The 115000-nt window shown below is 61.8% G+C and carries 107 protein-coding genes, 2 pseudogenes and 3 riboswitches (1 of these 112 only partly in view); of the genes and pseudogenes, 77 read left to right on the top strand and 32 right to left on the bottom strand.

Annotated features, from left to right (window positions below):
• Positions 1-36 precede the first annotated feature (36 nt).
• The 10 genes from D3P04_RS08580 to D3P04_RS08625 all read left to right on the top strand — a co-directional run bounded on the left by D3P04_RS08580 (position 37) and on the right by D3P04_RS08625 (position 8381).
• Positions 37-1035: an NAD(P)H-quinone oxidoreductase gene (locus tag D3P04_RS08580; protein WP_119747871.1), complete on the top strand. Its 999-nt coding sequence runs from the start codon at positions 37-39 to the stop codon at positions 1033-1035.
• On the top strand, positions 1032-1643 hold the full coding sequence (locus D3P04_RS08585; protein ID WP_119747873.1) for a glutathione S-transferase: 612 nt from the start codon (positions 1032-1034) through the stop codon (positions 1641-1643). The genes D3P04_RS08580 and D3P04_RS08585 overlap by 4 nt, the downstream gene beginning before the upstream one ends.
• Before the next feature lie 60 nt (positions 1644-1703).
• Entirely contained in the window at positions 1704-2120 is a 417-nt protein-coding gene (locus D3P04_RS08590) for a RidA family protein (RefSeq protein ID WP_119747875.1), read from the top strand.
• Positions 2121-2209: 89 nt separating this feature from the next.
• Positions 2210-2884: a DUF1028 domain-containing protein gene (locus tag D3P04_RS08595; RefSeq protein WP_119747877.1), complete on the top strand. Its 675-nt coding sequence runs from the start codon at positions 2210-2212 to the stop codon at positions 2882-2884.
• Positions 2885-2936: 52 nt separating this feature from the next.
• On the top strand, positions 2937-3863 hold the full coding sequence (locus D3P04_RS08600) for a LysR family transcriptional regulator (RefSeq protein ID WP_119747878.1): 927 nt from the start codon (positions 2937-2939) through the stop codon (positions 3861-3863).
• Complete coding sequence (argE, locus tag D3P04_RS08605) at positions 3860-5065, top strand: acetylornithine deacetylase (protein WP_119747880.1); 1206 nt, start codon at positions 3860-3862, stop codon at positions 5063-5065. Before D3P04_RS08600 ends, argE begins: the two co-directional genes overlap by 4 nt.
• Before the next feature lie 717 nt (positions 5066-5782).
• Positions 5783-6757, top strand: coding sequence for a cation diffusion facilitator family transporter (locus D3P04_RS08610; protein ID WP_119747882.1), 975 nt, complete (start codon positions 5783-5785; stop codon positions 6755-6757).
• On the top strand, positions 6754-7068 hold the full coding sequence (locus tag D3P04_RS08615; protein ID WP_119747884.1) for an ArsR/SmtB family transcription factor: 315 nt from the start codon (positions 6754-6756) through the stop codon (positions 7066-7068). The genes D3P04_RS08610 and D3P04_RS08615 overlap by 4 nt, the downstream gene beginning before the upstream one ends.
• A 308-nt stretch (positions 7069-7376) precedes the next feature.
• A complete protein-coding gene (locus D3P04_RS08620) occupies positions 7377-7733 on the top strand; it encodes a cupin domain-containing protein (RefSeq protein ID WP_119747886.1) in 357 nt (118 codons plus the stop codon).
• A gap of 204 nt (positions 7734-7937) precedes the next feature.
• Positions 7938-8381 carry a YtoQ family protein gene (locus D3P04_RS08625; RefSeq protein WP_119748202.1) on the top strand — a complete coding sequence of 148 codons (444 nt, stop codon included), beginning with the start codon at positions 7938-7940 and terminating at the stop codon, positions 8379-8381.
• Between the two features lie 116 nt (positions 8382-8497).
• On the opposite strand, the gene D3P04_RS08630 is transcribed toward D3P04_RS08625, so the two are convergent.
• A complete protein-coding gene (locus D3P04_RS08630; protein ID WP_232844934.1) occupies positions 8498-8938 on the bottom strand; it encodes a DinB family protein in 441 nt (146 codons plus the stop codon).
• 312 nt (positions 8939-9250) lie between these two features.
• Between D3P04_RS08630 and D3P04_RS08635 the strand changes: the two genes are divergently transcribed.
• The 4 genes from D3P04_RS08635 to D3P04_RS08650 all read left to right on the top strand — a co-directional run bounded on the left by D3P04_RS08635 (position 9251) and on the right by D3P04_RS08650 (position 14020).
• On the top strand, positions 9251-9616 hold the full coding sequence (locus D3P04_RS08635) for a DUF6152 family protein (protein ID WP_119747888.1): 366 nt from the start codon (positions 9251-9253) through the stop codon (positions 9614-9616).
• Positions 9617-9619: 3 nt separating this feature from the next.
• Entirely contained in the window at positions 9620-10078 is a 459-nt protein-coding gene (locus tag D3P04_RS08640) for a hypothetical protein (RefSeq protein ID WP_119747890.1), read from the top strand.
• 247 nt (positions 10079-10325) lie between these two features.
• On the top strand, positions 10326-12071 hold the full coding sequence (locus tag D3P04_RS08645; protein WP_119747892.1) for a sigma-54-dependent Fis family transcriptional regulator: 1746 nt from the start codon (positions 10326-10328) through the stop codon (positions 12069-12071).
• Between the two features lie 149 nt (positions 12072-12220).
• Positions 12221-14020, top strand: coding sequence for an NAD(P)/FAD-dependent oxidoreductase (locus D3P04_RS08650; RefSeq protein ID WP_119747894.1), 1800 nt, complete (start codon positions 12221-12223; stop codon positions 14018-14020).
• Between the two features lie 190 nt (positions 14021-14210).
• Here D3P04_RS08650 and D3P04_RS08655 read toward each other — a convergent pair whose 3' ends face one another.
• Entirely contained in the window at positions 14211-15488 is a 1278-nt protein-coding gene (locus tag D3P04_RS08655) for an ArgE/DapE family deacylase (protein ID WP_119747895.1), read from the bottom strand.
• A gap of 162 nt (positions 15489-15650) precedes the next feature.
• On the opposite strand from D3P04_RS08655, the gene D3P04_RS08660 reads away from it, so the two are divergent.
• The 23 genes from D3P04_RS08660 (at position 15651) to D3P04_RS08770 (ending at position 41335) form a co-directional block, all read left to right on the top strand.
• Positions 15651-16430 (top strand): IclR family transcriptional regulator, encoded by a 780-nt coding sequence (locus tag D3P04_RS08660; RefSeq protein ID WP_269902624.1) that lies wholly within the window; start codon positions 15651-15653, stop codon positions 16428-16430.
• A 272-nt stretch (positions 16431-16702) separates the two neighbouring features.
• The gene (locus D3P04_RS08665) at positions 16703-17422 is read left to right on the top strand and encodes a GntR family transcriptional regulator (RefSeq protein ID WP_119747899.1); all 720 of its coding nucleotides are present in this window, start codon (positions 16703-16705) and stop codon (positions 17420-17422) included.
• A 624-nt stretch (positions 17423-18046) separates the two neighbouring features.
• The gene (locus D3P04_RS08670; RefSeq protein ID WP_119747901.1) at positions 18047-18241 is read left to right on the top strand and encodes a thiocillin family RiPP; all 195 of its coding nucleotides are present in this window, start codon (positions 18047-18049) and stop codon (positions 18239-18241) included.
• A 267-nt stretch (positions 18242-18508) separates the two neighbouring features.
• Entirely contained in the window at positions 18509-18787 is a 279-nt protein-coding gene (locus D3P04_RS08675; protein ID WP_182912786.1) for a MoaD/ThiS family protein, read from the top strand.
• 3 nt (positions 18788-18790) lie between these two features.
• Entirely contained in the window at positions 18791-19951 is a 1161-nt protein-coding gene (gene moeB, locus D3P04_RS08680; RefSeq protein ID WP_119747905.1) for a molybdopterin-synthase adenylyltransferase MoeB, read from the top strand.
• Between the two features lie 69 nt (positions 19952-20020).
• Positions 20021-21058, top strand: coding sequence for an ABC transporter ATP-binding protein (locus D3P04_RS08685; protein WP_119747907.1), 1038 nt, complete (start codon positions 20021-20023; stop codon positions 21056-21058).
• The gene (locus D3P04_RS08690; RefSeq protein WP_119747909.1) at positions 21055-22134 is read left to right on the top strand and encodes an ABC transporter permease; all 1080 of its coding nucleotides are present in this window, start codon (positions 21055-21057) and stop codon (positions 22132-22134) included. Before D3P04_RS08685 ends, D3P04_RS08690 begins: the two co-directional genes overlap by 4 nt.
• A 56-nt stretch (positions 22135-22190) precedes the next feature.
• Positions 22191-23126 carry a thiopeptide-type bacteriocin biosynthesis protein gene (locus tag D3P04_RS08695; RefSeq protein ID WP_119747911.1) on the top strand — a complete coding sequence of 312 codons (936 nt, stop codon included), beginning with the start codon at positions 22191-22193 and terminating at the stop codon, positions 23124-23126.
• On the top strand, positions 23123-24466 hold the full coding sequence (locus D3P04_RS08700; RefSeq protein ID WP_119747913.1) for a YcaO-like family protein: 1344 nt from the start codon (positions 23123-23125) through the stop codon (positions 24464-24466). Before D3P04_RS08695 ends, D3P04_RS08700 begins: the two co-directional genes overlap by 4 nt.
• On the top strand, positions 24463-25107 hold the full coding sequence (locus D3P04_RS08705) for a TOMM precursor leader peptide-binding protein (protein WP_119747915.1): 645 nt from the start codon (positions 24463-24465) through the stop codon (positions 25105-25107). Before D3P04_RS08700 ends, D3P04_RS08705 begins: the two co-directional genes overlap by 4 nt.
• Positions 25104-27434 (top strand): nitroreductase family protein, encoded by a 2331-nt coding sequence (locus tag D3P04_RS08710; protein ID WP_119747917.1) that lies wholly within the window; start codon positions 25104-25106, stop codon positions 27432-27434. The genes D3P04_RS08705 and D3P04_RS08710 overlap by 4 nt, the downstream gene beginning before the upstream one ends.
• Positions 27427-28476: a M50 family metallopeptidase gene (locus D3P04_RS08715; protein ID WP_119747919.1), complete on the top strand. Its 1050-nt coding sequence runs from the start codon at positions 27427-27429 to the stop codon at positions 28474-28476. Before D3P04_RS08710 ends, D3P04_RS08715 begins: the two co-directional genes overlap by 8 nt.
• A gap of 27 nt (positions 28477-28503) precedes the next feature.
• Positions 28504-31059 carry a lantibiotic dehydratase gene (locus D3P04_RS08720; protein WP_119747921.1) on the top strand — a complete coding sequence of 852 codons (2556 nt, stop codon included), beginning with the start codon at positions 28504-28506 and terminating at the stop codon, positions 31057-31059.
• A 14-nt stretch (positions 31060-31073) separates the two neighbouring features.
• The gene (locus D3P04_RS08725; protein WP_119747923.1) at positions 31074-31799 is read left to right on the top strand and encodes an ABC transporter ATP-binding protein; all 726 of its coding nucleotides are present in this window, start codon (positions 31074-31076) and stop codon (positions 31797-31799) included.
• Between the two features lie 11 nt (positions 31800-31810).
• Positions 31811-32974 (top strand): ABC transporter permease, encoded by a 1164-nt coding sequence (locus tag D3P04_RS08730; protein ID WP_119747925.1) that lies wholly within the window; start codon positions 31811-31813, stop codon positions 32972-32974.
• Positions 32974-34143 carry an ABC transporter permease gene (locus tag D3P04_RS08735; protein ID WP_119747927.1) on the top strand — a complete coding sequence of 390 codons (1170 nt, stop codon included), beginning with the start codon at positions 32974-32976 and terminating at the stop codon, positions 34141-34143. Before D3P04_RS08730 ends, D3P04_RS08735 begins: the two co-directional genes overlap by 1 nt.
• Positions 34144-34155: 12 nt before the next feature.
• Entirely contained in the window at positions 34156-35370 is a 1215-nt protein-coding gene (locus tag D3P04_RS08740; RefSeq protein ID WP_119747929.1) for a YcaO-like family protein, read from the top strand.
• Positions 35367-36719, top strand: coding sequence for a TfuA-like protein (locus D3P04_RS08745; RefSeq protein ID WP_119747931.1), 1353 nt, complete (start codon positions 35367-35369; stop codon positions 36717-36719). The genes D3P04_RS08740 and D3P04_RS08745 overlap by 4 nt, the downstream gene beginning before the upstream one ends.
• Positions 36691-37887: an efflux RND transporter periplasmic adaptor subunit gene (locus D3P04_RS08750; RefSeq protein WP_119747933.1), complete on the top strand. Its 1197-nt coding sequence runs from the start codon at positions 36691-36693 to the stop codon at positions 37885-37887. The genes D3P04_RS08745 and D3P04_RS08750 overlap by 29 nt, the downstream gene beginning before the upstream one ends.
• Before the next feature lie 40 nt (positions 37888-37927).
• Positions 37928-38845, top strand: a complete 918-nt coding sequence (locus D3P04_RS08755; RefSeq protein ID WP_119747935.1) for an alpha/beta fold hydrolase — start codon at positions 37928-37930, stop codon at positions 38843-38845.
• A gap of 471 nt (positions 38846-39316) precedes the next feature.
• The gene (locus D3P04_RS08760; protein WP_119747937.1) at positions 39317-39760 is read left to right on the top strand and encodes an RrF2 family transcriptional regulator; all 444 of its coding nucleotides are present in this window, start codon (positions 39317-39319) and stop codon (positions 39758-39760) included.
• A gap of 3 nt (positions 39761-39763) precedes the next feature.
• Positions 39764-40651, top strand: coding sequence for an NAD(P)/FAD-dependent oxidoreductase (locus tag D3P04_RS08765; protein ID WP_119747939.1), 888 nt, complete (start codon positions 39764-39766; stop codon positions 40649-40651).
• A complete protein-coding gene (locus D3P04_RS08770; RefSeq protein WP_119747941.1) occupies positions 40652-41335 on the top strand; it encodes a class I SAM-dependent methyltransferase in 684 nt (227 codons plus the stop codon).
• Positions 41336-41463: 128 nt separating this feature from the next.
• Here D3P04_RS08770 and D3P04_RS23665 read toward each other — a convergent pair whose 3' ends face one another.
• Positions 41464-41949, bottom strand: a complete 486-nt coding sequence (locus tag D3P04_RS23665) for a hypothetical protein (protein WP_232844935.1) — start codon at positions 41947-41949, stop codon at positions 41464-41466.
• Positions 41950-42132: 183 nt separating this feature from the next.
• Here D3P04_RS23665 and D3P04_RS08780 point away from each other — a divergent pair, with 183 nt between their 5' ends.
• The 4 genes from D3P04_RS08780 to D3P04_RS08795 all read left to right on the top strand — a co-directional run bounded on the left by D3P04_RS08780 (position 42133) and on the right by D3P04_RS08795 (position 45622).
• Positions 42133-42420 carry an SH3 domain-containing protein gene (locus tag D3P04_RS08780; protein WP_119748205.1) on the top strand — a complete coding sequence of 96 codons (288 nt, stop codon included), beginning with the start codon at positions 42133-42135 and terminating at the stop codon, positions 42418-42420.
• A gap of 283 nt (positions 42421-42703) precedes the next feature.
• Positions 42704-43336: a DinB family protein gene (locus D3P04_RS08785; RefSeq protein ID WP_232844936.1), complete on the top strand. Its 633-nt coding sequence runs from the start codon at positions 42704-42706 to the stop codon at positions 43334-43336.
• A gap of 254 nt (positions 43337-43590) precedes the next feature.
• Entirely contained in the window at positions 43591-44808 is a 1218-nt protein-coding gene (locus tag D3P04_RS08790) for an MFS transporter (protein WP_182912787.1), read from the top strand.
• Positions 44809-44875: 67 nt separating this feature from the next.
• Positions 44876-45622, top strand: coding sequence for a DUF899 family protein (locus D3P04_RS08795; RefSeq protein WP_119747945.1), 747 nt, complete (start codon positions 44876-44878; stop codon positions 45620-45622).
• Between the two features lie 365 nt (positions 45623-45987).
• On the opposite strand, the gene D3P04_RS08800 is transcribed toward D3P04_RS08795, so the two are convergent.
• Complete coding sequence (locus tag D3P04_RS08800; RefSeq protein ID WP_119747947.1) at positions 45988-49602, bottom strand: hydantoinase B/oxoprolinase family protein; 3615 nt, start codon at positions 49600-49602, stop codon at positions 45988-45990.
• Between the two features lie 239 nt (positions 49603-49841).
• On the opposite strand from D3P04_RS08800, the gene D3P04_RS08805 reads away from it, so the two are divergent.
• The 11 genes from D3P04_RS08805 to D3P04_RS08855 all read left to right on the top strand — a co-directional run bounded on the left by D3P04_RS08805 (position 49842) and on the right by D3P04_RS08855 (position 59799).
• Positions 49842-50852, top strand: coding sequence for an NADPH:quinone oxidoreductase family protein (locus D3P04_RS08805; protein WP_119747949.1), 1011 nt, complete (start codon positions 49842-49844; stop codon positions 50850-50852).
• Positions 50852-51292 carry a PaaI family thioesterase gene (locus D3P04_RS08810; protein ID WP_119747951.1) on the top strand — a complete coding sequence of 147 codons (441 nt, stop codon included), beginning with the start codon at positions 50852-50854 and terminating at the stop codon, positions 51290-51292. The genes D3P04_RS08805 and D3P04_RS08810 overlap by 1 nt, the downstream gene beginning before the upstream one ends.
• A gap of 33 nt (positions 51293-51325) precedes the next feature.
• On the top strand, positions 51326-51724 hold the full coding sequence (locus D3P04_RS23940) for a hypothetical protein (protein ID WP_119747953.1): 399 nt from the start codon (positions 51326-51328) through the stop codon (positions 51722-51724).
• A gap of 80 nt (positions 51725-51804) precedes the next feature.
• Positions 51805-52710 (top strand): alpha/beta fold hydrolase, encoded by a 906-nt coding sequence (locus D3P04_RS08820; protein WP_182912788.1) that lies wholly within the window; start codon positions 51805-51807, stop codon positions 52708-52710.
• 59 nt (positions 52711-52769) lie between these two features.
• Positions 52770-54371: a class I adenylate-forming enzyme family protein gene (locus D3P04_RS08825; protein ID WP_182912789.1), complete on the top strand. Its 1602-nt coding sequence runs from the start codon at positions 52770-52772 to the stop codon at positions 54369-54371.
• A gap of 185 nt (positions 54372-54556) precedes the next feature.
• Positions 54557-55339: a GntR family transcriptional regulator gene (locus tag D3P04_RS08830; protein ID WP_119747959.1), complete on the top strand. Its 783-nt coding sequence runs from the start codon at positions 54557-54559 to the stop codon at positions 55337-55339.
• A gap of 166 nt (positions 55340-55505) precedes the next feature.
• Positions 55506-56060 carry a TetR/AcrR family transcriptional regulator gene (locus D3P04_RS08835; RefSeq protein WP_269902625.1) on the top strand — a complete coding sequence of 185 codons (555 nt, stop codon included), beginning with the start codon at positions 55506-55508 and terminating at the stop codon, positions 56058-56060.
• A 203-nt stretch (positions 56061-56263) separates the two neighbouring features.
• Positions 56264-57541: a cytochrome P450 gene (locus D3P04_RS08840; protein WP_119747963.1), complete on the top strand. Its 1278-nt coding sequence runs from the start codon at positions 56264-56266 to the stop codon at positions 57539-57541.
• A 21-nt stretch (positions 57542-57562) separates the two neighbouring features.
• Entirely contained in the window at positions 57563-57751 is a 189-nt protein-coding gene (locus D3P04_RS08845) for a ferredoxin (protein ID WP_119747965.1), read from the top strand.
• Positions 57752-57753: 2 nt separating this feature from the next.
• Positions 57754-58950: an NAD(P)/FAD-dependent oxidoreductase gene (locus tag D3P04_RS08850; RefSeq protein ID WP_119747967.1), complete on the top strand. Its 1197-nt coding sequence runs from the start codon at positions 57754-57756 to the stop codon at positions 58948-58950.
• Positions 58951-59229: 279 nt separating this feature from the next.
• A complete protein-coding gene (locus D3P04_RS08855; RefSeq protein WP_119747969.1) occupies positions 59230-59799 on the top strand; it encodes a hypothetical protein in 570 nt (189 codons plus the stop codon).
• A gap of 222 nt (positions 59800-60021) precedes the next feature.
• Here D3P04_RS08855 and D3P04_RS08860 read toward each other — a convergent pair whose 3' ends face one another.
• The 3 genes from D3P04_RS08860 to D3P04_RS08870 are packed head-to-tail and all read right to left on the bottom strand — an operon-like array spanning position 60022 to position 62058.
• Positions 60022-60501, bottom strand: a complete 480-nt coding sequence (locus D3P04_RS08860; RefSeq protein ID WP_119747971.1) for a hypothetical protein — start codon at positions 60499-60501, stop codon at positions 60022-60024.
• 32 nt (positions 60502-60533) lie between these two features.
• Entirely contained in the window at positions 60534-60959 is a 426-nt protein-coding gene (locus D3P04_RS08865) for a lysozyme inhibitor LprI family protein (protein ID WP_232844953.1), read from the bottom strand.
• Positions 60949-62058, bottom strand: a complete 1110-nt coding sequence (locus D3P04_RS08870) for a transporter substrate-binding domain-containing protein (protein WP_119747973.1) — start codon at positions 62056-62058, stop codon at positions 60949-60951. The genes D3P04_RS08865 and D3P04_RS08870 overlap by 11 nt, the downstream gene beginning before the upstream one ends.
• A gap of 239 nt (positions 62059-62297) precedes the next feature.
• On the opposite strand from D3P04_RS08870, the gene D3P04_RS08875 reads away from it, so the two are divergent.
• From D3P04_RS08875 to D3P04_RS08895, 5 genes are read left to right on the top strand one after another with little or no spacing between them, the layout of a single operon-like run.
• Positions 62298-62714 carry a hypothetical protein gene (locus tag D3P04_RS08875; RefSeq protein WP_119747975.1) on the top strand — a complete coding sequence of 139 codons (417 nt, stop codon included), beginning with the start codon at positions 62298-62300 and terminating at the stop codon, positions 62712-62714.
• 24 nt (positions 62715-62738) lie between these two features.
• Positions 62739-64976, top strand: coding sequence for an acyl-CoA dehydrogenase (locus tag D3P04_RS08880; RefSeq protein ID WP_119747977.1), 2238 nt, complete (start codon positions 62739-62741; stop codon positions 64974-64976).
• On the top strand, positions 64973-66256 hold the full coding sequence (locus tag D3P04_RS08885) for an acetyl-CoA C-acetyltransferase (RefSeq protein ID WP_119747978.1): 1284 nt from the start codon (positions 64973-64975) through the stop codon (positions 66254-66256). The genes D3P04_RS08880 and D3P04_RS08885 overlap by 4 nt, the downstream gene beginning before the upstream one ends.
• Positions 66253-68322, top strand: a complete 2070-nt coding sequence (locus tag D3P04_RS08890) for a 3-hydroxyacyl-CoA dehydrogenase NAD-binding domain-containing protein (protein WP_232844938.1) — start codon at positions 66253-66255, stop codon at positions 68320-68322. The genes D3P04_RS08885 and D3P04_RS08890 overlap by 4 nt, the downstream gene beginning before the upstream one ends.
• Complete coding sequence (locus D3P04_RS08895; RefSeq protein WP_119747980.1) at positions 68319-70151, top strand: acetyl-CoA hydrolase/transferase C-terminal domain-containing protein; 1833 nt, start codon at positions 68319-68321, stop codon at positions 70149-70151. Before D3P04_RS08890 ends, D3P04_RS08895 begins: the two co-directional genes overlap by 4 nt.
• Positions 70152-70288: 137 nt before the next feature.
• Here the strand turns inward: D3P04_RS08895 and D3P04_RS08900 are convergent, their stop codons facing one another.
• The 3 genes and pseudogenes from D3P04_RS08900 to D3P04_RS08910 form a co-directional block, all read right to left on the bottom strand.
• Positions 70289-70753: a porin family protein gene (locus D3P04_RS08900; protein WP_232844939.1), complete on the bottom strand. Its 465-nt coding sequence runs from the start codon at positions 70751-70753 to the stop codon at positions 70289-70291.
• 195 nt (positions 70754-70948) lie between these two features.
• The gene (locus D3P04_RS23325) at positions 70949-71566 is read right to left on the bottom strand and encodes a ChaN family lipoprotein (protein WP_232844940.1); all 618 of its coding nucleotides are present in this window, start codon (positions 71564-71566) and stop codon (positions 70949-70951) included.
• A 61-nt stretch (positions 71567-71627) separates the two neighbouring features.
• Positions 71628-73490 (bottom strand): annotated as a pseudogene (locus D3P04_RS08910) (TonB-dependent receptor domain-containing protein); the annotation flags it as partial.
• A gap of 347 nt (positions 73491-73837) precedes the next feature.
• Here D3P04_RS08910 and D3P04_RS08915 point away from each other — a divergent pair.
• The 9 genes from D3P04_RS08915 (at position 73838) to cobF (ending at position 85517) form a co-directional block, all read left to right on the top strand.
• Positions 73838-74335, top strand: coding sequence for an RNA polymerase sigma factor (locus D3P04_RS08915; RefSeq protein ID WP_119747986.1), 498 nt, complete (start codon positions 73838-73840; stop codon positions 74333-74335).
• A 52-nt stretch (positions 74336-74387) separates the two neighbouring features.
• The gene (locus D3P04_RS08920; RefSeq protein WP_119747988.1) at positions 74388-75320 is read left to right on the top strand and encodes a FecR family protein; all 933 of its coding nucleotides are present in this window, start codon (positions 74388-74390) and stop codon (positions 75318-75320) included.
• Positions 75321-75791: 471 nt separating this feature from the next.
• Positions 75792-78248: a TonB-dependent siderophore receptor gene (locus D3P04_RS08925; RefSeq protein WP_182912790.1), complete on the top strand. Its 2457-nt coding sequence runs from the start codon at positions 75792-75794 to the stop codon at positions 78246-78248.
• On the top strand, positions 78242-79189 hold the full coding sequence (locus D3P04_RS08930; RefSeq protein ID WP_182912791.1) for an ABC transporter substrate-binding protein: 948 nt from the start codon (positions 78242-78244) through the stop codon (positions 79187-79189). The genes D3P04_RS08925 and D3P04_RS08930 overlap by 7 nt, the downstream gene beginning before the upstream one ends.
• Positions 79179-81176, top strand: coding sequence for a Fe(3+)-hydroxamate ABC transporter permease FhuB (gene fhuB / locus D3P04_RS08935; protein WP_119747994.1), 1998 nt, complete (start codon positions 79179-79181; stop codon positions 81174-81176). The genes D3P04_RS08930 and fhuB overlap by 11 nt, the downstream gene beginning before the upstream one ends.
• A 3-nt stretch (positions 81177-81179) precedes the next feature.
• The gene (locus D3P04_RS08940) at positions 81180-81980 is read left to right on the top strand and encodes a siderophore-interacting protein (protein ID WP_119747996.1); all 801 of its coding nucleotides are present in this window, start codon (positions 81180-81182) and stop codon (positions 81978-81980) included.
• 3 nt (positions 81981-81983) lie between these two features.
• Positions 81984-83681 carry a cyclic peptide export ABC transporter gene (locus tag D3P04_RS08945; protein WP_119747998.1) on the top strand — a complete coding sequence of 566 codons (1698 nt, stop codon included), beginning with the start codon at positions 81984-81986 and terminating at the stop codon, positions 83679-83681.
• 62 nt (positions 83682-83743) lie between these two features.
• On the top strand, positions 83744-84490 hold the full coding sequence (locus tag D3P04_RS08950) for an ABC transporter ATP-binding protein (RefSeq protein ID WP_408634365.1): 747 nt from the start codon (positions 83744-83746) through the stop codon (positions 84488-84490).
• Between the two features lie 235 nt (positions 84491-84725).
• Positions 84726-85517: a precorrin-6A synthase (deacetylating) gene (gene cobF / locus D3P04_RS08955; RefSeq protein WP_119748211.1), complete on the top strand. Its 792-nt coding sequence runs from the start codon at positions 84726-84728 to the stop codon at positions 85515-85517.
• Here the strand turns inward: cobF and D3P04_RS08960 are convergent.
• The 7 genes from D3P04_RS08960 to cbiE all read right to left on the bottom strand — a co-directional run bounded on the left by D3P04_RS08960 (position 85494) and on the right by cbiE (position 90566).
• Positions 85494-86225, bottom strand: a complete 732-nt coding sequence (locus tag D3P04_RS08960) for a CbtA family protein (RefSeq protein ID WP_119748002.1) — start codon at positions 86223-86225, stop codon at positions 85494-85496. The genes cobF and D3P04_RS08960 overlap by 24 nt on opposite strands.
• Position 86226: 1 nt before the next feature.
• A complete protein-coding gene (locus D3P04_RS08965) occupies positions 86227-86397 on the bottom strand; it encodes a CbtB domain-containing protein (RefSeq protein ID WP_119748213.1) in 171 nt (56 codons plus the stop codon).
• A 31-nt stretch (positions 86398-86428) separates the two neighbouring features.
• Positions 86429-86621: riboswitch (cobalamin riboswitch) on the bottom strand.
• A 19-nt stretch (positions 86622-86640) separates the two neighbouring features.
• Positions 86641-86955: a DUF1636 family protein gene (locus D3P04_RS08970; protein ID WP_119748004.1), complete on the bottom strand. Its 315-nt coding sequence runs from the start codon at positions 86953-86955 to the stop codon at positions 86641-86643.
• Entirely contained in the window at positions 86952-88259 is a 1308-nt protein-coding gene (locus D3P04_RS08975; RefSeq protein WP_119748006.1) for a cobyrinate a,c-diamide synthase, read from the bottom strand. Before D3P04_RS08975 ends, D3P04_RS08970 begins: the two co-directional genes overlap by 4 nt.
• On the bottom strand, positions 88256-89029 hold the full coding sequence (gene cobM, locus D3P04_RS08980) for a precorrin-4 C(11)-methyltransferase (RefSeq protein ID WP_119748008.1): 774 nt from the start codon (positions 89027-89029) through the stop codon (positions 88256-88258). Before cobM ends, D3P04_RS08975 begins: the two co-directional genes overlap by 4 nt.
• A complete protein-coding gene (locus tag D3P04_RS08985) occupies positions 89026-89388 on the bottom strand; it encodes a cobalamin biosynthesis protein (protein ID WP_119748215.1) in 363 nt (120 codons plus the stop codon). The genes cobM and D3P04_RS08985 overlap by 4 nt, the downstream gene beginning before the upstream one ends.
• Entirely contained in the window at positions 89385-90566 is a 1182-nt protein-coding gene (cbiE, locus tag D3P04_RS08990) for a precorrin-6y C5,15-methyltransferase (decarboxylating) subunit CbiE (protein ID WP_119748010.1), read from the bottom strand. Before cbiE ends, D3P04_RS08985 begins: the two co-directional genes overlap by 4 nt.
• On the opposite strand from cbiE, the gene D3P04_RS08995 reads away from it, so the two are divergent.
• Positions 90565-91305: a cobalt-precorrin-6A reductase gene (locus D3P04_RS08995; protein WP_119748012.1), complete on the top strand. Its 741-nt coding sequence runs from the start codon at positions 90565-90567 to the stop codon at positions 91303-91305. The two genes, cbiE and D3P04_RS08995, sit on opposite strands and share 2 nt — an antisense overlap.
• Here the strand turns inward: D3P04_RS08995 and cobJ are convergent.
• Genes cobJ through D3P04_RS09030 form a run of 7 tightly spaced genes read right to left on the bottom strand, consistent with a single transcriptional unit; the run spans position 91284 to position 99105 of the window.
• Positions 91284-92018, bottom strand: a complete 735-nt coding sequence (gene cobJ, locus D3P04_RS09000; protein WP_119748014.1) for a precorrin-3B C(17)-methyltransferase — start codon at positions 92016-92018, stop codon at positions 91284-91286. The genes D3P04_RS08995 and cobJ overlap by 22 nt on opposite strands.
• Positions 92015-92734, bottom strand: coding sequence for a precorrin-2 C(20)-methyltransferase (gene cobI, locus D3P04_RS09005; protein ID WP_119748015.1), 720 nt, complete (start codon positions 92732-92734; stop codon positions 92015-92017). Before cobI ends, cobJ begins: the two co-directional genes overlap by 4 nt.
• A complete protein-coding gene (locus tag D3P04_RS09010) occupies positions 92731-93360 on the bottom strand; it encodes a precorrin-8X methylmutase (protein WP_119748017.1) in 630 nt (209 codons plus the stop codon). Before D3P04_RS09010 ends, cobI begins: the two co-directional genes overlap by 4 nt.
• Positions 93344-94465 (bottom strand): hypothetical protein, encoded by a 1122-nt coding sequence (locus tag D3P04_RS09015; RefSeq protein WP_182912792.1) that lies wholly within the window; start codon positions 94463-94465, stop codon positions 93344-93346. The genes D3P04_RS09010 and D3P04_RS09015 overlap by 17 nt, the downstream gene beginning before the upstream one ends.
• The gene (gene cobN, locus D3P04_RS09020; RefSeq protein WP_119748021.1) at positions 94462-97707 is read right to left on the bottom strand and encodes a cobaltochelatase subunit CobN; all 3246 of its coding nucleotides are present in this window, start codon (positions 97705-97707) and stop codon (positions 94462-94464) included. The genes D3P04_RS09015 and cobN overlap by 4 nt, the downstream gene beginning before the upstream one ends.
• A gap of 1 nt (position 97708) precedes the next feature.
• On the bottom strand, positions 97709-98743 hold the full coding sequence (gene cobW, locus D3P04_RS09025) for a cobalamin biosynthesis protein CobW (protein WP_182912796.1): 1035 nt from the start codon (positions 98741-98743) through the stop codon (positions 97709-97711).
• Positions 98743-99105: a DUF1636 family protein gene (locus D3P04_RS09030; RefSeq protein ID WP_119748025.1), complete on the bottom strand. Its 363-nt coding sequence runs from the start codon at positions 99103-99105 to the stop codon at positions 98743-98745. The genes cobW and D3P04_RS09030 overlap by 1 nt, the downstream gene beginning before the upstream one ends.
• A 118-nt stretch (positions 99106-99223) precedes the next feature.
• A riboswitch (cobalamin riboswitch) is annotated at positions 99224-99435 on the bottom strand.
• Between the two features lie 196 nt (positions 99436-99631).
• Positions 99632-99843, top strand: a riboswitch (cobalamin riboswitch).
• 154 nt (positions 99844-99997) lie between these two features.
• Between D3P04_RS09030 and D3P04_RS09035 the strand changes: the two genes are divergently transcribed.
• The 4 genes from D3P04_RS09035 to D3P04_RS09050 are packed head-to-tail and all read left to right on the top strand — an operon-like array spanning position 99998 to position 103270.
• Positions 99998-101005 carry an ABC transporter substrate-binding protein gene (locus D3P04_RS09035; protein ID WP_119748027.1) on the top strand — a complete coding sequence of 336 codons (1008 nt, stop codon included), beginning with the start codon at positions 99998-100000 and terminating at the stop codon, positions 101003-101005.
• Entirely contained in the window at positions 101002-102066 is a 1065-nt protein-coding gene (locus D3P04_RS09040) for a FecCD family ABC transporter permease (RefSeq protein WP_119748029.1), read from the top strand. Before D3P04_RS09035 ends, D3P04_RS09040 begins: the two co-directional genes overlap by 4 nt.
• Positions 102063-102848 (top strand): ABC transporter ATP-binding protein, encoded by a 786-nt coding sequence (locus D3P04_RS09045; RefSeq protein ID WP_119748031.1) that lies wholly within the window; start codon positions 102063-102065, stop codon positions 102846-102848. The genes D3P04_RS09040 and D3P04_RS09045 overlap by 4 nt, the downstream gene beginning before the upstream one ends.
• The gene (locus tag D3P04_RS09050) at positions 102836-103270 is read left to right on the top strand and encodes a pseudoazurin (protein WP_119748033.1); all 435 of its coding nucleotides are present in this window, start codon (positions 102836-102838) and stop codon (positions 103268-103270) included. The genes D3P04_RS09045 and D3P04_RS09050 overlap by 13 nt, the downstream gene beginning before the upstream one ends.
• Before the next feature lie 81 nt (positions 103271-103351).
• On the opposite strand, the gene D3P04_RS09055 is transcribed toward D3P04_RS09050, so the two are convergent.
• From D3P04_RS09055 to D3P04_RS09070, 4 genes and pseudogenes are all read right to left on the bottom strand, one after another.
• Entirely contained in the window at positions 103352-103909 is a 558-nt protein-coding gene (locus D3P04_RS09055) for a 2'-5' RNA ligase family protein (RefSeq protein ID WP_119748035.1), read from the bottom strand.
• A gap of 92 nt (positions 103910-104001) precedes the next feature.
• Positions 104002-104550, bottom strand: coding sequence for a carboxymuconolactone decarboxylase family protein (locus D3P04_RS09060; RefSeq protein WP_119748037.1), 549 nt, complete (start codon positions 104548-104550; stop codon positions 104002-104004).
• 12 nt (positions 104551-104562) lie between these two features.
• Positions 104563-105423 (bottom strand): carbon-nitrogen hydrolase family protein, encoded by an 861-nt coding sequence (locus tag D3P04_RS09065; protein WP_119748039.1) that lies wholly within the window; start codon positions 105421-105423, stop codon positions 104563-104565.
• Between the two features lie 59 nt (positions 105424-105482).
• Positions 105483-105905: pseudogene (locus D3P04_RS09070) on the bottom strand (ATP-binding cassette domain-containing protein); the annotation flags it as partial.
• 2 nt (positions 105906-105907) lie between these two features.
• Here D3P04_RS09070 and D3P04_RS09075 point away from each other — a divergent pair.
• Entirely contained in the window at positions 105908-106252 is a 345-nt protein-coding gene (locus D3P04_RS09075; RefSeq protein ID WP_232844941.1) for a MurR/RpiR family transcriptional regulator, read from the top strand.
• Between the two features lie 184 nt (positions 106253-106436).
• Here the strand turns inward: D3P04_RS09075 and D3P04_RS09080 are convergent, their stop codons facing one another.
• Genes D3P04_RS09080 through gntR form a run of 4 tightly spaced genes read right to left on the bottom strand, consistent with a single transcriptional unit; the run spans position 106437 to position 110362 of the window.
• Positions 106437-107564, bottom strand: coding sequence for a fumarylacetoacetate hydrolase family protein (locus D3P04_RS09080; protein ID WP_119748043.1), 1128 nt, complete (start codon positions 107562-107564; stop codon positions 106437-106439).
• Positions 107565-107570: 6 nt separating this feature from the next.
• Positions 107571-108323 carry an SDR family oxidoreductase gene (locus D3P04_RS09085; RefSeq protein WP_119748045.1) on the bottom strand — a complete coding sequence of 251 codons (753 nt, stop codon included), beginning with the start codon at positions 108321-108323 and terminating at the stop codon, positions 107571-107573.
• On the bottom strand, positions 108320-109309 hold the full coding sequence (gene denD / locus D3P04_RS09090) for a D-erythronate dehydrogenase (protein WP_119748047.1): 990 nt from the start codon (positions 109307-109309) through the stop codon (positions 108320-108322). The genes D3P04_RS09085 and denD overlap by 4 nt, the downstream gene beginning before the upstream one ends.
• Positions 109310-109339: 30 nt before the next feature.
• Positions 109340-110362, bottom strand: a complete 1023-nt coding sequence (gntR, locus tag D3P04_RS09095; protein ID WP_119748049.1) for an HTH-type transcriptional regulator GntR — start codon at positions 110360-110362, stop codon at positions 109340-109342.
• Between the two features lie 219 nt (positions 110363-110581).
• Between gntR and D3P04_RS09100 the strand changes: the two genes are divergently transcribed.
• The 5 genes from D3P04_RS09100 to D3P04_RS09120 all read left to right on the top strand — a co-directional run.
• A complete protein-coding gene (locus tag D3P04_RS09100; RefSeq protein ID WP_119748050.1) occupies positions 110582-111118 on the top strand; it encodes a TRAP transporter small permease in 537 nt (178 codons plus the stop codon).
• On the top strand, positions 111115-112395 hold the full coding sequence (locus D3P04_RS09105) for a TRAP transporter large permease (RefSeq protein WP_119748052.1): 1281 nt from the start codon (positions 111115-111117) through the stop codon (positions 112393-112395). Before D3P04_RS09100 ends, D3P04_RS09105 begins: the two co-directional genes overlap by 4 nt.
• Before the next feature lie 49 nt (positions 112396-112444).
• Entirely contained in the window at positions 112445-113473 is a 1029-nt protein-coding gene (locus D3P04_RS09110; protein WP_220475293.1) for a TRAP transporter substrate-binding protein, read from the top strand.
• Positions 113474-113543: 70 nt separating this feature from the next.
• Positions 113544-114758 carry a mandelate racemase/muconate lactonizing enzyme family protein gene (locus D3P04_RS09115; protein ID WP_119748054.1) on the top strand — a complete coding sequence of 405 codons (1215 nt, stop codon included), beginning with the start codon at positions 113544-113546 and terminating at the stop codon, positions 114756-114758.
• A protein-coding gene (locus D3P04_RS09120; protein WP_119748056.1) for a DMT family transporter crosses the window boundary here: on the top strand, positions 114755-115000 show its beginning. It continues 663 nt past the right edge of the window; the window shows 246 of its 909 coding nt (coding positions 1-246); its start codon is at positions 114755-114757; its stop codon lies beyond the right edge, outside the window. Before D3P04_RS09115 ends, D3P04_RS09120 begins: the two co-directional genes overlap by 4 nt.

Raw genomic sequence — 115000 nt, forward strand, 5'->3', positions numbered from 1 at the left:
CCGAATGACCGTCAACGCGCGGGGCGGGAGCCGCTCATGAGCAAGATGATGAAGGCCGTGATCGCAGAATCCACCGGCGGCCCCGAGGTTCTGAAGCTGATCGAACGCCCGGTCACCGCCCCCGGCCCCGGCGAAGTGCTGATCCGCATTGCCGCCGCCGGAGTGAACCGCCCGGATATCATGCAACGCTCGGGCGCCCTGCCCGCTCCGCCGGACGTGTCGGACATCCTGGGGTTGGAGGCGGCGGGCGAGATCGTGGCGCTGGGCGAAGGCGTCGATGCGGGTCTGACGGGCACTCGGGTCATGGCGCTTTTGAAGGCGGGCGGCTATGCGGAATATGCCGTCGCCTGCGCCGATCACTGCCTGTCTGTTCCCGATGGCATCAGCCTGCAAGAAGCCGCGGCCCTGCCCGAAGGATTGTTCACGATCTGGCACAATCTTTTCGACCGTGGCCGGCTTCAGCCCGGCGACCGGCTTTTGATTCAGGGCGGCTCCAGCGGTATCGGCACGTTAGCCCTGCAACTGGCGCTTGCATGGGGCGCAGAGGTCATCGTCACGGCCGGAGGGCCGGATAAATGCGCCCGGCTTGAAGCGATGGGCGTTCACACGATCGACTATCGCACCGCCGATCTTGTTACCGAGGTTCTGCGGCTGACCGGTGATCGCGGCGTCGATGTGGTGCTTGATATTCTTGGCGGCGAGATGGTCAGCAAGCATCTTGCCTGCATGGCGCCGGGCGGCCGGCATATCGGCCTGTCATTCATGTCGGGCATGATCGCGCCGGTCGATCTGGGATTGCTCATGCGCAAGGGGCTGTGGCTCAGCTCATCGACCCTGCGCCCCAAAAGCGACGATGAAAAAGCCGGAATCGCCAATGACGTTCGCGCGCATCTGCTGCCTCTGATCGGCCCCGGCAAGGTGCAGCCGGTCATGGCGCAGGCTTTCCCGCTGGCTCGCGCCGCAGATGCCCACGCCCTGCTGGAAAGCGGAGGAAATATCGGGAAAATCGTCCTGACCACGGAGAAGACGCAATGAAACTATCGCTATATTGGGGCTCTGCCTCGCCTTTCGTTCGCAAGGTGATGGTCGTTGCTCATGAGCTGGGTATCGAAGACCGGATCGAGCGGCGGGACAGCGCAGCCCATCCCGTCGATCGCGACACGCGCATTCAGGAGTTCAACCCTCTGGCCAAAGTGCCCGCCGCATGTACCGAGGATGGCACCGTGCTTTATGACAGCCGGGTCATCTGCGAATATCTCGACGCGACGGCGGGGGGCGGGCTGTTTCCGGCCGCAGGTCCGGCGCGCTGGACGGCGCTGCGGCGGCAGGCGCTGGCGGATGGGCTGCTGGATGCCGCGCTGCTGATCCGTTACGAAACCACGATCCGTCCCCAGCCGCAGCAATGGCCGCTATGGATCGAAAAGCAGCGCCAGAAGGTCGATGACGCGCTTGACGCCATGACCGCAGACCTGCCGGAGGACGGTTGTCACGATATCGGCGCCATCGCCTGTGCCTGCGCGCTTGGCTGGCTGGATTTCCGGTTTCCCGATTACGGCTGGCGCGAAACCCGGCCCGCGCTGGACGCATGGCACAGCGCATTCGAGACCCGCCCCGCGATGACCGCGACACGGCCAAGCGCCTGAAGACCAGCGGTCATCCCATCTTTCCGTACATCCCGCCCAACGTAATGAAAGACAACGCACATGGCGCATATTCGTCACCGCAAATTCAATACCAAAGATACCTATCCCGAACAGAATCTTGACAATGATCTGGCGCAGGCCGTCGTCACCAAGGGCGGCACCATGATCTTTCTGCGCGGCCAATGCCCGCAGGATCTGGACACCGCCGTGAACATCGCAAGCTCGGATCCCGCCGAGCAGACCCACTTGGTCATGCGCAATATCCGCCAACTGGTCGAGGAATGCGGCGGCAGGATGGAACATATCACCAAGCTGGTGGTATATCTGACCGATGTGCGCCACCGCGAGACGGTTTACCGCACCATGGGCGAATATATCAAAGGCGTCTTTCCGGTCTGCACCGGCCTGACCGTGGTGGCTTTGGCACGGCCCGAATGGCTGGTCGAGATCGACGCCACCGCCGTCATCCCCGACTGATCCGAAACCGGCGCGCCGGTACCGGCGCTCTGACTGCTTTACATGCACACCAGTTGAAAAAGGGGCGCGATCGCCCCCGGGAGTTTTACATGACCTTTTCGATTATCGGGCACTGCACAGACACGGGAATGTTCGGCGTGGCGATCTCGTCCTCATCGCCTGCGGTCGCTGCGCGCTGTTCCTTCGCCCGCGCGGGTGTCGGCGCGGTCGCCACCCAGAACGTCACCGATCCACGGCTTGGTCCGCATGCGCTGGACCTGATGGAACGAGGAGCCAGCGCCGCCGAGGCACTGGCGATCCTTGAACGCAGCGGGGCGCATATGGCGTTCAGGCAGGTGCTTGCGGTCGGTCGCTCGGGTGAAAGCGCGATCTATTCCGGCACGCAGGTTCTGGGCATGTGGTCCGAGGCCGAGGGCCGCGATACCGCAGCCGCAGGCAACCTGCTGGCCGATGCCGGCATCCCCGAGGTGATGGTGCAGCATTTCGTGAACACCAAAGGCCATCTTGGCGAACGGCTTGTGGGCGCATTGCGGGCCGGGCTGGATGCGGGCGGCGAATCCGGTCCGGTGCATTCCGCGGGCCTGCTGCTGGTCGACAAGCAAAGCTGGCCGCTGGCCGAACTGCGCATCGACTGGACTGAGGATTGCCCGATCACGGCATTGGAACAGGCCTGGGCTGTCTATCAGCCGCAGATGGACGATTATGTCACCCGTGCGCTCGATCCGCGCAATGCACCTTCATATGGCGTTCCCGGGGACGAATAGATAATCTTGGCGGGCTTTCCGTGTCGGGATAAAGGAGGATAGAGGTCACGCCATGCCCCTCAGATTCACGCTGCGACAACTGGAGTATTTCATCGCCGTGGGCGAGGCGGGCAGCATCGCGCTGGCAGCAGAAAAGGTGAATGTCACCGCACCCTCGATGTCCTCGGCCATCGCCCAGCTTGAGGCAGGGTTCGGCGTCCAGCTTTTCACCCGGCGCCATGCGCAGGGCTCGGTGCTGACCCCGACGGGTGAGCGTTTTATCGAACAGGCCCGTATCGTGCTGGAAAGCGCGGCCAAGCTCAACGATCTGGCAAATATTTATACAGGCAGTGTGCGCGGGTCTTTGCGGGTGGGTTGTTTGCGGACCTTCGTGCAGTTGATGGTGCCGCAGTTGCGCCGCAGTTTCGAGACCAGATACGCCAATGTCGATTTCAGTCAGGTCGAACTGGATCAGGCGCAAATCTTCGACGCGCTGGGCGCATCCCGGATCGACCTGGCACTGACATATGATCTGTCGCTGTCCAGCGATATCGACTTTCAGCCGCTGCGAACCTTGCCGCCCTATGTCATGGTCGATGTCGACCATCCACTGGCCGGGCGGAGCGAGGTGACCGCTGCCGATCTTGTTGATCACGACATGGTCCTGCTGGATATGCCGCATAGTTCGGATTATTTCCTGTCGATGTTCCGCGCCCTCGGGCAGCGCCCGCGCATCACAGAACGCACATCCGAGATTTCGATCCAGCGCAGTCTTGTCGCCAACGGTTTCGGCTTCGGCATCTCGAACATGCGCACGGTGTCCGAAGCGTCGATGGACGGCAAGCTGCTCAAGTTCATCCCGCTGCACACGCCGGTTCCGCCTCTTCAGCTTGGCATCGCCATGTCCCGGGCGGCCCATGTCTCACGCACGATTCAGGCCTTCATCGATCACTGTCACGAGGCCGCCGATGCCAATAATCTGCCCGGTCTCGCGCCATGACGAATGATGCTTTAGAAACCCCCGCCATCTCGGACATTCTTGCCCGGCTCATTGCCTTTCCCACGCTGTCACGGCAATCGAACCTCGCGCTTCTGGATTATGTCGAAGGATTGCTGCGGCCCGCCGGTATACGGTTCGAACGGTTTGCCAGCGACGACGGCACACGCGCCAATCTTTGGGCCAGCCTTGGCCCTGAAGGCCCCGGGGGCGTGGTGCTGTCGGGCCATTGCGACGTCGTTCCCGTCGAGGATCAGGAATGGAGCCGCGATCCCTTTACGCTGCACCATGAGGACGGCAGGTTCTACGGGCGCGGCACCGCCGACATGAAGGGTTTTCTGGCCGTCGCAATTCATGCCATGCTAAGCGCGGCCAACCGGCCCCTGCGCCTGCCGCTGCATCTGGCGATTTCCTATGACGAAGAGGTCGGCTGCCTTGGCGTGCGCGGGATGCTGGATATGCGCCGCACGCATCCTGCACGGCCCGCGCTTTGCCTGATCGGAGAGCCGACCGGCATGCGCATCGCAACCGGGCACAAGGGAAAACGCGGCCTGCGTGCCTGCTGTTTTGGACAAGAGGGGCATTCGGCCCTCGCTCCCGACGCTCTGAACGCGCTGCATCTTGGCGCGGATTTCATAACCCGGCTTCGGACCCGACAAATGCAGCTTGAAGCGGTCGGCGCCCGGGACGAGGCTTATGACATTCCCTATTCGACGATCCATGTGGGCACCATGCATGGCGGCACCGCACTGAACATCGTGCCCGGTCGCTGCGATCTGGAGTTCGAGCTGCGCAACATCGCGGCGGACGACCCGGATGCGATCATCGCCGATATCGTCGAGGATGCCGAGGCCACCGCCGCCCCCTATCGCAACCGCTTTCCGGATGCGCGGATCGAGGTGGAAGAGGTCTCGGGTTATCCCGGCCTCGATACCCCCGCCGATACACCCTCCGTGGCACTGCTGCAATTGCTGCTTGGTCGGCAAGACCCGCCGATCAAGGTCGCTTTCGGCACCGAGGGAGGACTTTTCCACGAAACGCTTGGCCTGCCGACACTGATATGTGGCCCCGGACATATGGCGCAGGGTCACAAACCCGACGAATTCGTCAGCGAGACGCAGCTTGCCGAATGCGCGGAGCTCATCGCAGCCATCATAGGCGTTCTTGAAGATGGGAACGAACCGGCCCTGACCAAACCGGCTTGATCACCTCATCGATCCGCATCGGAAAGCTGACAGAGTCCTTTGCCGTGCAAAGCGGGCATGAAACTTTGCCAGTATGAGCCGCCCTTGATGCGCGAATACCCGTCCAACGCATTGTATCGGCGTTTCGCGGTTGACGGCGCTGCCTGCACATGCCCGCAAAGACCCTTCCGCTCTCTCTAGCTGACCGCGTAGAGAGTTCTGGCCCGCAGCACAGTTCCGGTAATCGAGCCGGATTTGGTAATCGAACCGGATTGCACATATGAGCACATTACCCATGCTCCGGAACGCGGCCTTCAGATGTCAACACAACCCGCCTTCATGATTTTTCCGGACATGTTTTCTGTGTTGATTTGCTTAAATCCACAGCCGCTTGCATATGACTTAATCATGATTGGCATCGGCGATATGCCCATGAAACCCTGTTGCCCGGGGTACTTCTCCGGGAATGCGGTACAGACGATCAGTGCACCCGCGCGCCGGGATTGCCCGACCAAATCTTACCAGATCAGGAAATCGCCAGTGGTCCTGCTGGCGGCGCCTTCAGTACCCGCAGATGCGGCGAAGCCCGTACTCAATATCCCCGAAAGGGGGCCAAGGGATAAATCTTCCGGGAAAGGGAGGGCCGGTCACTACCCTGACAACAGAGTTATTCGGCATTGACATATCATATATGAACAGATATTCATATATGATATTTTTATCCTGAGTGAGCGAGCCATGTCCCATTCACATTCCCACGATCATCACGATCACTCCCATGCGCCCACCGTAAGCGGCGACAACGAGCGCAAGGTGCTGCTGTCATTCTTCCTGATATTCACCTTCATGATCGTAGAGGTGATCGGCGGTCTCATATCGGGCTCGCTGGCGCTGCTTGCGGATGCGGGACATATGCTGACCGACGCGGCGGCGCTTGCGCTCGCCTATGCGGCGTTTCGGTTCGGTCGACGCGCGCCCGATTCCAGGCGGACCTTCGGCTATCTGCGCTTCGAGGTCATTGCAGGCTTCATCAATGCCATCACCCTCTTCGCGATCGTTGCCTGGATCATCTATGAAGCCTGGCAGCGATTCCAGGAACCGCATGCAGTCCTTGCGGGACCGATGTTCGGCGTCGCCGTTGCCGGTCTTCTCATCAATGTTCTCGTGTTCTGGATTCTCACGCGGGGGGATAGCGAACATGTCAATATCAGGGGCGCCGCGCTCCATGTTCTTGGCGATCTGCTCGGTTCGGTCGGCGCAGTCATGGCTGCGATCGTTATCTACTATACGGGCTGGACGCCGATCGATCCCATTCTGTCGGTTGTCGTATCCCTGTTGATCCTGCGCAGCGCCTGGAAGCTTCTGGTCAAGTCGCTTCATATTCTGCTTGAAGGAGCCCCCGGCGATGCGACGCCCGAGAAAATCGCATACCATCTAAGGAACAAAGTCCCGGGAGTGGCAGATGTCAGCCATGTCCATGTCTGGTCCATCACATCCGGCCGGATGCTGGCCACGTTGCACGTGCGACCGGCGGCCGACGCGGATATCCAAGAGGTGGTGCGTGCGGTCGAGCGCGAATTGCAATCGCAATTCCGGATAGAACATGCCACCATCGCCCCGCAATGGGATGACGAGCCCCCATCATGCAGCCTGTCTCGAACCCCGCACCGGGCACATACCCATAACCACGGCCCACAGGAATATGCCCGATGAACCCCGCCCCTTCGATGTCACAGCACGATATGACCATTCTGGCGGAAACCTTCCGATTACTTGGTGACGCCACCCGCCTGAGGATTCTGTTCTTCTGCCTGTCCGAACCAAAGTCGGTTGGACATATCGCCGAAAGCCTCGACCTGTCGCAGACGCTGGTCAGTCACCATCTGCGCCTGCTCAGGGGCGCTCGGCTGGTCAGGGGGGAACGCCGGTCGAAGCAGGTTTTCTACGAGATCGCCGACAATCATGTGAGTGATATGCTGATCGATATGGCGACCCATATCGCTGAAGATCATGCCGAGGATTAGGGAAAGCGTGTCGCGATAAATTCCAGTGGAAACCCCGAAGCAAACCCACCACCGCGATCTGCAATGCACGGCGATTGACGCAGGCCGAATATCCGCTTCGAAATCATGGACCTCTGCTCTATAGCCGTTCGTCCTGCCATGCACTGGATATCTGCCGTGAATGAAATTTCCTATTTAGAATAAAAATTTCTTTGAAAGAAATTCTCCCTCATGCTACCAATGATCCGAATTTTACCAGCCACGCCAAGGAGCCCGATATTCGCGGCGAAATAGGCATAGAAGGGCTTTCGCAACTCAGGAGACCTGCAATGGCAATCAAGAAATTCGGCCACTATAAAGCACCCACTGTCGAACCAATCACGGACGATCTCGACTGGTGGCATCCGGTCGAAGGCTCGCCGACCATGAAGACATGGATCGAGCATCAGACCGAAGACGGCAAATATCTGACCGGTTACTGGGAGGCCACTCCGGGCAGTTACCGCGTGAAATATGACGTGGATGAATTCATCCACATGTTTGAAGGCAAAGCGACGCTGATCAATGATGGCGAAGAGCCGCGCAGCTTCGTTGCAGGCGACAGTTTCGTGATCGAAGCGGGTTTCAATGGTATCTGGAAAACCGAAGAAACCGTGCGGAAAGCCTTCGCAATCCGTGTCAGGTAAATATATCGCCCAATAGTCAAAGGCGAACCGGCGGCATGGGTTCTGAACATGCCGCCTTCCGGCGCCCGGACAGTTGCGCTTCGGGTCAGGATGAACGAATATCTCTTCGTCCCTGTGCATGCGCATCTGGATATACAGGTGCAGAACGGTCCAAACCAAGTTCCGGATCTTCACGCGACAGGCAAAGATGAGGTGAACTTTCCAATGCAATTGAGTGTCTATTTGGCTGGCGAAATTCATACCGACTGGCGCGAAAATATCATCGCAGCCTGTGAAGGTCTGGCGATCGAATGGTATGGTCCGGTAACCGACCACGCCGCCTCGGATGATTGCGGAGTCGAGATTTTCGGCGCCGAAGACAGCAAGTTCTGGCATGATCGCAAAGGCGCATCACTGAATGCCGTGCGGACCCGCACCGCAATCGCACGCAGCGATGTGGTCGTGGTGTGTTTCGGCGAAAAATACAAGCAGTGGAATGCGGCCTTCGATGCCGGCTATGCGGCGGCTCTTGGCAAGCCGCTTATCGTGTTGCAACTTCCCGAGCATGATCACGCATTGAAGGAAATCGATGCGGCGGCGAATGCCGTGGCGCGCACGCCTTCAGAGGTTGCCCGCGCCCTGAAATATGTGGTGGCCGGAAAGCTCTGAAGAAGCCGGTCGCCACAACTCCATTCCGGGGATAAACGCGGTCAGCTTGCCTTGGGCTTCCCTGTGCCCCTCCTCCGCATGATGCGCAGCTCTGGATCATCTTGTTGCGGTATCTGTTATTGTGGCAGCATCGGAAGGTCAGTTGACCAGGGCTCAGCGCCTGCTGCCGTCGGCATCGCGTAAACCTGTCCCCGGTGGTGGGTCTGATGGTTGGAAAGTTGAACAGCACAAACGTCCATTGGCTTTTCGATCCGCGTTGAACCATCCCCAGGATACCAGACAACCATCCCGTCAAGATCCGTATCCAGCCATTGTGCCGCCCAGATTTCGATTTCCTCATTCCGCCTCGAACGAAGCTTCTTGAATTCATGCCAATCCGACGGGTTTGTCAGAGAGTGCGTAATTGTTTCCTCGGGGCGCGCGTTCCCCTTCAATCGCTGCAACATGAGGGCGTCAGCCCAATAAATATGGTTCAATGTAGCCGCGATCGACTGAAAGAACGCCCCTCGATCCTTCCAGCGATCCTCATGCGCGAGTCCATCAGCGGCAGTTACCAAAGAGCTATTCTGTCAGGTGTTGTAACGAACCATAAGTTGGCAGTATCCGGCTGAGATCATTTTTCCCGGTTTCCAATGGTTGTCGATATTGGCTGCCTGCCGATCACGGCGTGGCGGTCAAGCCTCCCGCGTCACATCCTAAATTCAGTTGCCGGTCCCGCTATTACCCAATTATCCGCGCTTCCCGCAATCGTGCTATCATCCCTTCACAGGTTTTGTTCCAGATGCCGGGAAAGGGCCTTGCGCCGCAAGCCGCGACTTGCCGCATCACCGCAGCATGACCTATTCTTGACGCAGGGAAAGGAGAAGCCCATGCTGACGCGACGCAGACTGTCTCTCTCTATCCTCATTACAGGACTTGCCGGCCCCGCGCTTGCCCATCATGGCTGGCGCTGGACCAGTGGCGAAAATGTCCGGCTGACCGGCACCATCCGGTCGGCCCAGCTTGGCAATCCGCATGGCATATTGCAAATCGATGTCGAAGGTGAAATCTGGCAGGTGGAAATCGGCCAACCCTGGCGCAATGAACGTGCGGGCCTGACCGATGCCGATTTCGCCGAGGGCCGGGAGATCGTCATCGAAGGCGAACCATCGGCGAATGTGGAAGAGCGGTTGCTGAAAGCCGAACGCATCTGGTTCGACGGCAATCTTCACGAACTCTATCCCGAGCGCAGTTAGGGCGTGGAGGCACTGATCGAGATGCTCGCGGCCAGCGATCCGGCGCAGATCATGCGTAACGGCCGCTGGACCTATGCCGCCGTGAGCGGCGGGCATGTGCTGGGCATCGCGCTGCTGATTGGCGCCATCGCCAGCCTCGATCTGCGGCTGACCGGGCTGTGGCCGACCGTTCCCGTGCCCGTTCTGGCGCGTGTTCTGGTGCCGGTAGCCGCCACTGGTTTGGCACTGGCCATGATGTCCGGGCTGCTGTTGTTTATGGCCGGACCAGCCGATTACCTGCAGATGCGGCTGTTCCTGCTGAAACTGATGCTGATCGCCTGCGGCACCGGCCATGCGGTCTGGTTTCATTCCACCAACAGCTTTGCGCGCCCGAATGCCGGATTATGGCGTGTCGGGCTGCTGTCGCTGCTTATCTGGCTTGCGGTATTGATCTGTGGCCGGATGCTGGCCTTCGTGGATTAGGCAGCCGCCCGGCAACCAAAGCTGATCGTCACGAGACCACGTGAATTGATCGGTTCTTATCCCCTGAGTTGCGAAAGCCGTGGCATAAGCAGGTCGCCTCTGCCGGGTCTCTTGCCCATGGGTTCCGATCCGACGGATGCGGAAATGCACAGTCGCGCAAGCTTCCATCGCGGCAATGCAGATCAGAATATTTGCAACAAATCCGCCGGTGATGCCATACTGACCACAGGGACTCGGGGAGACATGGATGCGGGATACCGATCATCTGCACGAGATTGACCGGGTGCTGCGCGGGCAGACCACCGGGCGCGACGGCGTGGTCTCGGAAAGCTGGCGCCGCTGTGTCGAGACCTATGGGCTGGATCCTTCGCAGCCCTCGCCCGCCCATATCGTCACCGAATCCGAACTGCGCGCCCATCGCGAACAATCCGAGCGGCTGATCGCCATCGCGCGATCCGGGCTCGATGCATTGTTCCGGCAGGTAGCGGGGCAGAATTATGTACTGCTGCTGGCCGATGCCAAGGGCGTTACCGTGGATTTCTTCGGCGACCGGCGGTTCGAGGACGATCTGCGGACGGCGGGCCTTTATATGGGCTCGGACTGGTCCGAGGATCGGGCGGGAACCTGCGGCGTGGGTTCCTGTATCGTCACCGGCGAGGCGGTCACCATTCACCAGAGCGATCATTTCGACCTGCATCACACACCGCTTTCCTGCACCGCCGCACCGATCTTTGACACATCCGGCAATCTGTCAGCCGTACTGGACCTGTCGCTGCTGCGTTCACCTCAGCCCAAGGCGAGCCAGAATCTGGCGATGAACCTGGTCTGCGCCTCGGCGCGGCGGGTCGAGATGGCCAACCTGATGGCCATGACGCGGAGGGATTGGGTGCTGCGTTTCTCGGCCAGCCCGGAATTTCTGGAGGTCGATCCCGAAGCCGCCATCGCGCTGGACGGGGCCGGTCGCATCATCGGCATGACCCATGCGGCGCAACTGGTGCTTGGCACGCGGAACGGCGGCCTGATCGGGCAGCGGCTGGACAGGATCATGGAACTGTCAGCCGATGACCTGCCCGAACTGATGCGCGGGCGGCCAAGCGAGGAACGTGTGATCCGCCTGCATGACGGCCGTGCCCTGTTCGGCCATGCCATCGCTCCGCAATCGCCACGGGTGCCGCGTGGAACAGGGGTCGCGCTGCCCGGTGGGCTGTCCAGCCTTGCCGGCCCGGATCCGGCGATGCAGACCCTGCTGACACGGGCGGCGAAACTGGCGCGAACCCGGATCCCGCTATTGCTGAGTGGCGAGACCGGGACCGGCAAGCAACGCCTCGCCCGCGCCATGCATATGTGCGAACCCGACGCCCGGCCCTTCTTCCTGCTGGATTGCGCCGGCGCGGATCCGGCGGCGATCGATGCGTTGCGCCCACGCGCCGATCAGGCGGGCACGCTGTTTCTGCAGGGCGCCGACGATCTGTCGGCCGCAGGACAAGCCGCCGTGCTGCGACTGCTGACCGATGCCAAATTGCGGGTCATCTCCTCGGCCCGCGGAAATCTGGCGACGATGACCCGCTCGGGCGAGTTTCGCGGCGACCTGTTCTTCCGCATCGCGGGCGCGACGCTGGCACTGCCGCCTCTGCGGTTGCGACAGGATTTCGACTGGCTTCTGGACAAGTTGCTGCGGCAACGCAATCCCGACGGGCTGCGCCTGACCCCGGCGGCGCGGGCGGAACTGAAGGCGCGCGACTGGCCGGGCAATCTGCGCGAACTGGCCAGCGTGCTGGATGTGGCCGTCAACCTTGCCGAAGGTACGGCCATTGATATCTCGGACCTGCCCGACCCGGTTCTGGCGGGAACCGGGCGCGACCCTGCCGAGGATCTGGAAGCGGTACTGGACGCCTGCGGATGGAACATGGCGCTGGCGGCGCGGCGGCTTGGCGTCAATCGCTCGACCGTACTGCGCCGTGTGCAAAGGCTGGGGCTGACCCCGCCGCATTAGAGTTGCGGTCCTGTTGCGCGGCGTTGCGTCTGCAACGGCGGTCGCGGGAAATGCGCCCGGGCGGTGCCCGTGCCGTGAATTTCCCTGTTCGACCTTCCCTGAAGATTGCAGGTTTCTCTTGGAGGAATTTCAATCCAAGGGAGGAAAACATGCTCGATTCCGCATTGTCAGACCGGGTGCAGTCGCTGCTGGACGAATTCGGCGCGGCGCTGGAAACCGGCGATATCGACCGTGCCGCACAGATGTTCGTCACCGATTGCTATTGGCGCGACCTGGTGGCGTTCACCTGGAACCTGCGCACCATGGAGGGACAGGATCAGATCGCCGAGATGCTGCGCGCGCAGCTTTCCGCGGTCAGGCCGACCGGCTGGAAACTTGCCGAAAACGACATACCGACCGAAGAGGATGGCGTCATCACCGCATGGATCACGTTCGAAACCGCCGTGGCACGCGGTTATGGCCTGATCCGGTTGCGCGACGGCAGGATCTGGACGTTGCTGACCACGATGCAGGAACTCAAGGGTCACGAGGAAGCCAGGGGATTTGCCCGCCCTCTGGGCGCGAAACACGGCGCGGGCAAGAACCGGCAAAGCTGGAAGGAAGAGCGCGAGGCCGAGGCCACCGAACTGGGCTATACCCGCCAGCCATATACGGTCATCATCGGCGGCGGACAGGGTGGCATCGCCCTTGGCGCGCGGCTGCGCCAGCTTGGCGTGCCAGCCATCGTTCTGGACAGGCACGAACGCCCCGGGGATCAGTGGCGCAAACGTTACAAGTCGCTGTGCCTGCATGATCCGGTCTGGTACGATCACCTTCCCTATATCAAGTTTCCCGACAACTGGCCGGTCTTTACGCCCAAGGACAAGGTCGGCGACTGGCTGGAAATGTATACCAGGGTCATGGAACTGAATTACTGGACGCGCAGCACCTGCCAGCGTGCCAGCTATGACGAAAAGGCGAAGGAATGGACCGTCATCGTCGATCGCGACGGCGAGGAAGTCGTGCTGAAGCCGAAACAATTGGTGCTGGCGACCGGCATGTCGGGCAAGCCGAATATCCCGAAATTCCCCGGCGCCGACAGTTTCAAGGGCGAACAGCAGCATTCCTCGCAGCATCCCGGCCCCGATGCGTATAAGGGCAAGAAGGTGGTGATCATCGGCTCGAACAACTCGGCCCATGATATCGCAGCGGCCCTGTGGGAACATGATGTCGACGTCACCATGATTCAGCGGTCAAGCACGCATATCGTGCGCTCGGACACGCTGATGGATATCGGGCTGGGCGGGCTGTATTCCGAGCAGGCGGTAAAGAATGGCGTCACGACCGAAAAGGCCGATCTGATCTTTGCCTCACTGCCCTACAGGATCATGCATGAATGGCAAATTCCGCTGTATGACCAGATGCGCGAACGCGACAGGGATTTCTACGAGGGGCTTGAAAAGGCCGGATTCAAGCTGGACTGGGGCGATGACGGCTCGGGCCTGTTCATGAAATATCTGCGCCGCGGTTCCGGCTATTACATCGACGTGGGCGCCAGCCAGTTGATCATCGACGGCGAGGTCAAGCTTGCGCAGGGACAGGTGACCGAGATCGTCCCCGAGGGCGTCAAGCTGGACACGGGCGAAGTGCTTCCCGCGGATCTGATCGTCTATGCCACCGGCTATGGCTCGATGAATGGCTGGGCCGCCGATCTGATCGGGCAGGATGTCGCGGACAAGGTCGGCAAGGTCTGGGGACTGGGATCCGACACCACCAAGGATCCCGGCCCGTGGGAAGGCGAACAGCGCAATATGTGGAAGCCCACCCAACAGGAATCGCTGTGGTTCCACGGCGGCAACCTGCATCAGTCGCGGCATTATTCGCTGTATCTGGCGCTGCAGCTCAAGGCACGAATGGAGGAGATCGAAACCCCTGTCTACAAGGTTCAGGAGGTTCACCACCTCGGTTGAGGCCAACGCCGGCAGGTCGCGTTACGGATTCGAGAGATCTGCCGGCAACCGGCGCAGCATGTCCAGCCATCACGGACCGTGAGGCGTCGTCCTCGAAAATCAGCTTCAGCGGATAACCCTTACCGTTCATCTCGATGCCAGACGGGCAGCCGGGCCGGGAAGAGATTCCCGCCGCCCGGGCGGATAAAGATCAGATCGCCTCGGTCCCGCACCAGTCTGCGATGAACAGCGCCATCGTCTTGGTAACGCTGCGCAGCGATTCCAGGCTGACATATTCGTCAAATCCGTGGACGTTGCGCGAAACGGGGCCATAGCAAAGCGTGGGTATCCGGTTGTAAAGCGCATAGACCCGCGCATCGAGATAGGCTGGTGTCGTGAAGCTTTCCAGCTTGGCCCCGAAAGCCACCTCATGGGCGCGAGCCAAGGTGTTCTCGGCTTCCGAGCCGGGTTCCAGATAATAGCCTTCGGCATTGAATCCGTTCTGCGTCACCCTTGGCGGGTTCTGCCCAAGGAAACGATCCCCGCGCGCGAAATTCGAGATGTGATCGGTGATCTCGCGCAGCTTGTCCTGCGCCTTCTGACCCGGATAGATCGAGATCCGCGCCTGGAAACGGCACCATGCCGGAACGGACGATCCCCAGTCGCCGCCCTTGATAATACCGATATTCATGTTGATCGGCTTGGGCTCATCCTCGAAACCGCGATGCTGATCCTTCTCGGCGTTCCATTTCGCCTCGATCTCGCGCAGAGCGCCGATCACGCGATAGGCGGCGTCGATGGCATTGGCCCCCTCTCCCATCTGGCGAACATGGACCGGGATGCCGCGCACTTCCACCTCGAACCACAACACGCCGCTGCAGGCGCGGGCCAGCTTGTTCTCTTCGGGCTCGGGGATCAGTGCCGCGTCGGCGGTATAGCCGCGCAGGAAGGTTTGAAGCGCCCCGTTGCCGGTGGATTCCTCTTCCACCACCGATTGCAGATAAACCGTCGATGCCGGTTGCAGCCCGATCCGCTTCAACGCTTCGAGCGCATAGACATTGGCCCCCGCCCCTGCCTTCATATCCCCTGCGCCGCGGCCATACATCCGGTCGCCGACGATCTCGCCGCCATAGGGTGAATATTCCCACATATCCTCGGGGCCGACCGGCACGACATCCAGATGATGCTGCAGGATCAGCGAGCGGCGCTTTTCTTCCTTCGGATGATGGATACCGACCACGATCGGCGCGCACGAATGGCCAGCCGCAAAAGGAGCGCCGCCTTCATGATTGGTCAGCTCCGCCTCGCTCATCTCGAAACGGTCCATCTTGAAGCCGCGCGCGGCATAATCGTCATAGATGAAATCCTGGATCGTGAATTCTTCGCCACGCTGCGAGGCGAAGGACACTAGCTTCTGTGTATAGGCGATCTGTTCGTCGAAACCCTCATCGACGGCACGGAGAATCGCATCGCGCAGGTCAGTGTTCAAAGCCGGACTCCCTTGGTCTTTCGTTTTTCTTGCATCGAGTTGAAAAGAATAGATTGATCTTTACAAGTCAATAAGTGAATGCTTCGTATCAACTACTGATACACTCACAGGAAAATGCCAAACAACCAACCTGATTCTCCGACCCCGCCTGAATCGATCGGCATGCGCGCGGTGGATCGCATTGCAGCAATTCTGCGAAGTTTCTCGATGACCCGCCCGATGCTGTCCCTGACCGAGGTCGCAATGATCGCCGGGCTGGACAAGAATACGACGCGCCGTCTGTTGCTGGCGCTTTGCGCCGCCGGTCTGGTGCGGCGTGACGAGGCGGATGGCCGCTTTGGTCTGGATATCGGCATACTGAAATTACAGCCGGCGGTGCTGGGTCCGCGGGCACTGCGCGAAACGGCAGCGCCATATCTGCAATGGCTCACCGAACAAAGCGGAATGACCAGCTTTTTCTGGATCGCCGATCCGGACGGTGCGATCTGCATCGAACGGGTGCGCGCGAGTGGTGTCTTTCTGGATGTGCCCTGGTCCACACCCGGCACCGTGGTTCCGTTGAACATGGCCGCGGGGCCTCGCGTGGTTCTGGCCCATCTCGACGACACGGCGCGCGCCGCGTGGCTTGCCCGGACGCAGCACCGATTTACCCGCTTCACCCAGACGGATCCCACCGACCTGCTGCGCGCCGTCGCCCGGATCCGGGCCGAAGGCCACGAGTTGATCCTGAACGACTATTACGTCGGCATGGGCGGGCTTGGCGTTCCGGTGCTGGATCGCAGCGGTGCTTTCGTCGGCGCGATCTCGGTCACCTCGGGCACCGGAGAGTTTCAGGATCCCGGCCGCATGCAGCGCGTTCTCGCCGCCGCGCAGGAGACCGCGTCCGCCATCGGCATCCGTCTGGGGCCGCATGCTTGCCCTGTCTCCGGTCAGGCAGAGTGAACACAGACGCGTCTCGTGGCATATATCTTTCATCACCTGTCCGCGACAGCGCTGGAAGGCGATTTCGGCTGAGAGGGTTTGGCTTCACCCGCGCTTCTTCGTCACTCCGACAGGCCCCGGATTTCCCTTGAATCTCAACGTCAAAGCTGTGCCAGCGCCACCGCCAGAAAGCAGAGCTAGGCGATTTTCCGCAAATCCGTTCCACTTCCGTCTGTTCAGAGATAGCTTCCAGCCATACGCTCGAAGCAAGCACGATTCGGGAGAATTGGGACATGCGTGCCAAGGAGATTCATTGCTCTTACAGCACTGCTTACCTGTACCTGCGGGACAGGATCATACATTCCTACTACTCGCCCGGTACCCGGTTGAATATATCCGAACTTGCGGATGATCTGCGCATGAGCCCGACCCCTGTTCGCGAAGCGCTATCGAGGCTCGCACAGGACAAGATTATAGAAACCCGCCAACAGCGCGGTTTCTTTGTCAAGAAAATAGACGCCACCGAAATCACCGAACTATACGCGCTTATTCATATGCATGCCGCATTTCTGGTAAGATGCGCTGCGATCAAGCACAGGCTGTCGATCATAGCGGATCAGATCACAACCGTCTTTGCCGGGCCGTCGGCAATATCCGCCGTGCGGCAGTTCAGGAAATTCCATACCCATCTGGATGTGCATGCCGGCGCGCCCAACGCGACACAGGCTTTGGATACTTTTTTCCTGCGCACCTATTTTGTTCAGCTTGTGGAGTTCAGCGAACCGACCCGGCGCGACAGATTGAGGGATTTCTCGGAAGAAATCGCCGAAATGGCTCGGGACGACGATCACATGAGGTGCTACCACAAGCTGGACAAGATGTTTCTGACCCGAGCGCAATGGCTTGGCCCGGTCATCAAAAGCGCCACCCGACTCACCGACCGGGGAGGAGCCGGAAGTTTTCTTCGGGAAAATACGCGTTCCGCTCGTAAGGAAACTGCGACGAGGCTTTAAAGCAAATCGCGGCCGCCGGACTCGCTTCCTCTCCCTTCTTCTTTGTCCAAATACCTTGGGGGTCGCCGGCGGGTCGCGCCACTGGTTCGAGAGACCTGCCGGCGACGGGCAGCGCCCCCGGCCATCGCGGGACGCATGTCGCCCGCGTTTCCGATTCAGCGCCACACGCTCCAGCTGCCATCAAATGCCGGGCCTTCCCGACATTCGCATGACCTGATCTTCAACCGACAAAACAGGCGAGACCCGCAAACCGGGATTTGCGTCACCTCCATTTCAGCGCGCTCCGTCGCGGTGCGTTCTGACCGGCATGATTCGGAAATGGGATGTTTGCCGGGCGTTATGTGAACCTTGGGTAAAGTCCAGGTAACGGGTGTCGCGAAGAAAGTTCTTGGACGGAAAACGAATCAATTCGGCGAATGGACGACTATCCGTTTAAAACGAGGTTTTTACGTGGAAAACCTAGGCAAAATGCCAGAGCCGGAAAGACAAAAATATATTTTCAACGACATCGTTGCCAGCTCGCCGAGGCGCTTGCTACTGCTGTTAGGGTCACGGATTGCTGATCGACGGAAATGAGTCCGGACGACAGAACCGGGACATAACACCAAACTGGAGTATGCAGAGATGGACATCAAAGCATCTGCACTCGACACGCATGTGTTCGACCTTCATGCGGACAACGAACTGGACCTGTTCGCGGAAGAACTTCCCGAACAGGTCCAACTCGTTTCGGACTGCCTCAGCTCGGCCAGCTCGGCCAGCTGCTGCACTTGCACGGGCAGCTTCGGCAGCGTGGGCTCGGTCGTCAGCTGCGGCTGATACAGAGCAACTTCACACTCCGAGGCGGGCTATGCCTCGAAGCGTGAAGGGGTCGACAGGCGCAAAACGCCTGTCGACCAACCCGGCCGATAAACCAAGGGTCCATCAGGAGCCGAGCCCAGTACCCTCAAAATAGCTCCTCGACCCTCACAATTCAAGTTCCGCACGGTGCGACTTTCTGTCCGCATTGGCCGGTGTCTTGTTGCCATCCGCAATGCCGGATCGTTCGGCATCGCCTGAATCAGGCCAGACATGGGAGATCGAGTCATGTCTATCGTAATCGAACTGCCAACGACATTACGCCCCTTTGCCTCGGGCGAAGCGCAGGTTGCATTGAATGACCACGCCTCGTTCAACGAGGCACTGGACTCGCTTATCGCCCGCCATCCCCGGCTGAAAAGCCGCCTCGTGACGGGATCGGGAACGGTTTACGACTTCGTCAGCGTTTTCGTGAACGACCGCCGGGTCGGTCCGGACGAGTTTCCGGAAATCACCCTCGGCGATGGCGATGTGGTGACTCTCGTTCCTGCCATGGCGGGGGGCTGAGCCATGAACAAAATCGCCCGCGACATCTCCCCCGCCCTCACGGCCGAGGAAACCCGGCGCTATGGGCGCCAGCTCGTCCTTGATCAGATTGGCCCCGATGGGCAGGAAAAGCTCAAATCCGCGCATGTGCTGGTCATTGGCAGCGGCGGGCTTGGATCTCCGGTGCTGCTGTATCTTGCGGCGGCTGGCATCGGCCATCTTGGCATCGTCGATTTCGATATCGTGGATATCACCAATCTGCACCGGCAGGTGTTGTTCGGCGATGCCGATCTGGATTGCTCCAAGGCCCGCTCCGCTGCCGCCCGGTTGCAGGCGCAGAACCCGCATCTTGCGGTGACAACCCATGAGATCCGGATAGATGCCGAAAATGCCGAGGAATTGATCTCGGGCTATGACGTCGTGGTCGATGCGACCGATAATTTCGCGGCCCGTTACGTCATCAACGACGCCTGCGTCCGCGCCGGTATCCCCAATGTTTCCGCCTCGATATTGCGTTTCGACGCCCAGATCGCGGTGTTCGACCCGGCGCGTGGCGGCCCCTGTTACCGCTGTGTCTTTCCGGCACCGCCGCCTGCCGGTCTTGCCCCTTCCTGTGCCGAGGCCGGTGTCGTGGGCGTTCTTCCCGGCATCGCGGGAACGCTTCAGGCGAACGAAGTCATCAAGCTGATCTGCGAAATCGGCACGCCGCTGATCGGACGATTGCTGAGCTTCGACGCGCTGGAAACCCGCTTTCGCAATTTCGAGATCGCGCGGAACCCCGGCTGTGTCGCCTGCGGAGCGAAAGCCGATCCCAACCGGCCTTTGGGTCTGGCCGAGGCCGAACCGGCCTGTGCGTTTGAAACGCCTGTTGCCGAAATCAGCGTTGAAAAGCTGGCGGCGGCGATTGCCGAAGGCACGCCACCATTCCTGCTGGATGTCCGTGGCGCGGCGGAGCGCGAGATCGCCCGGATTGCCGGGTCGAAGGGAATCGCGCTCGACCTGCTTGAGGCCGAGGCAGACAGCCTGCCCCGAGACCAGCCAATTCTGTGCATCTGCCACAAGGGCGCGAGATCGTTGAAAGCCGCGCGGGCACTGACGGAACTTGGCTTCACCGGGGTCGCCAGCCTGACCGGCGGCGTCGACGCCTGGGCCGAACGGATAGACCCATCGCTGAAACGCTATTGAATCCGCGGCCGGTTCGCCCGGCCGCAACATGTGAACCGGCCCCAACCGGGCCCCATCCGAGGACATGTCATGTTTGGCGCAATCAAGAACCGCATTCCGCGCGACGCCGGCGAAAGAAGCCGCGGCGCCACGCGACCGATTGGCACCGCCGATATCCGGTCGGAACCACGGGAACTCCGGGTCGAGGCTCTGGGGTTGCGCAAGACATATACCGGCGGAGCGCGAGAGATTCATGCTCTGCAGGGGGTCGATCTGCATGTTGCCAAGGGCGAGTTCGTCGGGGTTCTGGGTCCCAACGGCGCCGGCAAGACCACTCTGATCGAATGTCTCGAAGGGATCCGCCGCCCCGATACAGGTGAGGTGCGGATCCTTGGCGCGGATACCTCTGACGCCGGGAAGATGAAGAAAATCCGGGGGCGCATGGGGATCGCGCTTCAGCATTCGACCCTGCCCCCGCGCCTGACCGTGCGCGAGATTCTCACGCTTCAGGTCAGGCTTTACGCCAGTCAGGTCAGGGTGGACCGGATGATCGATCTGGTCGGCATCGGCGACAAGGCGGACCAGCGGATCGAACATCTGTCCGGCGGTCAGCAGCAACGGGTGGCAGTCGCCATGGCCCTGATGGGCGATCCCGAGCTGATGTTCCTCGACGAGCCGACCTCGCAACTCGATCCTCATGCAAGGCTGGCCTTGTGGGAACTTCTGTATACCCAACGTGACCGGCGCGATGCATCGGTCGTCATCACCACCCATCAGATGGAGGAAGCGCAGCGCATCTGCGACCGCGTGGTCATCATCGATCACGGGCGGGTCATTGCCGAAGGGCGGCCCAAGGAATTGCTGCGGCAACATTTCACCTCGCGCCGCATGAATTTCATGCTTCCCATCGCTGCCGCTCTTGATCTGCGAGCGCTCAACGCCCGCTCGGAACCGGCAGGCAACGGCATGAAACGCGTCAGCCTCCAAACCGAGCGTCCGGGTGCGACGCTGGTCGAACTCGCGCAGCTCTATGGTGACAGCATGATCGACCTGAGCGTCGAGGAACCCACGCTCGAAGAGCTTTTCGTAAAGCTCACCGGAACAGCTTTGCAGGGAGAAACGGCATGACATTCGCACGCATCAAGGCATTGTTCTCGATTCAGCTGGCGGAAACCAAGCGCGATTTCGGAGCGGTCTTTCTAAGCCTTATCTTCCCCTTGTTCTTCGTGCTTCTGCTAAGCGGTTCAGTCCTGCTATCGCCTGATTTCAAAGTTGAATTCGGTATCGTCAACGCCGGAACCAACACTGAAGCACGCGAATTCGCGGATCAACTGGCGTCGCAGAACGTGGCACTTCGCAGTCTGGACGCCGAGACGGCAAGGGAAGGGCTCGACAACGGCGAACTGTCCGCCGTCGTGATCTTTCCCGATGGCTGGACAGCGAACGGGGACGCCCCGCTTCAGCTTGAAACCGGCAAGACCTTCGCAGGTTTTGCGGAAACTGCCATCGATGCGGCGCGCGCCCGGATCGGTCTGCCCGAAGACACGGCGATCGAGGCACGCACCATCGAACAGGCACGGAACGCCGAGTTCAACTTCATCTATCCGGGAATGCTCGCCCTTGCACTTGTCCAGCTTGGGCTGTTCATGACCGCAACGCCAATTCTCAAGGCGCGCGACCGCGGCACCCTGCGCTATCTGCTGCTGACGCCACTCACCAAGCCCGAGATGGTCTTCAGCCAGATCGCGTTCCGTGTCGCCGTGGCGGTGCTGCAAATCGGCATCCTGCTGGCGGTGGGCAGTTTCATTGTCGAACTCAGCCCGCTGCAATGGCTTCAGACCGCAGGCGTCGCCCTGATGGGAGTGATCATGCTGATCTCGCTAGGCTATGCGCTTTCCGGCCTTGCCACAAGCACGGAAGCCGGCATGGCAATGGTGATGATCGCCAATTTCACCCTGATGTTCGGCGGCAATATCTTCTGGGATCCCGAGGGCTCCACCATCCTCATGGTGATCGCCCATATCCTGCCCGTCAGCTATCTGGCCGATGCCTTCCGGCAGATCATTTCCGGCTCGGAAGGGTTGTGGCCCCTGTGGCTCGATCTTGCCGCGATCATCGGATGGACCGTCGCGATCCTGCTGGTGGCGACAAGAACATTCTCTTTCGACATGCGTGGCGGAGAACTCAGAGCCCAGCATGGCTGATTCAACGCGCAGCCCTTGCCGGGCGCGCGCCTTAACGACCGACCGGGAGATGACCGATGACCGAGACGACCCCAAAAACTGACCATGACTGGATCTTCCTGAAGATCTATCTGGGCGAGGCCGTGGATCGAATGGACTGGATGATCGGCGAGGTCGCCCGCATGGTCCAGCGCGAGGACCGTCAGGATTTGGCCAAGTGGTTCTATCTGCGTTACCTTGACAAGGACGGCATCCATATTCGCCTTCGGGTATTGCCAAAGGATCAGGCCGACGCCGACCGGATCCGCACGGGTCTGATCGACGGCATCGCCGATCGCCTCAGCCGGATCAACGCGCAGCCGCCAAGCGACTATGCCCCGATGGTCACGATGCCCGGCTTCGAGGAACAGATCGAACAGGTGACCATCGCCCATAACGACGTGCGCGTCCTGGAAGCGGTATATGAACCCGAACATGACAAGTTCGGCGGTCCGGAAGGCATGCCGGTGGCCGAGACGTTGTTCTGGAAAAGCTCGGTCATCGCCGCGCGGATCATCGGCAGCGAGGCCGAGGGTCTACTGTCCCGCAAAAGCCTGATCCCGCGCCTGATGCACGAGGTTTTCGAAGCGTTCCGTCCCGACACCGATGCGGAAACCTTCTGGCGCGAATATTCCTATTACTGGCTTGGCGCGCGAACGCCGGCGGCCGAGGACTGGCGTGATCGCTTCCATGACAAAGCGGCGGATCTTGCTGCCGAGGGCATCTCTCCGCTCACGCCACACGGCGCATCACAACAGGATTTCGCCGCAATCGCCGCGGACTGGCGTTCCGCGCTGGACGTGGCGGCACGTGGCTATCATGCGCTTGAGGGCCGGGCCGAAGTGAATTCCGAAGTGCTGACTTTCACATTCGCGCATCTGATGAACAACCGGTTGGGCATCGCCAGCCTTGAAGAATCATATATGGCCGCGCTGCTCGAACAGGCGGGTGTCACCGGGAAGGTCGCGGCATGAACCCGGTTCTCGATCTTGACATCAGCTATCTTCGGGCGCGCTATCCGTTCCAGCGCCTGCTGATGCCCCAGGGCGGCATCCTGTCCGGAGCCAGCAAGATGGCGCCCGACCAGGGATCACCGGATATGCATGTGGCCGTGACCGATATCGGCAACATGACCAAGGTCTTTCCGCATATCATCAAACCGGATGGCAATGACGTTCTGGATGAGCCGATGGGCGGCGCCGGCGCCGATCTCGACGAAGAGATGGCATGGCTTCGCGCGGTCATGGAAGGCGCGGAACGCTATGCCAACATGGCCTATGACGAGTCCGATTTCGTTGTCGCCAGCGGCAATGAAATCGGCGAACTGGGCATAGATCTGGACGATATCGCGCGCTGTTCGGATGCCGAATATGCCGACCCGGCCTGCCCGTTCAACCCGCCGCAAAAATCCCTGCCGATCCGCTGGACACGCGGCTGGTCACTATCGAAGAAATGCGAACGCTGGGTGCCGACGGTGATGACGCATCTTTACACCCGCCCGTCACGCAACGAACGCTTCTGGCAAGAGATTTCCACCGGAGTCGCCGCGCATACCGATCTTGGCGCAGCGGTGGTTTCGGCGCTTTGCGAGGTGATCGAGCGTGACGCGCTGGCGATCCTGTGGCTCGCGCAGCTTCCTTTACCCCGGATCGACATCCCGCAGCCCTATCCGCCGGCACTGGCCGACAATCACCGGATGCTGGATCAAAGTCTTGTGAAACAGATTTTTTTCGATGCGACAAGCGATCTGAAGGTGCCCACGGTCTATTCGCTTCAACTGGTCGAGAACCATCCGAAGCTTTCGCAATATGTCAATTGCGCAACCGGTTTCGATCCGGCCACGCTGGTCGCCAAGACGATCCGCGAAGCCGCGCCTGCGCGTCCGGTCCTGCAGCAGCAGTCGAACATGCCGCAGAATGTCGATGACTACCGTGCGCTGTCCGACGGGGCGAATATGCTGGGCCTGCCGGAATGGCGCAAAGCCTTCGATTTCCTGATGAAATCACCGAACAGCATTTCGCTGGCCGATATGCTGGCCCCGGATCTGCCCCGCCCGGTCGACTGCATCGGCTACATCCTGGAACAGCTCGAAGCGCAGGGGATGGAGGCGGTGATCTGCGATCTGACCACCGATGAGCTTCGCGAAATGGGAATCTGGGTCGTCCGTGCGGTCATCCCCGGCCTGATGCCGATGAGTGTCGTTCAGAAAGCTCGTTTCCTTGGAACTCCGCGCCTTTACGACTACCCGCGCCGCGCCGGTTTCAAGGCGATTTCCGAGGCCGATATCAACCCTTTGCCACAGCCGTTTGCATGATGAAAATACAATATCTCACCCTTGGACCCTTTGGTGCCGCCGTGGCTGAACAGGCCGCATGCGGTGATGCCAATGCGATGCAGCAGGAATTTCCGCGCGAAGCTTTGGCCGCGCCGGAAATTCTGGATCCACTTTTCGAGCGGGCGGATTTCGTCGCCGTCGCCGCATGGCGCCCCTATACCGACATGTTCATGGCGGTGGAGGAAGCAGCGCGGCGCACGGCAACCCCATGGAGCCATGCCGTGCTGGCCGGAACCCATCTTTCGATCGGCCCGCTGACGCATCCCGGCGCCCCCGGCTGCTACGCCTGCCATATCAAGCGCGCGGGCACGCATCATCGCGCGCCGGGGCGCGAGATCGTGCTTGATCGCTTTTACCGCAAGAACCCCGATGCCGGTCCCGAGGGCTTTACCGGTCCTATGGTGTCGCTTGCCGCCCATGCGCTTCGCACGGATGCCCGGGCCGGGCGCGAACATGCCGGGCGGCTGCGCATCGCGAATGTCCTGACGGGGGCCGTCACCGTGACACAGGTTCTGCCTGTGCATGGCTGCCCCAGTTGCTTTGCCGACCGGGCGCAGACAGAGCCCGGCGCGCGTTTCGTGCGCGATCTCGTTCCCGCGATTCAGGAAATCCTGCCATGAACCAGATGAACAGCGTAAGTGCCGATACAATCGGCGGCAGCTTTCTCAATGATGCTGAACTGACCTTGCCTCCGCGTCCGCGTCTGCCTCCGGAAATCATGATGATCCCCTATGGCGCACAGGGGCTGTTATTCGAGGGCGGCGACGGCAATCAGCTTATCTCGGGCCGGGGTGCGCGCAGCTTTATCCCGCGCCTCGTCGCCGTGCTGGACGGTACGCGGACGCTGGACCAGATCCTGACCGCCTTCCCGGGCATCCCCCAAGCCAAGGTCTTCGGCGCGCTGGCGCTGCTTTACAGCCGCGGCCTGCTGGAAGACGGCACCGGCGATGGTCCCATTCCCGAAGGCATGACCGAAAGCGCGAAATTCTTCGGACGATATATCGACGCGACGCGGGTGAACGGCAATCGTCACGCGGCGCTGGCTCGCTTGGCCGAAACCCATGTCGCATTATGCGGAAACGGTGCCTCGGCGCTGGCCGAAGCATTGGAATGCGCAGGCTTTGCCTCGCTCGTGACGCCCGAAGGTCCTGCTGACATTCCCGACCGGACCGGGCTGCTGATCACGCTTTTCACCGGCGAAGACGATGCCGGGATTCAGGAATGGCTGGATACCGCCTGGGCGCAGGGCATACAGACGCTGCATGCGCATCTGGGCGCGGACAAGGTCGAGATCGGGCCGCTTTTCATGCCCGGCGCATCGGCCAGCCCCTCATGCTTCCATCGCCTTCGCACCAAGGCACCGCAAGGCAACTGTGCGGATCCGGGCTTCTGGGCCGGAATCGTGGCGCTTTCCGCCCAATCGCTGATCAGCCGCATCGGCCGGGTCGAGCTTTATAACATTTGCCATATCCATGCCGGAGACAGCTATGAAAAGCTGAACCTCGCCCGCCTGCCGGGTTCCGAGGCCGCCGGGCTGGGTCATGTCTCTCCTCCCGGAAGCGATCCGCATAATGTGGTCTGGCGCCTGCATAATGCCGCCAACGGCATGGCGCCGCGCGAACTTCAGGTGCCGCGCGATCACCAGATGCATTACTCTGCCTCGAATATCTCGACTGCGCGGGAACGCCCCGCGCCGCATCATGGCGCGACGCCCTTCGCCCTGCCGGATGAGCGTCCGCTGTCGAATCGGACAGGCAATGGCCGGATCGATCTGCCGGTACTGGCGACGATGCTGCGTCATGCGGTGGGATATGATCATGCCGGCCGGCGCATCGCGCCCAGCGCGGGCGGGCTTGGCTCGGCAAATCTGTATCTTGTTGCGCGTGACGTTCCCGGCCTGCCGCGTGGCGCGATATGTCATTATTACGCCCCTGACCACCGGCTGGACTATCTTGGCACCGTGACCGATGAGGAACTGTCCGGGGCACTTGGCACATTGGCGCAGGATCTGCCCAGGGTTCTGCTGATCGGCGCGTCGGATACCGATAAGACCCAGAAGAAATATAATAATTTCGCCTTTCGCTTCGCACAGCTCGACTGTGGCGTTGCGCGGGCCTATCTGACCGGTATCGCAGGGCATTTCGGGCTGCCCATGCGCGACTATCCCGGTCTGCGTGACCGATCGATGGCGCTTCTGCTGCGGTTGGGCATTCGCGCGGGGCAGCAGATCGTGACCTTCGCCGCCGGGCTTGGCGATGGCGCGCATCCGGGGCGGCAACTGCTTCCCGCGCTTCGTCCGTTCCAGGCCGTTACCCAGCTGATCGAGCTTTCGGCCCATGACGGTCCGGTCGGCAGCCCGGCGATGATCGTTCCCGATCCTCCGATCTGGAGCATGGCGGCGGATCCCGCAACGCTGCTTGCCACCCGCCGGTCGCAACGCGTCTTTGACGGCCTGCCGCTCGCCGCCGATGAAATCGCCATGATCTTCCGCGAAGCGCAGGCAATCTGCGATACGCTGGAAAAGACCGGCGCGCGCCATCTGCGGCTGCGGTTTCGCGCCATCGCGGCAACCGGCGACGGCAGGGCCGATATCGTCCGGCCGGGGCAGGACGGGCTGGAAACCCTGCGAACCGGGGTCACGGCTGATGCATTGGCGGAACTGACCATCCAGCCTGGCCTGATGGAGGCGCCCTTCGTTTTGCTGGTGACCGGCGATCTGCATCACGCCGTCGATACCGCCGGTGCGCGGGGTTATCGCGACCTGATCGGGCGCGCCGGAGCCGTGGCGGGGCATACGCTGACTGCTGCCTGGGAGCGGGGCATTTCCGGTTGCCCATGGGGAGGCATGTGCGAATCCGGCTGGGGACCGCTGCTGGAGATCGACCGCTACACGGACTGCCCGCTTTTCGGCATCAGCTTTGGACGGACGGGGGCAGGTCATGGCTGACATCGCCCTGGCCCCCGCGCCGCAAACCGTCACCTCGCCGTGCATTTCCCTGACCAAGGGGGTCGCCAAGGTCAAGCGCAGGAACACGACTGTGCTGGTTTCGCCGGAGGACGGCAAATCGCTGCGGATATCCAAACCCGCCGAAGCACTGATCCCGTTGCTGGCCGAGGGAACCGACCGCGCGACATTGATGCAGACACTCGCCGAGCGCTATCCCGGCACACCGCGGGTCACCCGGCAGTTGGACCGCTTCCTGAACCAGCTGCGCGAGGCGGGGCTGTTGGAGACCGATACCCTTACACGGCCCGAAAGCCCCAAAAACGGCAAGCGGGTTGCGAAGATCGCGATCTTCGACATGGATCCGCCGGCCAATATGATTGCTCGGGCGATACGGGCGCTGCCAACAGGTTTGGCCTGGGGTATATTGGCTGCCATGCTTGGCGGGGCGATACTGGCGATCATCCTTCTCGCCGTTGGTCCGCGCTTTCCGCATCCATCCGAGTTCGTGACCGGTTTCCACGTCGCCGGCGCGTTGATCTATGCGCTGGTGGGAGTTCCCTTGCATGAATTCGCCCATGCCGTCGCCTGCCGTCTTGCCGGAGGAAAGGTCGGTCGCGCGGGTATCGTGGCGCATGGCTTCGTTCCGGGCCCTTATGTCGAGACATCCGGTCTCTATCTTGTCCGCAACCGCTGGCGGCGCTTTGCCGTTCCCGCCGCAGGCCCGGCGGTTGATCTGATGGCCGCGGGAATCGGGGCGGCAATGATCCTGCTGGCCGCGGATCCGGAAGGTGCAATCGCCCATATCGGCCAGACGCTGATGCTGGTCTCGCTGCTTTTTCTTGTCCTGAACATCAACCCTTTCATGCCCAGTGACGGCAGCCATATGGTCGAGGCGCTGCTGGATGATGAACTGGCCCGCAAATCGGCTCTTCGCTTGCGCGGCTCGCCACTCTCCGACCGGCGCGACGTGGCTTTCTACCGGGCCTATGCGTCGGGTTACGTGCAGGGCCTCGTCTGCCTGATGTGGTTTTGGTGGTTCTAGACGTCCCGAGCAATCCCGGAGGAAGCCATGAACATCGATACAAGAACGCTACAGCGCCAGACCGCCGCCGATGACCGTGCGGGCCGTATCGCGCCTTTCGCGGTCTTGCGTGCCGCGACCCTGCCTTTCGATGCGATTCAGGCATTGCGGCTGCCCGAGACAGAACAGCTTCTGGCCCGTATCGCCTCGGCCGAGCAAGAAATGGAAGCAATGCGCGAACAGGTCGAGCGCGTTTTGCACGAACTCGTCCCCGGTCTCGAAGACGACAGGAAGCTGCGCCGCCATGTCGTGAATCTGAAGCGCGACGTCCATAACGGGCGCGGCTCGCGGCTGAAACACGGGGCATTGATGTCCATCGCGGAACTGATTCACGGCGAAAAGGATCGCGGCGCTTTCGATATGTGGTGCAGGGCGGCCGAAAGTCACGCCAATGCCGGCATCGCGCTGGAGGAAACGATTGCCCGGGAAACCCAGGACGTGCTTCGCCCCGCTTTGCGCGATGCATTGAAGGTACCGCATTTTGCCCGCGCCGTGGCGCTTGCCAGCCCCCGCACGGCGAAATCCGCGGCAAGGGAAAAGAAGCTGCCCCGGACAGCGTGGCCCGACAAGCTGGAACGTTCGCTGCTGGGTTACATTGCGCGCGCCAGCGTCAAGACCAGCCCTTTCTCCAGCTTCATGTCGGTTTCGACCCTTGGCGTCGATGCGATGGCCGCTGTCGCGCCTCCGTCGGCAGCATCGGCGGATTTCGAAAGCTTCGCCACCGTCAATCGCGGGCTGGCCGCGCAGCTTGAACGGCTGTCACGGGAAAAAGCGGCCCGGTCGGGTTCCGCCATGCCATTGACGGTGAACTCCACCCTGCGCCCGGTTAACAATGGCCGTTTCGTGGCGCTGTGCAATGACGACATTACCATGGCCGGCCGCGGCTGGAGCGAACAACGCCTCGCCCAGTTCCGTCTCGGCGGGCCCTTGGGGCAGGTGCTTGCGCCGGGGCTGTCGGATCACTGGCAGGGCTGGGTGCGACGGCTGACCGGGGCCGGCATCCCCGAACAGGATGCCGATCGCATGATTGCCCTGTTTCTGGCGCGCGGCGTATTGACCGCTCCACCCGTATTCGATCTGTTCACCGGCAATCCTTTGCAGGCACTGGCCGATCACTGGCGCAGCTGCGATCTGGCCGAACTTGACGGCGCGGCAGAAGAACTCGACGCCTTGACCGTGTCTCTGGACGATTTCGGCGCGGCTGAAGGTCCTCACCGTCTGTCCTGCATCGCGCGTGCCGAGGAAGCCGCCGCGAAGCTGCGCGACCGGCTTTCCACGCAGGCCCGCGCACCAGAGACCCTGACCAACCTGATCACCGAGGATTGCTGGCTGAACAGCACGGACGGAACGCTTGGCGCGGATCTTATGGGGCCGCTGGCCGATCTCGAGGATTTTCTGGCTTCTCAGGTCGCGATCGCCCCCGCCTATAGCGCACTGGTCAAAAGCTTTATCGCGAATTTCGGGGCTGGCGGGACTTGCGGCACAGTCGTCGAGTTCCTGACCGGCGCCGCCCCCCATCTGGTCGATATTCCCGAATTCGGCGCCAGGCTGGAAGAAGCCACGCCGGATGCCGCACCCGAAGGCGCCCATATTCCGGTGACGGCGCATTTCCAAATTGCGCAGGGTGGGGCCAATGGCACCGAATTCGTGATGAACCGGGTTTTCGATGGCGCAGGCTGGCTGGCCTCGAGATTCACGCAATCGGATCATCCGCAGGCTGCGCGACTTGCGCGATCGCTTGGCGGCTGGCTTGCCGTCGTTGCCGAAGGGGCAGAGCCCGTGGATCTGCCGGTGGCGGGGCAGGCATCCGATCTGCAGGCGCATCGCGAAATCACGCATCGGGTCCTTGGCTGGCCCGGAGAGCCGTTGACCCTAACGCCGGACCGGATTCTCGACCCGGCTTCCCTGCAGCTTCGGCACGATCCCGCGACCAACTTCCTGTCGCTGACCGATGCCGATGGCCGTGCCGTGAGCCTGCAATATCTTGGCAATACCTTTCCCAACCCGTCCTGGGGCGTCCGCTATGCGCTGTCGATCCTGTCGCGCCCCTTTGTCGTGGCCCGGCCCAGCATCGACGCACCTTCGCTTGCCTCGGGGGAGCCGGTACATTTCCGACCCGCCCGCAGACATGGGCAGGTCGTGCTCAGCCGCGCGGCATGGTGGATTTCCTCGGCCTATCTGCGCGAATGCTGGCTTGACGGCACCCCGGCCGAGCAATTGCTGGCAACGGCCCGCGACATCGAGCGGCTGGGCCTTCCCCGACAATTCTATGCGCAGATCCATGTCCCGATGCAGAACGCATCGCTGCTGGTCAGCCGGGACGTGCTTGATGCCAACAGGAAGCCGATCTGGGTCGACACGCGCAACCCGTTCTGGCTTGCGATGCTGGAACGGCTGACCCGCAAGAGCGATTGGGTGGTTCTGAGCCCGCCCTGCCCCGGTCCCGACACGCTTTGGTTCGAGGTGGCCGGCCGGAAGCATGTCACCGAAATTCATCTAGAGATGCTGGTTCGCGCAGGCAAGCGCCGCCAGGGCTCGTTCTGAGAAAGGAACGTAACATGACCGTTCACGATACAGAAATTGCGATTCAGGCCGCGGACCGTCAGGATCGCCCCCCCTTCGTCCAGATCGACCGCGTCTCGAAAACCTATCGCAAGGGCAAACTGGCAGTACCCGTGCTTGACCGGCATTCCATGATCATCGCACAGGGCGACATGGTTGCGCTGGTCGGTGCTTCGGGATGCGGCAAGACGACGCTGCTGAACCTGATCGGCGGCGTCGACCGGCCCGACACCGGCGAGATCACGGTTGATAAAACGCGCATCACCTCGCTGTCGGACGCCGGGCTGACGGAGTGGCGGGGGCAGAATGTCGGTTTCATCTTCCAGTTCTACAATCTGCTGCCCGCATTGTCGGCGCATGCCAATGTGGAATTGCCCCTGCTGCTCCACGACATCCCGAAAGCGGAACGCCGCGCGCGGGTCGATAACGCACTGAACCTCGTCGGGCTGCAGGATCGTGCCAGCCATCGCCCCGAAGAACTGTCGGGCGGGCAGCAGCAACGGGTGGCCATCGCCCGGGCGCTGGTCACAGATGCTGATCTGCTGCTATGCGACGAACCGACCGGCGATCTGGATCAGGATTCGGCGACCCGGATCATGGAACTGCTGAGCATGCTCAACCAGGAATTCGGCAAGACCATCGTCGTCGTGACCCATGATCCGCTGGTTGCCGAATACGCGCACCGTACCGAGCATCTGACGCGCCCCGAAACAGCCGCATAGGAGGGCACGGCATGCGTTTCCTTTCCCTTATCCTCGCCAATGCCTCACGCGGCCGCGCAAGGCTTGCCTTCACCCTTGGATCGGTGGTTGTCGCGTTTCTGTTGCTGGGCCTGATGCTGCCGGTATTGCGGGTTTTCGACAGCCGTGTCGATTTCGCCGATGCGAACCGGCTGATGGTGCTGAACAAGGCATCGATGATGCGACCCTTGCCGATCAACTACAAGGACCGTATCGCCGAGTTGGACAATGTCGAAGAGGTGGGACATTTCACCTTTTTCGGCGCCGCATATCAAAGCGGCAGCAATCAGATTCCCGCAATCGTGACCGAGCCGGAAAATTTCCCGGTCATGGTCGAAGAGGTGGAATTCCGCGACGCCGACGCGCTGAGCAACTGGCAAGCCGACCCGTCCAGCATAGCGGTCGGCCGTGATCTCGCGAATAAGCATGGCTGGAAGATCGGCGATCTGGTGCCGCTTCATTCCTCGATCTACAACCGGTCGGACGGCAATCCCGTCTGGACCTTCCGGGTCGGAGCGATCTTCGATGGCGCCGCCGAGGATTCGGTGACCGACTCGGTTGTCATTCCCTATGAATATTTTAACAATGAACGCATCAAGGGTGAAGATACGGTCGGGTGGTTCGCCGTTCGCATCGCCGATGCCAACAAGGCCGAGGCCACCGGCAAGGCGATCGACGTGCTGTTCGAAAACTCGCCCAATGAAACCGCAACCACGACCGAACGCGCCTTTGCGAAAAGCTTTCTCAACCAGGTCGGCGATTTCAAGACATTGATCGGCGCGACGCTGATTCTGGTGTTCTGGACCCTGATCCTGATCACCGCGAACGCGCAGATGCAATCGATCCGCGAACGTTTCGGAGATTTCGCGGTGATGCGCATCCTTGGCTTCCGCAAACGCCACATTACCCGGATCATCCTGTCGGAAAGCCTGCTGACCATGTTCTCGGGCGGGATCATCGGAATGGCCATTGCCGGCATCGCGGTGCTGATCGTTTCGGCAAAGGCCGAGGCGCTGTTGTCGCTTCTCAGCCTTGACTGGCGGGACTGGCTGATCGGCGCCGGCATGATGATCGCGACCGGAGTCATCGTCGCGACCATTCCGGCGATCCTCGCCGCGCGGCAAAACATCATCGACGGATTGGCGGAGACCCTGTGATGAAAACCCTGACACGCATCAGAACCGCACTTGGCATCTCGCTTCTGGGCATCGGACGACGCTGGTGGGCCTCGCTCAACTCGGTTCTTGGGACGGCGGTCGTCGTGGCCGTGATGGTCGCGATCCTTGCCATCGGCGCGGGATATTCCGAGGCCATGAAAATGGCCGAGGTCGATGACGCCAACATGATCCTGAAAGGCGGGGTCAAATCCGAGATGGAAAGCACGCTGGAAGGCGCGGATGTTCGGCTGATCGAATCCGAACTCGGCAGTGCAGCCGCAAGCGAGGTCTATGTCGTCGCCTCGATCGAGAATAATCGCGGCGAGCCCGTGAATCTGGCCCTGCGCGGCATCTCGGAGAATTCCACCAATCTGCGCCCCGGCTGGACCCTGAGCCAGGGCCGGATGCCCAAGGAAGGCCGCCGCGAAATCGTGGTCGGCGCCCGCGCGCAACAGCATTTCGGGGGTATGGAACTTGGTTCCGAACTTCGGCTTGGATCGGCAAGCTGGACTGTCGTCGGCGTATTCGAAACCGGTGGATCGCTGACGGAATCGGAGATCTGGGCGCTGGCGACCCCGGTTCAGGACGCCTTCAACCGGCAGGACAGCTACCAGGTCGTCATCGCTCGCCCACAAGATGGCGAAACCCCGCAGGACATGCAGAACCGCCTGAACCGCGACAGCCGTTTAAGCGTATCGGTCACCAGTCTGGCGGATTATTACGGTGAACAGGCCCGCGCCATGACCCGGTTTGTCACCATCATGGGCTACGGGATCGGTAGCTTGATGGCACTGGGGGCCATCTTCGCCGCAGTGAATACCGGATTGGGCCATATCAAGACCCGCGCCAAGGAAATCGCTACCCTGTCGATCCTTGGCTGGACGGAACGCGCCCTGACCGCCGCATTGACCATCGAAACGGTCCTGATGACCGTGTTGGGCGGATTGATCGGTGTCGCGGCGGTGCATCTGATCTTTGACGACTGGCTGATCTCGACGCTCTTCTTCGCCGAGGATTTTACCCAGATCGTGTTCGACTTCGATGTCACCGCCGGCATTCTCTGGCAGGCGCTGGCGATGGCGGTGATCATCGGCCTGCTGGGCAGTATCGGCCCGGCGCTGCAACTGCGACGTCTGCCGGTCGCGCGCATCCTGCTGCAAAGGCGTTGAGCGAGGCGAACCATGACAGAGCTTTTTGGACAAAACTACGCCGCATCCAAGGGATATTTCGAGGGTACGCACCGCACCCGCGCGCCCGAGGAGAGCCTTGCCGATTTCACCCGCCACATGCCGGCCATGGGGATCACCCGCATCGGCAACGTGACCGGTCTTGACCGGATCGGCTTCCCGGTCTGCGTCGCGATCCGCCCCAACGCCCGCGCATTGTCCACCAGTCAGGGCAAGGGGCGCAGTCTCGCCGCCGCCAAGGTCTCGGCATTGATGGAAGCGGTAGAGACATGGCACGGCGAGCGCCCGAACGGAGAAATACGTATCGCCAGCCATGCCGAACTGAAACGCGAAACCGCGATGCCTCCGCTTTACGATTTCCCGGTACGCGCGGATGCGGAATTGTCGGAAACCCATCCGCTGCCCTGGATAAATGGCTGGGATCTGATGACGGGGAAGCCGTCGTGGCTGCCATTGGAAACCGTCTCGAACAATTTCGTTGAAGGCGGGCAGCGCCCGGTTTTCCTGCGCTCGACCAATGGGCTTGCTTCGGGTAATCACATGCTTGAAGCGGTGGTTCATGCGCTGTGCGAGGTGATCGAACGCGACGCCCTTACCATGTCTTCGCTGTCGGGCGGCGGTCTTGCCATCTGCCCGCGCAGCGTACCGGATCCCGATCTCGCGATGCTGCTGGAGGAACTGGAGGCCAAGGAGGTCGCCGTCTTCCTGACCGACCGGACCGTCGATACCCGTGTGCCGACATTTACCTGCGAGCTGATCGACAATCCCGAAAGCCCGATGTGGCGGGCGCTGCCGCAGGTGGATGGGCATGGCGCGCATCTTGACTATAGCGTCGCTCTCAGCCGTGCGGTAACCGAGGCGATACAGGCACGCGCCACAGTGATCTCGGGCAGCCGCGACGATCTGTTCCCACAGGATTACAGGGATGCCACCAGCATCGAACATCAGTTGCGCCGGATATCGGAGCGCGGAGGCGCCCCGCTCGTCACCGACTGGACCGATGCCGCCGACAGTTTCGAAGCCGATCTCGATATCCTTCTGGAACGCTTGCACGGCGTCGGCGTCCGTCACGTTCTGATCTGCGATCTGAGCCGGGATGAGTTCGGCATTCCCGTGGTCAAAGTCGTGGTGCCGGGGCTGGAACCCGTCCGCACCCCATTCTATCGCCCCGGCCCCCGCGCCCGGGCATTCCTGAAGGAGGCCGCATGACAGGCCCGATCGTCATATTCCTTGGACCGACACTTTCCGCCGATGCGGCACGCGCCCGGCTGGATGGGTTATATCTGCCCCCTTGCCGGATGGGGGACGTCTTTCGCGCCGTCGATGCCCATCACCCGCGTGCCATCGGCATCGTCGATGGTTATTTCGAAGCGACCCCGGCAGTCTGGCACAAGGAGATCCTCTATGCGCTCTCGCAGGGTGTTCCGGTTTTCGGGGCCTCCAGCATGGGCGCGCTCAGAGCTGCCGAACTGCATCCTTTCGGGATGGAGGGCGTCGGGTCTATCTTCACCGCATTCGCCAGCGGCGAGATGACCGACGACGACGAGGTGGCAGTAGTTCATGCAAACGATTCTTCGGGCTATGCCGCCGCGTCGGTGCCAATGGTCAATCTGCGGCACGGACTGTCGCTGGCCGCCGCCGCAGATGTCATCGACGCGAAAGAGGAAGGCCGCGTGATCGCCGCTCTGAAAGAGCTGCATTACCCAAGGCGCAGCTGGCAGGCGGTATGGAACGGTGCGGGCGATCTTCCTGCCCACAGGATCGCCGCGCTTCGCGAATTCGTCGAAGCGACGGATTGCGATCTGAAGGCCAAGGACGCCCGTGCGATGCTTGACCGTATCGCCGAATGGGACGCCAATGGCGCAGCCGCACCGGAAACGCATGGCTTCGATTTCGAACCCACATTGTTCTGGGAAGAGCTGATGCGGCTCAATCGGGGCGGTGACAACGCGGTGGATGAGCAGAATCTGCTTGACCATCTGCGCATCGCGGAACCGGCGCGGGACGATATTCTGCGCGACGCCCTGCTGCATCACATGGTCGAGGAAGCGGCGGCGAGGCTTGAGATCAGGATCCCGGATGACCGCACCGTACTTGCCCGTTTTCGACGAATACGCGGCCTGACGACACCGGCCTTGCTGAAAGAGTGGATGGCGGAACAGAAAACCGATCAGGCAGCATGTCTTGAATTGGCGCGGCACGAGGCACGTCTGCGCGCATTACTGCAGCGAACCATGCCAAGCCTTTCGTCCAACGTCACCGCAACGCTTCGCCTGCGCGGCGAATATCGCCGGATGACGCAAAGAGCCGCCCATATCGCAGCCGATCTGTCGTGCAAAGGCATCGCCGACCCCGGGCCCGAGCATGTCGAATCGCTTGCTCCGGTTCTGGCAAGCTATCAACGTGATATCGGCGCGATTCACACGGAACTGGAAACCCATGCGGCCGAACTGGGCTTTGGCTCCATGCGCCATTTCCTGAGGACGCTGATCGGCGTCCATCTTGCATCGACATCCGAGGAGGCCGAAGATGGCACATCTACCCGACAGCACGCCTGAACCCTCTCGGCGGGCCGATCATCGAAAGGCCTTTCGCAGCTATTCCGATGACGAGCGCGCGCGTATGCGCAACATCCTGCAGAACATGGGAACAAAAGGCGCGGCGTCATCCCCCGCTGTCGCTCCGGCGACCGGCGCGACAGCGAAACCGCCGCGCAAGGCGATAATCGCCGGGATTGCAATTCTGCTTGTCGGGGCAGGCGGCATCTGGCTGCTGCGCCCGGATGCGAACGCAATAGCCTCCGACACCCGGTCCCGCACCGCCGGATCGGCGGAACCGGACGCGGCCGCCTCGCAAGAACCGACGGCGGCGGCCTCTCCCGATGTGGCGCCGCAATCCCCCGGCGCCACGGATTCGGCCTCAGTTGCCGCTGCCGGACCAACACTGGAAGCCAGCGGCAAGATCGTCGCCAAACGCATGGCGACGGTATCAAGCGATCTGACAGGCCGCGTTACGGAATTGCTCGCCGAGGAAGGAGACGCCGTCGAGAAGGGCCAACCGGTCGCCCGTCTCGACGATCATGCGGCGAAGGCGCAACTGGCCATCGCCGAAGCCAATGTCATTGCCTCCGAAGACGAATATGCCGTGGTTGCCGCCGAACTGGAGGCAATGTCGGACAATCTGCAGCGCACCACGACTCTGGCGCAGCGCGGGGTGGCATCGAAAGAGGCGCTTAGCACGCTTGAAGGACAATATGCCGTTCTCGAAGCGCGTGTCGCCGCCAGCAATCGCCAGATCGACGTGCAGCGCCGGCAGCTTGACGCGATGCGCAACGATTTGAACCAGACGCTGATACGTTCGCCCTTCAGCGGGGTAGTGACAGAGATCACCGCCAATATCGGGGAAATCGTGTCGCCGGTTTCACCGGGCGGTTATACCCAGTCCGGCATCGCCACGATCGTCGATCCGGAATCCATCGTCGGAGAGGTGAATGTCAACGAACAGTTCCTGTCCAAGATCGAGGATGGACAGAAGGTCGAGATGACCGTGCCCGCGTGGCCCGACCGAACCTTCTCGGGCCATGTATCGCTGATAACGCCGATCGTCGACGACAGCACAGCCGCCGTAAAGGTCACTGTCACATTCGATCCTGTGCCGGAAAACATCTATCCCGGCATGCGGCTTGATGTGGCGTTTTTTTCCGATTCCGACCAGCCGGACAGTTGAATGAAACCGTCGGGCTCCGACATCCTGAAAGGAGGAGTTGATGATCATCTCCAGACGTATTTTCTGCGCCCTGCTGACCGCAACGCTGTCACTTGGCCCGGTTGGCGGCATCGCCGCCGACACCAAGGCCCAGAGCGGCCTTGAGGCCGAGAACAGCTTTGAAACCGACCGTATCGTCGTCAAAAGCGGTCCCAAGGCGGGCTCCGACGTCATATTGCTTCCCGGTCTCGCCACACCTGGCGCGGTCTGGGACGGGCTGGTCTCGGATCTCGAGGGGCGTGCAACGGTGCATGTCGTCGATGTGAAAGGCTTCGGCGTCGGCGACGGGGCCGCGAATGCCGAAGGCGGCATGATGGAGGGTGTGCTTGCCGATATCGCGGCTTTCATCGATGAGCGCGGACTTGAGAAACCGGCGCTTGTCGGGCACAGCCTTGGCGGAACCCTGGCATTGCAGGCCGGAATCGAGACCCCTGATCTGTACGGGAAATTGATGGTCGTTGACGCCCTGCCCTTCGTGGCCCTGCTGTTCGACCCGCAGGCAACGGTGGAAAGCGTCAAGTCTCAGGCCGAGTCCATGCGCGATCAGATGGCTTCCGCGCCCGCAGGAGCCAACGCGAAACAGACCGCCGAACGTTACGCGATCGACGATGACGCGAAACAGCAGATCGCCGGTTGGATCGCTGCCTCGGATCCCGCAGCCGTCGCGCAGGCATTTTACGAGGATATGCAAGCCGATTTCAGACCGGAACTGGCCGAAATCGGGCCAGCCGTCACGCTGGTCGTACCGGTCCCCCCCGAGGCAGAGGGTCAAAATTTCCCGCAGCAATACGAAGCGCTTTATTCCGATGTGCCGGAACTGGAAGTGGTACCGATCGAGGGTGCCCGGCATTTCGTGATGCTTGACCAACCGGAGGAGATGACCGCCGCAGTCGAAAAATTCCTGGAACTGGATGAATGATGGTCTGAGAAGCCGCGCTTTCGGAACTCGCCATGGCAGCTCGGCGTTTTGTGAACGCCGGGCTGCCTGCGTGATACCGACCCGGCAATATTGGCGTTTTACGTAATTGCACCGCGAATGGCTTGAAATTCAGGCGGACAATATGTCGGCAAGGGATGGCTTGTGGCTATTTGGGCTTCCCGGAAGCCGCGCCGATCGCCACCCCAATCGCGATCCCGATTGCAATTCCTGCTGCAACATTACCCGTAGCAACCCCGATAGCGACACCCACGGCTATACCGATCGTCATCCACTTAATCATCATCGGCGGCCTTCTATTGCTGCTGCCCCAACTCCTAAAGGATCCACAGGCACGAAACAATCACCTAGGTTTTGCTGTCACATTTCAGTTTATAAAAAAATTTCCACCTCTTTCATCAACTTGCCCTACGGGGCTTGACAGCGACGCTAATTCGTAACATATATTGTTACATGAAGCGAGACAGCCGCCTTTCCTCCGTCCTTCATGCCCTGCTGCATATGGCAGAACATGACGGCCCGATGACCTCTGAAACGCTTGGGCAGTGCCTTGGCACCAACCCGGTCGTGGTGCGCCGCACCATGGGGTTGCTGCGCGACGCGGGTCTGGTAACGGCCGAGCGTGGCCATGCCGGGGGCTGGCGCATCTCTGCCGATCTGGCAACGGTCAGCCTGCGCCGGTTGCATGAGGCTTTGGGCGAGCCTGCGATCTTCGCCATCGGCAACCGCAACGAAAACCCGGAATGCCTTGTCGAGCAATCCGTCAATGCGGCGTTGGAAGGCACCTTTGCCGAGGCAGAGACGCTGCTGCTGAAGCGCTTCGCCGATGTGACGCTGGCCGATCTGGCCAAGGATTTCGCCCGTCGCCATGCGGAAAGGCGGGCCGTTAAGGAGTAGGATATGCAGGATGTCATCGTGATCGGGGGCAGCTACGCCGGAATGGCTGCCGCCCTGCAACTGGCGCGTGCGCGCCGCAAGGTTCTGGTGATCGACGCCGGGCAGCGGCGCAACCGTTTTGCAAGCCATTCACACGGGTTTCTGGGACAGGACGGGGCGGAGCCAAACCGTATCTGGGCCGAGGCCCGCCGCCAGTTGGAAGCCTATCCGACCGTTGACTGGGTCGAGGGAACCGCCAGCGGCATCACGGGCCGGCGCGACGATTTCCGGGTCACTCTGGACAATGGCGAGGCTCTTTCGGGCCGCCGCATCCTGCTTGCGACCGGGGTCGCCGACCAGCTTCCCGATATTCCCGGCATCTCAGAGCGATGGGGGCAAACGGTGTTCCATTGCCCCTATTGTCACGGCTACGAGCTCGATCAGGGCCGGATCGGCGTCATCGCCACCGGCCCGATGTCACTGCATCAGGCGCAATTGCTGCCGGAATGGGGGGAAGTCACATTTCTGATGAATGATGCTTTAACCCTTGATCCGGATCAACGTGATGATCTGCGCAGGCGCGGCGTCACCATCGAGGAAACGCCCATCGCAAAGATCACGGGAACGGCAGAGGTGAAACTGCAAGATGGCCGCACGCTATCCTTTGCCGGTCTTTTTACCGCGACCCGAACCGAACCCTCCGGTCCGCTGGCCGAGGCCACCGGCTGCACGCTGGTCGAGACGCCGATGGGCAGTCAGATACTGACAGGTGACACCAAGGAAACCAGCATTCCTGGCATCTTCGCCTGCGGCGATGTTGCGCGGGCGCCGCATTCCGTCTCGCTGGCGGTCGGGGATGGCGCCTGGGCGGGGGCACAACTGCACCGCTCACTGGTCTGGCCCGAGGGCTGAATGGACAAGAAACCCGCTTTCACCACCGATCCGGGCCACGCCACCAGCTATGCCCGGCGGGTCGCCCGCCATGTGCCGGGATTGCAGGATCTGCATCGCATGGCAGGACTGCTGCTGGCCGAGCGCATGCCCGAAAGGGGGCGCGTTCTGGTTCTGGGCGCCGGCGGTGGCATGGAACTGCGCGCCTTCGCCCAGGCATATCCGGGCTGGCATTTCGACGGCGTCGATCCATCGCCCGATATGATCGCGCAGGCGCGGGACATCATCGCAGAGGACAGCGACCGCATCACCTTTCATCAGGGTTATATCGAGGACGCTCCCGACGGTCCCTTCGACGGCGCGACCTGCCTTCTGACGCTGCATTTCCTGTCGCGGGAAGAACGTTTGCGCACGCTGCGCGAATTGCATCGCCGCCTTCGCCCCGAAGCGCCCCTGATCGTTGCCCATCACAGCTTTCCGCAAGTGGCGGGGCAGCAGGATCTCTGGCTGCGGCGCAATGCGGCATGGCTGATCTCGGGCGGGATGCCCGAGGCGCAGGCATTGGCCGGTATGACCACGATGAAGGAGCGCCTGCCCATTCTCACCCCCAGAGAAGACGCGGCGCTGCTGAGTGCGGCGGGCTTCGAGGACGTTCAGCTGTTCTATGCCGCTTTTACATTCAAGGGATGGGCGGCCCGGGCGTGACAGGCCACAGGCCGCTATCAGCCAACGGGAAACTGCGTGACCTCTTCTATCGGACAACGAGAAACCAGATTCTTCGCTGGTGGTTCATGGTTACGAAAAAAGCGCATTTCACATGCGGCAGGGAAACCCTACTGGCAGCCCCCCGACGCGCATGACAGCCCACCGGCGACCGCGCCGATAAGAGCGCCTTTTGTCCCGGAGCCGCCAACTGCATCCGCGACCAGCGCACCTGCGCCCGCGCCACCTACTGTACGAACTGCGGCGCTGTTCATCGGACTGTTGTAACCATAGCCTCCGCCGCAACCGGCCAAGGCTAAAGTAAGTGCAAGAATAATGGTGCTTCTTTTCTGCATCCTGATCTGCCTCGATTTTTTAATTGTTATGAGGCGAAAACTATCCCGGTTCCGGAAAAAAGTGAAGCCCGTTACCAGCACGCCCAGCAGCGCGGTGGTGGCGACGATTGCCGTCCCGCAGGCAATCAACGCCTGAGTCATCGTGACCCGATAGGTCGAGCCCGCCATCCAGCTTGGCAAACCGGGCAGCCGCAAATCACCGCTCGCCGCCAGCATCGAGGTGAACGCGCCGAAAAGGGCCGAGAACATCACCCCCGCCACGATACGCAATCTTCTCAGGCACCATCACCCATTTTCCGCCACGGCTCGATGGCACAGCTTCAAGCGCGCTTGCTCAACCCGAAACCTGACACTATCAAACCCGATAACTGTCGTTATGAACGAGGGACGGCTGACGGCAGGTCACGACGGCAGGTCATACACAAAAACGATCGAGGACAGAAAATGAGGTATACCAAGTTCAGCACCATGCTGGCTTTAATTCTTGTCGCCGGATGTAGCGCCGGTTCGGCTGGAAGGGTGATGGTCAAGGGTGCGGGACCAGACGATCTCCTGAAACTACGGTCCGGTCCAGGACTGGATCATAGTGTCATTATGGGCCTGCCGGACGGAACCAGATTGATCCGCGGAGGCTGCAAGCCCACGGGTGGCCGGACGTGGTGCAGAGTGTCGCTGGCAGATTCGCCAACAATCACGGGCTATGTCTCCGCGGAGTATCTTGCGGTCTTCTGAGTACTTCGGCCTGGCGCCAAAATTTGCATGAAATTCTTCTTCAATCGATGAGGCCTGTGTCCTGTCACAGGTTCCGGACCATCGATCACGCTGCGGGTCGGATACCCCGGTCCGGCTGGCCTTCGGTACAGCCGACTGCCTGCTGGAAATTGCTTTAACCTCTGCCGAAGAACGTTGCGGATGCGGGAGCAATGGGTTAGCTTCCGGGCGCATGATCCATTCACCCGGCAAGCGTCGGTGTGATGATCGGCGTATTCCCCTTGCAGCAGTCCCGAGATGCCACATGAACAGGCATTTGTTTGTCGTAACCGGCGGTTCCGGTTCGCGAAGAGGCGAAATCAGCCCGCTCGCGGCATTCCGAACGACACGGCAGGGGGCAGATACCGCCAGAAACGTCAAACATCGGAGGCCAGAAAAAATGATCTCAGCCGAATACTGCCGACTAATGGCTCGCTACAATTCCTGGCAGAATGGCTCATTGGTGACAGCCGCCGATGGGCTCACGAATGCGGATCGCTGGAAGGACCGTGGGGCCTTCTTCCAGTCGATCGCAGCGACGTTGAACCATCTTTATTGGGCAGATGCCTTGATGCTGGAGCGACTGAAGGGGAACCCGCGCCCGGAAGACAATATCAGGCACTCGCTCACCAGCCCGTCGGACTGGGATGAGTTCAAGACGCTCCGTTCGCAGCGGAACGAAGAGATCGAAGACTGGGCCGCGCAATTGCGCGATGTGGAACTCTGCGGGATGCTTGCCTGGTACCCCGGAGATGGTTCAACGCGGATAGAGAAGCCAAAGGCTCTCTGCGCTATTGAACTCTTCAACCACCAGACACACCACCGGGGTCAGATCCACGCGATGCTGACAGCTGCAGGCGCTCGACCAGAAGCGACTGACTTGTCCATGCTGCCATGACATTTCCATTGATCCGGCACGACGCGGAACCATCGCTGCCCGCCTTCGATCCTCGAGGGATTATTCCGTGGGGGTATCAGCAACGATCAAGGAGCAATCCCTGAACAGAACCAACTCATAAACACGGGTTCCCGGGCGGATGGGTCAGTACGAGAAAATCCCGACAGATTTGTCACTCTCACTCGATGTCGCGCAGGCTTTACGGTCGTTCATGCAATCGTCGCGCCCGGCGACAATCGAAACAGGAGGACAGGATGTCCAAGACCACTTCCAACAGAAGCGCCTGGCCGATCTCGACCTGGCTGTCGGTCATCTCGCTTACCTGCGGCAGCTTTGCCCTGATCAGCAGTGAATTGTTGCCCATGGCGGTACTCACGCCTATGGCCGCTGATCTTGGCATTACGGAAGGCGCTGCCGGTCAAGCGGTGACCCTCACGGCCATCTTTGCCGGTATTGCAGCGCCCACGGTGGCGCTCATCATCGGCCGCGTGGATCGCAAGCTGATCAACCTGACCCTCTGCATTCTGGTGATTGCGTCCAATATCGCTGTCGCCTTTACTTCGGATTATTTTGTGCTGCTTGCCGCCCGCACATTTCTTGGTATCGCCATCGGCGGGTTTTTTGCCCTGGCTGGCGCGACCGTCGTCAAGCTCGTTTCCATGGAAGATATGGGCAAGGGCATGTCTGTCGTGTTCATGGGGCTTTCCGCGGGGCTCGTCGTGGCCCCTGCACTTGGCACACTCATCGGGGAAGCATTCGGTTGGCGAGCGGCATTCATGGCCGCTGCCGGGGCCGGCATGCTCGCGCTGCTTCTGCAAGCCATCTGCCTGCCAGGCGTACCGGCAACGGGTGCAACCAGCCTTTCTAGCCTGTTCGGCTTGCTGAAGCGGCCGCAGGTGCGGGTGGGACTGACTGTCGGGCTGCTGTTCTTCGGGGGTGAGGTATGCGGGTTCACCTTCATGCGGCCCTATCTTGAAACTGATGCCGGGCTCGATGCGACTTCCATCGCTCCTGTTCTGATGGTGCTCGGTCTCGCCAGTCTGCTGGGAAGCGCGATCGCCGGCATGTTTGCCGACCGCATGTTGCGTCGAGGATTTGGCACCACCTTCCTGGTGCTGGGGGTTGCCTCGATTGGCCTGTTGACCTTCGGCACCACCTACGTTGCGGTGCTTGCCTTCGCCGCCGCCTGGGGCCTCGCCGTAGGCGCGGGACCGGTGATGACCCAGACATGGATGGGGCGCGCTGCGCCCGATCAGCTCGAAGGCGTGGGCGGGCTCTTTCTGGCCGTTATCCAGGTCGGCGTCGCTCTGGGCGCCATCGCCGGTGGAATCGCTGTCGATGTTCTGGGGACAAGCGCGCCGCTCTATGTGACCGCCATCTGTGCGCTGTTTGCTGCCATAACAATTGCGACGCAACGGAGCCCCGATATGGCTTCGCCGATCCCTGCCTCGGCATTGACCCCTGCCGAGTGAGGGGGGTGCGGCGATCGTCACAGCCGCGCCCTTTCCCCTCCATTCAGAAAGTCGAAAGGAAACGATCATGTCCAACAACGAAACAGAATTCGCGACCCCGGACGTCGTTGATCGCGCCGCGTTCCAGGCAGAACTCGACGTCTTGCGCGTTCGGGAGAAGGCACTCATGAGGGAGGGCGATGCCATTGCCGCCGCCCGCCGGCGTCTCCCGATGGTGCAAGTCGATGGCACCACTCCGCTTACAGGCGAAAACGGGTCGGTAACATTGCTGGACACGTTCGAGGGGCGCCAGATGCTCATTGCCTACTATTACATGTGGCACGACGGCCGGCCGGCGCCCGAGCAATGCGAGGGCTGCACCTTCTTCACCACCCAGGTGCGCGAGCTTTCCCATTTCCATTCTCGCGATGTCACCTATGCCACCTTCTGCCAGGGCCCATATGAAGAAAGCGCCCGATACCGCGACTTCATGGGCTGGAAGATGCCCTGGTACTCGGCCAGGGACTCGCTTGACACGCTGCTGGTCGGCCGCCGCATCGGGATGATGCATCTCGTCTGCTACTTGAGGCGCGGATCCGACGTGTACGAGACCTACTGGACGACCCGTCGCGGCGTCGAGGCGATGGATAACAGCTATCGTCTGCTCGACCTGACCGTCTATGGGCGGCAGGAGGATTTTGAAGACTCACCCGCGGGCTGGCCACAGCACTGGGGTGAAACCAACCATCCGTTTCGTCGCGACGGCAGGCCCATCTCCCAGTGGTGTCGCCTGGAAGCGGGACGTTCCGACGATTTGGGAGCCGGCAGGCGCTGAAGCGCGTTTACCGCGTCTTCGACCTCTACTAGCCCCCGAGCCGTAAGAGCGTCCACTGGTTCCGCCAACCATCGGTAAACGAATGACGGGACGGTGGATCGCCATGATCACGTTAGAGTAACCTGAAATCGACCTTTTCGGGGCGCGTCAATTCTGTCGATTATTTTTGTTCTCAGTATATTATTTGCACAGGATACAGAACCGGAAAGCCCCGATATCGCTTCTCGCTTCAGCTACATCCGAAACGCCCGAAGCCGCAGAATCCGAAGCGACTGAATTCAAGGGGCGAAACGAAAGCCAAAAAATCTTCTGTGACTCAAAGACCTGTCGACAATCGTTTCGTCCAGTTGTGCAATTCGGATGCCTCAGCTTTCTTGGGCAAAAGTGCCGTAGCCGCCGCCACCTGGTGTTTCCATGATGAACATATCCCCTGGAAGCACACTTATGGCATCATTACCCCGAAGTTCGATAAGGGTTCCGTCAGCGCGCTCCAGTGCGTTACGGCCACATTTTCCGGGCAGTCCACCCGCACCGCCCTGCGGCGGCACCTCACGATGCGACGTCAGAACTGTCGTGGTCACTTCCTCCAGGAAGCGCAGTTTCCGGACGATACCGTCTCCGCCGCGATGACGACCACAACCACCCGAACCTCTCCGAACCGAGAACTCCTCGATCCGTACCGGGAAACGCCACTCCAGAACCTCCGGATCTGTCATTCGGGTATTCGTCATATGGGAATGAACCGCACTCGCTCCATCGAAATCGGGTCCCGCACCCGTGCCACCACAGATGGTTTCATAATTCTGGAACTTATCATTACCCCATATATGGTTATTCATCGTCCCCTGTGATCCCGCGATAACGCCCAAAGCGCCATACAGCGCATCGGCGATCGACTGGCTGACTTCCGTATTTCCCGCGATCACAGCCGCCGGATACTTCGGATTGATCATGGTGCCTTCCGGCACCTTGATCTTGAGCGGCTTCAGGCAGCCTTCGTTCATGGGAATGTCTGATCCAACCAGTGTGCGGAAAACGTAGAGGACGACAGCGTGGCAGATTGAAACAGGGGCATTGTAGTTCCCTGCATCCTGTTCTGATGTTCCGGTGAAATCGATGACCGCCTCGCGCGCTTCGCGATCCACCTTGATATCGACCTCGATCTGCAGGCCGCTATCAAGTTTATAGATATTGTGACCGTGTTTAAGGGCCCCGAGAACACGTCGCACACTCTCCTCTGCGTTATCCTGTACATGGCGCATATAGGCCTGAACCACATCCACCCCGAACTGCCGGAGCATCTTGCGCACTTCTCGCGCACCGGTCTCGTTCGCGGCGATCTGAGCCGCAAGATCGGCCATATTGTTCTCGATATTGCGACAAGGATACCTGCCAGATTGCAGTAGTTCCCGTGCGGCCTGTTCCCGGAAATGCCCCTGATCGACGAGTTTGAAGTTGTCGATCAGCACGCCTTCCTCATCAATATGCGTCGAGTCGGGAGGAGCGGAACCGGGTGTGCGGCCGCCGATATCCGCGTGATGCCCACGGGAACCGACATAGAACAGGATCTCTCGCCCATCGTCATCGAAAACCGGCGTAATCACTGTGACATCAGGCAGGTGCGTTCCTCCGTTGAAAGGAGCATTCAGCATGAATACGTCGCCTGCCTTGATATTCCCCGCATTCTCGCGAATGACCGCCCGCACCGACTCTCCCATCGAACCGAGATGCACCGGAACATGTGGCGCGTTGGCTACCAGGTCACCATTGGGACCGAACAGCGCGCATGAGAAATCAAGGCGTTCCTTGATATTCACCGAATAGGCCGTGTTTGCCAGAGTGGCGCCCATCTGTTCGGCGATAGACATGAAAAGGTTCGAAAAAACTTCCAGCATAATCGGATCGGCCTCGGTGCTCACCAGTTCAACCGACTTGCGCAACGCGGTTCGATCGAGGATCAGATTCCCGTGCTTGTCCAGTGTCGCGTTCCATCCCGCTTCGACAACCACAGTCCCCGTTGTTTCCGTGATGATGGCCGGGCCGGAAATGGTTTGACCAAATTTCAAATCATCCCGCCGATACAACGGCGCATTCCGGGTGCTGCCGCCAAAGCGAATGGGAACATGAGCGTGAGCCTCAAGCTCTTCTTCCACCGGTGGTGCGCCAATTTCTTCCACCTCTTCGGTCAAGCCGATAGCTTCAACCGATAGCGTTTCCATAACCAGTTCCCGGCCGGGTTCGGAGAAACCGTATTTGCTGCGATGGATACCCTCGAACGCCTTGCGCATATCATCGCCGGAACCAAAGGGAATCTCCAAGGCGAGGTGCGAGCCGGCGTAGCGAAGATGCACCAATCTGATGGACGTAATGCTGTCATGAAGGGAACCTTGTTCCGCGACTTCCGAAACCGCGGTCTCGGCCAGTTCGTCGATAAGCTTACCTGCCTCGGCAACGGCATCATTCGTCAGCGTCTTGCTGAACTGAGCTTGCTTCATCGCACGGATCTCAGCCAATCCCATACCATATGCGGACAAGACTCCCGCGAAGCGATGCAGAAACACCTGATTCATTCCCAATGCGTCTGCAACGAGACAAGCGTGCTGACCGCCTGCACCACCAAAGCTGTTCAGCGTATAGTTGGTGACGTCGTAACCGCGCTGAACCGATATCTTCTTGATGGCTCCTGCCATGTTTTCAACGGCAATTCGCAGGAAGCCTTCGGCGATATCCTCGACTTTCATGGGTGGTTCGCCCGTTTCTTGCGCGATCTCCCGCGCAAGCGCTTCGAATTTCTCATGCACGACATCCACCGCCAGAGGCTCATCGGCATTGGGGCCGAAAACGCATGGAAAATATGCCGGCTGCAACTTGCCAAGCAGGACGTTGCAATCGGTTACGGTCAGCGGACCACCCCGGCGATAGCACGCCGGACCGGGATTGGCTCCGGCACTTTCCGGACCCACCTGGAAACGACCATCGCGAAAACTGAGAATCGAGCCGCCACCCGCCGCAACGGTATGAATGTTCATCATCGGAGCGCGCATCCGTACGCCGGCAACCTCGGTTTCGAATGACCGCTCGTAATTTCCTGCGAAATGGCACACATCCGTTGAAGTGCCCCCCATATCGAAGCCGATCAGCTTCGTCAGGCCGGCCTGCTCGGCGGTCTTTACCATTCCGACGACCCCCCCGGCAGGTCCAGACAGGATTGCGTCCTTTCCGCGGAACATTGATGCATCGGTAAGACCACCGCTGGACTGCATGAACAGAAGCTGCTTCCTGTCGTTCTCACCGCCATCCAGAGCACTGCGCACCTGCTCGACATACCGCCGGAGAATGGGTGAGAGATAGGCATCGACGACGGTCGTATCACCGCGACTGACCAGCTTCATCAATGGGCTGGCTTCATGACTGGTGGAAATCTGATTGTAACCAATGTCGCGAGCGATATCGGCCGCCAGCTTCTCATGCTGGGGATTCTTGTAACCATGCATGAACGCGATAGCGACCGAGCGGATACCGTCATCATAGGCTTTCTGCAGTGCCGTGCGCGTGACCTCGGCATCCAGCGGCACGAGGATCGCGCCATCCTTGTCGAGACGCTCGGGAATCTCGGCGACGGTTTCGTACAGCATCTCGGGCAACTGGATATGCAGATCGAAAATCCGTGGCCGGTTCTGGTATCCGATCCGCAGGATGTCGCCGAATCCTCTGGTGATCAGCAGCAAGGTCCGATCACCCTTACGCTCCAGAAGCGCATTGGTCGCAACAGTGGTGCCCATTTTAACGGCCTTGATCTGGCCCGGCGGGACCGGCTCGCCATTGACCACCCCAAGCAGATCGCGAATACCCTGGACTGCAGCATCGCGATACTGCTCCGGATTTTCGGAAAGCAGCTTATGCGTCTTCAAGGTGCCGTCCGGCATCCGCGCCACGATATCCGTGAAAGTGCCGCCGCGATCAACCCAAAATTGCCACACGAAACATGCTCCTTATGCTGTTGGGGCGCAGCCGTTGCACCCGGTTTTCTCGCGCTAGCAAAGCCTCAACCGCCATTCACAAGAGCGGTAATCGACCAAGCGCAGCCTTTGGCATTTATTAATATACTTCGTGTATTTTAACAAGTCAAAATTGCTGCGAGCCTTCAAAAACTTCTTGACCAAGGAAACGAAACATGTAGCGTATTATTTAAATACGTAAAGTATATAAAGGAAATCAGATGCGCGCCTACCTGCTGAACGAGTATGGATTGCCCGCTACACACCGGCTGCAATCGCTCGAAGCCTCCTCACCTTCGGATCACGAAGTTCTCATTGCCAACGAAGCGATAGGGCTGAACTATCCCGACCTGCTGATGGTTCAGGGCAAGTATCAGAAACGCCCTGAACCACCATTCATTCCGGGGCGGGATTGCGCCGGCACGGTTCTTTCGGTCGGCGCACGGGTCGATGACTTCAAGCCAGGCGATAAGGTGGTAGCCCAGACGTTCAGTGGCGCCTTCGCGGAGCGGGTCACTGCTCCGGTTTCCCGCGTCTTCAAACGCCCTGATAACGTGACGTCGATAGACGCCGCGGGCGCGATAACCGTCTTCAACACCGCTTTCGTCGCCGTCTCGATCCGCGCACAGGTCAAAGCCGGAGATCGGGTTGTGGTGACCGGAGCCGCAGGCGGCGTTGGCGCCGCAGCAATCCAACTCGCACAGAACATCGGCGCTCATGTGGTCGCAATCGTTTCGTCCGAAGAAAAGGCGCAGCTGTCGCGTGAAAATGGTGCAGAACAGGCATTTGTCGTAACCGACCGCTCCGAAGAGGGCCTGAAAAACTTCTTCAAGGAGCATGTGCGTACGGCCTGGGGTGACAACCGTGGCGCCGATGTTGTCATCGATACGGTGGGCGGCGATATGTTTACCGCCGGTCTGCGATGTCTCGGTTTTGCGGGGAAACTTGTCGTCGTGGGTTTCGCTTCGGGCGACATCCCGTCAGCCAAGACGAATTATCTGCTTTACAACAACCTCTCTGTCATGGGCGCGCCGCTGGACATTCATTTCGACGAAGTTCTGGACCAAATTCGTGGCGGCACGAACTGGTGGCTCAAGCTGCTTGCCGAAGGTAAGGCCCGAGCCAATGTTTCGAAGGTCCTGCCCATGGAGGAGTTGATGCAGGGGCTTCAGGATATCAATGATCGAAAAGTTCTCGGCAAGATTGTCGTTTCCGTGGCTCAATCAGGCTGATGCAAGATCAGACGACATGTGCGGCATTGATGGCAGAGCGGGAGTTCGTCCCGTTTCGCCGTAACGACCCGTTGATGAACTTCGTTGGTGAAATCGGGATCAGTACAACCGTTACGCCACTCGTCTTGCAGTTGCTTTGCGGAACGAATGCCGAAAATCCTCAGGGGATTCTGCATGGTGGCGCATTGTCCGCTGTTTGTGACGTGGGCATGTACGAGGCAGCGAGACACGCATTCGGGGCCGATTGCGTTACAGTAACACAGGAAATGAAATTCCTGCGTCAGGGTCATACGGGTTCCCCCATGTTTATCGTCAGCGAGATCCTGAAGCTGGGACACCGCACCGCCTTTTGCAACGCCAAGGTTCTGCAGGGCGATGATTTGATCGCATATTCCACCGGCCAGTTTACAAAGCTCCGGACAATATCGACCTGGGGATAAAACTCCGGGCAAGTCACCGACAGCGAGAAACGGATGACTGCATTAATCGCCGAACAGGCGCTGAACGATATTCAGCTGGGAGTCCTGCTCTTTCTGATCGCTGCTGGCCTCACACTCATTTTCGGTGTGACGGAGTTCATCAACCTGAGGCATGGCGCGTTATTCATGATGGGCGCTTATCTGGCGGTTACCTTCCAGTCCATGATCGGCACCATATCATTCGCAAGGGCCAGTTGGTCTGATCGGGTGATTCCGAATATTTGTCAGACCCGCACGGCAAAACGCGCAAGCATCTCAGCCTGTGATCGGAAAGAAAACCGCCTCTTCACCAAACGCCTCCTTTGCAGGCAATTTGCCTGCAGAACGACCCAGACGCACGAAATTATCGATCCTCACATTGCCCGGCATCATCATCTCCAACTCTGCACTTGAATTTAATATACTTTGAGTATTTAATGTACCAAGTCCAGCTCGAAGATGGTGGGCATGACCCGCCTGCGGAGGAAATTCAGATGGATCTACTGACGGATATTCAGTTGAACGCGGCACAATACGCGCGCATGGATGATGGTGCCGAGATCGCCTTTCGCAGATGGACAAAACCCAAATCGAAGCGCATCATCATTTCGCATGGCAATGGGCTCGCGATCGACGGGTTCTGGAAATTCGGAATGGCGCTGGCTTCGGAATTCGAGGTCATTGCATTCGATCTGCGCAACCACGGCCAGAGCCCCCGCAGCCCTCATCCAGCAAATCCATGGCCACGTTACATTGCCGATATCCCTTACGTCTTTGACGCCATTTCAGAGATTTTTGGCAAGAAGGAGACACACGGGGCGTTTCATTCGATGGCCGCGGCAAGTACGCTCATCGCACAGTCCCTGACACCGCGCCCTTGGGCCACGCTCACCTTATTCGAGCCGCCCATCCCGGCAGCGACCCGGCCCAATCTGGTTGCGGATTTCAACGAACGTCAATGCGCCATGGCCGGGCGCGCCAGGCGTAGGCGTAGATATTTTACCGACCCAAAGCAGCTCGCAGATTCGTTCAAACGTGCCGACAGCTTCTCGGGAATTTGTGACCTTTCCCTGGATCTCCTCGCCCGAGGCTCGGTCTATTGCAGTGACGCGAGTCCGGAGGAACCCTGGGAGCTTGTGCTTTCCCCGGACAACGAAGCCCGCAACTTCGACGCAGGGATCCTGTCTGACTATTGGGAAAATCTCGGCAGCGTAGAAACTGCGGTTCAACTGATCGTCGGAGATCCCGCCACACACGACATGCCCAACCTGCCCGAGATCGCGGCAGAAATGGCGGCCAGCTTCGGCTTTCCGATCACGTCGGTGCCCGAGACCAACCACTTCATGCAGCTTCAAAATCCTGGGCTATGCGCCCAGCATATTTTCGACTTTGCGAGATAGACGACATGCAGCACCGCCGTCTCTCAAAAGCACAATCCGACAATACAACGGAGAAGAAAATGACTCTTCCAATGGGGAAACTGGAGCCCAATCAAGACGTGGGTTTCAACACTATTCTCGCCGCTCTGTACTTCTGGGCCGAAAACCAGCCCGATGCCATGGCAGTGGAAACCGACGACTATGGCAAGCTCACCTATGGGGAGCTTGTCGACAACGCCCGTCGTCTCGCCTGCGGGTTCCTGTCTCTCGGTCTCAGGATGGGGGATCGCGTGGCGATTCAGATCCCCTCCTCTCCAGAGTTCATAGTCACGTATTTTGCCTGCCAGATGACCGGTTGCGTGCTGACTACCCTGCACATGCCCTATCGGCAGGAAGAGCTGAAACCACTATTATCCTTTGCCAAGCCCAAGGCCGTGGTAACCACAAAAGTCGGAAAATACGACGGTCCCGAAACCATGGCCTCGCTGACCCGCGAAATCAGCTCGATTGAACATATCCTTGTCTCCGGCGAGGCTGCCAAAGGTCAGCACTGCCTTCAACGACTCATCGATACTCACGATGGCAGAACGCTTCCCCCTGCCCCTCCACCAGACAGCGAAAGCGCGCTGTGCTTCACGTCGGGCACGTCCTCGGCTCCGAAAGCGGTCATGCGCACCCAGAGTATCTGGACACGAAACGCGGCGATCTTTTCCGAAATGCTTTCCTTGACACGGGATGACCGGATCATGATCGCACCGCCGCTGACTCATGTGTTCGGCCTAGCCTGTGCGGGCAACGCGATTTACTCGGGCGCCACCATTGTTCCCATCCCGCTATTCAGCCCGGAAACCTATGCGCGATACCTGGTCGACCTGTCGCCAACGGTTGTCTATTCCGCGCCCGCCCATCTGGCGGCAACACTCAAAAGCGGTGTCCTCGACCGCAATCCTCCAGTCACTGTTCGCGACGTGATCGTTGGAGGGTCAATCTGTCCTCCCAAAGTTGCCGAACAATTCGAGGCGCGCCTGCCAAACGGGCGTGTCGGCTGTCTCTTTGGCATGACGGAAACATCGCTTGCCACACAAACGGATCCCACTGCGCCACCGGAAATCCGCCACGGCACCGTGGGTCAACTTGCCAAAGGACTCAAGATTCGGATCGTTGATGGTGAAGGACGGGAATTACCTGCTGACGAGGAAGGAGAAATGCAGCTTTCCGGCTATTCAGTGCTACCGGAATATCATGGTAATATGACCGCTACCACTGCCGCCTTCACGGAGGATGGCTGGTTCAGAACCGGTGATCTCGCCCTGTTGGATGACAAGGGGAATATCATGATCACCGGGCGATCCAAGGATATTATCAATAGAGGCGGCATCAAGATCAACCCGTCAGATATCGAAAGTCTGCTCGATTCGCATGCCGCAATTATCCAATCGGCCGTTGTTCCAATGCCAGATTCCGTCCTTGGTGAACGACTTTGTGCCTATGCTGTCCTGCATAAGGACATGAAGTTGGAACTGGACGATGTCTGTAAATTCCTCGATCAACTCAACATCGGCAAGATGCGCTGGCCCGAGCGGCTGGAAATCATCGACGAAATGCCGATGACTCCGACACGCAAGATCATCAAACCAGTTCTCGTGGCCGATATCCGTAAAAAGCTGGAAAGCAGAGAGTGAGTCCCGCGCCTCGGGGAGGGGTCACGAATACGCAGCCCGCATCAGGCGAACACCGCCCCGAAGTCTTGAAGTTCTGCCGGAAGACGTCCAAACACAAAAGATGACCGATGCCCTGATCCGATAGGTGGAGGAATAGCGCAACCGGGATTCCGGGGCCGGCCGGCCCAGACAGGAGGACTTAGGAAATGGCAGGACGTGACGCCGCCGGGATCTTCGACTCTGGCGATATTGGGGATATCGACAAGCGAGGCAAACGCGGACGACCGCGCGGCATGGCGACCCAAACCGTCTATGAAGCCTTGCGTGACGAGATCCTGACTCTTGTTGCCAAGCCGGGACAATATCTCGATGAGTCCCAGCTCGAGAAACGCTTCGGTGTATCGCGCACCCCCATCCGCGAAGCGCTGATCCGGCTGCAATCGGACCGGCTGGTACGCTTTTCTGCCAATCGCGGCCATTTTGTCGAAGTGGTCAATATCGACGATGTTCCCGCGATATTCGAGGCGATGGATTTATACCAGGCAGCCGTGTTTCGCCTCACAGCCAGTCGGCATTCGCCCGAGTTGCTCGAGGAATTGACCAGGATTAACGAATCTTATTACGAAGCTGCCAGCGCTCGTGATCACAAAACCATGACGGAAATGAACCATCAGTTCCATATGGTGATCGGCAGGGAGTCGGGAAACACATTTCTGGCGGAAGCGTATGAGACGGTGCTGAATTACAGTATTCGCTTGACTTATCTGATGTTCGAAAAGGCCAGCCACGAGCCGCATCACTATGAAGAGTATTACACGCGCGTTTACAACGAGCACAAGGAGATGATCGAACTCATCCGAACTGCACAGAAGGACAGGCTGGAAGAAATCAGCAAGCTTCACACCCGATTATTCTGCGATCGCGTCATCTCTTTCGTCAGCAGCCGTGAAGAATTCCGTAGCGAACCGCAGAACTTCTTCGGAAAATAGAGACCAGAGCGCCTGGTTGACATCCGTTTCGAACCGGGGCTAGCTTTCATCCGCCCGACGAAACGCCGAAAGGACCGGAGCAATTACCATCGCTGCCAAGCCGCCGATTCCAGAATTTTCATTACCGCAGTATCTGGGGGATGAACACTCCAGTCGGCGCCGCACGATCGACACCGCCGCCGCAATGTTCCGGGATCGTGGTTTCGCGGCCGTTTCGATGATCGAATTGGCGCAGGCCGTCGGCCTTTCGAAACCCGGACTCTATCATCACTGGCCCAGCAAGGATGCGATCCTGCATACCATTGTCCGGCTGTCTGGAGAAATTCTACTCGATCATCTTGACCGGGTGGAGCAACAGTCTGCCGAACCGCGCGAAAGGCTTCGCCTCTACGTGATCTCGCGGCTCGAGACCGTTGCAAGGCATCAGGATCTGTTCACCGTTACATGGCAGGAACGAGCCATTATAGGTTCCGGCGCCTTCGAGGAGCTGACACGCGCGGCAGAGCGTTATCGCCAGCGTGTACGCGATCTGATCGACCACGCCAAGCACGCTGGCGGCATCAAGCCCGAAATAAACACCCATCTGCTCATGCTCGCGCTGGATGGCATGACGGGCTGGTCGTATTTCTGGTATCGTCCGGACGGAAATCACAATGCTGCAGAGATCGGTGATACCTTCTGGAACATGCTGAGCCAGGGAGTGGTCCCGGCCTCAGTCTGACCCACAGGTGCCCCGCCAATAGCGGCTGCTCTGGTTAAGGCGTTCAGCCCTGCAAAAATACGGCGCCCTGACAGGCTTTTCGACAATTCGGGAACGAAAGTCTTGACAGCTTTCCCAACGGACCTGTATCAAACAAGCAGCCGACCGCCCGGTCGGTCGGTCGGTAAGCAGATTCGCCACGTGAATAGCAAAGGCTCATTCCAATGCAGCACACGAACGTTAAATCGAAATGCCCGTATTCCAGCGAGGCTGTTGACGACATCTCGCTGTTGAGCCCGGCCGCCCGTGCCTGCCCCTACGGCGCCTATGCCCGCATTCGCGCTGAAGAGCCCATAAAATATCTGGCTGATCAGGATCTTTGGATCGTCAGCAAATACGAGGATGTGGAATACATCCTTTCCAATCCCGAGAAATTCAGCTCCAAGGAAGCCCTGTCGAGCGGGAATGCCTATCGCGATTTCCCGAAAGCACTGGAAATCCTTAAACAGTCACGCGCCCAGCCACGTCAAAGAACTCTGATCCTCGCTGATCCGCCCGAACACGGCTTTCACCGCAAGATCGTGCAGCGTGCGTTGTCCCCTGCCAAGACACTTCGCGCCTTTGCCCCGACGATCGAGGCACGTGTTAACGGGTTTATCGATAAGTTCATCGAAACCGGTCGTTTCGAAGTTGTCAGCCAGTTTTCAATTCCGTTGCCGATGGCATTGGTCAGTATGATCTTTGATGTCAGCGAAGAGCAAGTCTACAAAATGAAGCGCTGGTCGGATAATTTTTTTGCCGCCCTGACCGGCCATGTCCACGAAGAGATCGTAATCAACGCAGCCAAGGATACTCTTGTCTTCGAGAATTTTGTGCTTGATCGCGTCGCACAGTGCCGCAAAACCCCCTCGGACTGCTTCATAGGACGACTGCTGCAACAGCCTGAAGACGAACGCCCTCTTACCGATGCCGAAATCATCAATATCTGCTCCCAAGTTCTGGTCGGCGGAAACGAGAGCACGATCAACTTCATCTCGAACCTGGTTTACCAGATTGCCAGCACTATCGGGCTGGAGGAGCGACTGCGTGAAGACCCGGCCCGCATAGAGGATCTGCTGGAAGAAAGTCTTCGACATGAACCACCACTGCAGGCGATGTATCGTATTACCCGCAGCGAAATGGAGATTGGTGGTGTCAGGATACCCAAAGCTGCGAAATTGATGCTGAATTTCGGTTCCGCCAATCGCGACGAGACATTCTATGAAGATGGCGACGAATTCGATCTGGATCGCGATAACCGTGAAACCCTGCATATGGCTTTCGGCCGGGGAATCCACGCCTGCGCCGGTCAGACCATCGCCCGTCGTGAAGGCAAGATCGCCATCAACGTCTTGCTGTCACGCCTGCGCAACTTGCGCATCGCGGATGACATCCCGCCTGTACGCAATAAACTTTTCGGCGTGCGCGGCTTTCAAAGCCTGCATGTCATCTTCGATCACTAAGCCAAACCGGGAGATAGCCAAATGGTCAAAGTTAAAGTCGATATGAACCTTTGCGAATATCACGGACAATGCGTCTTCGTCGCACCGAAAGAGTTCCAGTTCGATGATAACGACGAGCTGGTCTATTCCGAAGAAGTGCCCGAGGAGGCACGCGCCCGCGTCGAAAAAGCCGCCAAGGCTTGTCCTCAACTCGCAATCAAGGTGGAATAATAATGTCCGGCCGGGATCAATTTGTCATTATCGGCGCTTCTTTGGCGGGTCTGCGCGCCGCCGAGGCACTGCGTGAATACGGTTATGACGGAAACATCTCGATCATCGGCGCCGAGAACTCAGCGCCTTACAACCGCCCACCGCTTTCCAAACAGCTCCTCACCGGTCAACAGGATTTTGATGAACTCACGTTCCCGGTCGCCGAGGATCTCGACCTCAACTGGTATCTGGGCATATCGGCAACCGGTCTCGATATTGCCAAACGCGAAGTGAAACTGAGCACCGAGAACTCGTTGAGATATGATCGGTTGCTGATCGCGACCGGTGTCGACCCGATTGTCCCTCCGCTTCCGAACGTGGATCTGCCGGGCATCCATGTCTTGCGCAGGATCGAAGATGCAAAACAGCTTCGAACTGACATGAATGCGGGCGATCACCTGGTCATTGTGGGCGCGGGCTTCATTGGCTGTGAGGTCGCGGCCAGTGCCCGCACATTAGGGCTGGATGTAACGATCATCGATCAGGCTGATCAGCCGATGGCACGGGCTCTCCCGTCCGAAATCGCACAGGTTTTCCGCCACATACATGAAGAAGAAGGCGTCAGGTTCCGGTTTGGTCGCACAGTTACCGGATTGACTGGCGAGGATCGTGTTCGGGCTGTTATCCTTGATGATGGCGAAACGATCGATGCCGATCACATATTGATTGGCATCGGTTCGCGCCCAACAACCCACTGGCTGGAGGGTTCCGGCCTCATCCTGCGCAATGGCGTCGTTTGCGACGCCTTCTGCCGAGCCATGAACGGCGAAGGCAGGGTTGCCGCTGCCGGAGATGTCGCCGTTTTCACCCACCGGGGCTACAACAATTCCGAAATGCGCATCGAGCACTGGACCAACGCGGCCCAGCAAGGTGCTGCTGCCGCGCTTTCCCTGATGGACGAACACAGCCCACCATATACCCCCCTACCGTCGTTCTGGACCGATCAATACAGTTATAAGCTGCAGTCGATTGGCGTGCCTGGGGTTGCAACCCGTTTTCAGGTTGTCTCGGGTAGCCTCGCAGACAGAAAATTCCTAGTAGAGTGCTTGAAGGATGACGAATTAGTGGGTGTTTTTGCCTTGAATATGGCACCTCGTATGGCGAGCTATCGAAGACGAATGGAAATCAAGATGACTCAACAAAATTGCCAAAGATCATAGTAGATCGTCTTGGTGTTGTCCTCTACGATGACGCGGATGTCGTGCCATTCGGTGATCGCCTCACCGCCGTTCGTTATCAAGTTTGTGAGGTTGGGATTCATCGCAAATCTGCAGGCTTACGCAATTCAGCTCGCCGCCTTCCACGACGACATGACGATGCGCCATATCGGGCCGGGACCGGCTGCTCACTTAGCTTATTGCCCATAGTCTGGAGTCGATAATCAAGATAATGTACGAGAATTACAAGGAATTGCCACACGAAGAAGGACAGATACCTGCATGGACGCCTACGGCCATCTTCGGATCCTCGTCAGCCTGATCCTTGGCCTGGCAATCACGCGCGTCCTGTCGGGGTTGTCTCGGCGCATCCAGTTTCCCACCCGCACCGAAGGCATGTTCGCCCAGATCACCTGGGCTTTCGTGATCCTGCTCGGTGCCGTGCATTTCTGGTGGTGGGAATTCGGCCTGCGCCGCGTCATAGACTGGCATTTCGGTACCTATGTCTTTATCCTCAGCTATGCCTCACTGCATTTTCTCATGGCCACGCTGCTCTTTCCGGACGCGCTGCCGGAGCATGTCGAGAGTGAAAGCTTTTTCATGCGTCGCCGGCGCTGGTTTTACGGTCTTTTCGCGCTGTCTTTCGTCTTCGACCTGTTCGACACGCTGATAAAGGGACAGGCCCATCTGCAAGGGCTGGGACACGAATATCTGCTGCGGCTGTCGTTCGGTATGATCATCGCGGTAGCGGCACTGCGGGCCAGGACGTTGCGTGGCGTAACCCTCAGCGGGCTTATCTGGCTGGTCTATGATCTCAGCTGGATCGCGCGCCGCCAATACGGTCTCGATTAGAATAATAGCGCGGCGCGTTGCATAAATCGACGGAGTAGGCGAGTTTCATGTTACGTCCTCCCCGTCGAAGGATACCGGAAACACATCTGAACATCACACGGCCTGACGTGAATCTCCTTGCCCGCCACGATCAATGCCAATGCAGCGCAACGGGCATCGTTGCGACCACATCCGCAAGCGAACCGTCAATGACATCGCAACTGATCAGATTGTCGCTGCCACTCAACCGGGCGGTGAAGATGTCGGCGTTGACCCCTGGTTCTCCCCTACATCATCGATGATAACATGCGCAAAGCAGGTGGCCAGTTCCTCGGGGGTGCCCAATGCTTCTGCCCATGCGATCAGCTCGGGACGATCGGAAGGATCGGCCCAGCCGCCCCACACGTCCCGAAATTCCTTGAGGCCATCAATCTCCTCAAAGAAAAACATGCCGATATCGGCCGTCGGCACTGCAGCTTCAACCGCACTCCAATTGCCGCTTTCCAGGTAACTGTAAATCTCGACATCGGAGGGTTGCAGCTGCTCCGAGCCTTCCAGACCTTCCGAAACCGTTTCTGCGATCAGCTTCGTATAATCCTGCGTACGCGGATCCGTGAGATCCGTATCGACCCCGGCACAGGGGGAATCCGCATAAGCCGCCCCGGCCAGTGCCGCAATACCCTGAAACGCAAGGCCGGATATGATTGCTTTAAAGCCTATCATGATCCCTCCGTTCTTTGATCGATTTGCATGGTTCAGCCCGCCGGTGGCAACGGACAACTCAGATCGCCTTCCGGGCAATCCAGATACAGCCGGAGAGCGTCTATACGTTGTTGTGTCAACTCATCGAGACACATTGCCTGAACCATCGGAGCAACAGTGCCACCGGCAGCTGCCGAGGCCGAAAAGCTGCATTCGGCATCGCGGAAAGTTATCCAGGCGCGTTCCGCTTGGGCGAGAAGTTCCCTACGATCGGCGTCGTCATTCAATCGATGCTCGATTTGCTGATATATCCTGTTCAGCTCGGCATCAGAGGCTTGATAAGCCTTTTGCGCACATTCGGTCATCGTCGCCTGATCTGCCGCATCCTCGCACTGATCCGCGTGCACAGGATGCAGTGTCAGGGCGATAAATGCAGAGCTCAGTAAAACATGTTTCATGAAATTTTCCTTATTCATCATCACCGAAATATTGCTCCCTGATCTGTTCGATGCGGCCGCTTTCATGCGCTCCGATCAATTCGACAGTCAGCGGACGCGTGAGCGGACTCTCGTGAACCAGCCCGAAGACATATTTGTCGGGCGCGAAAATCGGCCCGACCACGGTGACAGGCTGTTGCGGATTGGTATGGGCATAATATTCGAGAACTGGGGCGTCGTCGATGATCGCATCAATACGCCCGTTCAGGAGAGCATCCATAGCCTCGTCGATATGCTCGAAAGGACGTGTGTTGATGCCAAGCTCCCGGGCATAATCATCCGCCGCGCTGCCGGGCTGGACTCCGACGGTACGACCGGACAGATCTGCCACGCTGTTGATCTGGCTGGTCAGCGACAATGTCGTCATGACGCTGGTGACCGACGAGGTCACATAGGCCAGAACAGCGATGCCGCAGACAAGCCATAACCCTTGCCAGACGCGGCCAAGCCAGCCGAACAGGTTTTTCCGCGATGGCGGTCTGCCGGAGGTCGCGACCGACATGACCGAGTAGAAGCTTTCGGCGATACCGTCGCGCCAGCGATGTGGAAAATCCTTGTCGAAATGGCGATCGAACAGCGTCATGAGAAATGTGGCCGCAATGATGACCAGAGCGATCCAGCCATAGGCGCGCAGATGACCCGTTTCACTCAGTCCTGAAAGGATATCCGAGAAGCCGGCGCTGCGATCATCATTGACCATGATGCGTTGGCCGGCATCGAACCAGGGATGGGTGAAATCGATACGCTCGGCGCGATCCCTCGTCGCGCTCATATTGGTCACGGCAATATCAACCTGCCCCGAGGCCGTCGCATCCACGAGTTCACCGACATTGTCGAACTCGATATATTCACTTTCCACGTCACGCTGGTCGGCCAGCCACTCCCATAAATCGATGGCCATACCCTGATAATGGCCATCCTCATTCATCACGAATGGCGGGTGAACATAAACGCCGACAGCCAGTGGCGCAGGGGTAGGAGTTGTCTCGATCGTCTCATCAGTCTGTGCATCGGCCGATAATATTCCGGCAGCAACAAGAAGGACGGCAAAGAAAACTGAAACGGCGGCGCGATTGGGCATAAGATAACGTAAATGCTTCATTTTTGTGAAAAGAAAGGCTTTGCGGGATGTACAAATCACACAACCGGAGGGTTCGTCGTTTGTCAATACAATCAACCCATTCTTCGTAAGGACGCTGATGAGGTCTATCTTCGCGCGACGTTCCCGAACTGCGCGAGTTGGGAAAACCCGAGATCGCGCCGCGGCTTGAGACCGAGCGCCTGACCGAACCCTAATATTCCTGGCGGGTCGTGCGCTCGATGGTGGAGGACGAAGTCGCATTGGAGGTGGTGAACGATGATGCCAGTTACCGGATTCCCGAAATCGACCTGATCATCCGCCGCCGGACGGAAGAACGCTACAGTTTCCGCGACGCGGATTTCACGTCGCTATGCGGCATGACCGCCACGAAACGCGGCTTTTCCCGGGCCGATTGCTCGGTCTGCACCAATACACGCACGATTTTGACCTGCGACGAGGTGAATTTCTACATCCACGCCACATTGGATGCTTATGAAGAAGAAAAACGCATATATTCGCAAAACTGGAATAAGACCATTCCGCGCGACATGATGTGCCCGTGGCTTGCCGGCTGGCACGATCGTTCCAACGGTAACCCGCCGGGAAAGCGCCTGACTGCCCGCAGCTATGGAACCCGGCTTTCCGCAGGCGGTTGAGTTCCGAGGAGGTAAGGAGGTATCATGACTGGCTTTCGCAAAGACCGGATCAGCCGCCCGATCCGCAGATGGGCCAAACGCGCCCTGCCGCAACTATCCGCGACCGAGGCGGAAGCGCTTGGCGCGGGCGAGGTGTGGTGGGATGCCGAACTGTTTTCGGGCAATCCCGGCTGGGACAAGCTGCATTCGACGGCGACCCCGAAACTGACCGCCGAGGAACAGGCTTTCATCGACGGCCCCTGCCGCGAACTTTGCGGCATGATCGACGATTGGCGGGTGAACCAGACCGATGCCGATCTCTCTCCCGAAATCTGGCGGCATATGCGCCGGCACCGGTTTTTCGGCATGATCATCGGCAAGGAACACGGCGGCCTTGGCTTCTCGGCTTTTGCCCATTCCGAGGTGGTGCGCTATATCTCGACCCGCTCGGTGGCGGCGGCGGTGACGGTGATGGTCCCGAATTCGCTTGGCCCGGGCGAGCTGCTGCACCAGTTCGGCACCGATGCGCAGAAGGGTCACTGGCTGCCCCGGTTGGCCGATGGCCGCGAATTGCCCGCCTTCGGTCTGACCAGCGCCGAGGCCGGATCGGATGCCTCGGCCATGCGCGACGAAGGCATCGTCGAAAAAGGGATGTGGGACGGGCAGGAGGTTCTGGGCATCCGCCTGAACTGGGCCAAACGCTATATCACCCTTGCGCCGGTCTGCACGGTGCTGGGTCTTGCCTTCAAGCTGCGCGATCCGGACGGCCTGCTGGGTGACGACGAAGACATCGGCATCACCTGCGCATTGGTTCCGACCGATCTGCCGGGGGTGGAAACCGGCCGACGGCATATTCCGTCGACCACGATGTTCATGAACGGCCCGACGACCGGCAAGGATGTCTTCATCCCGCTGGATCATATCGTCGGTGGACCGGAATATGCCGGGCGCGGCTGGATGATGCTGATGAGCGCGCTTGCCGCCGGACGCGGCATATCCCTGCCCTCGATGGGCTGCGCGGCGATTTCGGTTTCGGCCCATGTGACCGGGGCCTATGCCCGCATCCGCCAGCAGTTCAACCTGCCGATCGGAAAATTCGGAGGCATCCAGCAGCCCATGGCGCGGCTTGCGGCCGATGCCTATGTGATGGAATCCGCCCGCCGCCTGACCTGCGCGGGCCTTGATCAGGGCCGCGCCTTATCGGTCATTTCCGCGATCATGAAGGCCCATGCCACGGCCCGCATGCGCGAGGCGGTGAATGATGCAATGGACGTGCATTCCGGCAAGGCGGTCATCGACGGCCCGTCGAACTATCTGTTACCCCTGTATCGCGCCGTACCCATCGGCATCACGGTCGAGGGCGCCAATATCGTCACCCGCGCACTGATCATCTTCGGCCAGGGCTCGATCCGTGCGCATCCGCATCTGCTGGACGAGATGCAGGCCCTGCAGATCGAGGACGAAGAGGAAAGCCTGGATGCTTTCGACCGGGCGTTCTGGGCGCATGTCGGCCATGCGCTGCGAACAGCGGGACGGGCATGGTGGCGGGCATGGTCCGGTGCGCGGTTTGTGTCCGTGCCCGGCGATGCGGGCGCCACGGCGCCGATCTACCGGCAATTGTCGCGCTGGTCGGCGGCGATGGCGTTAGTCGCGGAACTGGCTTTCCTGACCATGGGCGGGGCGTTGAAACGCAAGGAGATGATCTCGATCCGCATGGGTGACGCCCTGTCCGAGATGTATCTGCTGTCAGCGGCACTGAAGCGGTGGCGCGACGACGGACAGCCGGCCGAGGATCTGCCGCTGCTGGAATATGCCGCCGCGCGTGGTTTTGCCAGTATCCGCGACTCGCTGGATCAGGTGCTGCGAAACTTTCCCGCCCGATGGGCCGCCGCTATCGGCCGGCTCCTGACCCTGCCCGGCGGCGGCTCCCGCGCGCCGGACGATCTGCTGGTCGAACGCTGCGCCGGGCTGATCTTTTCGCCCTCGCCCACCCGCGACCGGATCGTCGGGCGGTTGGACGACGGCTGCGCGCATGGCGGTGTCGGCTTGCTGAATCGCGCCTTCGCCGCCGTGACGAGCCTTGCGCCGGTCACGACGAAGCTGCGCGAGGCCGGGCACGATCCCGACAGCGGGTTGGCGGCCGGGCTGATCTCTCAGGCGGAAAGGACGCAGCTTGCCGAAATGGAGGAACTCGTCGCGCAGGTCATCGCCGTCGACGATTTCACGCCCGGGGAACTGGCTCGGTTCTATCCCGGCGACAAAGTCAAAGAGGCCGCGCAATGACCCGGGCCGTCTATCTGGTGGATGGCGCGCGCACGCCCTTCCTGAAGGCGCGAGGCAAGCCCGGCCCCTTCACCCCGGTCGATCTGGCGGTGCAATGCGGCCGGCCCCTGCTGGCGCGGCAGCCATTCGGGGCCGACCTGATCGAACTGGTGATCCTGGGCTGCGTCAATGTCATCGCCGATGAGATGAACCCCGCCCGCGTGGCCGCGCTGCGTCTGGGCCTGCCCGACAGCACCGTCGCGTTCAGCGTGCAGATCAATTGCGGATCGGGAATGCAATCCATCGACACCGCCTTGCGCTATATCCGCGAGGGCAGCCATGACATTATCCTGGCCGGCGGAACCGAGGCGCTGAGCCATGCCCCCCTTGTCCTGCGGCGGGAAGCGGTCGAATGGCTTGGCAGTCTGAACAATGCCCGGGACGTCGTGACGCGCGCCAAAGCGATGGCCGGGTTCCGGCCGCAATTCCTGAAGCCCGTCATCGGCCTTGAACGCGGCCTGACCGACCCGGTCACCGCTTTGAACATGGGCCAGACCGCCGAAATCCTTGCCCACCGTTTCGGCATCGACCGCGCAACCGCCGATGCCTATGCGCTGGACAGTCACCAACGGCTGACACAGGCGCAGGAACAGGGCTGGCTGGAGGATGAGGTGATGCCCGCCTTCGACCGCGACGGGAACGCCTATCCGCAGGATGACGGCGTGCGCCCCGACAGCGACATGCAGGGGCTGGCGAAACCGAAACCCGCCTTCGAGCCGCCTTACGGCAAGGTGACGGCCGGCAATGCAAGCCAGATCACAGACGGGGCAAGCTGGACGATCCTTGCCTCGGAACAGGCGGTGGAACGTCACGGGCTGTCGCCGCTGGCGCGGATCGTGGACAGCGAATGGGCGGCGCTTGACCCCTCGGTCATGGGGCTTGGCCCCGTCTTCAGCACGACGCCGCTTCTGCGGCGGCAGGGGCTTTCCTGCGGCGATATCGACCTGTGGGAAATCAACGAAGCTTTTGCGGCGCAGGTTCTGGCCTGTCTTGCGGCATGGCAGGACGCGGATTTCTGCCACGAGGTACTGGGACTTGAACAGCCCTTCGGGCGGATCGACCGCGACCGGCTGAATGTCGATGGTGGAGCGATCTCGCTTGGTCATCCGGTCGGCACCAGCGGCAACCGGATCGTGCTGCATCTGGCCAATGCCATGCGCCGCCTTGGCCATCGCCGCGGCATTGCCACCGAGTGCATCGGTGGCGGGCAGGGCGGCGCGATGCTGCTGGAGGCGGTATGATGGCAAACAAGGTTCTGGATTTCCTCGACAAGTCAAAGCTCGAACTTGGGCCACCCGGTACCGCCGCCGCCCATCATTGGCGACAGGCCGAGGATGACGGCATCGTCTGGCTGGTGCTGGATTGCCCGGACAGCCCGGTCAATATCGTGTCGGAAGAGGTTCTGACCGGCCTTGACGCGGCGCTGCGGAAACTGGCCGAGACGGTGCCACGGGCGCTGGTCATCCGCTCGGCCAAACCTGGCGGTTTCGCGGCAGGCGCGGATATCGACAGTTTCGACCGGATCAGCGGCGAAAGCGCCATCCGTCTGCTGGAACAGGGTCATGCCGTGCTGGACCGTCTGGAGGCCCTGCCCTGCCCGACCATCGCCGTCATTCATGGCGCAGCGCTTGGCGCGGGGTTCGAGATCGCGCTGGCCTGTGATCATCGCATTGCGATCGACGGCGCGAAATTCGCATTCCCCGAGGTGAATCTGGGCCTGCATCCGGGCCTTGGCGGCACGTTCCGGCTGACCGGGCTGATCGATCCCGTCGAGGCGATGACCCTGATGCTGACCGGTAAATCCGCGCATACGCAAAAGGCGAAAAAGCTGGGCATCGTCGATATCGTTACTCAGGAACGCCATGTCCGCGCGGCGGTCGGGGCCGTCGTCGACGGCAAGATCGATCCTCCGGCCAAAGGATTGAAGGCCCGCGCCTTCGCCTTGCGCAAGCTGCGCAGCCTCGCCGCCGCCCGGATGCGGGCCGAGGCCGAAAAGAAGGCGCCCCCGGCGCATTTCCCCGCACCCTATGCGTTGATCGATCTGTGGGAAATCCATGGCAATGACCCCGAAGCAATGCAGAAGGCCGAGATCGCCAGCTTTGCCGGATTGCTGGACAGCGAAACCTCGCGCAATCTGCGCCGCGTCTTTTTCCTGCGCCGGAGCCTGAAAAAGGATGGTGGCGGCGATGACGGGATCAGCCATGTTCATGTGATCGGCGCGGGCGAAATGGGCGCCGGCATCGCCGGCTGGGCCGCGATCCGGGGCAAGCGCGTGACCTTGGGCGATATCAGCCCCGAGGCGCTGGCCCGGGCGATCAGGCAGGTGGCACAGATTTGCCGCGACAGCCATCTGAACAGCATCGAGACACGCGACGCGCTGGACCGGCTGATGCCGGACCCGAAAGGTTACGGTTACGCCGGTGCTGATCTGGTGATCGAGGCTGTCCCCGAGGACGCGGATCTGAAGGCAAAAATCCATCGCGAGGCGGGTGCCCGCATGAAGCCGGGGGCGATCCTTGCGACGAATACTTCCAGTCTGGCGCTGGCGGAACTGGCGAAATCGGTGCCCGATCCCGCGCGTTTCGCCGGGCTGCATTTCTTCAATCCGGTCGCGAAGATGCAACTGGTCGAAATTGTCAGCCACGACCGCACCGCCCCCGATACCGCCGATCGCCTTGCGGCTTTTTGCGCCTCCATCGACCGGCTGCCCGCGGCCTTGCGCGATTATCCGGGCTTTCTGGTCAATCGCGCGTTGACGCCCTATCTGATGGAAGCGATGGTGCTGATGGATGAAGGCGTCCCGAAAGTGGTCATCGACCGCGCGGCGCTTGATTTCGGCATGCCGATGGGTCCGGTGACGCTGGCCGATCAGGTGGGCCTGGATATCTGTCTGGACGTGGCCGAAAGCCTGAAATCGGCGCTGGACAAACCGATGCCCGACATCAGCCCGCGCCTGCGCGAAAAAGTCGAGGCAGGCGAGACCGGCAAGAAGGCCGGGCGCGGCTTTTACGACTGGTCGAACGGCGCGCCGCATCCCCAGGCGACCGAGGCAGGCCCCGAGGATCTTCAGGACCGGCTGATCCTGCCGATGCTGGATGCCTGCATGGAATGCCTGCGCATGAATGTCGTGCGCAATGCCGATCAGGTGGATGGCGCGATGATCTTCGCCACCGGCTTCGCACCGTTCCGGGGCGGGCCGATGCATTACGCGAGGACGCGCGGCTTTGACCGGATCCGGGACAGGCTGGCGGAACTGGCGGATCGTCACGGTGAAAGGTTCCGCCCCGATCCGGGCTGGGACGAATGACACGGTTTCACGACGCCGATGCCATCGCGCGGGAAATCGTCAGGCGAACCGGCGGCACGATCCGGCTTGCGCTGCCGCTTGGTCTGGGCAAGCCGGTCCGGGTTGCGAATGCGCTGGTGCAGCTTGCCTGCGACGATCCCCGGATCGATCTGCTGATCTTCACCGCATTGACGCTGGAACGGCCCCGGCCCGGCAGCGGGATCGAGCGGCGCTTTCTGGAACCCGCGATGGACCGGCTGTTCGGCGCCTATCCCGGCCTGCTTTATGCCGATCTGCTGCGGCGCGGGGAATTGCCCGGCAATATCACCGTGAACGAATTCTTCTTCATGGCCGGTCGCTGGGGTAATGTCGCGCAGGCACAGCAGGATTATATCTCGGTCAATTATACCCATGCGCTTGGGCTTCTGGCCCGGCTTCGCCCGAATGTCGTAGCGCAACTGGTGGCCGAAGCGGACGGGCGGTTCAGCCTGTCGGGCAATACCGACATCTCGGCCGATCTGTTCCGGATGCGGCGCGACGGCATGCTGGATTTTCTGGCCGTGGCCGAAACCCATGCGGAACTGCCGTTTTTCGCCGGGCGCGATGCGGTCCTCGATCCCGGTGAATTCGCGCTGGTGCTTGACCGCCCCGATGATTACGAACTGTTTTCCGCCCCGAAACGCCCCGTCGATGACGCAAGCCATGCGATCGGGTTGCATGTCAGCCGCCTGATCGAGGATGGCGGCACATTGCAGATCGGCATCGGCTCGGTCGGCGATGCGGTGGCGAACGCCCTGCTTCTGCGCCATCACGACAAGGTCAAGGCCCTGCAGGCGGATTGTCCCTTCACCCTTCCGCAAGGTCAGGATGGGCCGTTCACGGCCGGGCTTTATGCCGTCACCGAGATGCTGGTCGGCGGATTGCTGGAACTGTTCGAGGCGGGCGTGATCGACCGCGAAGTCGATGGCTGCGCGATCCATGCCGGTTTCTTCGTCGAGACACGGGACTTCTATCGCCGCCTGCGCCAGATGGATCCCGGCCGCCTTGCCCGGATCGGTATGGTGCCGGTCAGCTTCACAAATCAACTGTATGGCGACGAATCCGGCAAACGCGCAGCGCGAAAAAAGGCGCGTTTCGTGAACGCGGCCATGCAGGTCTCCGTATTGGGCGATATCATGTCCGACGCCGTCGCCGACGGAAAGGTCATCAGTGGCATCGGCGGGCAGTTCAACTTCGTCGAGCAGGCTTTCGCGCTGGATGACGGGCGGGCGATCATCACCCTTCCGGCCACCCGGATGGCGGATGGCAGGCTTGGCAGCAATATCTCGTGGTCGCTGCCCTCGGTCAGCGTTCCGCGCCATATGCGCGATATCGTCGTGACCGAATATGGCATCGCCGATCTGCGCGGCAAGACCGATGCGCAGGTCATCGCCGCCCTGATCGCCATCGCCGACAGCCGTTTCCAGCCGAACCTTCTCCGGCGCGCGAAATCGGCAGGCAAGCTGCCCGAGAGTTTTCGCTTGCCCGTCACGGCCATGCGGAATTCACCGGAACGGCTGACCGAATGGCTGGATCCGCATCGGGCATCGCTTCCGCGCTTTCCCTTCGGCACCGATTTCGACGAGATCGAGCAGCAATTGCTGCCCGCGCTGTCTGTGCTGAAGGACCTTTCGGCAACCCTTCGGGGAAAGGCACGGCTATTGGCGGCAGCCCTTGGCAAGCATGCGTTGCCGGATGAGGAACGGGCGATGCGCCGCATGGGATTTGACGGCAGGCAGAGCGGCATGGAGGCTCTGGCCCTGCGCGGCGCGTTGCGCCTGAGCCGACGCTCTGGCGGCGAAACCATCTGACGGATATCGCTAAGGGCTAACGGGTCGAGGAACGACCCGCAGCCGCTGTTCCGCAGAGTTATCTCCGGTTTCACGGAATACCCGCCGGATCATACAGCGGAACCGGGATGACACGGGCGTTTCCTATCTCCACGGGATCAGAACGTCATGCGGGTCGTCAGGAAAAATGTGCGACCCGGCTCGGGATAGCCTTCGATCAGCTGGTAATCCCGGTCGAAAAGATTGCGGATGCCGAACACGACGCTGGCCTGATCGGTCGCCTGCCATTCGGCGTCCAGATTGGCCAGCCCGAAGCCACCCATGCGGGCATAGACGATCTTGCCCGGATCCTCGAGCTGGATCGCGCTTTCCGACAGGCGCGAGTTGGACAGCTCGATGGAGGGCGAGATGGTCAGATTGTCCATCGCCTGCCAGTCCAGCCGCAGATATGCGTTGTGACGCGGCGTATCGGTAGCGCAATAATCGGCGCGGACCGGATCGGAGATCCCGCGATCCAGCCAGGTGTAGTTCGCCACCAGTCCCAGCCGATCGCCGATATTGCGGCTTTGCGACAGGGCCTCGCCTTCATCGTTCAGATCGCCCGTCGGAACGGACTGGATCATATCCTTGACCTTGCTGTAGCGCCAAATGCCTCGCCGTTCCGTCGTTTTCGGCCCGCCGAACGACACGGCCCCCATTCGGCGCTACAGCCCGATATATCCCGGTTGGCGAGGGTGACTTACAACTTCCGTTAAACCGATCATGCCGTCGATCCGGGTTTTGATCGGTTCCGGCCCGGAACTACTGTCGCGGTCGCGCTACGGATTCCTGAGCAGCATGGTCGCATCGGCGGCATTCGGATCGCAAAGCTCGTCCATATCTGCCGGCACGGCAACGAAACTCTCTGCTAGTCCAAGATCGCGCAGTTGCCACGGCACGCCGCCGCCATATTGGATATGGCCTTTCCCCATGACGCCAATGGCAAGCCGGTCCGGGTTCTGCGCCACGGAATCCGCCAGACGAGATGCAAAGGCCCGGTCCCAGACTTCCTGGGCCGCCACGAAATTGTCGAATGCGGGGTCATCCGGGGCTTGCGCCTTGCGATCCGGCCGGCTTCCACCGGTCAGTTCGAAAATGAATCGACGATAGGCCATGGGCGAGACGGCCGGGCGGGTCAGCCCCTCTTTCAGATCATCCGATGTGCCGTCCCAGCCCGATGCACCAACCGAGCGCACGAGATCTCTTTTGACGTTCAGACCGATCATGGGAATCTGCATATCCCGGCAGAAATGAAACAGCGGCATATAAAGTTCGGCCGGGAACCCCCAGACGCTGGCCCAGTCCACACGCAACAGGAATTCTTCTTCGGTCAGGCCGCCGGCGACCCATTCGGCCAATATCGGATTGGCACGGGCGGGAAACATCTCGAAGCCCATCGTGATCTGGCGCAGTCCGGCCAAAGCCGCCGCGACATACAACTGCCAGCGATGATGCCATCAGACGCAAAGTATCGCTGATCTCGTAGCGGCCTTCCAGCTCCAGCCCCCAGATATGCACCGATGACAGATTGCGATAGGTATAATCGGTGGTTCCCGGCGGGTTGTAGAATTCCTCGATGAAATTGTCGTAATCGGCACTGAAGGCGGTAATGCCGAAAAATCCGCGTTCCGTTTCACGGCGCAGCCCGGCCTCGATGCTTTTGACTTTCTCGGGCTCAAGATCCGGTGCGGGGATCAGATCGAAGAACGCGCCCGGCACGGAAGTATAAAGCTGCTGCGCGGTCGGCATCTTGAAACCTTCGCCGTAATGCCCCCAGATTTGCCAGCCGTCGCCGAAACGGTACAATGCGCCAAGGCTTTTCAGCAGGGTTTCATCCTCGCGCATACGCGGCTCGGAACCTTCGATCACCTGATAATCGGCATTGGGCCGCGGATCCATCCTGTATGTCGCAAAGCGCAGCCCGGGCGTGATTTCCAGCGCGCCATCCAGAAGCGATATGCTGTCCTGCACATATATATCGGCGCGGCGGATATCCGCGTTGGCAAAGTTGAAGCCACCCGCCGGCGATTCGGTTACGGCACCGGTGGTCAGATTATTGACGACATCCAGCCTGCTGTAATCGATCCTGGCGCGATCGCCGTCGAAACCCCAGGTCACGGTATGGTGCGCCGCCCCGGTCTCAAAGCGCGAGGTCGCCTGAATATCCAGTTCAAGGTAATCCTCTTCATAACTCAGATAATCATCGGTGATAAGCTGATCGCCGGTCGCCGATGTGCTCCATTTCCGGCCGTGGCGGTCGTAACCGTTTGGCGAAAAGGCAAGCGTGGTCTTGATTTCATCCACGAAACGGCTTTCCGGTTTCCAGATATGTTCAAGCGCAAACCGCTTGCGGTACAAATCTTTCTCGCGGTGGTAATTATGATTGACTTCGCCTGTCGGAAGGCCGGTCACCGTCGAATAGACCGGGCCCAGCGTATTGTTATATTCAACCGCCGTATCGCGCTTGAGCCACTCGACCGAGAATTCCAGCCGGTGTTCATCGCCACGTTCCCAAACCGCCTTGCCCAGCAGCCGGGTTGCCTGAATATCCGCGGGGTTCAGCTCGCCGCATGTCGTGGCTCCGTAATCGACATTGCGCGGACAACCGTAGATCCCGCCATCGTCGCGGGCATTGGACAATTCGGCTTCATGTGCGTCGGTGCGCGATACGCCAAGCATGACCGACAGATCCTTGCCCATCCTTTGCGCAAACGCACCGGCAATCGAGCTGCTGTTATTCAACGTGTCATGTGACATCCGGGCGGTGCCGCCGAAATCGCGGCCCTGCAGCAGATCGTCGGGATCGATCGTCTCGACCGCCACAACGCCTCCAAGCGCATCGGCACCCCACAGGACCGATGCCGGACCCTTGGCGATCTCGACCTGTCTGGTGAAACTCAGATCCAGATAATCGCGGGTGCCGTCGGTGATCCGTTCGGGAACACGGGATCCATCGACCAGCATCTGAACGCGGTTGCCGCCGACACCGCGTATGGTGAACCCGCCAAAGGTGTTGAACGGATCCGTGGCCGAGGTCTGGCGCGAGACTTCGACGCCGGGTGTATAACGCACCAGCTTCTGCATGTCGTCCAGACCACGTTCGCCGATCTCGGTACCATCTATGATCGAAACCGAGGCCGGGACCTCATCCGGATCGGTGCCCTGCCGGTCGGCCAGCAGGGTGATGGGAGCAAGTATCACTGGGCTCTGTTCATCCTGTCCCGCATCCACCTGTTGTGAATGAGCCTGGGAAAACGAGAGCGCAGCCATCAATGCCGTCGTCGCCCGCAACATTGCGAGCCTGCGCGGTTCAGCAGACATTTCAAACCCTTCCAGTAAGCTGCGGCTTGCTGGCTCGGGCTGGCATTTCGCGGATTGCGATCCAGTTCGGTCGATCCCGGGAAATTGTCAAGTAGCCAAAAAACTTTTTTATCAGAAGACTTTATATTGTCACATACGACCAGTGCTGACAGCGGGGCCGGGCGATATCTGTCACGCGGCACCGCCGGAACGCCACAAGCAGTCGGAATATGGCCAGATGATTTCGTTCTTGCGAACAATCAGACGGCCGATGTATTGCTGATAGAAACAGTAGGAAATCATCATGGCTCCGAAACCGGAGCCTTATCGGATCCGTCGAACCGACCTGGCGGCGTGAGGGCTTTTGATTGGCGTGGGACATTCAGACATTGTTCAGACGCTACGCGGGTGAGTTGACCGGCTCCCTGCGGCGTGGCGGCATGTCCGACGATATGGCCTCCGACATCACGCAGGACGCTTTTCTTCGCATGATGACCGCCAAACCAGGTGGCGAGGCGCATAATCCCCGCGCCTATCTTTACCGGATCGCCCGCAATCTGGTGATCGATCACGAAAGGCGGGGCCGAACGGTCACGATACAGCATATCGGCGATCAGGCGCTGCACCAGATCGCCGATCCCGCGCCCGGCGCCGAAACCATCATCTATGACCGGCAGCGGATCAGGATCGTCATCCGCACATTGGCGGAACTGCCCGAGCGAACCCAGCTTGCCTTCAGATTGCACCGGCTGGACGGCCTGAGCAATGCCGAGATCGGCCAGCGCATCGGCCTCTCCACCACCCAGACATGGATATTGATCCGCGACGCATACCGGCATATCCGGGACCGGCTGCGGGATGTCTGACATTTCTCCGCCAGCGATGTCGTCAGCGGCCCAGCCATCCGCCAGGAAACCCATGTCCGACAAGCAGGCAGAAGAAGATCGGTTGTTCGACGAGGCGCTGGAGCTGATCCTGCGTCATCGCGACGATCCATCCGCGCCCGAGCAGGCACGGCGCTGGCGGATGATCAGCCCGGCGCATGAGGCGGCATGGGCGGAAGCGGCAGCGATCCACGGCATGACCGGGCAGGCATTGTCGGACCGGCACCGGCCCGAAGCCAGTCGTCATATCGGCCGCCGCGCGCTGCTTTTGGGCGGGTTGGCCGCTGGCGGCGCGCTGACCCTGCCTGGGCTGGTGACCCGGGCCCGCGCCGATTTCGTCACCTCGACCGCCGAGATCCGCCGCGTGCCCCTGCCCGATGGCAGCTTCGCTACGCTTGGCCCCGACACTGCGCTTGCGCTGCGTTTCGCGGATGACCGGCGCGGTGTCCGGCTGCTGTCCGGCATGGCCTTTTTCGAGATCGCCCGTGATCCTGCCCATGACTTCACCGCCAGTTCGGGATCTGTCATCGTCACCACCCGGCAATCGCGGTTCGAGCTTGGGCGCGATGCCCGGATGGTCAGCGTCGCCGTCGCGGATGGCGAGGTGGATGTGCAGCTGGATCGCGTTGCGGGCAGCCCGCAGGCGACACGCATCACCGGCGGCGAACGCCTGTCCTTCGGCCCGGACGGCGATCCCCGGATGGCAGAGCGCGCGCCGGATCAGGTCGCGGTCTGGCGAACCGGACTGATCGTGGCCGAGAACGAGCCCGTCTCGGCCGTCGTGGCACGCATCGCCCGCTGGCAACCCGGCCGTGTCGTGCTGGCGGCGCAATCGCTCGCCGACGAACAGATCAGCGGTGTCTTCGATCTGGCGAACCCGATCATGGCGCTTGAGGCGGTGGTCCATCCCTATCATGGCAAGGTCCGCCAGATTTCACCCTATCTGACGGTTATCTCGCGCGTTTAAAGCGCTTCGGGTTTGATGCGGGACATCGGCAACCATTGCCTGCCATGGGGACCGCGCAGTGCCCCGCCGCGGATGGGCGCATGACGGCGGTAATCCGCATTTTATCGCGCAATCGGCTTGAGGCTGAACCCGCAAGCTGGAGCGTGCCGCACTGAGTCGGAAAGGCCGGTGACTTGCGTCCCGCGATGGCCGGGGGCGCTGCCCCCGGACCCCCGAGGTATTTGGGCAAAGAAGAAGGAGGGGAAACCGGCGGGGCGGCTCGCGCGGCGGGCCTGCAGCCCTTGCTTCCGTGTGGGAAGATAGCCGGATTACTGGTATCTCATGTCAAACCTGAGACGCTTCAGCAAAAAAATTCCGGATTCCACCGAAAATCGCCGCTGCTCGTTCGTTCTCTTGCCCAGGGACCGCTTACCCAGCGAAACAGGCAGGGCGACCCCTTCGGTAAATGGAACGCACGGAGTGGCAACCGCCATGAGACATCACACAGGCAATCGCGGAACGCGATACTTCAATTGCAGGGCGCTTGCAGCCGTCCTGACGACGACAACGGCAACGCTGGGCCTTGGCGTCGTGATGGCGCTGCCCGCCGCGGCGCAGATACAGGATCAGCGGCACGAATTCTCGATTCCGGCAGGGCCGCTCAGTCAGGCGCTGGCCCGGTTTGGACAACAGGCCATGCTTCAGGTCACCTACAACCCCGCCATTGCCGGAGACAAGCGCACGGCGGGGGTCAGCGGCAAGCTGACCCCGGTTGAGGCGATTGCCCGGCTGCTGGAAGGGTCGGGTCTTGCCTATTCCTTCCCCAATGCCGCCACCGTCTCGATTTACGAGATACCAGCCCGTTCCGCCTTGCCCGGCGCAGAGGCGACCGTGCTGCAACCGATCACGCTGCATGGCAGCGGTCTGAGCGGGCCGACACAGGGTTATATCGCCTCTGGCGCCTATACCGCGACCAAGACCGACACGCCCCTGATCGAGCTGCCGCAGGTCGTGAATGTCATCACCCGCGATCAGATCGAGGCGCAGGGCTCGCAGGACGTGACCGAGGCGACGCGCTACACCCCCGGCGTGGTGGCGGGTTTCGGCGACAGCGACAGCCGCAACGACGTGCTGCAATCTCGCGGCTTCTTCATGCGCTACAATCTGAACGGATCGCGTCTACCCTATGGCGCCTACAGTTCTGCCTTCCTGCGGATCGAGCCATATGGGCTTGAGCGGATCGATGTCCTGAAAGGTCCGTCATCGGTCATGTATGGTCAGAACCTGCCGGGCGGGCTGATCGATCTGACGACCAAGCGGCCGACACCGGAGCCGCAGCACGAGATCGCCTTCGAGACCGGAAATAACGGACGCCTGCAGGGCATGTTCGATTTTTCCGGCCCGATCGGCGGCGATGAGCGATTCCAGTACCGGCTGACCGGATTGTCGCGCGACGCCGATGGCCGGATCGATTTCGGCCATGACCGCCGCGATTTCATTGCGCCGGCCTTCACATGGCAACCCGATGAGGCCACCTCGTTGACGCTGTTCGGGCATTACCAGAAGGATGATACCATTTCGGATTACGCGGCGATTCCCGCGGCGGGAACATTGCTGCCGAATCCCAATGGCCATCTTTCCGCGTCATTCTATCCCGGAGAGCCGGGTTTCGACGGTTACCAGCGCGAGCAATCATCCGTCGGCTACAATTTGCGGCATGAATTCGGGAATGGCTGGACCGTGCGCCAGAACCTGCAGTTCAACAGCGTCGACGTGGATACGAAATCCAGCCCTGCCTATATGCTGGATCCGACGCAGCGCTATGCCTATCGCGTGGCCTCTCACGGTCTGGCCGCAGCCGATACCTTTACTCTCGACACGAATCTTCAGGGCGAATTCATGACCGGCGCGGTCACCCATAATGTCCTTCTGGGCGTGGATTACCTGCGTCTCAAGGACAGCTATCGCTTTGCCTCGGGGCTATACGAAGATTCGTTCGACCTGTTCGATCCGGTCTATGGCGCGACCCCGCCCGAATTGATCCCGCGCATCGACTATCGCATGAAGCGCCGGCAGATCGGCATCTATGCGCAGGACCAGATGCGGTGGAACAACTGGATCGTGACCGCCAGCCTGCGCGGCGACCGGGTGAAGGCGGTTTCCTCCGAATCCATGCAGGGCGCGGATTTTTCCTATCGCGACACCGCAGTGACCGGCCGGATCGGCGTGACCTATCTGATGGAAAACGGGTTTGCGCCATTCATGTCCTATTCGACCTCGTTCGATCCCGTCGATGGCGTGACGCCGGAAGGCGGGCCGCTGAAACCGATGGAGGGCGATCAGTTCGAGGCGGGGGTGAAATATGAATCCCCTGATGGTTCGCGCATGCTGACGCTTTCGGCTTATCAGATCACCCAGCAGAACATCACTTCTCCGAATCCCGATCCGATCGCGGGCGGGATGCTGCAAACCGGCGAGGCGCGGGTGCGCGGCTTCGAGCTTGAAGGCAAAGCCGAACTGACAGCTGCGCTCAGCCTGATCGCGTCATATGCCTATACGGATTCAAAGGTGACCAAGGCCAATGACGGAACCGAATATCTGCTTGGCAACGAGTTGAACATGGTGCCGGATCATCAGGCGTCGCTCTGGCTGGATTACAGTTTCCGGCAGGGGGCGTTGCAGGGGCTCAGCCTTGCGGGCGGAATGCGTTATCAGGGCAAATCCTTCGGCGATGCCGCGAATACGGTCGAGGTCGGCGGCCAGACATTGTTGGACGCCGCAGTCGCCTATGATTTCGGCAGCCGCAATTCGCGCTATGACGGGCTGACACTGCGGGTCTCGGGCAACAACCTGCTGAACAAGGAATATATCGGCTATTGTCAGTCGGAACTGCAATGCTTCTACGGTCGGGGCAGGACAGTGACCGCGACGCTGAAATATCAATGGTAGCGCAAGACGCTTGCATCGGACCGGGCGCATATGGTCCGGGCGCGGGCGGGTTGTCGCGCCGCGCCCTGATCGGCGGACTCACTGCGCTGGCGGCGCTGTGTCCCTGTGGAAGCCTTGCCTTGCCGCAACCGGCTCCGCGGATCGTCGCGCTCGATGCTCCGGCAACCGAGATGCTGGTTGCGCTTGGCCGCGCGCCCATCGGCGCGGCGGGACTGGCCGGTTATCGTCAGGCGCAGGGTGATCTGCCATTGCTGCGCGACGCTGTCGATATCGGCTTCTTCCACGAACCCAATCTGGAATTGCTGCAGGCTTTGTCCCCCGACCTGTTCATCGGCTCATTCGGCATCGGCGCCCCGGTTCCGGCGCTGGAGCGGATCGCGCCGGTGATCTCGATCCCGATCTATGGCGGCGAGACCGACAGCTTCACCGCCGCCGAAACCGCCATGCGCCGAACCGGAGAGGTGATCGCCGAAACCAGGGAGGCCGAAGCGTTTCTGCGCGATTTCCGGGCCGAGATCGACGCATTGCGCGGATTGGTCCGGACGCGAAAGCCAAGGCCCGTCTATCTGGCCTCGCCACTGCTCGATGGCCGTCACATGATCCTTTACGGCACCAGCAGCCTGTTCGATCAGGTCATGCGCAGGGCCGGGCTGCAAAACGCCTTCACGGGCGAGACCACACCCTGGGGCATTGCGACTCTGGGCGTGGAGAAGCTGACGGACGCGCCCGACGCCACATTGCTTTACATCCGAAGTCCGGTGACCGACGTGGCGCTGGACGCCTTGTCCGACAGCGCCATCTGGCGGCGGTTGCCATTCGTGCGACAGGATCGCGTGACGGGCATCCCCTATCTCGAAATGTATGGCGCCCTGCCGACCGCACGTCACTTCACCGCCATCCTGTCCACCCTGATCCGTGAAGGTGCGCTGGATGCAGGCTGACAGCGCCGATCTTCCGTCGTCGGGCCTTGCTCTTCCGGGGGCAATCGCGCTTTCGCTGTTCGCCGCGGTGGCGGCGCTGGCATGGATCACGCTGGCGCGGCTGCTTCCGCCTGCGGACTGGGCGTTGCTGCTGTCTCCCGCCGGTCTGGAGGATCCGCAACTTCTTCTGGCCCGCGACAGCCACCTGCCCCGCATTGCGGTCAGCCTTCTGACCGGTGCCGGGCTGGCTTTGGCAGGCGTGATCTTCCAGAACGTGCTGCGCAACCCGCTGGCCGAGCCGACGACGCTTGGCGTCTCGGCGGGGGCGCAACTGGCGCTGGTCGCGGCGACGCTGTGGGATCCCGGCATCGCGCGGCATGCGGGCTCCGAGGGCATCGCCTTTCTGGGGGCGGTCGCCGCCATGCTGCTGGTCCTGCTGATCGGTCACAGCCGAACGCAATCACCCACCCGCATGATCGTCGCCGGGATCTTCGTCAGCCTTTATGCCGGCGCTGTCAGCGGGGTTCTGGTCCTGTTCAACAGTCATTACCTGACCGGCGTCTTCCTGTGGAGTTCCGGCTCGCTGATCCAGAACGGATGGGAAAACGCGCTTGGGCTGGCATGGCGAATGGCGCTGTTCGGAATCGCGGCGGCAGCGCTGGTGCGGCCGCTGGGAATATTGTCCCTTGGCGATGAAAGCGCGCGGGCGCTGGGGATCAATGTGCCGCTTGCCCGGACGGCAGCGCTGGTTCTGGCCGTTGGCCTGACGGCCAGCACCGTCAGCATGGCGGGGATGATCGCCTTTATCGGTCTGGCCGCCCCGGCCATCGCACGATCCGCAGGCGCCCGCGGCGTCGCAGCCCAGCTTTGCATCGCGCCCCTTATCGGCGCCGGGCTTCTGGGCGTGACCGACCAGCTGGTCCAGCTTCTGCCGCTCCCACGAGAGATCCCGACCGGCGCGGCAGCGGCACTGATCGGCGCGCCGCTGCTTTTGTGGCTTCTGCCCCGGCTCAGCCCGTCCAGCGTGGCGGCATCGCAGCCGGTCGGAAATCCGACGCGGATCGCCCGGCCGCTCATGCCGCTGATCCTTGCAGGGATCGCGCTTGCGGGTCTGGTCTGGATGGCCCTGACGTTGGGCCGGGGCCCGTCCGGATGGTTATGGCTTGGCGGAACGGAACTGGCCCAGATGCTGCATTGGCGCTGGCCAAGGGTGCTGGCGGCAGGAATGGCCGGCGCGATGCTGGCGGCGGCGGGGGCGGTGATCCAGCGCATCACCCTCAACCCGCTGGCCAGTCCCGAGATCCTTGGCATCTCGTCCGGCGCGGCGCTTGGGCTGATCGTGGCGCTGTTTCTCAGCCCGGCACCCTCGCCGCAGCTGCAATTCCTCGCCACGGCAGCGGGTGCAGGCCTGACCATGACCGTGATCCTGTCGATGGTCCGGCGGGGCGTCGGGCCCGACCGGCTGCTGCTGGTCGGCATCGCGGCGGGCACGATGTTCAGCGCATTGGCGGCGGTGCTGATGGCCAGCGGCGATCCCAGGATGGGCCGGATGCTGGGCTGGATGGCCGGCTCGACCTATGGCGTCAGCGGATCGGGCGCGGTGATGACCGCGATCATCGGCTGTCTTGTCCTTGCCGCCCTGCCGCTGGCCCTGCGTCCACTGGGCATCCTGCCGCTGGGCGATGGGGTGGCACATTCGGTCGGCATTCCGGTCGCGCGGATGCGGCTGTGGCTGCTGATGCTGACCGCCTGCGCCACCGCGGCGGCCACGCTGACCGTCGGCCCGCTGAGCTTCGTCGGCCTGATGGCTCCGCATCTTGCGCGGCTGATCGGTTTCCAGCGCCCCGGCTCCCATCTGGCCGCCAGCGTTCTTGCCGGTTCGGCGATCATGATCGCGGCAGACTGGTTGGGCCGCTCGGTCATCTTTCCCTATCAGATCCCGGCCGGACTCTTCGCGAGTTTTCTGGCGGGGCCGTTTTTCCTTGTCCTTCTGAGACGCCAGAGGTGATCCATGAATATCCCCCGCAGGCCCGAGAATTTTCGCATCGCCACCGTGGCCGAAACCCGATCCGTGACGCCCCTGATGCGGCGCGTCACGGTCCACGTCGATGACCTGTCACGCTTCGATTGCCCGCTGCGCGCACTTGGTCCGCATGTCCACGCCCTGATCCCGCGCAGCGACATGGCGCGGCAGGAATGGCCCACCGCCGACGAGCGCGGCCACGCCGTCTACCCCCCGCCCGAGCGTCGCCCGGCGATCCGGACCTACAGCGTCCGCCGCTTCCGCCATGCCGAAAATCTGATTGATCTGGATTTCGTCCTGCATGGCGATGACGGCATTGCCTCTGCCTGGGCCGCACGGACCGAAGCCGGGGAAGAAATCGGCCTCTGGCGGCCCCATGCCCGTGTTCTGGACAGCGAGCCGGCGCGATATCTGCTTGCGGGCGACCTGACCGCGCTGCCCGCCATCGCCTTCATTCTGGACCATCTGCCGGAAGATGCCGCGGGCGAGGTGCTGATCTCGGTCCCCGGCCCGGCGGAACAGCAGACGCTGCGTCTGCCCGCCGCCATGAAGCTGACCTGGCTGCACGAACCCACCGGCAACGGAGACAGGCTGGCCCGGGCCGCCGAAACGGCACTGGGCACAGGGACTGGCGCGGACAGCTTCGTCTGGGCAGGCGCCGAGGCCGCCACGGCGCGCCGCATCCGCAACCATGCACGGCGCGTATGCGGAATACCCGCCACCCGCGTCTATGCGCTGAATTACTGGAAGCGCGGCATGGTCGAGGGCAGCTATGACCACGGAGAATAACCCATGACGGCAGCCCCCGCACCCGATCGCCAGTCGCTGCGCGCGATGCTGATCCTGCTGCGCCCCTATCGCCTGCGCCTGAGCCTCGCGATGCTTGCCGGGATTGTCAGCGGATTCGCGATGACGGCGTTGCTGGCAACCATCAGCACGGCAATCGGTGGCCAGGCCTCTGCCGGTCTTGCTCATCTGTTGCTGGCCTATTGTGGTGCGGGTCTCCTGGCTATCGCCGCGTCGGTCATCTCGGATCTGGGGACGAATGCGGTCGGTCAGCGGCTGGTCGCGGATCTCCGCTGCGGGTTGTCCGAGCAGATCCTGCATGCGCCCATTGACCAGCTTGAGCGTTACCGCCTGCACCGGCTGCAAACCGTTCTGAACGGCGATATCGACATGATCAGCATGTTCGCCTTCAATGTCGCGCCACTCTCTGCCGCTTTGGCGATCACGCTGGGCTGTCTGGCGTGGCTGGCATGGCTGGCACCGCTCGCCTTTCTGATCGCCTGCGCCTGCCTTATCCTCAGCGCCCTGGTCCAGTCGCGTGTCCGCGACAAGGGCATCGCAGGCTTCGAGCGCGCCCGGGACGACGAGGATCGCCTGCAGCATTCCTTCAACGCGCTGGCGCTTGGCGCGAAAGAGCTGCGTCTCGACCGTCCCCGCCGCCTTGCCCTGTTCACCGACGAGATCCGCGCGACCGCGCAGCGTATCCGGCATACGCAGATGGGCGCGATCGGCTATTACGCGCTGGGCCGTTCGGCCGGATCACTGTTGTTCTTCGGCATGATCGCGGTCCTGTTGTCCTGGCGGGATACCGGTTTCGCCTCGGGCGCGGTGCTGGGAAGCTTCGTGCTGATCCTGCTTTATGTCAAAGGCCCGATCGATCAGCTGATCGGCACCCTGCCGGTCATCCACCGCGCCCAGATCGCCTTTGGCCGCATCGCCGATCTGTCGCGCCGCTTCCACAGCGCAGAATCGGATCTGCTGACGCCGCCGCATGAGCAGGCCACCCCCGCATTCATCGGGCGGATCTCGCTGCGCAATGCATCCTACCGTTTCACGGAAGACAGGCCGGACCACCGGAACGGCTTCACCCTCGGCCCCGTTGATCTGGACATTCCGCAAGGCCGGATCACCTTCATCACCGGCGATAACGGATCGGGCAAAACCACCTTGCTGAAGATCCTGCTGGGCCTTTATCTGCCGCAGAACGGTGCGCTGGAACTGGATGGCATGCCGGTGACCGACGCGAACCGGGACGATTACCGCCAGTTATTCGCCTCGGTCCTGTCGGATTTCCACCTGTTCCGGCAGATCACCGGCAACCCGACAGAGACACAGGCCCGGCATGCAGCCGAGCTTCTGGACCTTCTTGGACTGACCGGCAAGGTCGCGATCCGCGAGGACGCCTTCAGCACCACCGATCTTTCGACCGGCCAGCGCAAGCGGCTTGCCTTCGTTCAGGCCTGCGTGACAGGCAGGCCGGTACTGGTCTTCGACGAATGGGCCGCCGATCAGGATCCGGCCTTCCGTCATTTGTTCTACACCCGGCTTCTGCCCGATCTCCGCCGCGACGGGCGGACCCTGATCGTCATTTCCCACGACGACCGCTATTTCCACATCGCCGATCAGCGGCTGCACATGTCCGCGGGCCGCATCGTCACCACGGAACATGCGGACACAATCCGACAGGAAGGCTTGCAGGCATGAATGCCCATCGGAACCCGGCCACGCCGGACGACACCCGCCGCCCGGCCTTTGCCATCGAGGACATGTCCTTCTCGATCGGCAAGACCTGCCTGCTGCACCCGCTGACGATCAATCTGCCCGCAAAAGGCGTCATCGGGCTGATCGGGCATAATGGATCGGGAAAATCCACCCTCGTGAAAATCCTCGCGGGCCAGCAGGAGCCAAGCTCGGGAAAGCTGCGCTTCATGAACCGGCCGCTTGCTGAATGGGGGAACCGGGAATTCGCGCGCGAACTGGCCTATCTGCCGCAGCAGCTTCCTTCGGCCGCCGGTCTCAAGGTCCGGGAACTGGTGGCGGTCGGGCGCTATCCCTGGCACGGCGCGCTTGGCCGCTTCACCGGCGAGGATCGCAGACAGGTTAAAGCGGCGATGAATCTGACCGGCGTCGACGGGTTGGCGGATCGTCTGGTGGATACCCTGTCCGGAGGAGAGCGGCAGCGGGTCTGGCTGGCGATGCTGGTGGCGCAGCAGGCGAAATGCCTGCTTCTGGACGAACCCATCGCGGCGCTGGACATCGCCCATCAGCTTGACGTGCTTCACCTTGTGCGCAAGCTGGCGCAGGGCGGAGCAAGCATTCTGGTGGTATTGCACGACATCAATATGGCCGCACGGTTCTGCGACGAGGTCATCGCGCTGCGCGGCGGACACATGATCGCCCGAGGCTCACCCGCAGAGGTTTTTCAGCCACCGCTGCTGAAACGGATTTTCGGCATCGAGATGGATGTGATCGCCCTTCGCGAAACGGGCCGGTTGCTGACATATCCGCGTTAGAGCCTGTCGCGCCCGCCCGGTTTCTCGCCTTCTGCTTCTTCTTTGTCCAAATACCTCGGGGGTCCGGGGGTTGTCCCCCGGCCATCGCGGGACGCAAATAACCGGCGTTTCCGATTCAGCGCGGCACGCGTTAGCCGCGGGAAGATTCGGTACCGTGGAAACCGGACGTCATCAATTCATTGATTTCGGCGCAGGGACCCTTAAAGATCCGGCGGGATCATTGAGCGGAGATGATATGGAACTGTGGTTGATCGGCATCGGAACCGGCAATCCCGATCACCTGACGCTTCAGGCCGTCAAGGCGATCAACGGCGCCGATCTGATCCTGATCCCACGCAAGGGCGAAGAGAAGGCCGATCTTGCCGATCTGCGGCGCGCGATCTGTGCCGAAATGCTGACCAATCCCCGGACGATCCTGTCCGAATTCGATCTGCCTGTCAGAGCCGCCGAGGGGGATTATCTGAACGGCGTCGCCGATTGGCATGATGCCATTGCCGAAAGCTGGCGAGCGGCCATCGGCAGGCATCCGCAGGCCATGAAGGTCGCGCTGCTGATCTGGGGCGATCCGGCGCTTTACGACAGCTCGCTGCGTATCGCCGAACGGCTGGCGCGGCATGTCGATCTGTCCGTCCATGTCGTGCCGGGGATCATGTCGCCGCAGGCGCTTACGGCGGCGCATGGCGTTCCCATGAACCAGCTTGGGGCGCCGTTTCTGGTCACGACCGGACGCCGGTTGCGGGATCATGGCTGGCCGGATGGCGTGGATACGCTGCTGGTCATGCTGGACGGGGAATGCAGTTTTCAGACGCTGAAACCGGACGGGATCTCGATCTGGTGGGGGGCTTATCTGGGCATGCCGCAGCAGATCGTGGATGCCGGCCCGCTGGCCGAAACCGGGCCGGGGATCGTCGCGGCACGGAAGGTGGCGCGGGCGCGGCATGGCTGGATCATGGATATCTATCTGTTGCGGCGAGGCCCCGGCACCGGGATGCCGGGGCAAGGATCAGCCGCGGGCGCGGGACCATAGCGAGGCCGTGAACAGCCCCAGCAGCACCCAGACCACCAGCCCCACGCCAAGCGCGCGCCCGGCGAATTGCGCGGCCAGTTCGGGCGGTGTCGGGCCGGTCAGCTCGACCGGGTGAGGCGCACCGATAAGATGGGGCAGCGCCGCCATGACGATGGCCACCCCCCAGGCAGCCCAGTTTCTGCCGAAGGCAATCAACCACAAGGCCCCCGCTGACAGAAGCACCGTGACCAGCCACCAGATTTCGCGCTGCGTGATATCCGCCGCGGCCATGCCCGGCAGTTCGGGCGCAAGTCCGAAGGCCGGCGCAAGCTGCACGGCGATGAAACCGGCCAGCCCCCATAGCAGCCCCTCGCGCGGCGTCACCCGGTGCCCCCGGTTCTCGGCCAAGGCGATCGCGCCGGTCAGCAGCAGCGCATAGCCGGCATAGACGAGGATCGAGAACAGCACCGACAGCCCGTCCCGCGCCGGGTCTATCCCGCCGGTTTCCGGCGGTACCGCGTGATCCCCGGAAGGCGCGGCATCCGTCACCGCCCCATGGCCGTGATCATGGTCGTGACCACCCTCGGCGGCGAAATGGGTCAGCTCGCCGCCTTCGTAAAGCTCGGCATGCAGCAGCACGGGCTGAACGAAGACAAGCTGCATCAGGGCGGCAATCAGCCCCGCAGCAGCACCAGCGATCAATGCGCTGGTCAAAAGTCGTGCAAGCATGTCAGTGGCAGGGAAAGCCGGTGGCGTGGCGGACATCATGCGCGGCATCGTGAAGGGTTTCGGACTGGGCAAGGCCCGCCGTAAAAACCAGCGCCGCGCCGATACATATCACGATGAGAATGTCCCGGACAGAGGTGGAAACCGCGCCTGACGCGCGGGAAATTGTGGTCATGTTAACCTCCTTGCCGTCGACCCCGACGGCGGATTGCGTTTCACGCAGGGTCGGTCTCCTGACTCGCAGGTCGCGGCCTGTCCCGCCTTCCCATGGCCATGCGGCCACAGTGGACTTTCGGGTCGGCTCTCTGCTCACAGTCGCGGGGGCGGTCGGGTTCGGATGATGCCATCCTCCCTGTTCCCATGCAGCTTTCGGGCTGCACCATGCGCCCCGGCACAGTGGCACCTGCACCCGCTCGGGTCAAGCGGCGGGAATCCGCGCCAGCACCTTGAACCGCAGCCGTGTCAGCGGGCGGGCATCGTGGATCACGCCCTTCGGATCCGCCCGGTAAAGCCCGAGAAAACGGCGCAGATCGTCAAGATCCCCTTCCTCTACCGGGCCGAACAGCCATGCCATGCGCCCCGGCGCCCGCACCGCGACCGAACCGCCGCTGCGGCAGCCCGACAGACAGGCCGACGCGCGGATCCCGCATTCCTCACCGGCTATGGCCCCGGCGATCATCGACAGCCGGCGCGCGCCATCCGGGCATTCGGAGCAGACGAAGATACAGGTCATGCCGCCCGCTCCGCTCCGGCGATCAGATGGAAGAAAGTGCCGGTGACATTGCCCCGCCGCGATCCGGTTTCGGGAACCGCCGTTCCGTCCGCGTCCACCACAGCGGCCAGCGGCCGATCGGGTTGCGACTGGATGGTCGAATAATGGAACTCGTGCCCGCGCAGTCTTGCGCCCGCCTCATGCCCGGGCATCGGGGCGGTCAATCGCGCCAGACGGTAGCCCAGATGCATCCGGCGCTTCTCATAACTGGTGACCAGCCCCAGCAGCCCCGCCATAGGATGGATCACGCCTTCGCCATCGGTCAATGCGCTGCCCAGCACCATATAGCCGCCGCATTCGCCATGCACCGGGCGATCCGTCGCAAAGCTGCGCAACCCGTCCATAAACCCGCGCGCGCCCGAGATCCGGCCGGCGTGAAGTTCGGGATAGCCGCCCGGCAGCCAGCAGATATCGGCATCCTTTGCCGGCGCCTGATCGGCAAGCGGAGAGAAAGGCAGAATTTCCGCGCCCTGTCGTCTCCAGCCGTCCAGAATATGAGGATAGACGAAGGAAAACGCATCATCCTGCGCCAGCGCGATCCGCTGCCCGGGCGGGGGAAGCAGATGTTCCGACAAGGGAACCGGCCTGCCCTTTGCTGCCGCGCGGATGGCATCCAAATCGATATGCCCGCGCAGAAAACCGGCATATCCGGCGATAGCCCGGTCCAGATCCGGATGTTCGGCAGCCTGCACCAGTCCCAGATGCCGCTCGGGCAGGGTCAGGTCGCCTCGTCGTGGCAAGGCGCCGAAGACGGGGATCCCCTGTTCGTCGAAGGCAAGGCGGCACAGCCGTTCGTGACGGGGCGAGGCGACACGGTTCAGGATGACGCCCGCGATATGCACATCGTCGCGAAACCGCGCCATGCCAAGCGCCATCGCCGCCGCCGTCTGCGCCTGCCCCGACACATCCAGCACCAGCACCACCGGCCAGCCGGTCAGAGCGGCGATATCCGCGCTTGCCCCGTTGCCGCTTTCGCCGGCGCGGGCAACGCCGTCGAAAAGCCCCATCGAGCCTTCGGCCAATGCAACCCCGCCGCTGCGCGCCAGTTGCGTCGCCAGTATCCCTTGCGTCATCGCCCAGCTGTCCAGATTGAACGAATCCCGTCCGCAGGCCGCGCGGTGAAAGGCCGGGTCGATATAGTCCGGGCCGCATTTATAGGGCTGCACCGGCACACCCTCTTCGGTCAGACAACGCAGCAGCCCCAGCATGACCGTGGTTTTGCCGGTGCCCGAGCGCGGGGCCGAGACGATCAGCCCCGCCGTCACGGTTTCACCGCATCGGCCCGGCCCGCACGAAAGCGGCGGTCGTAATCGGCGGCATAAAGACGGCTTTCGTCAAACCCCTCCTGCGCCAGTACCGGGCCGACAAGGATCAGTGCCGTCCGCTCTATCGTGCCGCCGACCTGAGCCTCGATATCGGCCAATGTGCCGCGAATGATCCGCTGATCGGGCCAGCTTGCGCGCCAGACGACAGCCACCGGACAATCCGTGCCGTAATGCGGCAGCAGTTCCGCCACCGTCTCGGCCAATCGGTGAATGGACAAGTGAAGCGCCAGCGTCGCTCCGGTTGCGGCAAAGGCGGCAAGGCTTTCCCCCCCGGGCATGGGCGAGGCGCGGCCGGGTGTCCGGGTCAGCACCACGCTTTGCGCGAGGCCGGGCAGCGTCAGTTCCACCCCCAGCGCGGCGGCCGCAGCGGCAAAAGAGGGAACGCCCGGCGTCACCGTATAGGCGATCCCCGCCATGCGCAGGCGCCGCAACTGCTCGCCCATTGCCGACCAGACCGACAGATCGCCGGAATGCAGCCGCGCCACGTCGAGTCCCTGTTCATGGGCCGCCGCGATCTCGGCCATGATCGCGTCCAGATCCAGCGGCGCGGTATTCACGATCCGCGCCCCTTCCGGGCAATGGGCCAGCACCGCCCGGGGAATCAGGGATCCCGCGTAAAGACAGACCGGCGAGGCAGCGATCAGGTCGCGCGCACGCAGCGTCAGCAGATCGGGCGCCCCCGGCCCCGCACCGATGAAATGCACGGTCATGAATTCTCTCCTGTTTCGGCAAGGGCCGCCGTCGCCATCCGGTCGGCCGAGACGACCCGCACGACCAGCAGCCGGCTGTTCGCGCCCGCCGCCAGCGCACAGGCTTCGGCGACGCTGCCGGTGCCGTAGACATGCAATGAAATCCGGCTTTGCGTCGGCGTGGCGATACGGGCCAGCGTTTCGCATGGGATCGGCGTCACCTCGAACCCCTGCGCGATCAGTTCTGAAATCAGCGGATCGTCCCGTTTCGCCGCAGGCACGGCAAGGCGGCGCAGACCGGTTGCCCCGGCACGTTCCATCGCATCAAGGACCGAGCCGATTGTGGCACCGCTTCGAAACCCGATACCGGCGATCTTCATCGCAGGACCCTCCATTGCGTAACGGGATAGGATGATTTCCAGCCGCGCCTGCCACCGATCGGCGCGGCTTCGGACAGATCGATGCGCAGCAGGCTGCCGCCTTTCGCCGCCTGCCATGCGGTCAGCAGCGCCTCGGTCTCCAGCGTCACGGCATGCGCGACGATCCGGCAGCCCGCAGGCAGGCGCTGCCACAATGCGCCCATCAGGGGGTCATCTGCTCCGCCGCCGATGAATATGGCATCGGGATCGGGCAGATCGGGCAGCAGCTCCATGGCGCTGCCCTGCCGGATTTCCAGCCGATCCATTCCCAGCCGTGCCGCATTCCCCGCCGCCCGTTGCGCCCGGGCAGGATCGCGTTCGATCCCGATGCAGCGCGTCGAAGGATGGGACAGCAGCCATTCGATTCCGACAGAACCGGCCCCCGCGCCGATATCCCACAGAAGTTCTCCGGGCCGCGGCGCCAGCGCCGACAGGGCCAGAGCCCGCACCGGGCGCTTGGTAATCTGGCCGTCATGGGCAAAACAGTCATCCGGCAAGCCCGGCGCACAGGGTATAACCCTGCCGCCGCCCCGGACCGACAGGGCGACAGCAACCAGATCGCCGATATCGTCGAAATCCAGCCCATCGGCGCTGGCCTCGCGGATCCGTTCGCGCGGGCCGCCCAGATATTCCATCACCGTCAGGATGCTGTCACCGAAACCCTCGGCGCTCAGCCACGCGGCCAGTTGCTGCACCGCCGCCCCGTCGCGCAGAGTCAGGATGGCCCGCCGCCCCGGCACCAGTTCCTGCCGCAGACGCGGGATCGGCGCGGCATGAAGCCCAAGGCACAACGTCTCTTCGATCCGCCAGCCCATGCGGGCGGCTATCAGCGAAAAGACTGAAATCCCCGGATAGGCGCGCCATTCATCCCGCGCCAGCACCTGCGCCAGCGCCCCGCCCGCTCCATACCAGAAAGGATCGCCCGATGTCAGCACAGCGACCGGCCTGCCCCGCATCGCCAGAACCGGCTCGATCGAGAACGGCACCGGCCATTCGCGCCGGTCGGGATGGGCAATCATCGCCAGATGACGGGGACCGCCAAAGACGGCTTCGGCCAGTCGCAGCGCATTGAGGCTTGTCATCGACAGCCCGTTGACGCCATCTTCGCCGATACCGATGATCGAGAGCCACTCAGCCATGACGACCCTTATCCTTGGCGGCACGACCGAGGCCAGCCGGCTTGCCGCAGCAATGGCTGAACGCGGCCTGCCCGCCATCCTGTCCTATGCCGGACGCACCGAAGCGCCGCGCATCCAGCCCGTGCCCATCCGTATCGGCGGTTTCGGAGGGGCCGGGGGATTGGCGGATTGGCTGCGGGCGAACCGGATTTCGCGGATCGTGGATGCAACCCATCCCTTTGCCGCGCAGATCAGCCGCAACGCCGTCACGGCCAGCGCCCTGACCGGCCTGCCGCTGCTGGTCTTTCAGCGGCCCGAATGGCAACCCGGTCCGGGCGATGACTGGACCGAAACCGCCGATATCGCCGCCGCTGCACAGGCACTTGCCGGGCCCGGGCGGCGGGTCTTTCTGGCGATTGGCCGCCAGAACCTTGCGGCTTTCGCGCGCCAGCCCCAGCATCATTACCTGCTGCGTCTGGTTGATCCCCCGGCCAGCCCGCCGCCGCTGCCCGACCATCATGTGGTGATCGCGCGCGGTCCCTTCGACCTGGCCGGGGATCAGGCATTGCTGACGCGCCACCGGATCGACCTGCTCGTCGCCAAGAACGCCGGCGGCACCGGGGCCGAAGCAAAGCTGATCGCGGCCCGCGCCCTGCGCATCCCGGTTCTGATGATTGCCCGCCCCAAGATGCCGGATTGCCCGGTCACCTCGCGGCTCGAAGAGGTGCTGAACTGGTGTCATGCCGATCTCGGCGTATAGACAAACCGCCCGATCCGGCGCGTCAGCGACGATCCGACCAGCACCATCGTCCGCATATCCGCCATTTCGGGGCTGGCCTCGGCCAGCGTTACTGTGCGGATCTGTTGTTCCGGGGTCGATACCGCACGCGCGAAGGTGATCAGACGATCGGCGCCACAGCTTTGCCGCAGCAGATCCAGAACCTGTCCGAACTGATGCGGACGGCTGTTTGAACGCGGATTGTAGAAAGCCATCGCGAAGTCACCCTGCACCGCAAGCCGCACCCGATGCAGGATCAGATCGAAGGGTTTGAGATTGTCCGACAGGTTGATCGCGCAGAAATCATGCCCAAGCGGCGCACCCGCCGCCGCCGCAGCAGCCAGCATCGCCGTTATTCCCGGCAATACGCTCATATCCAGCGCCTGCCATTCGGCCGGACCGGCCTCCATCGCCTCGAAAACCGCCGAGGCCATGGCGAATACCCCCGGATCGCCCGAGGATATGACGACAACCCGCCGCCCTTCCGCCGCAAGCCGCAGGGCCAGCGCGGCGCGATCGAGTTCCACCCGGTTGTCGGAGCCATGCAGCACCAGCCCGTCACGCGCCGGGATCCGGGCGACATAGGCCGCATAACCGATCACATCGGTCGCGTCGCGCAATGCCGCCTGCACCTCGCGCGTCACCATCCCTTCGGCGCCCGGACCAAGCCCAGCAATGACCAGCCAGCCGCTCATGGTCTGCGCCCCTGTCCATGGATCAGAACGATCGAGAAATAGGGCACCGGCCCCTGAACCTCGGCCAGCGGGCAGACACGTTCGGCAGGCATGGTGCCATGTTCGACCAGCCATGCCTCGGCCAGCCGCCCCGCCGCCGCGATGGCTCTGCGCAGGCGCGGCAGGTTGCGGCCAATCTTCATCACCACCAGCGCATCGGTATCGGCAATGCGGCGCGCAAGCTCTGCTTCGGGCAGGGTGGCAGGAAGGATGGTCAGGATATCGTCGCCCCATGTGATCGGCCGCCCCGTCGCGGTCCAGCACCCGGCCATGCCCGGAATGCCCGGCACCACCTCGACCAATTCCGCTGGCAGGCGGGCGTGCAGATGCATGAACGAGCCGAAAAAGAACGGATCGCCCTCACACAGAACGACCACATCGCCATGCTGTGCGGCATTCACAAGCCGCCCGGCCCATTCGTCGTAAAAACCCCTGAGCATGGCGTTATAGGCGGGATCGCTGACCGGGATTTCGGTCGTCACCGGATATTCCATCGCCAGTTCCGCCACATCCCCGGGCAGCAGCCCCTCGACAATGCGGCGGGCCTGCCCCATGCGGCCCGGCTTGCGGAAATAGGCCACCGTCGCGGCATTCGTCAGATGGCGATGCGCGCGCAGGCTCATCAGATCCGGGTCGCCGGGGCCAAGGCCGATGCAGACGATCTTCCCCCCGCTCATTCCGCAGGGCCCGCCAACGCATTGACGGCAGCCACCGTCATGGCCGATCCACCCGGCCTTCCGCTGACGATACACCACGGCACCGGATTGTCAGCAGCCAGCGCCGCCTTTGATTCCGCCGCGCCGATGAAACCTACGGGGCAACCGATGATTGCGGCGGGGCGGGGACAGGCGGGATCCTCAAGCATGTTCAGCAGATGAAACAATGCGGTCGGGGCGTTGCCGATGGCGACCACGGCGCCTTGCAGATACGGGCGCCACAGTTCCAGAGCGGCAGCCGAGCGGGTAGTGTCCAGTTCGGCGGCCAGCCCCGGAACCTCTGGCGCGCGGAGCGTGCAGATGACCGGGTTCGAGGCGGGCAAACGGGCGCGGGTGATCCCTTCGCTGACCATGCGCGCATCGCAGAGGATTGGCGCGCCGCGCATCAACGCCTCTCGCGCGCGGATGGCGAAGCCGGGGGCAAACCGGATCCGCGGGGCCAGTTCGACCATGCCGCTGGCATGGATCATGCGAACGGCGACGGGTTCTTCCTCGGGCGTGAAGCGGGCAAGATCCGCCTCGGCGCGGATGGTTGCGAATGAGGCGCGATAGATCGAGGCGCCATCGGTTTCATAGCTGTGAGGCATGCAGGTCACTCAATATGCCGGGAAGGTCGTCCGGGTGAAATCCGCGCCGCGCCGGGTGATCCGCAGGCGCGCCGTTCAGGATCAGATCAAACCGCCCGTCGCGCCCGGTCAGGGTCAGATCGGCGGGGCCGGGATGCGCGCAACCCTTGGCGCAGCCGGAAACATGCAGGGTTCTGCCCGCCGGAAGATGCGGCGCAAGGCGGTTGGCCAGCGCGAATGTCCCGACGCTGGCCGAAGGGCAGCGGGGCTTGCCGATACAGGCGGCGATACGCAGGCGGGGGTCGCCGGGATCCCCGATCAGGTCGTCATGAACGGGCAAGGCGGCGTCACCCTCGGCCAGCACGCCCCGCCAAGGCGTCAGGCGGACCGGCGCAGCGGCAAGATCGCGAAAGGTTCCGGCATTGAGACGCCCGAAGGCGACGGCGCGGTATCTGCCGCCCGGTCGTAACGGCGCGACGGTCAGCGGCGCGTCATCCGCGCGAAGTTCAGGGGTTTCGCCAGCGCTCACCAGCCGCGCCATGCGGGTCGCTTCACCCGCCCTTGCGGCGAACCAATGGGCAAGCTCGATGGCGCGGGTGATCGCGTTGGCCGCTGTCACATATTCGCCCCGCGCCATCCCGTCGGCACGCAGGATCAACCCGTGCGGGCCGCGCTCGATGCGGATATCGGCCGGGGCGGCGCCAAGGATCGCAGCCGGTCCAGTATCGATGGCAAAGCCGAATTTCGCGGGCAGGACAGGAAGCTCGCGCAATCGCCGGGTCAGCTCCCCAGCCAACGGCAGGGTATCGTCATCCGCCCTCCAGATCGGCGTCGTCAGCAGGTTGCGCCGGCGTTCCAGATCGGTATCGCCATCGATCAGCCCCTGCCGCCGCAGCGCGGCCTGAACCGCCGCCAGATTCTTTGCGGATACCGCCCGAAGTTGCAGATTCGCGCGGCTGGTCAGTGTTACCGCTCCGTCGCCATACTGCATCGCCAGATCAGCGATCAGCCGGATTTGATCGGGCATCAGCCGCGAGACATGGGGCCTGATCCGCAGGATCAGCCCGTCGCCCGCGGGCATCGGCGTCAACGCGCCGGGACACCAGCCCTTGACGGTTCCGCTCATCCCATACCCGCCGTCAGACTGTTCGACCGGCTGTGCCACAGGCCGGATTCGGCCAGCGCGGCGAAACATGCCTGCATCGCGGCCAGCGCCTGCGGGTTCCGGTCGCGCAGGAATGCCACGACTTTCGGGTCGCCAAGGGTCGCGCCATGATACAGATCGAAAAGATGCGGAGGCACGACTCCGGCCAGATGCGCGAAAGCGGCCATGTGATCCAGCGTCGCGGCGATTTCCGCCCCGCCCCGGAAACTATGCCGCATCATCGAGCGGATCCAGCGCGGATTGGCGGCGCGGGCGCGGGTGACGCGGGCGATTTCCTCGGCCAGAGTCCGGGCACGCAGGGCTTCGGGCCGGGTGGCGTCCAGATGATAAAGCGACGCCACCCCGCCCAGATTGACCAGAGCGGCGGCAAAGCCCGCCTCATGCGTGGCGTAATCCTCGGCCAGCAGCAGATCGGTTTCCGGCAGATCCTGCATATGCACAAATGCATCGGCGCGTTTCAGCCGCGTTTCCAGCACCGCGCGGGCGGGGAGCCCATCGGCGGAATGGGCTGATGCTGCCAGCCATGCCTCGCCCGCCCGCTGCCGCGCCTCTGGGGTGAACTGTGCCATGGACATGCCCAGCCCGTAGCTTGCAGGCGGGGGCGCGAAAACGCGCGGACCGGGCGGGGCCGCGACATAGGGATTCATGTCGGCAGCCTCATCCCGCGCCGCAAGCGCATCGGTCGCGGCCTCGAACAGCCGCGCGAGATCGGGGAACACATCGCGGAACAGGCCCGAGATACGCAGCGTCACGTCGATCCGGGGCCGGTCGAGCAATGTCAGCGGGATGACCTCGAAGCCGATGACCCGGCCTGATTGTTCATCCCATTGCGGCGAAATTCCGGCCAGATGCAGCGCCATGGCGAATTCTTCCCCCGCCGTGCGCATCGTCGCCGAACCCCAGAGGTTCACGACCAGCCCCTGCGGATAATCGCCCTGATCCTGCAAATGCCGTCGCAGCAATTCTTCGGCCAGCCTGATCCCCTGCGTGTAAGCCGCGCGAGACGGCACGGCACGAGGGTCCGTGCCATAGAGATTGCGCCCGGTTGGCAGCACATCAACCCGGCCCCGGTAAGGCGAGCCCGATGGCCCCGCCTCGATCCACCGGCCTGCCAGTGCCGCGATCAGACCGGCGCTTTCCGCCGCGATCGAGGCGGCTTCTCCCGTCAGCCCGCCAGTCCCGGGCGTGCCGCGCCCCCAGATATGCAGCCCCTCGCCGAATTGCGAATCCTTCACGTCGCAGACAAACCGGTCGATCAGCGGAATCGCTTCGGCGGCGCTGGCATTGCCGGGAATGCCCAGATCATCCTCGACCCCTGCTGCCTGCGCGGCCTCTCTGATCACAGAAATCAGCCGTTTCTGACGCGGCGCGTCCAGACCGTCGGCCATGGAATATTCGTCAAGCAGCCGTTCCAGCCGCGTGAACTGCACCGGAGTTCCCGCCTGCGCCAGAGGCGGCGGCAGATGGCCAAGCGTCACCGCGCCAAGGCGGCGGCGGGCCTGTGCCGCCTCGCCCGGATCGTTGACGATGAAGGGATAGATCACCGGCAGCGCCCCGGTCAGCACCTGCGGCCAGCAATCGGGCGACAGCGCCGCCGCCTTGCCCGGCAGCCATTCCAGCGTCCCATGCGCTCCGATATGGATCAGTGCATCCACCTGCGTCTGAAGCCACAGATAGAAGGCGACATAGGCATGGCATGGTACGCGCGTGACATCGTGATATTCGCCTTCGCGATCGGGATCACGGCTGCGCTCGGGCTGAAGCGCGATCAGGGCATTGCCACGACGGGTGGCGGCGAAGGCGAAACCGGCGGCGGTCAGGGCCGGATCATCTTCGGGACGGCCATGCGCTTTTTGCAGCGCTTCGCGCAGGGATCGCGGCAGCCGGGCAAGTGCCTTGCGGTAATCGTCAAGCGGCCAGAGGATATGCCCGGTTGCCAGCGCCTGTTCAAGCGGCTGGCCATCGGCGACCGTATAGCCCGCACCCGCCAGATCGGACAGCATCGCCCCGGCCGAAGCGATGGCATCCAGCCCGACCGCATGGGCCATCCGATGCGCCTTGCCGGGATATGTGGACAGGATCAGCCCAACCCGTTTTTCCGCCGCCGGGATTACCGCCAGCCGGTGCCATGCTGCCACCCGCGCCACCGTGGCCGCAACCTGCACCGGATCGGCGCTGTGGCGGGGGCAGGCGAATTGCAGATCGGGATCATGGGCCGCGCTGTCCTTGAACGAAATCACGCCCGCTGAAATCCGCCCGTCAACCTCGGGCATCGCGATATGCATCGCCAGATCCGACGGCGAAAGCCCACGGTCGGAATCGGCCCATGCCTGACGGTCACTGGTTGCATGGATCACCTGAAAGACCGGCACTCCGGCCAGATCGAGTGGCGATCCGCTGTCCGATCTGGCCGAGAATGCGGTGGCGTTGACGATGGCGGCCGGGGCAAGCCCGGGCAGGACCCGGCGCAGCCAGCCGGCGGCCCCTTCATCCTTGAGGCTTGGGACGAACAGCCCGCAAGCGTCGAAACCCGCATCCTCGAACGCCTCGATCAACGCGCGGATGCCGCCGGTATCCGCCGCTGCAAGCCAGGCGCGGTAAAAGGGGATAATGACAAGCGATCGGCGATCCGGCGCGGCTGGCATGATCCCGGCCTGAGGATACCAGAAACCGAAGGCGGGCAGCGTTTCCGGTCCCGGCACCGGATCGGCGGGCAGGCCCGCGGCCAGCGCAAGCTGCGCCAGCGCGCCCTGCGCCGCGATCTCGCCCCCGGTATCGCACAGCCTGCCCAGCCTGCGCAGGATAGAGGGTGGAATGGTCGAGGCCCGGTCAAGCGCCTGATCAGTGCGCCCGTCGCCGGGCAGAAAGGCCAGCGCGATCCCGTTCTGCCGGGCGAGGCGAGAGACCTGCTCGACGCCGTAGGACCACCATGACATGCCGCCGATCAGCCGGATCAGGATCGCTTTCGCACCGGACAGCGTGCGCTCGATATAGGTATCGACCGACAGGGGATGGACCAGCGCCGACAGATTCACCAGTCGCAGCGATGGCAGGGATTCGCGCCCGCGCCGCCATCCAGCCGCGAAAGCCCCCAGATCGCTGTCGGAAAAGGACAGCACCACCAGATCCGCGGGCGTCTGCCCGAGATCGCGGGGCGCCGCGCTTTCCTCCAGCCCATGGCTTTCCCGGAACAGGACGTGCATTTCAGGCCAGCGCCCGCTCGACGGCGCTGCGGTCGATATCGCCCTTTTCGGCGATCACGACCAGCCGGCTTTGCCGGGTCTGGCTGCCCCACGGACGGTCGAACTGATGACGGACGCGGGGGCCGACGGCCTGCACCAGCAGGCGCATCGGCTTGCCTTCGACCGCGACATGTCCCTTGACGCGCAGGATGTTCCGGGCGTTTGCCAGCGCCTCGATCCTTGCTGCCAGCGCCTCGGGGTCGCTCTGTTCGGGCAGGTCGACCACGATCGTATCGAAATCGTCATGGTCGTGATCCTCGAAACCGTCATGATGCGAGGGCCGCGCGTCAAGGCTGTCCTCGGCCGCAGCGCCCAGACCCAGCACCACACGGGCGTCGATCGCGCCTTCCGCCAGCACCAGGACCGGCAGGGGGCGCGGTGCCTCGGCCGCGATAATCGCGCGCGCCTTTGCCACGCCCTCCTCGCCGGCAAGATCGGGTTTGGACAGCAACACCAGATCGGCACAGGCAATCTGATCCTCGAACACTTCGGACAATGGCGTTTCGTGATCGGCATCCGTGCCGTCGCCCGCATCGGTATTGCCGGGCCGCGCCGGATCGGGGGCGAAACGGCCCAGCGCCACCGCCTCGGCATCGGCCACCGTGATCACCCCGTCAATGGTGATGCGCGAGCGCAGATCGGGCCAGTCGAACGCCTTGAGCAACGGCTTGGGAAGCGCCAGCCCCGAGGTCTCGATGACGATATGGTCCGGGCGCGGCTCCATCGCCATCAGTCGCTCGATCGAAGGGATGAATTCGTCGGCGACGGTACAGCAGATGCAGCCATTGGTCAGTTCGAGGATATTCGCCTCGGGGCAGTTCGCATCGGCGCATTCGCGGATCAGATCGCCATCGACGCCGACATCGCCGAATTCATTCACCAGAACCGCAAGACGCCGCCCATCCGGGTTGCGCAGCAATTGTCGTATCAGCGTGGTCTTGCCGGCGCCGAGAAAGCCGGTGATGACGGTGACGGGGGTTTTTTCCAGAGACATGATCAGACCTCGAATGGGGGGATGCGGGCAATGGTGTTCTTGCGGATGATTTCGGGGCGTTCGCGCCACGGCACGATCCCGTCATCCGTTGCGCCATAGGCGCGATACATCTCGATCAGATCGGCAAGGTTTCTGTCGGGATCCAGCCCGCCCTGCACATAGGTCCAGAGTCCGGCTCCGCGCAGCACCACGGCACAGCCGTGCGTGCAGGCGGACAGGCATTCCTGCCGCCGATGCGCAATTCCGGCAGCCGTCAGCGCATCCGACAGGCGTTGCCCGTCGCGTTGGGTCAGGGGGGTGGCCTGCGGATCGGCCCCCGGAAAACGGCAGGTGGTACAGACCACCAGTTCGAATGTCTCAGCCACGCGGCCCCTCCGGCCTGATCGTTTCTCGGGCGGCGGGATGGATCGGCCGGACTTCTCTGGCTGGGCCAGAAAGGTTCAGGACGACGACACACCCCGGTCGCACAGTTCATGGCGGTCCCTTGCGGAACCGACGCTGGCAGGTCTCCCGGCTTGCGGATGTCAGAGGAACTGGCCTCTGGCGGGTGCCCTGCCTTCCCGGCGCATCTGCGCCAGTGGCGGTGGGCAACCTCTCCGGTCACGGTCGCGGGGGCGGCTGCGCTTGGGCCTGATGGCTTGTCGCATTCCCTCTTCGCCTGCCCTAAGGCAGGAACCAGCGATGGCAGAAGCCAAGCCACGGACCGGACCCAAAGTCAAGCGAAGTTACGATGAGTGAACGCCACACAATGGCGGGCGAAGCCCTTTGGCGCACCGAAAAGCAGATGGAAATCAAGGCTCAACACGCCAAACAAAGGATGAGACCGGCTTTCCGCCGATCCCGTTCGCGGCTCCGGAGCCGTTACGGCGCTTGACTGCCTTCACCGTCTCGGGCATTCCACTTGCGATGGTTCCCGGGAAGGCTAGGCCGACCGGGTGAAAAGGGAACGCGGTGAGGTGCTGCCAAACGGTGCCGATTCCGCGACTGCCCCCGCAACTGTAAGCGGAGAGCGTGGCCCGACAGCCACTGGCGCAGATGCGCCGGGAAGGCGGGACACGCGGCGACCCGCGAGTCAGGAGACCTGCCATCTTCACGTCAACCAACCCGGGCGGGGTGCCCCGGAAGGAGGAGCGATGACTGGATGCAGTTCCTGGCGGAAGCCGACCGCCGACCTGTCCCTGCCGGCAGAAGCGCCGTCTTGCCTTGGTTTTACGCGACCTTCCCACCCTGTCCTTCACGTTCAGGAAGGACATCAGCATGAAATTGACTACCGTTTCGATCGCCGCGATGGGCATATTGATGGCAGTTGCGGCATCCGCCGCGCCGACCGAATATCCGCTGACCATCGATAATTGCGGGCACGAAATCCGGTTCGACGGGCCGCCCGAGAATGTCGTCTCGATCGGACAGGCCGCAACCGAGGTTCTTTACGCGCTGGGCGCCGAGGATCGCATGGCGGGCACATCGCTGTGGTTCAACGAGGTTCTGCCACGTTTTGCCAAGGCCGATGCCGGGGTCGAGCGGATCGCCGACAATATGCCCAGCTTCGAGGCGGTGGTGAACAAGCGTCCGGGTTTCGTGCCCACCATGTTCGAATGGATGATCGGCCCGCAGGGCGTCGTCGGCACGCGTGAGCAATTTGCCAATCTGGGCATTCCCACCTATGTCATGCCGCCCGATTGCGAGGGCAAGGACAACCTTGTCGGCGCGGATGGCACGCGCCTTGCGCCATTCGACATCGCTACCGTCTATAAAAGCATCGACCAGATGGCCACGATCATGGACAGGCAGGATCGCGGCGCGGAACTGGTCGCCGAATTGAAGACGCGCGAGGCTGATGCGGTCAAACGTGCCGAGACGCTCGATTTGCCTGATGCCTCGGCGGTGGTCTGGTTCTCTTCCGCCGATCTCGAACTCGATCCCTATGTTGCCGGCCGCAAGGGCATTCCGGCATGGATGCTGGACGCACTGGGCCTGCGCAACGTGATCGAATCCGATGAGGAATGGCCGACCGTGGGCTGGGAAAGCATCGCCAGGGCCGATCCGTCGGTGATCGTGATCGCCCGTATGGATCGCCGCCGTTTTCCCGCCGACGACCATGAGAAAAAGCTGGAATTCCTTAAATCCGATCCGGTCACCAGCCAGATGACCGCGGTGAAAGAGGACCGTATCGTGATTCTCGACGCCGAAGCCATGCATGCCTCGATCCGGCTCATCGATGGTCTGGAAACGCTGACCGAGGCGATGGAGGCCTTGCCGCGATGACTCTGGCCCTGATCGGAACCCGGCCCCGGCGTCGCGGCCTTCGGGCGTTCCACGGAATCTGGATTGTCCTGATCCTGATCGCCGCACTGCTGGCAGGGATTTGCATCGGCGAGACGCGGATCCCGGTCAGCACGGTTTTACAGGTGATGGCCAACCGGTTCTGGGATGCGGGCTATGTCCTTGACCCGATAGATGAGGGCATCATCTGGTCCTACAGGCTGCCCCGCGCCCTCGTCGCCGGCGGATGCGGCACCGCATTGGCGGTTTGCGGGGTGATCCTGCAATCGCTGCTGCGCAACGCGCTGGCCGACCCCTATCTGCTGGGTATCTCCGCCGGTGCTTCGACCGGCGCGGTTCTGATCGCGGTCGTCGGGATCGGTGCGGCGGCCGTGCCGATGTCGGCAGGCGCGCTTGGCGGCGCTTTGCTGGCCTTTGGCCTTGTCGCCCTTCTGGCACGCATGGCAGGCGGCGGCACGGGATTGCGCGGCGCCGGGCAGATCATTCTGGCGGGCATTGCCGGATCGCAACTGTTCAACGCCATGACCTCGTTCCTGATCGCCCGCTCCGCCAATGCCGAACAGGCCCGCGGAATCATGTATTGGCTTCTGGGCAATCTGTCCGGGATTCGCTGGGACGATGTCTGGCTGGCGCTTGCCGCAGCGATCCTGCTGCTGATCGTCGCGTTCTGGCATATGCGGGCGCTGGACGCCTTTACCTTCGGGGCGGAATCCGCGGCCTCGCTTGGGATTCCGGTCAGGCAGGTTCAGGTGGTGCTGATCGTCGTCTCGGCGATGGCGACGGCGGTCATGGTGTCGATCACCGGCTCGATCGGCTTCGTGGGGCTGGTCGTGCCCCATGCTGCGCGGTTTCTGGTCGGGGTGCGCCATGCGCTGCTGGTTCCCGCTTCGGCCCTGATCGGCATGGTTTTCCTGATCGCCGCAGATATCATGTCCCGGATCATGATCCCCGGGCAAACCTTGCCCATCGGCGTCGTGACCGCCCTTGTCGGGGCGCCGGTTTTCGCGGTGATCCTGATCCGCGCAAGGACCGTATCGCGATGATCCGCGCCACCGATCTGAGTTGGCGCGCGGGTGGCAAGGCGATATTGCACGGGACCAGCCTGACCGTCGCCAAGGGTGAGGTCCTGGGGCTGATCGGTCCCAACGGCTCGGGGAAATCCACGCTGCTGCGGTTGCTTGCGGGGCTGTTGAAGCCATCTTCCGGCCATCTTGAACTGGCCGGAAGACCGCTGGACCGAATGCGCCAGCGCGATATCGCCCGCCTGCTGGCTTTCGTGGCGCAGCAGGCCGAGACCTCGGACCGGATTTCGGTTCGCGATGCGGTCGAGCTGGGCCGCACGCCCTGGCTGGACGCATTGCGCCCCTGGTCCGAAGAGGACGACCGGCATGTCGCGCATGCGCTGGCGCGTGTCGGCATGCAGGGGTTCGAGACCCGCGACTGGATCACCCTGTCGGGAGGCGAGCGGCAGCGCGTTCATATCGCCCGCGCGCTGGCCCAATGCCCCAAGGTCATGCTGCTGGACGAACCGACCAACCATCTCGATATCCACCACCAGCTTTCGATCATGCAGCTGGTCGCTGACCTGAAGCTGACAACGGTGATTGCGCTGCACGATCTTAATCAGGCGATGATCTGCGACCGGTTGGGGGTCATGCATCATGGCAGGCTGATCGCGCTTGGCCCTCCTGCCGGGATCCTCACCCCCGAGTTGCTGGAGAGGGTCTTTGCCGTTCGCATCACCGAACTGACCGACCCTTCGGACGGGTCGAGGATCATGCGTTTTCTGCCCTTAAACCGAAAGGAAACCACATGCGCTTTCTGACATTCATCGCGCTCTTGCTTGCACATCCTGCGGCTGCTGACGTTTTCGAAGTCAGGATGCTGAACCGGAATGACACCGGCGGCATGGTATTCGAACCCGAATATCTGGAACTGAAGTCCGGAGACCGGATCAAATTCCTGGCGACCCATCCGTCTCATAACGCCGCCTCGATGCCGGAAATGCTGCCGGAGAATGCGGAGCCCTTCAAAGGCCAGATCAACGAGGAAATCGAGGTCGAATTCACGGAACCCGGCTTTTATGGCATCAAATGCATTCCGCATTACACCATGGGCATGGTGATGCTGGTACAAGTGGGTGAGCAACCCGTTTCTTCGGCAGAGATCCCGGACGACCTTCCCGATCACGTCACCGAACGCCTTACCCGGATCGTGGAGCGCGCCCAAACCGGAAACGGCATCTAGACCAGCCTTGCCGGGCGGGCTGCCATTTGAAGCAGGCAGGGATGATACCGGGATCATTGGCAATCCGTAGCCCGGCCCCGGTCAGTCCCCGGTGCCGAGACGCCATCTTGCCAGATGGATATGCCGCCCTTCTCCCTGCACGCTGTCGATCAGAGCGATATCCCGAATGCGCCACCCGAGAGGAGCGGGCAAAAGACGTTCCCCATCGAAGCCTGCGCCATAGGCAAGCGTGACATGAGGCGTAACCCTGCCCGGTTTCGGGAATTTCGGGAATGTCCCGGTCAGGGCGCGGCCGACCGTCCGGGCAAGCTGATCAACCAGGATATCCGTTTCCGGCGTTCTTAGCACGATCGGCCGCTTTTTCTTTGCCCTGAAGGTCATCATCCGGTCGAAGGTGATATCGAATGACGGAAAGCTGAACCCGGCAAGGGCTCCGCTCAAGGCGCGGACCAGTCCCGGGTCCACCTCGTCATCCCCGATGACCGGCAATATGGTCATGTGAAGCGTCTTGTCGCGCAGCCTGTCGCCGGTGCCGACAAGCGGCCATATCTGCCGGACATGCCTGATGAAAGGCGGCGGCGGAACCGCGGCAAAGAAAAGGATGTGCCGGGGCCAGTCGGAAATCCTGTATCCACCCATGATTGCAACTTCCTTGCAGTTGATGTTGCATCATAGAACAAAAAGGGAACATTTTAAAGAGACCGGCAGGAAACCCGGCGGGGGAAACCGTTTCAGGTCATCGGATCCGATAACGGACGGTCGGCCAGCTCTGCCGTTACGACATCGTCGACCGGCGTGTCATAGGTCATCAGGAGATAACCTAGAACCGAATAGAAGCCGACGGTTGCGATCAGGTCAAATACGCCGTCGCGCCCTAATATTGCTGCCAGATCCGCCTCCAGCGCTTCGGGCAGACGCCGCTGGTCGAACAAGGCGTCAACCGCACGGGCGATCAATCCGTCCTCGCCCTCCGGCGCGCCACGCATGGCAAGGATGCGATCATCCGACATGCCAAGTGCACGGGCGCGGCTGACGTGATGGGTCCATTCATAGGCCGAACCCATACGGTAGGCCGCACGCAGGATCACCAGTTCCGAGCGAATCGCCTCCAGGGCGCTGTCCTTGACGACATGCTGCCGCAGCGGCGCCCAGGCCCGCAGCAAGGCCGGGTGATGCGCCATGGTGCGATAGACGTTCAACGCCCCGGCGAAACCCTTGCGCAGATCGAGAATCTCGGCGGGCCAGTCGGCATCCGCGAGCGGTGGGCAGGGAGAGGTCATGACAGACTCCGGTCAGGGAAAGTATTTCGCATAGATCTCGGGCGCGCGATCGGCCCAGATGCCGGTGAAGCCACGATAACGGGCAATCTGCGACAGGTCGATCTTGACGCGCAGCACATCTTCGTGGTCGTGATCCAGCGCGCCAAGCACGGTTCCATCGGGCGCCAACGCGCAGGAACGCCCGAAAAAGCGTTGCCCGCCGGTGCTGCCGCTGCGATTGCAGCTCAGGAAGAAAACGCCGTTCTCGACTGCGCGCGTATAGGCGCGGTGCAGGAAAAGCGCCTCATCGGCGACGGGGGCATCCTCGGCGCCGAAAGAGGCCCAGACCGAGGTCACGATCCCTGCCCCCTGCATTGCGAGAATGCGGGTGATCTCGGGAAATCGGATGTCGTAGCAGATCTGCATCCCCAGCCGCGTCTCGCCAAAGGCAAAGCTGTCGATCCGGTCGCCACGGGTGAAATACAGTTTCTCATTCTGCCATTGGTGGATCTTGGCATAGCAGCCCAAAACCCCCTGCGGCCCGATCAGCACCGAGCAGTTGCGCATCACTCCCTCGCGCAGTGGATCGCGCAGGCCCATGCCGATGACGATATGGCAGCCGTGCCGCTGCGCCGCCTCGGCCAGCGCCGCGATCTCGGGGCCGTCGGGCGTAGCGCAGGCGGCGTGCAGCGCGGCGGCGTAATCGGCCGGGGGCAGCGTCATCGCGCCGCCGGGAACCAGCGGTTCGACATAGCCGGTATTGGCGAGTTCGGGAAACAGAACAAGCCGTGCGCCGCGGCTGGACTCGGCGGCGATATGGTCGTGGATGCGACGCAGATTCATGGCCGGGTCCAGCGGCGCTACATCCATCTGGATCAGACTCGCATTGATCATATCGCGACCCCCGCCGGCTGCGACAGCCGGCTGCCGGACGCGAAATCCCAGTCACGGCCGGGGGCAGCGGCGATCAATGCGCGGGTATAGTCATGGCACGGACGGGCCAGCACTTCGGCCGCCGGACCCTGCTCGACCACCGAGCCGCGCCGCATCACCATCACCTCGTCGCAGATCTGGGCTGCAACGCGCAGGTCATGGGTGATGAACAGCACTGCGGTGTTCTGCTGTTCCTGCAATTCGCGGATCAGGGTCAGGATCTGCTTCTGAGTGGTCACGTTCAGCGCGGTTGTCGGCTCGTCGGCGATAAGCAACTTTGGCTTCAACGCCAGCGCCATGGCGATCATCACCCGCTGCCGCTGACCTCCGGAAAGCTGATGCGGATAGCTTTCATAGATACGCGGCGGATCGGGCAGATGCACCGAGGCGAAAACCTCCGGCGCCGCCTGCCGCCGCTCGGAGGGGCGCATCCGGCGACGGGCTGATGCGGGCCGGGGCCGAAGATGTGCTGCTGGTGATCTCGATCAGCCCTTACGCGCGCCACAGTCTGGAACTCGCCCAGCTTGCCCGTGAAAAGAACATGGGCGTCGTTGCCATCACGGATAGCGAGGTTTCACCGCTGATCGGCATCGCCGACGAGGCCATTCTCTGCGCGACGGAAAGCCCGACCTTCTTCCACACGCTTTCCCCTGCACTGGCCGTTTCCGAGGTGCTGTGCGGCCTGCTGGCAAATCGCGACCGCGCCGCCGCACTTGAAGCGCTGCAAAAGGCCGATCAGCACCTGCAGGGACTGAACACCTATGCCGGGGCCATCCCGAAAAGACAGTGAACGGGCCAGCATGCGAGAGGCTCTTGATAGACCGACCGGAGCGCCGTTCCCACCAGCCCCATCCTTTCAAGCTGGTACGCCGGAAAAGGCAGGTAGATTTCTTGCAATGGCCAGCGGCACCGCCATTTCAGCCGGATAAGATCGCATGAGATGGATCGGGCACGCGCGACCTGCGTGCCCCTCGCTACAAAAGCCCCGCCCCGGCAAGATCGGCCATGAGCGCGCGCGTGCCATAACTCCAGGCCGGACATTCAGTCGATAATCCGACCGTGTTCACCAAGGCCCCCAATGCCGGGGCCGAGATCGTCACCACATCGCCGATCTTGTGGGTGAAGCCCTGCCCCTGCCCGTCGCGATCCTGCACCGGCGCGAACATCGTGCCCAGATACAGCACCAGCCCGTCAGGATACTGATGATGATCCCCGATCGCCGCCGCCGCCAGCGCTTCCGGGCTGCGCGAGATCTGGCCCATCGACGACGACCCGGTCAGCACGAAACCATCCTCGCCGCTCACCTCCAGCGCGACCTCCAGCGCCTTGACGTCGTCCAGCCCGAAGCCGCCGTCGAACAGCCGGATGAACGGCCCAAGCGCGGCAGACGCGTTGTTATCCTTGGCCTTGCCCAGCAGCAGGGCCGAGCGCCCCTCGACATCGCGCAGGTTCACGTCATTGCCAAGCGTCGCGCCGACTATCCTGCCGGTCGAGGACACCACCACCGCCACCTCTGGCTCGGGGTTGTTCCAGGTCGAGATCGGATGCAGCCCGATCATCGCGCCATGCCCGACACTGGCCATTGGCTGACATTTGGTGAAGATTTCGGCATCCGGGCCAATGCCGACCTCCAGATACTGGCTCCAGACGCCGCGCTCGACCAGCCGCGCCTTGACCGCCATCGCGCCCCTGGAACCCGGAACCAGATCGGACAGATCCTCGCCGATCAGTTCCAGGATATCGCGCCGCAAGGCATCCGCGCGACCCGGATCGCCCATTGCCTGTTCCTCGATCACACGTTCCAGCAGGCTGACGACAAAGGTCACGCCAGAGGCTTTCACCGCCTGAAGATCGACCGGTGACAGCAGCGTGACCGCCTGCGCCTCGCCCGCCAGAATCGCATCCAGATCCGCTACGGGCTGACCCGGTGCGGTCGCCACATAGCCCGCCGGATCCGACATCTCGCAGATGTCGCGCACCGTCGGCGCGGGTTTCGCGGTGATATCCATCACCTGTCCGCCGCGGATCGTCACCACCCGGGGATGCCCGCCCTGTGCCAGCCGCACGCGGCCAAGAAACACTCCGTCGTCAAAGACGCTCATCTATCCTTATCCTCTTCCCACAAATGGCATCTGCGTGGCCATCACCGTCAGGGTCAGCGCATTCGCATCCAGCGGCAGCCCCGCCATATAGCGGACCGCATCGGCGATATGGGCAATGTCGATCGTCGGCTCGACCGCCAGCGAGCCGTCAGGCTGCATCACCCCGGTCGCCATCCGCCGCGTCATCTCGGTCGAGGCGTTGCCGATATCGATCTGCCCGACGGCGATATTGAACGGCCGTCCGTCCAGCGCCGAAGCCCGTGTCAGACCGGACACCCCCGCCTTGGTCGCGGCATAGGGCGAGGCCAGCGGGCGCGGCATCGTAGCCGAGACCGAACCGTTATTGATGATCCGCCCGCCTTGCGGCTGCTGCGCCTTGAACTGGCGAAAGGCGAATTGCGTGCAGAAGAATGCGCCGGTCAGGTTCACGCCCACGACCTGCCCCCATTCCTCGGCGGTGATATCTTCCAGCGGCACCGCGGACGGGTTCATGCCGGCATTATTGACCAGCAGATCCAGCCTGCCCCATCTCTCGATCACCGCAGCGAAAGCCGCGCCTACTGCATCCCGCTGGCCAATATCGACCGGGACGGCCTGCAACCGATCACCCGAGGGATCGATACCGGATGCGGCCTCGTCCAACACCTCCTTGCGGCGGCCGAACAGCGCGACGTGAAAGCCGTCCCCATGCAGCGCCGTGGCGATGGCCTTGCCGATTCCGGTACCCGCACCGATGACGATGGCAACACGCATGCTCATGACGGGATATCTCCGCCAAGCTCATCCTCGATATGGATGCGAATGATCTCGTCAAATGACCCGTCGGCCTGAAACCCCAGCGATATCGCCCGTGCGGCGTCGAAATCCCTGGCCCAGCCGCCAACTATCCCGGCGATCATCGCATCCGGTTCACGCCGGATCAGCGCGACCGCCTTGTCGCCGGCCACGCGCCGCAAAGCCTCGATCTGCTCGCCCACCGTAGCCGACAGGCCCGGCATGTTCAGATTGCGCCTTGCGCCAAGGATGGCCGTGTCCATCTCGGCCGCGCGGATCAGAAAGCCCACCGCCGCGCGCGGGCTTGCATGCCAGTGCCGGACGCTTTCATCGACCGGCAGCACTGCCTGTTGCCCCACCAGCGGCTCGCGCAGGATCGATGAGAAGAACCCCGAGGCCGCCTTGTTCGGCGCGCCCGGCCGGATGCAGATCGTCGGCAGGCGGATGCCGACGCCATCCAGAAAGCCGCGCCGGGAATAATCGGACAGCAGCAATTCCCCGATCGCCTTCTGGGTACCATAGCTGGTAAGCGGCGTCTGGAAGAACTCGTCGCCGATCCGGTCGGGAAATGGCGCACCGAAGACGGCTATGGATGAGGTAAAAATCACGCGCGGACAATAGGGCTGCGCCAGTCCTTCTTGCCGGATCGCCTCGAACAAGTGGCGGGTGCCGTCCAGATTGATCGCATAGCCCTTGTCGAAATCCAGCTCTGCCTCGCCCGAGACGATGGCGGCAAGATGAAAGATGACGTCGGGCCTGCGTGAGATCAGTCCGGGCGCGACCTTGGGGTCGGAAATGTCCACGGCCCGCGCCGAAATGGCGATACCGCCGCCTGTGACCGGCTCGGGCGCGACCACATCCACCAGTTCGATTTGCCGGATCGGCTTACCGGCAAGCGCCTTTCGCGCGATCAGCGCCGAGGTGAGCTTGCGCCCTATCATCCCCGCCGCGCCTATGATCAGGATATTCATGTCTCTGGTGGCCCTCCCCTGCCGTTCCGGTCAACGCGCCGTGCTTTGACGCGCCATCAATTCGTAACCCACGTCGATCACCGCGGGATCAGGACGCTCACCCCGGCCCGCCGCCGCAATCATCTCGATCGCGCGGCGGCCCATCTCGTAGCGCAACGTCCAGATGGATGAGATCGACGGGCATGAGGCCGCCGTGTATTCAAGATTGTTATATCCGATGATCCCGAACTGCCCCGGCACCCGGATCCGCCGCCGCTGGCATTCGAACAGGGCCCCCATCGCCATATCGTCATTGTTGCAGAAAACCGCATCCGCATCGGGCACCATCGCAAGAAAATCGGCGAACATCTCGGCTCCGTGAGTGACCGAGGAGGGCTGCGGCGAGGTATGGATCAGCGCCTCGTCATAAAGGCCCGCGGCCTGCAGCACCTCGACATAACCGTTAAGGCGCCTTTGCGCGCGGGGATCCATCCGCGCACCGATGAAGCCGATTTTCCGATAGCCCTTTTCCAGCAGATGCCGGGTCGCCGCGCGACCGCCTTCGTTCTGGTCGAAGCCGATCATCATGTCGATCGGATCCGGCCCGATATCCATGATCTGCACCACCGGACAGCCAAGGCTGGACAGGATCCGCCGGGTCGCCGGAAGCTGGTCGATCCCTGCCACGATCAGACCCGCAGGACGCTGCGCTGCAAACACCCTGACCAGTTCCTCTTCCTTCCGGGCCGTATAGCGGGAATTGCCAAGCTGAACCTGAAACGCGGTCCCCTCGACGGCTTCGTAAACGCCCCGAAGCACATCGGCGAAGACCTGATTGGTGACCGAAGGAATGATCACGCCGATGATCGAGGTCGTCGCCGAAGCCAGCGCCCGCGCGGCCTGATTGGGCGAGTAGCCAAGCCGGGCAACCGCTTCTGCCACCCGCGCCCGAACCTTCTCTGACACGACGTCAGGAGTCCGCAGCGCGCGTGAAACCGTGATAACGCTTACATCTGCTGCCTCAGCCACGTCTTTCAGCGTCACAGATTTGTAATTATTATTATATTTCTTCATGCACTCCCCCTGACCTTGCCGTATTTCTGCGTCAGGTCGTTGACAATGATATACGCTGTCATTTAACCTCCTGTCCAGCCCGGTACGGAATGGCGCGACATCATGCCCGCCCAGTCATCGGGATCTGCAATGGCGCGGGTGGAAACCGGAGGCGCGCCGAAGGGGAGGATATAACGTGCCCTGCACGACCTTTTTGATCACGGCCGCGAGGGGTCGGGAATGAAGGCAATTGTCAACGGTATCGTCAAGCTCATCGAATTCGTCATCGTGGCCCTTCTGGCCGGTATGGCGCTGATGGTCTTCCTGAACGTGATCCTGCGTTACGGCTTCAATTCCGGCATCGTCATGTCGGAAGAAATGAGCCGGTTCTTTTTCGTCTGGCTGACCTTCATCGGCGCGGTACTGGCTTTCAAGGAAAACGGTCATCTGGGCGTCGAGACGCTGGTGCGGGTGTTCGGGCGGCGCGGGCGCGTCATCTGCATGGCGCTGACCAATATGCTGATCCTGCTTTGCGTCGGAATCCTGTTCTGGGGCACATGGCAGCAGGCGCCGATCAATGCCAGCATGACATCGCCTGTCGCGGGCATGCCGATGATCATGGTTTATGGCGTGGCTTTCTTCACCTCGGTCGGCATGGGGCTTATCGCGGGCTGGCGGCTGTTCAATATCCTGACCGGTCGCGTCACCGATGCCGAAATCGCCGAATTCGTCGGTGATTACGATGATGTGGAAACCCTGATAGGGCGCGGCGAATGACCATCTTCGTTTTTCTGGCCTCGCTTCTGGGGGCCATGGCGATCGGCGCGCCGATTGCCTTCGCGCTGATGTTCTGCGGTGTGGTGCTGATGACCTATATGGGCATCTTCAACCCGCAGATCGTCGCTCAGAACATGATCGACGGCGCCAACAGCTTCATCCTGCTGGCCATCCCCTTTTTCATTCTGGCCGGAGAGCTGATGAATGCGGGCGGGCTGTCGAAGCGGATCATCGATTTCGCGCTTGCCTTTGTCGGCCATCTGAGGGGCGGGCTTGGCGTCGTCGCCATCGTCGCCGCGCTGATCATGGCCTCGCTGTCGGGATCGGCGGCGGCGGATACGGCAGCGCTGGCCGCGATCCTGATCCCGATGATGCGGAACGCGGGCTATGATGTGCCGCGCTCGGCCGGGCTGATCGCGGCGGGCGGGATCATCGCCCCGGTATTGCCGCCTTCGGTCGCCTTCATCGTCTTCGGCGTCGCCGCGAATGTGTCGATCACCCAGCTTTTCCTGGGTGGTATCGTGCCCGGCATCCTGATGGCGGTCGGCCTGCTGGTCGCCTGGCAGATCGTCGCCCGGCGCGACAATGTAAAGGTGCTGCCGAAGCAGGACTGGGCGGCGCGCGGTCAAGCCACGCTTAAGGCAGGCTGGGCATTGATCATGCCGGTCATCATCATGGGTGGTATCCGCTTTGGCATCTTCACCCCCACCGAAGCGGGCGTCATCGCGGCGTTCTATGCGTTGTTCGTCGGGTTGTTCATCTATCGCGAGCTGAAACTTTCCGATCTTTACGGTGTACTGCTGCGAGCGGCCAAGACCACCTCGGTGATCCTGTTTCTGGTCGCCGGGGCCCTGGTCTCGGCCTGGCTGATCACCAGCGCCAATATTCCGGGCGAGATTACCCGGATGCTGGAGCCGGTGATGGATAATCCGATGCTGCTGATGTTCATGATGATGGTGCTGGTCTTCATCGTCGGCACCGCGCTGGACCTGACGCCGACGATCCTGATCCTGACCCCCGTCCTGATGCCGATCGTCAAGCAGGCGGGGATCGATCCGGTCTATTTCGGGGTCCTGTTCGTGATGAACAACTGCATCGGGCTGGTCACGCCCCCGGTCGGCGTCGTGCTGAACGTGGTCAGCGGCGTGGCGCGGGTGCCCATGGGCAAGGTCATCGTCGGCGTCCTGCCGTTCCTGGTGGCCCACACCATCGTCATGCTGCTGATGGTGCTGTTCCCCAGTCTCGTGCTGGCCCCGCTTGAAATTCTCGGCCGCTGACAAGGCGGCAGGGCAGAAACGCTGAAGTCCCAAGGAGGAGGAGGACGATATGGCAACGAAGAAACTTGCACTGAAGAAAACCCTGGCCGCAGGTCTTGCGGCAACCATGGTCGCGGGCCTGCTGGCCCCGGCCAGCGCCGAGATCAGCAAGCGCACCATCCGCGTTTCGAACGGCGTAGCCGAGGATCACCCCAATGGCGAGGGTGTCCGCGCCATGGCGCAATGCTTCGACGAAAAGACCGGAGGCGAATGGACGCTGAACGCGTTCTGGAGCTCTGCTCTTGGCGATGACCTGCAGGCGACGCAGGCCCTGCGCTCGGGCACGCAGGAAATGGTCGTGACATCGTCTTCGCCCATCGTCGGCATCGTGCCCGCGCTTGGCGTTTTCGATCTGCCCTTCCTGTTCGCCAACGAGAAAGAGGCCGATGCGGTTCTGGATGGCGAGTTCGGGCAATATATCTCGGACATGATGCCTGCTGCCAATCTGGTGAATCTGGCCTATTGGGAGAATGGCTTCCGCAACCTGACCAACTCTGCCCGGCCCGTGACCAAGCTGGAGGATTTCAGCGGCATGCGGGTGAGGGTGATGCAGAACAATGTCTTCCTCGACACGTTCCAGACGCTGGGCACCAATGCCACGCCGATGGCCTTTGGCGAGGTGTTCTCGGCGCTTGAGACCGGGGCGATCGATGGGCAGGAAAATCCTTACGTGACCATCGACACCTCGAAATTCTACGAGGTGCAGAAATATCTGTCGAATACGCGCCATGCCTATACGCCGTTCATGGTGCTGTTCTCGAAGACGATCTGGGATCAGTATTCGGAAGAAGAGCAACAGATCCTTGTGGATTGCGCCGTTGCCGGTCGTGATGTCCAGCGAGAGGCCAGCCGCAAACTGTCCGAAGAATCGCTGGCCCGCGTGGAAGAGGCCGGTCTGGAAGTGAACGACATCGACACCGCCGAGATGGAGAAAATCCACGAGGCCGTGCAGGGCGTCTATGAACGTCACGCCGAAGAAATCGGCCCGGAAGTGATCGAGAAGATGCAAGCCACACTGGCCGAGATCCGGGGCGAGTAAGCCCTGATAATCCGCTGGCTGGCCCGGGTTTCGGGCCGGCCGGCATCACGCGCCAATCCCGGATTCTGCCATGAAGATTACTGCCGTTGAAACCCTCAGGCTCAGCGAATTCTCGAATATCGTCTGGATTCTGATCCGCACCGACGAAGGCATCACCGGGTTGGGCGAGACCTTCATGGGCGCCGCCGCGGTCGAGGCCTATATCCACGAAACCGTCGCGCCCAAGCTGATCGGGCGCGATCCGATGCAGATTGAGGCGATCAATCGTGACCTTCTGGGCTATCTCGGCTGGCGCGGAGCAGGTGTCGAGACGCGCGGCAATTCCGCCGTCGACATTGCGCTTTGGGACATTTTCGGCAAGGCGCTTGGCGTTCCCGTCTCGGTCGCGCTTGGCGGCCGCTCGCGCGACAGCGTGCGGACCTATAATACCTGCGCAGGCTATCGCTATGTCAGGGACGCGCGGGCGCAGGCGGTGGCGAATTGGGGGCTGGACCGGAAAAGCGACGGCCCATACGAGGATCTGGACGCTTTCCTGAACGATGCCGGGGAACTGGCGCAATCGCTGCTGGAACAGGGCATCACGGGCATGAAGATCTGGCCCTTCGATATCGCCGCCGAGCGCACGAGCGGCCTCGATATTTCCGCCGATGAATTGCGCACCGCCCTGCAACCCTTCGAGAAAATCCGCAAAGCCGTCGGCGACCGTATGGATATCATGGTCGAGTTCCATTCACTGTGGCGTCTGCCCGCCGCGCAGCGGATCGCCCGCGCCTTGCAGGAATTCGATACCTATTGGCATGAAGACCCCGTCCGCATGGACAGCCTTGAGGCTTTGAAAGCCTATGCGCCGCACAGCCGGGCGATGATCTGCGCGTCCGAAACTCTGGCCTATCCGCATGCGTTCCGCGACTATCTGGCAACCGGCGTGGCGGGGGTCGCGATGCTGGATCTGTCATGGTGCGGCGGGCTGTCCGAGGCCCGCAAGATCGCCGCTTTGGCCGAAGCCCAGCAAATCCCGGTCGCACCGCATGACTGCACCGGCCCGGTGGTCTTCATGGCCTCGTGCCAATTCTCACTGCATGCGCGGAACACGTTGATTCAGGAATCCGTCCGTGCCTTCTATACCGGCTGGTATACCGAGTTGGTCACGGCCCTGCCGCAGATCGAGAACGGTCAGATCACCCTGCCCGACACGCCCGGCCTGGGCATCGAGCTGCTGCCCGATCTCTTCACCCGCCCGGACGCGATCCACCGGCGGTCCACTGCCGACGGCGAAGCCGGATGAACGAATCCGCGGCCACGCCCACCACGATGTCGCCAACCCGGCTTGGCGTGCTGATCATGCTGCTGGCGATGTTCCTGTTCTCGCTGAACGACGCGATGGGGAAATGGCTGGTGGCGACCTATTCGGTCGGTCAGGTTCTGATGCTGCGCTCGGGCGTCGCGCTGGTGATCCTGCTGCCGTTCCTGTGGCGCGCGGGATTGCGGCCGATCCTGTCGGCTGATCGTCCATGGCTGCAATTCGCC

The organism is Paracoccus onubensis (assembly GCF_003591515.1).
In the GTDB taxonomy this organism is placed as follows: Bacteria; Pseudomonadota; Alphaproteobacteria; order Rhodobacterales; family Rhodobacteraceae; genus Paracoccus; species Paracoccus onubensis.

Bases quoted from the DNA above. Each gene is read 5' to 3' on its own strand.
- D3P04_RS08580 (WP_119747871.1), top strand. From the start codon at position 37: ATGAGCAAGATGATGAAGGCCGTGATCGCAGAATCCACCGGCGGCCCC.
- D3P04_RS08585 (WP_119747873.1), top strand. From the start codon at position 1,032: ATGAAACTATCGCTATATTGGGGCTCTGCCTCGCCTTTCGTTCGCAAG.
- D3P04_RS08590 (WP_119747875.1), top strand. From the start codon at position 1,704: ATGGCGCATATTCGTCACCGCAAATTCAATACCAAAGATACCTATCCC.
- D3P04_RS08595 (WP_119747877.1), top strand. From the start codon at position 2,210: ATGACCTTTTCGATTATCGGGCACTGCACAGACACGGGAATGTTCGGC.
- D3P04_RS08600 (WP_119747878.1), top strand. From the start codon at position 2,937: ATGCCCCTCAGATTCACGCTGCGACAACTGGAGTATTTCATCGCCGTG.
- argE (WP_119747880.1), top strand. From the start codon at position 3,860: ATGACGAATGATGCTTTAGAAACCCCCGCCATCTCGGACATTCTTGCC.
- D3P04_RS08610 (WP_119747882.1), top strand. From the start codon at position 5,783: ATGTCCCATTCACATTCCCACGATCATCACGATCACTCCCATGCGCCC.
- D3P04_RS08615 (WP_119747884.1), top strand. From the start codon at position 6,754: ATGAACCCCGCCCCTTCGATGTCACAGCACGATATGACCATTCTGGCG.
- D3P04_RS08620 (WP_119747886.1), top strand. From the start codon at position 7,377: ATGGCAATCAAGAAATTCGGCCACTATAAAGCACCCACTGTCGAACCA.
- D3P04_RS08625 (WP_119748202.1), top strand. From the start codon at position 7,938: ATGCAATTGAGTGTCTATTTGGCTGGCGAAATTCATACCGACTGGCGC.
- D3P04_RS08635 (WP_119747888.1), top strand. From the start codon at position 9,251: ATGCTGACGCGACGCAGACTGTCTCTCTCTATCCTCATTACAGGACTT.
- D3P04_RS08645 (WP_119747892.1), top strand. From the start codon at position 10,326: ATGCGGGATACCGATCATCTGCACGAGATTGACCGGGTGCTGCGCGGG.
- D3P04_RS08650 (WP_119747894.1), top strand. From the start codon at position 12,221: ATGCTCGATTCCGCATTGTCAGACCGGGTGCAGTCGCTGCTGGACGAA.
- D3P04_RS08660 (WP_269902624.1), top strand. From the start codon at position 15,651: ATGCGCGCGGTGGATCGCATTGCAGCAATTCTGCGAAGTTTCTCGATG.
- D3P04_RS08665 (WP_119747899.1), top strand. From the start codon at position 16,703: ATGCGTGCCAAGGAGATTCATTGCTCTTACAGCACTGCTTACCTGTAC.
- D3P04_RS08670 (WP_119747901.1), top strand. From the start codon at position 18,047: ATGGACATCAAAGCATCTGCACTCGACACGCATGTGTTCGACCTTCAT.
- D3P04_RS08675 (WP_182912786.1), top strand. From the start codon at position 18,509: ATGTCTATCGTAATCGAACTGCCAACGACATTACGCCCCTTTGCCTCG.
- moeB (WP_119747905.1), top strand. From the start codon at position 18,791: ATGAACAAAATCGCCCGCGACATCTCCCCCGCCCTCACGGCCGAGGAA.
- D3P04_RS08685 (WP_119747907.1), top strand. From the start codon at position 20,021: ATGTTTGGCGCAATCAAGAACCGCATTCCGCGCGACGCCGGCGAAAGA.
- D3P04_RS08690 (WP_119747909.1), top strand. From the start codon at position 21,055: ATGACATTCGCACGCATCAAGGCATTGTTCTCGATTCAGCTGGCGGAA.
- D3P04_RS08695 (WP_119747911.1), top strand. From the start codon at position 22,191: ATGACCGAGACGACCCCAAAAACTGACCATGACTGGATCTTCCTGAAG.
- D3P04_RS08700 (WP_119747913.1), top strand. From the start codon at position 23,123: ATGAACCCGGTTCTCGATCTTGACATCAGCTATCTTCGGGCGCGCTAT.
- D3P04_RS08705 (WP_119747915.1), top strand. From the start codon at position 24,463: ATGATGAAAATACAATATCTCACCCTTGGACCCTTTGGTGCCGCCGTG.
- D3P04_RS08710 (WP_119747917.1), top strand. From the start codon at position 25,104: ATGAACCAGATGAACAGCGTAAGTGCCGATACAATCGGCGGCAGCTTT.
- D3P04_RS08715 (WP_119747919.1), top strand. From the start codon at position 27,427: ATGGCTGACATCGCCCTGGCCCCCGCGCCGCAAACCGTCACCTCGCCG.
- D3P04_RS08720 (WP_119747921.1), top strand. From the start codon at position 28,504: ATGAACATCGATACAAGAACGCTACAGCGCCAGACCGCCGCCGATGAC.
- D3P04_RS08725 (WP_119747923.1), top strand. From the start codon at position 31,074: ATGACCGTTCACGATACAGAAATTGCGATTCAGGCCGCGGACCGTCAG.
- D3P04_RS08730 (WP_119747925.1), top strand. From the start codon at position 31,811: ATGCGTTTCCTTTCCCTTATCCTCGCCAATGCCTCACGCGGCCGCGCA.
- D3P04_RS08735 (WP_119747927.1), top strand. From the start codon at position 32,974: ATGAAAACCCTGACACGCATCAGAACCGCACTTGGCATCTCGCTTCTG.
- D3P04_RS08740 (WP_119747929.1), top strand. From the start codon at position 34,156: ATGACAGAGCTTTTTGGACAAAACTACGCCGCATCCAAGGGATATTTC.
- D3P04_RS08745 (WP_119747931.1), top strand. From the start codon at position 35,367: ATGACAGGCCCGATCGTCATATTCCTTGGACCGACACTTTCCGCCGAT.
- D3P04_RS08750 (WP_119747933.1), top strand. From the start codon at position 36,691: ATGGCACATCTACCCGACAGCACGCCTGAACCCTCTCGGCGGGCCGAT.
- D3P04_RS08755 (WP_119747935.1), top strand. From the start codon at position 37,928: ATGATCATCTCCAGACGTATTTTCTGCGCCCTGCTGACCGCAACGCTG.
- D3P04_RS08760 (WP_119747937.1), top strand. From the start codon at position 39,317: ATGAAGCGAGACAGCCGCCTTTCCTCCGTCCTTCATGCCCTGCTGCAT.
- D3P04_RS08765 (WP_119747939.1), top strand. From the start codon at position 39,764: ATGCAGGATGTCATCGTGATCGGGGGCAGCTACGCCGGAATGGCTGCC.
- D3P04_RS08770 (WP_119747941.1), top strand. From the start codon at position 40,652: ATGGACAAGAAACCCGCTTTCACCACCGATCCGGGCCACGCCACCAGC.
- D3P04_RS08780 (WP_119748205.1), top strand. From the start codon at position 42,133: ATGAGGTATACCAAGTTCAGCACCATGCTGGCTTTAATTCTTGTCGCC.
- D3P04_RS08785 (WP_232844936.1), top strand. From the start codon at position 42,704: ATGAACAGGCATTTGTTTGTCGTAACCGGCGGTTCCGGTTCGCGAAGA.
- D3P04_RS08790 (WP_182912787.1), top strand. From the start codon at position 43,591: ATGTCCAAGACCACTTCCAACAGAAGCGCCTGGCCGATCTCGACCTGG.
- D3P04_RS08795 (WP_119747945.1), top strand. From the start codon at position 44,876: ATGTCCAACAACGAAACAGAATTCGCGACCCCGGACGTCGTTGATCGC.
- D3P04_RS08805 (WP_119747949.1), top strand. From the start codon at position 49,842: ATGCGCGCCTACCTGCTGAACGAGTATGGATTGCCCGCTACACACCGG.
- D3P04_RS08810 (WP_119747951.1), top strand. From the start codon at position 50,852: ATGCAAGATCAGACGACATGTGCGGCATTGATGGCAGAGCGGGAGTTC.
- D3P04_RS23940 (WP_119747953.1), top strand. From the start codon at position 51,326: ATGACTGCATTAATCGCCGAACAGGCGCTGAACGATATTCAGCTGGGA.
- D3P04_RS08820 (WP_182912788.1), top strand. From the start codon at position 51,805: ATGGATCTACTGACGGATATTCAGTTGAACGCGGCACAATACGCGCGC.
- D3P04_RS08825 (WP_182912789.1), top strand. From the start codon at position 52,770: ATGACTCTTCCAATGGGGAAACTGGAGCCCAATCAAGACGTGGGTTTC.
- D3P04_RS08830 (WP_119747959.1), top strand. From the start codon at position 54,557: ATGGCAGGACGTGACGCCGCCGGGATCTTCGACTCTGGCGATATTGGG.
- D3P04_RS08840 (WP_119747963.1), top strand. From the start codon at position 56,264: ATGCAGCACACGAACGTTAAATCGAAATGCCCGTATTCCAGCGAGGCT.
- D3P04_RS08845 (WP_119747965.1), top strand. From the start codon at position 57,563: ATGGTCAAAGTTAAAGTCGATATGAACCTTTGCGAATATCACGGACAA.
- D3P04_RS08850 (WP_119747967.1), top strand. From the start codon at position 57,754: ATGTCCGGCCGGGATCAATTTGTCATTATCGGCGCTTCTTTGGCGGGT.
- D3P04_RS08855 (WP_119747969.1), top strand. From the start codon at position 59,230: ATGGACGCCTACGGCCATCTTCGGATCCTCGTCAGCCTGATCCTTGGC.
- D3P04_RS08860 (WP_119747971.1), bottom strand. From the start codon at position 60,501: ATGATAGGCTTTAAAGCAATCATATCCGGCCTTGCGTTTCAGGGTATT.
- D3P04_RS08865 (WP_232844953.1), bottom strand. From the start codon at position 60,959: ATGATGAATAAGGAAAATTTCATGAAACATGTTTTACTGAGCTCTGCA.
- D3P04_RS08870 (WP_119747973.1), bottom strand. From the start codon at position 62,058: ATGCCCAATCGCGCCGCCGTTTCAGTTTTCTTTGCCGTCCTTCTTGTT.
- D3P04_RS08875 (WP_119747975.1), top strand. From the start codon at position 62,298: ATGGTGGAGGACGAAGTCGCATTGGAGGTGGTGAACGATGATGCCAGT.
- D3P04_RS08880 (WP_119747977.1), top strand. From the start codon at position 62,739: ATGACTGGCTTTCGCAAAGACCGGATCAGCCGCCCGATCCGCAGATGG.
- D3P04_RS08885 (WP_119747978.1), top strand. From the start codon at position 64,973: ATGACCCGGGCCGTCTATCTGGTGGATGGCGCGCGCACGCCCTTCCTG.
- D3P04_RS08890 (WP_232844938.1), top strand. From the start codon at position 66,253: ATGATGGCAAACAAGGTTCTGGATTTCCTCGACAAGTCAAAGCTCGAA.
- D3P04_RS08895 (WP_119747980.1), top strand. From the start codon at position 68,319: ATGACACGGTTTCACGACGCCGATGCCATCGCGCGGGAAATCGTCAGG.
- D3P04_RS08900 (WP_232844939.1), bottom strand. From the start codon at position 70,753: ATGATCCAGTCCGTTCCGACGGGCGATCTGAACGATGAAGGCGAGGCC.
- D3P04_RS23325 (WP_232844940.1), bottom strand. From the start codon at position 71,566: ATGGGCTTCGAGATGTTTCCCGCCCGTGCCAATCCGATATTGGCCGAA.
- D3P04_RS08920 (WP_119747988.1), top strand. From the start codon at position 74,388: ATGTCCGACAAGCAGGCAGAAGAAGATCGGTTGTTCGACGAGGCGCTG.
- D3P04_RS08925 (WP_182912790.1), top strand. From the start codon at position 75,792: ATGAGACATCACACAGGCAATCGCGGAACGCGATACTTCAATTGCAGG.
- D3P04_RS08930 (WP_182912791.1), top strand. From the start codon at position 78,242: ATGGTAGCGCAAGACGCTTGCATCGGACCGGGCGCATATGGTCCGGGC.
- fhuB (WP_119747994.1), top strand. From the start codon at position 79,179: ATGCAGGCTGACAGCGCCGATCTTCCGTCGTCGGGCCTTGCTCTTCCG.
- D3P04_RS08940 (WP_119747996.1), top strand. From the start codon at position 81,180: ATGAATATCCCCCGCAGGCCCGAGAATTTTCGCATCGCCACCGTGGCC.
- D3P04_RS08945 (WP_119747998.1), top strand. From the start codon at position 81,984: ATGACGGCAGCCCCCGCACCCGATCGCCAGTCGCTGCGCGCGATGCTG.
- D3P04_RS08950 (WP_408634365.1), top strand. From the start codon at position 83,744: ATGTCCTTCTCGATCGGCAAGACCTGCCTGCTGCACCCGCTGACGATC.
- cobF (WP_119748211.1), top strand. From the start codon at position 84,726: ATGGAACTGTGGTTGATCGGCATCGGAACCGGCAATCCCGATCACCTG.
- D3P04_RS08960 (WP_119748002.1), bottom strand. From the start codon at position 86,225: ATGCTTGCACGACTTTTGACCAGCGCATTGATCGCTGGTGCTGCTGCG.
- D3P04_RS08965 (WP_119748213.1), bottom strand. From the start codon at position 86,397: ATGACCACAATTTCCCGCGCGTCAGGCGCGGTTTCCACCTCTGTCCGG.
- D3P04_RS08970 (WP_119748004.1), bottom strand. From the start codon at position 86,955: ATGACCTGTATCTTCGTCTGCTCCGAATGCCCGGATGGCGCGCGCCGG.
- cobM (WP_119748008.1), bottom strand. From the start codon at position 89,029: ATGACCGTGCATTTCATCGGTGCGGGGCCGGGGGCGCCCGATCTGCTG.
- D3P04_RS08985 (WP_119748215.1), bottom strand. From the start codon at position 89,388: ATGAAGATCGCCGGTATCGGGTTTCGAAGCGGTGCCACAATCGGCTCG.
- D3P04_RS08995 (WP_119748012.1), top strand. From the start codon at position 90,565: ATGACGACCCTTATCCTTGGCGGCACGACCGAGGCCAGCCGGCTTGCC.
- cbiE (WP_119748010.1), bottom strand. From the start codon at position 90,566: ATGGCTGAGTGGCTCTCGATCATCGGTATCGGCGAAGATGGCGTCAAC.
- cobJ (WP_119748014.1), bottom strand. From the start codon at position 92,018: ATGAGCGGCTGGCTGGTCATTGCTGGGCTTGGTCCGGGCGCCGAAGGG.
- cobI (WP_119748015.1), bottom strand. From the start codon at position 92,734: ATGAGCGGGGGGAAGATCGTCTGCATCGGCCTTGGCCCCGGCGACCCG.
- D3P04_RS09010 (WP_119748017.1), bottom strand. From the start codon at position 93,360: ATGCCTCACAGCTATGAAACCGATGGCGCCTCGATCTATCGCGCCTCA.
- D3P04_RS09015 (WP_182912792.1), bottom strand. From the start codon at position 94,465: ATGAGCGGAACCGTCAAGGGCTGGTGTCCCGGCGCGTTGACGCCGATG.
- cobN (WP_119748021.1), bottom strand. From the start codon at position 97,707: ATGCACGTCCTGTTCCGGGAAAGCCATGGGCTGGAGGAAAGCGCGGCG.
- D3P04_RS09035 (WP_119748027.1), top strand. From the start codon at position 99,998: ATGAAATTGACTACCGTTTCGATCGCCGCGATGGGCATATTGATGGCA.
- D3P04_RS09040 (WP_119748029.1), top strand. From the start codon at position 101,002: ATGACTCTGGCCCTGATCGGAACCCGGCCCCGGCGTCGCGGCCTTCGG.
- D3P04_RS09045 (WP_119748031.1), top strand. From the start codon at position 102,063: ATGATCCGCGCCACCGATCTGAGTTGGCGCGCGGGTGGCAAGGCGATA.
- D3P04_RS09050 (WP_119748033.1), top strand. From the start codon at position 102,836: ATGCGCTTTCTGACATTCATCGCGCTCTTGCTTGCACATCCTGCGGCT.
- D3P04_RS09055 (WP_119748035.1), bottom strand. From the start codon at position 103,909: ATGGGTGGATACAGGATTTCCGACTGGCCCCGGCACATCCTTTTCTTT.
- D3P04_RS09060 (WP_119748037.1), bottom strand. From the start codon at position 104,550: ATGACCTCTCCCTGCCCACCGCTCGCGGATGCCGACTGGCCCGCCGAG.
- D3P04_RS09065 (WP_119748039.1), bottom strand. From the start codon at position 105,423: ATGATCAATGCGAGTCTGATCCAGATGGATGTAGCGCCGCTGGACCCG.
- D3P04_RS09075 (WP_232844941.1), top strand. From the start codon at position 105,908: ATGCGGGCCGGGGCCGAAGATGTGCTGCTGGTGATCTCGATCAGCCCT.
- D3P04_RS09080 (WP_119748043.1), bottom strand. From the start codon at position 107,564: ATGAGCGTCTTTGACGACGGAGTGTTTCTTGGCCGCGTGCGGCTGGCA.
- D3P04_RS09085 (WP_119748045.1), bottom strand. From the start codon at position 108,323: ATGAGCATGCGTGTTGCCATCGTCATCGGTGCGGGTACCGGAATCGGC.
- denD (WP_119748047.1), bottom strand. From the start codon at position 109,309: ATGAATATCCTGATCATAGGCGCGGCGGGGATGATAGGGCGCAAGCTC.
- gntR (WP_119748049.1), bottom strand. From the start codon at position 110,362: ATGAAGAAATATAATAATAATTACAAATCTGTGACGCTGAAAGACGTG.
- D3P04_RS09100 (WP_119748050.1), top strand. From the start codon at position 110,582: ATGAAGGCAATTGTCAACGGTATCGTCAAGCTCATCGAATTCGTCATC.
- D3P04_RS09105 (WP_119748052.1), top strand. From the start codon at position 111,115: ATGACCATCTTCGTTTTTCTGGCCTCGCTTCTGGGGGCCATGGCGATC.
- D3P04_RS09110 (WP_220475293.1), top strand. From the start codon at position 112,445: ATGGCAACGAAGAAACTTGCACTGAAGAAAACCCTGGCCGCAGGTCTT.
- D3P04_RS09115 (WP_119748054.1), top strand. From the start codon at position 113,544: ATGAAGATTACTGCCGTTGAAACCCTCAGGCTCAGCGAATTCTCGAAT.